This is a genomic window from Aeromonas sp. ANP5 (assembly GCF_963870295.1).
Taxonomy (GTDB): Bacteria; Pseudomonadota; Gammaproteobacteria; order Enterobacterales; family Aeromonadaceae; genus Aeromonas; species Aeromonas veronii.
In genome coordinates this window covers 1-88653 of record NZ_CAWMRY010000018.1, presented here as the reverse complement: position 1 = coordinate 88653, position 88653 = coordinate 1, and the positions used below count along the sequence as shown (strand labels likewise).

76 protein-coding genes are annotated in these 88653 nt (G+C 60.6%); 34 read left to right on the top strand and 42 right to left on the bottom strand.

All coding sequences use genetic code 11. From position 1 onward, the window contains the following. Nucleotides 1-33: 33 nt before the first annotated feature. From AACT07_RS12010 to AACT07_RS11995, 4 genes are all read right to left on the bottom strand, one after another. Complete coding sequence (locus AACT07_RS12010) at nucleotides 34-762, bottom strand: MgtC/SapB family protein (RefSeq protein WP_069527945.1); 729 nt, start codon at nucleotides 760-762, stop codon at nucleotides 34-36. Between the two features lie 218 nt (nucleotides 763-980). Beyond that, nucleotides 981-1385 (bottom strand): hypothetical protein, encoded by a 405-nt coding sequence (locus AACT07_RS12005; protein WP_069527944.1) that lies wholly within the window; start codon nucleotides 1383-1385, stop codon nucleotides 981-983. A gap of 380 nt (nucleotides 1386-1765) precedes the next feature. Beyond that, a complete protein-coding gene (locus AACT07_RS12000; RefSeq protein WP_069527942.1) occupies nucleotides 1766-3037 on the bottom strand; it encodes an NAD(P)/FAD-dependent oxidoreductase in 1272 nt (423 codons plus the stop codon). Nucleotides 3038-3092: 55 nt separating this feature from the next. Then, nucleotides 3093-3278, bottom strand: coding sequence for a YgaP family membrane protein (locus AACT07_RS11995; protein WP_005344304.1), 186 nt, complete (start codon nucleotides 3276-3278; stop codon nucleotides 3093-3095). An 88-nt stretch (nucleotides 3279-3366) separates the two neighbouring features. Between AACT07_RS11995 and AACT07_RS11990 the strand changes: the two genes are divergently transcribed. The 9 genes from AACT07_RS11990 to AACT07_RS11950 are packed head-to-tail and all read left to right on the top strand — an operon-like array spanning nucleotide 3367 to nucleotide 13095. Then, complete coding sequence (locus AACT07_RS11990) at nucleotides 3367-3681, top strand: ArsR/SmtB family transcription factor (RefSeq protein WP_005338008.1); 315 nt, start codon at nucleotides 3367-3369, stop codon at nucleotides 3679-3681. Next, complete coding sequence (locus AACT07_RS11985) at nucleotides 3681-4094, top strand: YeeE/YedE family protein (protein WP_064338373.1); 414 nt, start codon at nucleotides 3681-3683, stop codon at nucleotides 4092-4094. The genes AACT07_RS11990 and AACT07_RS11985 overlap by 1 nt, the downstream gene beginning before the upstream one ends. 13 nt (nucleotides 4095-4107) lie before the next feature. Next, nucleotides 4108-4578, top strand: coding sequence for a YeeE/YedE family protein (locus AACT07_RS11980; protein ID WP_069527940.1), 471 nt, complete (start codon nucleotides 4108-4110; stop codon nucleotides 4576-4578). Nucleotides 4579-4619: 41 nt separating this feature from the next. Beyond that, on the top strand, nucleotides 4620-5675 hold the full coding sequence (locus tag AACT07_RS11975) for an efflux RND transporter periplasmic adaptor subunit (protein ID WP_069527938.1): 1056 nt from the start codon (nucleotides 4620-4622) through the stop codon (nucleotides 5673-5675). Further along, complete coding sequence (locus AACT07_RS11970) at nucleotides 5668-8832, top strand: efflux RND transporter permease subunit (RefSeq protein ID WP_069527936.1); 3165 nt, start codon at nucleotides 5668-5670, stop codon at nucleotides 8830-8832. The genes AACT07_RS11975 and AACT07_RS11970 overlap by 8 nt, the downstream gene beginning before the upstream one ends. 27 nt (nucleotides 8833-8859) lie before the next feature. Beyond that, complete coding sequence (locus AACT07_RS11965) at nucleotides 8860-9999, top strand: efflux RND transporter periplasmic adaptor subunit (RefSeq protein WP_069527935.1); 1140 nt, start codon at nucleotides 8860-8862, stop codon at nucleotides 9997-9999. Then, entirely contained in the window at nucleotides 9992-10681 is a 690-nt protein-coding gene (locus tag AACT07_RS11960; protein WP_069527933.1) for an ABC transporter ATP-binding protein, read from the top strand. The genes AACT07_RS11965 and AACT07_RS11960 overlap by 8 nt, the downstream gene beginning before the upstream one ends. After that, complete coding sequence (locus tag AACT07_RS11955; RefSeq protein WP_069527918.1) at nucleotides 10682-11896, top strand: ABC transporter permease; 1215 nt, start codon at nucleotides 10682-10684, stop codon at nucleotides 11894-11896. It abuts the gene before it with no gap. After that, complete coding sequence (locus tag AACT07_RS11950; RefSeq protein ID WP_069527916.1) at nucleotides 11896-13095, top strand: ABC transporter permease; 1200 nt, start codon at nucleotides 11896-11898, stop codon at nucleotides 13093-13095. The genes AACT07_RS11955 and AACT07_RS11950 overlap by 1 nt, the downstream gene beginning before the upstream one ends. 50 nt (nucleotides 13096-13145) lie before the next feature. Here the strand turns inward: AACT07_RS11950 and AACT07_RS11945 are convergent, their stop codons facing one another. Beyond that, nucleotides 13146-15608, bottom strand: coding sequence for a diguanylate cyclase domain-containing protein (locus tag AACT07_RS11945; protein ID WP_069527915.1), 2463 nt, complete (start codon nucleotides 15606-15608; stop codon nucleotides 13146-13148). Between the two features lie 430 nt (nucleotides 15609-16038). On the opposite strand from AACT07_RS11945, the gene AACT07_RS11940 reads away from it, so the two are divergent. Both AACT07_RS11940 and AACT07_RS11935 read left to right on the top strand, forming a co-directional pair. Then, on the top strand, nucleotides 16039-17055 hold the full coding sequence (locus tag AACT07_RS11940; protein ID WP_069527913.1) for a lipoate--protein ligase A: 1017 nt from the start codon (nucleotides 16039-16041) through the stop codon (nucleotides 17053-17055). A gap of 222 nt (nucleotides 17056-17277) precedes the next feature. Beyond that, nucleotides 17278-18972: a pyridoxal phosphate-dependent decarboxylase family protein gene (locus AACT07_RS11935; protein ID WP_069527911.1), complete on the top strand. Its 1695-nt coding sequence runs from the start codon at nucleotides 17278-17280 to the stop codon at nucleotides 18970-18972. 158 nt (nucleotides 18973-19130) lie between these two features. On the opposite strand, the gene AACT07_RS11930 is transcribed toward AACT07_RS11935, so the two are convergent. The 3 genes from AACT07_RS11930 to yiaY all read right to left on the bottom strand — a co-directional run bounded on the left by AACT07_RS11930 (nucleotide 19131) and on the right by yiaY (nucleotide 21558). Beyond that, nucleotides 19131-19760, bottom strand: a complete 630-nt coding sequence (locus tag AACT07_RS11930; protein ID WP_069527910.1) for an NAD(P)H-binding protein — start codon at nucleotides 19758-19760, stop codon at nucleotides 19131-19133. A gap of 171 nt (nucleotides 19761-19931) precedes the next feature. Beyond that, on the bottom strand, nucleotides 19932-20270 hold the full coding sequence (gene bamE / locus AACT07_RS11925) for an outer membrane protein assembly factor BamE (protein ID WP_005337980.1): 339 nt from the start codon (nucleotides 20268-20270) through the stop codon (nucleotides 19932-19934). Between the two features lie 136 nt (nucleotides 20271-20406). Beyond that, a complete protein-coding gene (yiaY, locus tag AACT07_RS11920) occupies nucleotides 20407-21558 on the bottom strand; it encodes an L-threonine dehydrogenase (protein ID WP_069527908.1) in 1152 nt (383 codons plus the stop codon). A 382-nt stretch (nucleotides 21559-21940) separates the two neighbouring features. Between yiaY and udp the strand changes: the two genes are divergently transcribed. After that, the gene (gene udp / locus AACT07_RS11915; RefSeq protein ID WP_005337975.1) at nucleotides 21941-22696 is read left to right on the top strand and encodes a uridine phosphorylase; all 756 of its coding nucleotides are present in this window, start codon (nucleotides 21941-21943) and stop codon (nucleotides 22694-22696) included. Between the two features lie 153 nt (nucleotides 22697-22849). Here the strand turns inward: udp and AACT07_RS11910 are convergent, their stop codons facing one another. Further along, nucleotides 22850-23578, bottom strand: a complete 729-nt coding sequence (locus AACT07_RS11910; protein WP_069527907.1) for an RluA family pseudouridine synthase — start codon at nucleotides 23576-23578, stop codon at nucleotides 22850-22852. A gap of 222 nt (nucleotides 23579-23800) precedes the next feature. On the opposite strand from AACT07_RS11910, the gene rihA reads away from it, so the two are divergent. Both rihA and AACT07_RS11900 read left to right on the top strand, forming a co-directional pair. Beyond that, nucleotides 23801-24736 (top strand): pyrimidine-specific ribonucleoside hydrolase RihA, encoded by a 936-nt coding sequence (gene rihA, locus AACT07_RS11905; RefSeq protein WP_069527906.1) that lies wholly within the window; start codon nucleotides 23801-23803, stop codon nucleotides 24734-24736. Between the two features lie 33 nt (nucleotides 24737-24769). Continuing rightward, nucleotides 24770-25237 (top strand): hypothetical protein, encoded by a 468-nt coding sequence (locus tag AACT07_RS11900; protein ID WP_005337958.1) that lies wholly within the window; start codon nucleotides 24770-24772, stop codon nucleotides 25235-25237. 186 nt (nucleotides 25238-25423) lie between these two features. Here the strand turns inward: AACT07_RS11900 and AACT07_RS11895 are convergent, their stop codons facing one another. The 3 genes from AACT07_RS11895 to AACT07_RS11885 form a co-directional block, all read right to left on the bottom strand. Further along, nucleotides 25424-25720: a winged helix-turn-helix domain-containing protein gene (locus AACT07_RS11895; RefSeq protein ID WP_005344341.1), complete on the bottom strand. Its 297-nt coding sequence runs from the start codon at nucleotides 25718-25720 to the stop codon at nucleotides 25424-25426. Beyond that, on the bottom strand, nucleotides 25717-26247 hold the full coding sequence (locus tag AACT07_RS11890; protein ID WP_069527904.1) for a DUF1523 family protein: 531 nt from the start codon (nucleotides 26245-26247) through the stop codon (nucleotides 25717-25719). Before AACT07_RS11890 ends, AACT07_RS11895 begins: the two co-directional genes overlap by 4 nt. Nucleotides 26248-26422: 175 nt before the next feature. Continuing rightward, nucleotides 26423-28045: a methyl-accepting chemotaxis protein gene (locus tag AACT07_RS11885; RefSeq protein WP_069527902.1), complete on the bottom strand. Its 1623-nt coding sequence runs from the start codon at nucleotides 28043-28045 to the stop codon at nucleotides 26423-26425. A gap of 232 nt (nucleotides 28046-28277) precedes the next feature. On the opposite strand from AACT07_RS11885, the gene AACT07_RS11880 reads away from it, so the two are divergent. Then, a complete protein-coding gene (locus tag AACT07_RS11880; protein WP_069527901.1) occupies nucleotides 28278-28910 on the top strand; it encodes a LysE family translocator in 633 nt (210 codons plus the stop codon). A 73-nt stretch (nucleotides 28911-28983) separates the two neighbouring features. On the opposite strand, the gene AACT07_RS11875 is transcribed toward AACT07_RS11880, so the two are convergent. The 9 genes from AACT07_RS11875 to AACT07_RS11835 form a co-directional block, all read right to left on the bottom strand. Beyond that, nucleotides 28984-30192 (bottom strand): cation:proton antiporter, encoded by a 1209-nt coding sequence (locus tag AACT07_RS11875; RefSeq protein ID WP_069527899.1) that lies wholly within the window; start codon nucleotides 30190-30192, stop codon nucleotides 28984-28986. Between the two features lie 33 nt (nucleotides 30193-30225). Further along, nucleotides 30226-31329, bottom strand: coding sequence for a beta-N-acetylglucosaminidase domain-containing protein (locus AACT07_RS11870; RefSeq protein ID WP_069527898.1), 1104 nt, complete (start codon nucleotides 31327-31329; stop codon nucleotides 30226-30228). 43 nt (nucleotides 31330-31372) lie between these two features. After that, nucleotides 31373-33100 carry a potassium/proton antiporter gene (locus tag AACT07_RS11865; protein WP_069527896.1) on the bottom strand — a complete coding sequence of 576 codons (1728 nt, stop codon included), beginning with the start codon at nucleotides 33098-33100 and terminating at the stop codon, nucleotides 31373-31375. Nucleotides 33101-33378: 278 nt separating this feature from the next. After that, nucleotides 33379-33525 carry a hypothetical protein gene (locus tag AACT07_RS11860; protein ID WP_005337933.1) on the bottom strand — a complete coding sequence of 49 codons (147 nt, stop codon included), beginning with the start codon at nucleotides 33523-33525 and terminating at the stop codon, nucleotides 33379-33381. Further along, nucleotides 33522-34211, bottom strand: coding sequence for a M15 family metallopeptidase (locus tag AACT07_RS11855; RefSeq protein WP_069527894.1), 690 nt, complete (start codon nucleotides 34209-34211; stop codon nucleotides 33522-33524). The genes AACT07_RS11860 and AACT07_RS11855 overlap by 4 nt, the downstream gene beginning before the upstream one ends. Next, entirely contained in the window at nucleotides 34208-35335 is a 1128-nt protein-coding gene (dapE, locus tag AACT07_RS11850) for a succinyl-diaminopimelate desuccinylase (RefSeq protein ID WP_069527893.1), read from the bottom strand. Before dapE ends, AACT07_RS11855 begins: the two co-directional genes overlap by 4 nt. Before the next feature lie 19 nt (nucleotides 35336-35354). After that, complete coding sequence (locus tag AACT07_RS11845) at nucleotides 35355-35705, bottom strand: ArsC family reductase (RefSeq protein ID WP_069527891.1); 351 nt, start codon at nucleotides 35703-35705, stop codon at nucleotides 35355-35357. Between the two features lie 141 nt (nucleotides 35706-35846). Next, complete coding sequence (locus AACT07_RS11840; RefSeq protein WP_162519703.1) at nucleotides 35847-36011, bottom strand: hypothetical protein; 165 nt, start codon at nucleotides 36009-36011, stop codon at nucleotides 35847-35849. A gap of 12 nt (nucleotides 36012-36023) precedes the next feature. Beyond that, entirely contained in the window at nucleotides 36024-36338 is a 315-nt protein-coding gene (locus AACT07_RS11835; protein WP_005337929.1) for a hypothetical protein, read from the bottom strand. Between the two features lie 285 nt (nucleotides 36339-36623). On the opposite strand from AACT07_RS11835, the gene dcuC reads away from it, so the two are divergent. Beyond that, nucleotides 36624-38000: a C4-dicarboxylate transporter DcuC gene (dcuC, locus tag AACT07_RS11830; protein ID WP_005350454.1), complete on the top strand. Its 1377-nt coding sequence runs from the start codon at nucleotides 36624-36626 to the stop codon at nucleotides 37998-38000. A gap of 134 nt (nucleotides 38001-38134) precedes the next feature. Beyond that, nucleotides 38135-39274: a M20 family metallopeptidase gene (locus AACT07_RS11825; protein WP_069527889.1), complete on the top strand. Its 1140-nt coding sequence runs from the start codon at nucleotides 38135-38137 to the stop codon at nucleotides 39272-39274. A gap of 138 nt (nucleotides 39275-39412) precedes the next feature. Here the strand turns inward: AACT07_RS11825 and AACT07_RS11820 are convergent, their stop codons facing one another. From AACT07_RS11820 to asnS, 4 genes are all read right to left on the bottom strand, one after another. Further along, on the bottom strand, nucleotides 39413-40069 hold the full coding sequence (locus AACT07_RS11820) for a hypothetical protein (RefSeq protein WP_069527887.1): 657 nt from the start codon (nucleotides 40067-40069) through the stop codon (nucleotides 39413-39415). A gap of 173 nt (nucleotides 40070-40242) precedes the next feature. Continuing rightward, nucleotides 40243-41586 carry an anaerobic C4-dicarboxylate transporter gene (locus AACT07_RS11815; protein WP_005337916.1) on the bottom strand — a complete coding sequence of 448 codons (1344 nt, stop codon included), beginning with the start codon at nucleotides 41584-41586 and terminating at the stop codon, nucleotides 40243-40245. A gap of 374 nt (nucleotides 41587-41960) precedes the next feature. Continuing rightward, nucleotides 41961-42716 carry a substrate-binding periplasmic protein gene (locus AACT07_RS11810; protein ID WP_069527886.1) on the bottom strand — a complete coding sequence of 252 codons (756 nt, stop codon included), beginning with the start codon at nucleotides 42714-42716 and terminating at the stop codon, nucleotides 41961-41963. Nucleotides 42717-42826: 110 nt separating this feature from the next. Then, nucleotides 42827-44227 carry an asparagine--tRNA ligase gene (gene asnS / locus AACT07_RS11805; protein WP_005337914.1) on the bottom strand — a complete coding sequence of 467 codons (1401 nt, stop codon included), beginning with the start codon at nucleotides 44225-44227 and terminating at the stop codon, nucleotides 42827-42829. A 200-nt stretch (nucleotides 44228-44427) separates the two neighbouring features. Here asnS and AACT07_RS11800 point away from each other — a divergent pair, with 200 nt between their 5' ends. Beyond that, the gene (locus AACT07_RS11800; RefSeq protein ID WP_005359354.1) at nucleotides 44428-44772 is read left to right on the top strand and encodes a hypothetical protein; all 345 of its coding nucleotides are present in this window, start codon (nucleotides 44428-44430) and stop codon (nucleotides 44770-44772) included. Between the two features lie 9 nt (nucleotides 44773-44781). On the opposite strand, the gene AACT07_RS11795 is transcribed toward AACT07_RS11800, so the two are convergent. Further along, nucleotides 44782-45594 carry a HAMP domain-containing protein gene (locus tag AACT07_RS11795; protein ID WP_069527884.1) on the bottom strand — a complete coding sequence of 271 codons (813 nt, stop codon included), beginning with the start codon at nucleotides 45592-45594 and terminating at the stop codon, nucleotides 44782-44784. A gap of 176 nt (nucleotides 45595-45770) precedes the next feature. Next, the gene (gene bioA / locus AACT07_RS11790) at nucleotides 45771-47045 is read right to left on the bottom strand and encodes an adenosylmethionine--8-amino-7-oxononanoate transaminase (RefSeq protein WP_069527883.1); all 1275 of its coding nucleotides are present in this window, start codon (nucleotides 47043-47045) and stop codon (nucleotides 45771-45773) included. A 193-nt stretch (nucleotides 47046-47238) separates the two neighbouring features. Between bioA and bioB the strand changes: the two genes are divergently transcribed. The 5 genes from bioB to htpX all read left to right on the top strand — a co-directional run bounded on the left by bioB (nucleotide 47239) and on the right by htpX (nucleotide 52052). Next, the gene (gene bioB / locus AACT07_RS11785; protein ID WP_069527881.1) at nucleotides 47239-48327 is read left to right on the top strand and encodes a biotin synthase BioB; all 1089 of its coding nucleotides are present in this window, start codon (nucleotides 47239-47241) and stop codon (nucleotides 48325-48327) included. After that, entirely contained in the window at nucleotides 48324-49520 is a 1197-nt protein-coding gene (gene bioF / locus AACT07_RS11780) for an 8-amino-7-oxononanoate synthase (RefSeq protein ID WP_069527880.1), read from the top strand. Before bioB ends, bioF begins: the two co-directional genes overlap by 4 nt. After that, the gene (gene bioC, locus AACT07_RS11775) at nucleotides 49513-50328 is read left to right on the top strand and encodes a malonyl-ACP O-methyltransferase BioC (RefSeq protein WP_069527878.1); all 816 of its coding nucleotides are present in this window, start codon (nucleotides 49513-49515) and stop codon (nucleotides 50326-50328) included. Before bioF ends, bioC begins: the two co-directional genes overlap by 8 nt. Before the next feature lie 60 nt (nucleotides 50329-50388). Then, nucleotides 50389-51066 (top strand): dethiobiotin synthase, encoded by a 678-nt coding sequence (gene bioD / locus AACT07_RS11770; RefSeq protein WP_005337893.1) that lies wholly within the window; start codon nucleotides 50389-50391, stop codon nucleotides 51064-51066. Between the two features lie 113 nt (nucleotides 51067-51179). Further along, nucleotides 51180-52052, top strand: a complete 873-nt coding sequence (gene htpX / locus AACT07_RS11765) for a protease HtpX (protein ID WP_069527876.1) — start codon at nucleotides 51180-51182, stop codon at nucleotides 52050-52052. Nucleotides 52053-52129: 77 nt separating this feature from the next. On the opposite strand, the gene AACT07_RS11760 is transcribed toward htpX, so the two are convergent. Both AACT07_RS11760 and AACT07_RS11755 read right to left on the bottom strand, forming a co-directional pair. Beyond that, nucleotides 52130-53842, bottom strand: coding sequence for a methyl-accepting chemotaxis protein (locus AACT07_RS11760; RefSeq protein WP_069527875.1), 1713 nt, complete (start codon nucleotides 53840-53842; stop codon nucleotides 52130-52132). A 222-nt stretch (nucleotides 53843-54064) separates the two neighbouring features. Next, nucleotides 54065-55915 (bottom strand): MOSC N-terminal beta barrel domain-containing protein, encoded by a 1851-nt coding sequence (locus tag AACT07_RS11755; protein ID WP_171902770.1) that lies wholly within the window; start codon nucleotides 55913-55915, stop codon nucleotides 54065-54067. 77 nt (nucleotides 55916-55992) lie between these two features. On the opposite strand from AACT07_RS11755, the gene AACT07_RS11750 reads away from it, so the two are divergent. The 6 genes from AACT07_RS11750 to yciA all read left to right on the top strand — a co-directional run bounded on the left by AACT07_RS11750 (nucleotide 55993) and on the right by yciA (nucleotide 64676). After that, nucleotides 55993-56745: a substrate-binding periplasmic protein gene (locus AACT07_RS11750; protein WP_069527873.1), complete on the top strand. Its 753-nt coding sequence runs from the start codon at nucleotides 55993-55995 to the stop codon at nucleotides 56743-56745. Between the two features lie 176 nt (nucleotides 56746-56921). Continuing rightward, nucleotides 56922-58568, top strand: coding sequence for an NAD(P)-binding protein (locus tag AACT07_RS11745; protein ID WP_069527871.1), 1647 nt, complete (start codon nucleotides 56922-56924; stop codon nucleotides 58566-58568). Further along, nucleotides 58565-62140: a pyruvate:ferredoxin (flavodoxin) oxidoreductase gene (gene nifJ, locus AACT07_RS11740; RefSeq protein WP_069527869.1), complete on the top strand. Its 3576-nt coding sequence runs from the start codon at nucleotides 58565-58567 to the stop codon at nucleotides 62138-62140. Before AACT07_RS11745 ends, nifJ begins: the two co-directional genes overlap by 4 nt. 228 nt (nucleotides 62141-62368) lie before the next feature. Beyond that, on the top strand, nucleotides 62369-63229 hold the full coding sequence (locus AACT07_RS11735; RefSeq protein WP_139123820.1) for a DUF2971 domain-containing protein: 861 nt from the start codon (nucleotides 62369-62371) through the stop codon (nucleotides 63227-63229). A gap of 164 nt (nucleotides 63230-63393) precedes the next feature. Next, nucleotides 63394-64212, top strand: a complete 819-nt coding sequence (locus tag AACT07_RS11730; RefSeq protein ID WP_083249970.1) for an NAD-dependent epimerase/dehydratase family protein — start codon at nucleotides 63394-63396, stop codon at nucleotides 64210-64212. Between the two features lie 59 nt (nucleotides 64213-64271). Beyond that, complete coding sequence (gene yciA, locus AACT07_RS11725; protein ID WP_005337875.1) at nucleotides 64272-64676, top strand: acyl-CoA thioester hydrolase YciA; 405 nt, start codon at nucleotides 64272-64274, stop codon at nucleotides 64674-64676. Here the strand turns inward: yciA and AACT07_RS11720 are convergent, their stop codons facing one another. Then, a complete protein-coding gene (locus AACT07_RS11720) occupies nucleotides 64677-64901 on the bottom strand; it encodes a hypothetical protein (RefSeq protein WP_005337874.1) in 225 nt (74 codons plus the stop codon). It lies immediately after the preceding gene. 107 nt (nucleotides 64902-65008) lie between these two features. On the opposite strand from AACT07_RS11720, the gene AACT07_RS11715 reads away from it, so the two are divergent. After that, complete coding sequence (locus tag AACT07_RS11715) at nucleotides 65009-65854, top strand: endonuclease/exonuclease/phosphatase family protein (RefSeq protein WP_069527864.1); 846 nt, start codon at nucleotides 65009-65011, stop codon at nucleotides 65852-65854. Nucleotides 65855-65960: 106 nt separating this feature from the next. On the opposite strand, the gene AACT07_RS11710 is transcribed toward AACT07_RS11715, so the two are convergent. The 9 genes from AACT07_RS11710 to AACT07_RS11670 all read right to left on the bottom strand — a co-directional run bounded on the left by AACT07_RS11710 (nucleotide 65961) and on the right by AACT07_RS11670 (nucleotide 76905). Continuing rightward, complete coding sequence (locus AACT07_RS11710; RefSeq protein ID WP_005337870.1) at nucleotides 65961-66224, bottom strand: GrxA family glutaredoxin; 264 nt, start codon at nucleotides 66222-66224, stop codon at nucleotides 65961-65963. Nucleotides 66225-66352: 128 nt separating this feature from the next. Continuing rightward, nucleotides 66353-67792, bottom strand: coding sequence for a D-alanyl-D-alanine carboxypeptidase/D-alanyl-D-alanine endopeptidase (dacB, locus tag AACT07_RS11705; RefSeq protein ID WP_005350510.1), 1440 nt, complete (start codon nucleotides 67790-67792; stop codon nucleotides 66353-66355). Between the two features lie 113 nt (nucleotides 67793-67905). Further along, nucleotides 67906-69666, bottom strand: a complete 1761-nt coding sequence (locus AACT07_RS11700; protein WP_069527947.1) for a DEAD/DEAH box helicase — start codon at nucleotides 69664-69666, stop codon at nucleotides 67906-67908. A gap of 114 nt (nucleotides 69667-69780) precedes the next feature. Then, nucleotides 69781-70818 (bottom strand): HlyD family secretion protein, encoded by a 1038-nt coding sequence (locus AACT07_RS11695; RefSeq protein ID WP_069527862.1) that lies wholly within the window; start codon nucleotides 70816-70818, stop codon nucleotides 69781-69783. 3 nt (nucleotides 70819-70821) lie between these two features. Then, nucleotides 70822-71160 carry a DUF3302 domain-containing protein gene (locus AACT07_RS11690; RefSeq protein ID WP_005337862.1) on the bottom strand — a complete coding sequence of 113 codons (339 nt, stop codon included), beginning with the start codon at nucleotides 71158-71160 and terminating at the stop codon, nucleotides 70822-70824. 222 nt (nucleotides 71161-71382) lie between these two features. Continuing rightward, on the bottom strand, nucleotides 71383-72804 hold the full coding sequence (locus AACT07_RS11685) for a carbon starvation CstA family protein (RefSeq protein ID WP_005350521.1): 1422 nt from the start codon (nucleotides 72802-72804) through the stop codon (nucleotides 71383-71385). A 140-nt stretch (nucleotides 72805-72944) separates the two neighbouring features. After that, the gene (gene btsR / locus AACT07_RS11680) at nucleotides 72945-73649 is read right to left on the bottom strand and encodes a two-component system response regulator BtsR (protein ID WP_005350523.1); all 705 of its coding nucleotides are present in this window, start codon (nucleotides 73647-73649) and stop codon (nucleotides 72945-72947) included. After that, entirely contained in the window at nucleotides 73646-75316 is a 1671-nt protein-coding gene (locus AACT07_RS11675; protein ID WP_069527861.1) for a sensor histidine kinase, read from the bottom strand. Before AACT07_RS11675 ends, btsR begins: the two co-directional genes overlap by 4 nt. A gap of 353 nt (nucleotides 75317-75669) precedes the next feature. Next, nucleotides 75670-76905, bottom strand: coding sequence for an HD-GYP domain-containing protein (locus AACT07_RS11670; RefSeq protein WP_040066103.1), 1236 nt, complete (start codon nucleotides 76903-76905; stop codon nucleotides 75670-75672). A 230-nt stretch (nucleotides 76906-77135) separates the two neighbouring features. Here AACT07_RS11670 and AACT07_RS11665 point away from each other — a divergent pair, with 230 nt between their 5' ends. Continuing rightward, on the top strand, nucleotides 77136-78752 hold the full coding sequence (locus AACT07_RS11665; protein ID WP_069527860.1) for a phosphoethanolamine transferase: 1617 nt from the start codon (nucleotides 77136-77138) through the stop codon (nucleotides 78750-78752). Nucleotides 78753-78823: 71 nt separating this feature from the next. Here the strand turns inward: AACT07_RS11665 and nagC are convergent, their stop codons facing one another. Genes nagC through nagB form a run of 3 tightly spaced genes read right to left on the bottom strand, consistent with a single transcriptional unit; the run spans nucleotide 78824 to nucleotide 81998 of the window. Beyond that, nucleotides 78824-80038: a DNA-binding transcriptional regulator NagC gene (nagC, locus tag AACT07_RS11660; RefSeq protein ID WP_005334312.1), complete on the bottom strand. Its 1215-nt coding sequence runs from the start codon at nucleotides 80036-80038 to the stop codon at nucleotides 78824-78826. Between the two features lie 4 nt (nucleotides 80039-80042). Then, complete coding sequence (gene nagA / locus AACT07_RS11655; protein WP_069527858.1) at nucleotides 80043-81188, bottom strand: N-acetylglucosamine-6-phosphate deacetylase; 1146 nt, start codon at nucleotides 81186-81188, stop codon at nucleotides 80043-80045. 9 nt (nucleotides 81189-81197) lie between these two features. Beyond that, nucleotides 81198-81998, bottom strand: coding sequence for a glucosamine-6-phosphate deaminase (gene nagB, locus AACT07_RS11650; RefSeq protein ID WP_005334308.1), 801 nt, complete (start codon nucleotides 81996-81998; stop codon nucleotides 81198-81200). Nucleotides 81999-82271: 273 nt separating this feature from the next. Here nagB and nagE point away from each other — a divergent pair, with 273 nt between their 5' ends. The 3 genes from nagE (at nucleotide 82272) to glnS (ending at nucleotide 88552) form a co-directional block, all read left to right on the top strand. After that, a complete protein-coding gene (nagE, locus tag AACT07_RS11645; RefSeq protein ID WP_069527856.1) occupies nucleotides 82272-83750 on the top strand; it encodes an N-acetylglucosamine-specific PTS transporter subunit IIBC in 1479 nt (492 codons plus the stop codon). A 121-nt stretch (nucleotides 83751-83871) separates the two neighbouring features. Continuing rightward, nucleotides 83872-86535 carry a beta-N-acetylhexosaminidase gene (locus AACT07_RS11640; RefSeq protein ID WP_005334304.1) on the top strand — a complete coding sequence of 888 codons (2664 nt, stop codon included), beginning with the start codon at nucleotides 83872-83874 and terminating at the stop codon, nucleotides 86533-86535. A gap of 355 nt (nucleotides 86536-86890) precedes the next feature. Beyond that, complete coding sequence (gene glnS, locus AACT07_RS11635) at nucleotides 86891-88552, top strand: glutamine--tRNA ligase (RefSeq protein ID WP_005334302.1); 1662 nt, start codon at nucleotides 86891-86893, stop codon at nucleotides 88550-88552. Nucleotides 88553-88653: the final 101 nt, after the last annotated feature.

Sequence of the window (88653 nt, the reverse complement as noted above, 5' to 3'; positions counted from 1 at the left end):
ACAGGCGGATGGTTCGTTCCTCTGACCAACGGCTCAATCGGTGGTACTGGTGCGCCAGAACACCTGCTTGATATGGGGGTGGATGGCCAGCTTTTGCATCAGGGCATCCAGCTCGTCGCCATCGATGGAGGTGGCGAGCAGCACCGCCGAGATCTCCAGATCCCCCTCGCCAAACGGCTCGATATCGAGTTCGCTCAAGGGGTAGTTGGCCTGCTCCAGCATTTCTTCCAGCCAGTGAAGTACCTCTTTTTGATGCTCGCGCTGGGTCAGTGCCGTCACCTTGTAGGTCACTTCGGTGTCGGTATTGTCCACCGGACGGCGGTTGATCTGGTTGACCAGCGGTCTCAGCAGGGTGTTGGCGGCGAGCACGAACAGGGCGCCCAGAATTGCCTCCATGGCCAACCCTGCGCCACAGGCGGCGCCGACCGCAGCTACACCCCAGAGGGTGGCGGCGGTGTTGATGCCGCGGATATTGCCCGACTCGCGCATGATGACGCCGGCGCCGAGAAAGCCGATGCCGGAGACGATATAGGCCACCACATGGACCACGTTGTAGTTGCCGCCGTGCAGGTCATAGATACGCTGGGCCAGACTGACGAACAGGGCGGCTCCCACGGCGACCAGCACGTTGGTGCGAAGGCCTGCGGTACGTTGGCGGTACTGGCGCTCCAGCCCGACCAGACTGCCGAGCACAAAGGCGAGCAGCAGGCTGGCCAGGGTGTCGAGCAGGGAGAGCATGTCAATTTGTTGCCACATCTTCATGGCGTACTCCTTCCGATAAGTGCTGGCTTGGCGCAATCCATGATGAAACGCCGGGAGGCGGATGGATCAGGGGATGATTGCGCGGATGGCCAGCAGAAAAACAAAAACGCAGCGTCCCGGGGCGCGAGCATCATCAGATGCCCTGACGCTCGGAGAGGACGCAACAAGCAGGGCCAGCGTGGCTGGCCCCTTTCACTGTGGTTAACGCAGATGAGCGGTCAGTTGAGCTCGGGATCGCAGTCGATGCGCGGGCGCAGTTGCCAGCGCACCGGATGTGCCACCCCGACCTGATGAACAAACTGCACCAGATAGCGGCGCTGGGGCGGGGTGCACTGCAGGTTGAGCACCAGCTCTCGCCCGCCGCCGCGACCCGGCTTCATCGATTGCATCGGTTGCAGCCCGGCCGGTTGCAACGTGTGGTTCACCATATCCAGCACCTGCTCCATATCGGCGCGATCATCACAGCGGATCTGCAGCCTATAGTGGTGCTGACGCTGTTTGCCGCCCAGCCAGCGTGGCAGCATGCCACGGCCGAGCCGGCTCAACAGGGGGTGAGCCCGGGTAGCAACAGAACCTGTTGCGACCGCGCGATCCGCAGCCGGTTTGATTGAGATAAAACGCATAGCAGCCTCCTTGTGGGAAGCAGAAACTATGCAGGCATGGCGACCGTGGCGGTTGGCCACTGGTTGCCAGACGTCAAGTGTAAAAAGGGAGAAGAGGGGAGTGGATTTCCGCTTCTCGCAGGGTTGCGAGTTGCGGCAGAGAAAGACCTGCGGCTAGCTCGCGACCTTGGTACCGACGATGAGGGTCGGTCTACAACTGTCACTTGATGAGTTGCCCACTGATGGTCTCCGCTATTGATAAGAGGCTCGAATGATAGCCGAGGCGGCAGGCAGGGTAAACCCCGCGCTGCCCGCAGCAACATCTTGAAACATAATCGAAAGCCCCGTTTTGCCGAGCAGGGCCGCCAAAAGCAGACCCGGCGAGGGCCGGGTCTGCGGGGTCATTCGGTCTTGTCTATGCCAAGGTATTTGAGCATCAGTTTTTCGTAGATGGGCTCGGTATCCCCCACCTGCATCTTGTGCAGGAAGTACTTCTCGAAGGCGATCTTGGCCAGATGGACCCACTTTCCTTTCTTGAACCAGGCGACGTTGCGCGGCGGGATCTGCGGCATGGCGACGAAAGCGGCACCTGTGTCCCCCATGTCCGCCAGACAGATGGCATTCCATACTGCCTTGGTCACCGGCGGTTGGCCGCTGAGCTCCGCCTTGATGTTGTGGCTCAGGGTGCGCACCATCGCCTCAATCATATAGCCGGTCTTGGGCACCCCGGTTGGTACCGGCGTCTTGTGCGGCGGGGCAATGGCGATGCAGACCCCGGCGGCGTAAATCTGCGGGAAGGCGGGATTGCGCTGGTGTTCGTCGACGATGACAAAGCCGCGGGGATTGACCAGCCCCTCGATGCCCCGCAGCGGCGCAATGCCGACAAAGGCGGGCAGCATCATGGCGTGTTTGTAGGACAGGGTGTGGGTGCGCTTGATGTTGCCCTCATCGTCCAGCTCCTCCACCGTCATCTGGCCATCTTGCGCCGCCACGGTGCGGGCATTGCAGATCCACTGCACGTCGCGCATCCGCAATTCGCTCTCCAGCATCCCCTTGGAGTCACCCACGCCGTTGAGACCCAGATGGCCGATGTAGGGCTCGCTGGTGACAAAGGTCATGGGCACATTTTTTCTCACCTTCTTGTCGCGCAGGTGGCGATCGAGGATGAATGCGTACTCGTAGGCGGGACCGAAGCAGGAGGCGCCCGGCATGGCGCCGACAATCACAGGGCCGGGCTCATCGACCAGGGCACTGACACTGTGGCGGCACTCTTCGGCGTGGGAGAGGGTACAGACGCTGGTGGTGCCACCGGATTCGGGGCCAGCCCCTGCCACCTCGTCAAAGGCGAGGGCCGGACCGGTACAGATCGCCAGAAAGTCGTAACGCAGGGTCTGGCCATCGGAGAGGGTGAGCTGCTGCGCCGCCGGTTGCAGCTCGGTCAGGGCGGCATGGATAAAGCGGATCCCCTTTTTCTTCACATGGGGTTCGATGGGGATCGAGGTCTCCTTGCGCTCCCGCCACTGGACGGCAATCCAGGGGTTGGAGGGGGTAAATTCAAAGTCCGGCTTGTCATTGATGAGGATCACCTCATGCTGCTTGCCCAGTTCGGCCTTGAGTTCGTAGGCGGCAGACATGCCCCCCAGACCCGCGCCGATGACGATTACCGTTGCCATGTTCAGCCTCCTGCGTTTATTACACGCTCATATGAGCCTAGGTCATCCGACCCTGTTATTTAAATCCTATCCGTTTGAGGATCATCGCTGCCGGGCAGAAACCGGTGAATGCGCTCTGGATCAGGTTGACCCCGACAAAGGCACTCAACCAGACAAAGCCCGGATGAACCCAGGTGGTAAGGATAAGCGAGAGCAGCAACATGCAACCCGCGACGATTCTGACTCCGTTATCTACTGTCATGGTCTTTCTCCTTATTTACTTTAGATATTGCTAATTTAGTGTTGTTTTATACAATAGAACAAATATCAGCAATTGCTAATTTACTCTTATGAGCCAATTCGACGAGATGAACAGACATGCGACAGCCGCCGCCTCCCTGCTCAAGGCGTTGGCTCATCCCGAACGCCTGATGGTGCTCTGCCAGCTGGTGGAGGGGGAGAAGGGGGTCGGGGAGCTGCTGGCCCATAGCCAACTCGGGCAGTCGGCGTTTTCCCAGCAGTTGTCGGTGCTCAAGCGCTACGGCCTGATCCGTTCGCGCAAGGTCTCCCAGCAGATCTACTACTCGCTGGTGAGCGAGGCGGCGGCCGATGTACTGGGAGCGTTGCAAACCCATTTTTGTCACTCGGAAAATAAGGAATCTTGATGATGGAAAGCCAATGGCTGCTCTCTTTGGGCGGTGGCATGCTGGCGGGGCTGTCGGCCCTGATCCTGATGTTGTTCAACGGCCGGGTGGCCGGGATCAGCGGCATTTTGGCCGGTGCGCTGCAACACCGTGCACCGTGGCGGGTGCTGTTTCTGCTGGGGCTGGGGGCGGGCGCCTGGTTGGCGCTGACTCTGGGTTGGGCCACCATGCCCGCATTCACCACCTTGCCCGGCTGGCCTGTAGTGCTGCTGGCCGGTCTGCTGGTCGGCATCGGTACCCGTCTTGGCAATGGCTGCACCAGCGGCCACGGCATCTGTGGCATGGGGCGGCTCTCCCTGCGCTCCATCGTCGCCACCCTGACCTTTATGGCGGCTGGCTTTATCACCGTCTTCGTCACTCATCATCTGCTGTAAGGGGCTGATTGCCATGAAGTTGCTGACAAGTTTGTTTGCGGGTGTGTTGTTCGGGCTGGGGATGGCCATCTCCGGCATGATGGATCCCGCCCGGGTCACCGGTTTTCTCGATCTGGCCGGGGCCTGGGATCCCAGCCTCGCCTTCGTGATGGGAGGGGCCCTGCTGGTCTTTATGCCGGGTTATTTTCTGCTGGTGAAACCCCGTCGCGAGAGTGTGCTGGGGGAGCCCATCGTCGCCGTACCGGCTCCCAGACTGGAGCGCCGGCTGATCGGCGGGGCCGCACTGTTTGGCATCGGCTGGGGATTGGTCGGTATCTGCCCGGGGCCTGCTCTGAGTCTCATTTCCAGCGGGCAGCCCATGATAATGTTGTTTATAGCGGCCATGGTGGCCGGGATCTTGCTGTTTGACAGAGGGCTGGCCAGGGTGCTGACCAAGGCGCCAGTTCGGGGAGTGGATAAGGTGCGCCAGTCCCATACCGCCTGATCCCGTGAAGTGACAGATTACGCCAGGGAAGGAGAGTAATGATGGAAAAGATCCGGTTGCTGGGGATCACCTTGTTGGTGATGACATCGCAGGCCATGACATCCCCCCAGGCCCTTGCCGCAGACGGGGAGTCTATTGCCCCACTGACAGTGCCCCTGTTGACAGTGGCGCCACAGCCGGTGACCGACTGGCTGACGCTGGATGGCACCGTCAGTGCCATCAATCAGGGGACGGTGGCGGCCCAGACCAGCGGCCGGGTCTCCCGCATGCTGGTAGATGTGAACGATCAGGTGCAGGCGGGGCAGCCGCTGCTGGAGATCAGCGGTAAGGAGCAGTTTGCCGCCGTCACGGGGGCCGAGGCGCGGCTGGCGCGGGCGCAGGCTCAGCAAGTGGAAGCCGAGCGCCAGCTTGCCCGCTTTCAGGCGCTGATTGCCAAGGGGGTGATCACCCGCGCCCAGCTCGATAATGCCCAGGCGACGGATCGCGCCGCCCGCGCCGAGGTGAATGCTGCCGATGCGGCTCTCACTCAGGCCCGCGAGGCCTACGGTTATACCCGCATTCTGGCTCCCTACGCCGGGGTGGTGACCAAACGGCTGGTAGAGCTGGGGGAGACTGTCGCCCCCGGTACCCCACTGCTCTCCGGCTTCTCTCTCGACACACTGCGGGTGGAGGTGGAGTTGCCCCAATCCGCCCTGACGCTGGCTCGTGAGCCTGCGGATGTGCAGGTGCTGCTGCCGGATGGCAAGCCTGTTACCCCGGTCAAATTGACCCGCTTTAACTATGCCGACAGCCAGAGCCACGCCTTCAAGTTGCGCCTCGACTTGCCGCCGCAAACTGCCGGGGTATTGCCCGGCATGTGGCTCAAGGTGCAGCTCAAACAGGGTGAACGTCAGGTGTTGCAGGTGCCGGATCGCGCCCTGCTGCGGCAAGGGGAGTTCAACGGCGTCTATCTGCAGCAGCCCGCGGGCTGGGCCCTGACGCCGGTGCGGGTCGGCCATTGTGTCGAGGGACAGTGCGAGATCCTGGCCGGGCTGCAAGCCGGTGACAAGCTGGCTCCCGATGCCTGGGCGCAGCAGCAGGAGGTGGCCCATGAGTAGCGAGCTGAACGGCAACAAGGAGAGGCTGGGGCCTGCCGGTCGGCTGGCTGCGCTGTTTCAGGGCTCGGCTATCACCCCGCTGCTGGCGCTGGTGGGGCTGCTGCTTGGCCTGTTTGCAGTGCTGGTGACCCCCAAGGAGGAGGAGCCGCAGATCGATGTCACCTTCGCTGATGTCTATATTCCCTTCCCGGGAGCCACTCCGGCTGAAGTGGCCTCTCTCGTCACTACCCCTGCCGAGCAGGTGGTCTCCCAGATAAAGGGCATTGATACCCTCTACTCTTTTTCCCAACCCGATGGCGCCCTGCTGGTGGTGGTGTTCAAGGTGGGGGTGAGCCGCGAGCAGGCCATCGTCGATCTCAACAACCAGCTCGACTCCAACCGCGACTGGTTGCCACAGGGGATCGGAGTCGGTCAGCCGCTGGTGAAACCCCGGGGGATCGATGATGTCCCCATCGTCAGTTTGACCTTATGGAGTAAAGAGGGGAGCAAGCAACTGGGGGCATCCGAGCTGACCCGGGTCGCCCATGAGTTGGAGACCGAACTCAAGCGCATTCCCGGTACCCGCGATATTTACACGCTGGGCAGCCAGAGTGCCGTGTTGCGGGTGATGCCGGATCCGGCGGCCCTCAGCGCCCACGGCATCAGCTGGGGCGAACTGAGTCAGCGACTTGCGGCCGCCAATCAGGTAGGCACGACACAGGCTATCGAGCAGAACAACAGTGAGATCAAGGTGCAGGTGGGGCAGTTCCTGCAAAGTGAGCAGGAGGCTAGAGAGCTGGTGGTGGGGCTGCACGACGGCAAGCCGGTCTATCTGGGGGAGGTGGCCAGGGTCTCTCTGGGTCAGGAGACTCCGACCAAACGCAGCTGGATGGGATTGGGACATGCCAGTTATCCGGCGGTGACCCTGGCCATCGGCAAGCAGCCGGGCCAGAACGCGGTCGATGTGGCCAAGCGGGTGGAGGCGCGGGTCGAGAGTTTGCAGAACCGGCTTATCCCGGCAGGAGTCGAGGTGACGGTGACCCGGGACTACGGCGTCACCGCCGAGACCAAATCCAACACCCTCATCGGCAAGCTGATTTTTGCCACCACGGCGGTGGTTCTGCTGGTACTGGTGAGCATGGGTTGGCGCGAGGCGCTGGTCGTTGGCATTGCCATCGTCATCACCCTGGCACTGACTCTCTTCGCCAGCTGGGCCTGGGGCTTTACCCTCAACCGGGTGTCGCTGTTTGCGCTGATCTTCTCCATCGGCATTCTGGTGGATGACGCCATTGTGGTGGTGGAGAACATCCACCGCCATCGCGGTTTGGGCAAGGGGTCGCTCAAGGATCTGATTCCGGGTGCGGTGGACGAGGTGGGGGGGCCGACCATACTGGCGACCCTGACCGTGATTGCGGCCCTGCTGCCGATGGCCTTTGTCAGCGGCCTGATGGGCCCCTACATGAGCCCCATCCCCATCAATGCCAGCATGGGGATGCTTATCTCCCTGCTGGTGGCCTTTATCTTCTCCCCCTGGCTGGCGAGCCATTTGCTCAAGGGTGAGGTGCACGGTGCCCACGGTGAAGCCAAGGCGGGTCTTTTTCACCGGCTGATGACCCCTTTTCTGATTGGTGATGGCGCCAAGCGCGCCAGACGCAAGCTCTGGCTAGTTGTGTTGCTGCTGGTCGGGGCGGCTACCGCCATGCCGGTGGTGCAGTGGGTGGTGCTCAAGATGCTCCCGTTTGACAACAAGTCGGAATTTCAGCTGGTGCTCGATATGCCGGAGGGGGCGACCCTGGAGCAGACCGAGCGCACCCTGCTGGCGGTTGGGCGGGAGCTTGCCAAGGTGGAGGAGGTGAAGGATTACCAGATCTACGCCGGTACCGCCGCCCCCATCAATTTCAACGGGCTGGTGCGCCACTACTTTATCCGCAGCGGCGCCAACGTGGGGGATATTCAGGTCAATCTGGTGGACAAGCATGAACGGGATCGCAGTAGTCACCAGATTGCCCAGTCGGTTCGGGAGCCGCTGCAGGCCATCGCCAGTGCGGCAGGGGGCAACCTGAAAGTCGTTGAGGTGCCGCCCGGCCCGCCGGTCTGGTCCCCCATCGTTGCCGAGATCTATGGCCCGACTCAGGCCGCCCGCGAAGCGGCCGCTCGCGCCGTACAGGCCCGCTTTGTAGCCACGGCGGATCTGGTGGATGTGGATATCTATCTGACAGACCCGCAGCCCAAGTGGCGGCTGGTGGTGGATCGCAGCAAGGCGGCCCTGCTCGGGGTCGATCTCGGGGATCTGGTGAACACCCTCAATGGCGGGGTGGGTTATCAGGATGCCAGCTGGCTGCAGGGGCACGGCGCCAAGTATCCGGTGCCGATCCGCATCGAACTGGCTCCCGGTGACAAACGGGATCTGGCGGGCGTACTGGCCCTCAAGGTGCGCAGCCAGAGCGGCCAGTTGGTGCGGGTCTCCGAGCTGGTGAGTCGCCGTGATGAGGTGGCCCCCAGCTATATCATGCACAAGAACATGCAGCCCATGGTGATGGTGGTGGCCGACATGGGTGGCAATACCGACAGCCCGCTCTACGGCATGTTTGCCGCCGGCGCCGATATCGACCTGCCCCAATATTACGTGCAGCAGCCCGACAAACTGGGGGAGGTGGCGCTGTTGTGGGACGGAGAGTGGAAGATTACCTACGAGACCTTCCGCGACATGGGGCTAGCCTACGGAGTGGGGATGATCCTCATCTATCTGCTGGTGGTGGCACAGTTCCGCTCCTATCTGGTGCCGCTCATCATCATGGCTCCCATTCCGCTCACCATCATAGGGGTGATGCCGGGCCACGCCCTGTTGGGGGCCCAGTTTACCGCTACCTCGATGATCGGGATGATCGCCCTGGCCGGGATTATCGTACGCAACAGCATCCTGCTGGTGGACTTTATCGAGCAGCAGCGCAGCGCCGGAATGGCGTTCGAGCAGGCGGTGATCGAAGCGGCGCAGGTGCGGGCCAAACCCATCATGCTGACGGCGCTGGCGGCGATGATCGGGGCTCTGTTTATCCTCGATGATCCCATCTTCAACGGACTGGCCATCAGCCTGATTTTCGGGATCCTGGTCTCCACTTTGCTCACCCTGGTGGTGATACCCTTGCTCTATTATGCCCTGCTCTCCCGACGCACATGACGGGAGTCACTAGCGAAAGGATGCGCGATGAAGAGAGGTTGGCTGTGGTGGGGAAGTGGCGCTGTGGTAGCGGTGGCTGCCGCGGCATGGTGGTGGCGACCGCAGCCGACGCCGATCAGACTGGCAGAGGTCGGGCGGGGGGATGTGCTGGTCACCGTGGTCAATACCCGGGCTGGCACCATCAAGTCGTGTCAGCGGGCCGGACTCAGTCTGCCCGGTGGCGGCGTGGTGGAGCAGATCGCCGTCAAGGCCGGGGAGCGGGTAGCCCGGGGAGATCTGCTGCTGACCCTCTGGAGTGACGATATTCACGCCGATCTTGCCCGTGCCCGTGCCCAGCAGGCGCTCGGCAAGACCCAGCGCGAGGAGCGTTGTAGCGAGGCGGCCTACTACGAGCGGGAGGCCAACCGGCTGGCCACCTTGCTGGCCAAAAATCTCACCTCCCGCACCCTCGCCGAGCAGGCCCAGAATCTGGCCGATACCCGCCGCTATGTCTGTCAGGCATCCCGTCAGCAGGAGCGGGTCGACGAGGCGCAGGTCGCCCAGGTGGAGGCCCGCTTGAGCGAGCGTCGCCTGCTGGCGCCGTTTGCCGGGGTGGTGGCGGAGGTCAACAGCAAGCTGGGCGAATACATGACTCCCTCACCGCCCGGAGTGGCCATGCCTCCGGTGATCGATCTCATCGACGATCGCTGTCTCTATGTCTCAGCCCCCATCGATGAGGTGGATGCCGCCCGCCTCAAGGTGGGCCAGTCTGCCCGGGTACTGCTTGACGCCATGCCCGGGCGCGATTTTGCCGCCACTGTCACCCGTATCGCCCCCTATGTGAAGGAGCTGGAGAAACAGGCCCGCACCGTCGAGGTGGAGGCAGCGCTCACTGCCCTGCCCACCGATGTGCCCCTGCTTATTGGCTACAGTGCCGACCTTGAGGTCGAGGTGACCCGCGCCACCGATGTGCTGCGGGTAGCGGCCAGCAGCCGGGCTGACGATGGCAGCGTGCTGCGGCTGGAAGGGGATAAGCTGGTGCGGGTGGTACCCCGCTGGGGTGTGGAGAACTGGAACTGGATTGAGGTGGCCGAGGGGCTCGCCGCCGGTGATCGGCTGGCAGCCCAGCCCGGACAGATTGTCGGGGAGGGCCCTTTCAGCGCCGCCACGGAACAAACGGATGAGTGATCTCATTCGCTTTGATGCCGTCAGCCGTCGTTTCACTCTGGGGGGGAGCGAAGTGGCCGCCCTCGATCGCGTTTCCCTGCGGGTTGCCGAGGGGGAGTATCTGGCGGTGATGGGCCCCTCGGGCTCCGGCAAATCGACCCTGCTCAATGTGCTGGGGCTGCTGGATCGGCCAGACGAGGGGCGCTACTGGCTGGGAGGGGAGGACACCGCCACCCTGTCAGAACCCGCATTGGCCCAGCTGCGCGGCCATCGCATCGGTTTCGTGTTCCAGTCGTTTCACCTCATCTCCCGCCTCACCGCCCGTGAAAACGTCGAGCTGCCGCTGATGCTGTGCGGGATCGCCCCCGCCGAGCGCCATCGCCGCAGCCAGCAGTTGCTGGGGGAGCTGGGGCTGGAGAACCGGGCCGGACACCGCCCTGCCGAGCTTTCCGGTGGTCAGCGCCAGCGGGTGGCCATCGCCCGGGCCATGGCGATGGCGCCGCGGCTGATCCTGGCCGACGAGCCCACCGGCAATCTCGACTCCCGCTCCGGGGAGGAGGTGATTACCCTGCTGGAGGGGCTCAACCGGGAGCAGGGGATCACGCTGGTGGTGGTGACCCATGATCCGCGCCTCGGTGAGCGGGCGGGCAGGCGGATCCTGATGAACGATGGCCGCATCAACATTGATAGCGGCGGTGGCTGAATGCGGCGCCCCGATGTGATCCGCTTTGCCGCCGTGGCGTTATTGCGTCAGCGTTCACGGGCGCTGGTCTTGATCCTGGCGGTGAGTCTGAGCGTCACCTCGGTGCTGCTGCTCACCGCGCTGGGGGAGGGGGCGAGGCGCTATGTGGCCGACCAGTTCAGCTCCCTTGGCAAGGATCTGCTGGTGATGTTCCCGGGCCGCAAGGAGACCACCGGCGGGCTGCCGCCGGTCACTGGCAACAGTCTGCGGCAGATCACTCTCGATGATATGCACTACCTTGGCCAGCACCAGCCAAACGTGCGGCTGGTGCCGCTGGTGATGGGCTTTGCCGAGGCCAAACAAGGGGCGCGGCTGCGCCAGACCATGCTGCTTGGCAGCAGCAACGGGCTGCGCGATACCCACGGGCTGGAGCTGCTCTCCGGCCGCTGGCTGCCGGGGGATGCCGCAGAGGATCGACCGGCCGTTCTGCTCGGGGCCAAGGTGGCCCGTGAGTTGTTCGGTCAGGCCGATCCGGTCGGCCAGTGGCTGCGTTTTGACAATCGTCGCTTTCGGGTGGTGGGGGTCTTCACCAGCCAGAGCAGCAATCTGGGGATGGATATGGCCGAAGCCGCGCTGATCCCGGTCGGTAGCGCCATGCGGCTGTTCAATACCGAGGGGCTGTTTCGGCTGCTGATCCAGCCGCTGGCGGGGCAAGCCGTGCCGCCGCTGGTCAAGCGACTGGAGCAGCTGATGCAGGCGCGCCACGGGGTGCTCGATGTGACCGTGGTGCGCCGTGACGCCATGCTGGCCACCTTCTCCACCATTCTCTCGACCCTCACCCTGGCAGTTGCCGGCATCGGCGCCATCAGCCTGCTGGTTTCCGGCATCATGATGATGAATCTGGCGCTGATCAGCACCCGCCAGCGCACCGGCGAGATCGGCCTGCTCAAGGCGCTGGGGGCCGACAGTCGCCAGATCCGCCAGCTGTTTTTGTGGGAGGCGCTGTTGCTGAGCGGCAGTGGCGCGCTGTTTGGCACTGTGTTGGGCTATGCCCTGGTTGGCCTCGCCGGAGTGATTTGGCCCGGATTTCCGGCGGCAGTCCCTCTGCTCGCTACTTTCTGCACCATACCGGCGGCCCTGCTGACCGGGCTGTTTTTTAGCTGGCTGCCCGCCTCCCGGGCGGCACGGCAAGATCCGGTCAGCAGCCTGCGCAGCGGGCAGTGGAGCGGTGGCTGATGCGCGCCGCTGATCTGCTGTTCTGGCTCTGGCGTGCCTTGCTGGCGGGGCGCAGTCGCAGCCTGCTGTCGGCGCTGGGGATAGCCATCGGGATCGCCTCGGTGACCCTGCTCACCGGCATCGGCGAGGGGCTCAGGCTCTATCTGCTCGACAGCTTCTCCCAATTTGGCACCCGGCTGATCGCCGTGACCCCGGGCAAGACCGAAACCGCCGGCGGCCCGCCCGGCATCCTCTCCAGCAGCCGTCCCCTGCTACTGGAGGACGCCGATGCCCTCGCCAGATTGGCAGGGGTAGAGGCGGCGCTTCCTGTGGTACAGGGGCAGGGGGAGGTGCGCAGCCGCGGACTGACCCGCAGCACCGCCATTCTGGGCACCGGCCCGGCGGCGCTCTCCGGTTGGCGACTCACCCTGGTGCAGGGACGTTTTCTGCCCGCGGACGACAGTGCCATGCCCCGCGCCTATGCGGTGCTGGGGGCCAAGGTGGCGGCGGAGCTGTTTCCCGGGGGCGATGCGCCTGGGAGTCTATTGCGCGCTGGTGATCGCCGTTTTCGGGTGGCTGGCGTGCTGGCGCCCAAGGGGCAATTTCTCGGCTTTGATCTGGACGACATGATCTATCTGCCCGCCGCTCACGCCCAGGCGCTGTTCAACAAGGAGGGGCTGCAGGAGATCGATGTCATCTATCGCGCCGGTCAGGCGGAGGCCGAGATCACCGCCCAGATCCGGCGGGTGCTGATCGCCCGCCACGGCGCCGAGGATTTTACCCTCACCTCCCAGCAGGACATGCTGACCAGCCTCGACAAGATTCTCTCCATCATCAAGCTGGCGGTTGGCGGGCTCGGCATTATCTCGCTGCTGATCGGGGCGGTCGGCATCTTCAGCATCATGAGCATCGCCCAGCAGGAGCGGATCCCTGAAGTGGGCTTGCTGATGGCCTTGGGCTGCCCACGGCGCCGCATCCTGCTGTTGTTCCTGCTCGAAGCCGTGGTGTTGGCGCTGCTGGGCGGGGCCATGGGGTTGGCCCTGCTCGGGGGGCTCAAGCTACTGCTCACCCTGCTGGCGGCCGGCTTGCCGCTCACCCTTCATCCTCTCTATCTGCTGCTGGCGCTCGGTTGCAGCGCCCTGGTTGGCCTATTGGCCGGGGTCGCTCCTGCGCTGCGGGCAGTGCGTCTCGACCCAGTAGTTGCCCTGCGCGGTGACTAGGTTGCCCCTTTCGCAAGAGGCGCGTTACGCTCGGGGCTGAACAGGGGGGACTAGGTGACCACCTCCGCAACCGACAGGCTGCGCTCAGATCTGAACAGGGGGAAGTAGCGGCGATCCGCCTGACTCATGTGGCCGACCACCAGCTCTTGAATGATGAAGTTGAGCAGCTCGTCGTTGCCCAGTGTCCCCGCTTTGGCGGCGTGCAGCAGCTGGCCCGCCTTGTTTAGCAGGCGCTGGTGATCCTGACGGTGGCTGACGAGTTCCCGATAGTCGATCTCCGCCAGCATCTGCTCTTCAAAGGCGAAGTGGTGACGAGCCATGTCGAACAGGCTCTCCAGACTCTCCAGAAACGGGGCCGGATCCTCGTGCTGATCTTTCATCCGCTCCAGCAGCCGGTTGGTCAATACGAAGAGCTGGCGATGCTCGGCATCGATGCGCGGGTGACCGCACTCGTGGCCGGGTTGCCACAGCAGTGCCCCCTGCTCGGGATCAAGGCCCTCGGTAAAGAGGCAGACCCGGCCGCGGCCGCGATTCTTCGCCTGATACATGGCCTGATCGGCGTGGTGCATCAGGGTTTTGGCATCCTCCCCGTGCTCGGGATAGAGCGCCAGCCCGATACTGCTGGAGATAAGCAGCTCCTGCCCCTCCAGCTGGAACGGATGGCGCAGCTGCTGGTGCAGCTTGTCGGCCACCGCCAGCACTTCGTCACCACTCTCCGGCAGCAAGATAACGAACTCGTCGCCCCCCAGCCGTGCCACCAGATCCTGTTTGCGCACGCAGTGGCTCATCCGCTCGGCCACCATATTGAGCAGAATATCCCCGGTTTCATGGCCGAAGGTGTCGTTGATCGGCTTGAAGTGATCGAGATCGATAAACATCAATGCCAGCGGACGGGGCGTCTCCTGCTCCATCAGCTCCTTGAGCCGTTGCTGCAGCAAGCGGCGATTGGGCAGCCCGGTGAGGGGGTCGTAGAAGGCGAGGCGGCGCATCATCTCCTCTCGCGCTGCCCGCTCGGTGATATCCCGGGTGACCCCGAGGATCGCCTCCGGCTGGGCATTGTGGTTGCCATGGAGGGTAGTGATGGTCTCGGTCGCCACCAGATGGCCATCCTTGTGGCGCAGCTGGGTGCGAATGACCCGGCGAGTCTGGTCATGTTCTCCCCGCTGCCATGCCTCCAGGGTGGCGGAGATTTCCTCGCGCAGCAGTTGCCTTGAGGCATCCGGCAGCAGCTGTTTGAGGGGCAGGGCAAACAGCTCTGGGGCCTCGTAGCCGCTCAGGGGGGCGATGGCCGGGCTGACATAGCGAAAGCGCAAGCTGGCGGCATCCATGGTCCAGATCACATCGGCGCTGTTCTCCGCCACGAAGCGATAGTGCTGCTCGCTCTGGGCCAGTTCACGGGTCAGCCGCTGGCGATCCCGCGCCTCCTGACGCAGGCGCAGATAGAGGTGCAAGAAGATGCCGAGCAGGGTCATCAGGGTAAAGGTAATGAGCATGGCGACCGCCACGCTCTTGTCGAGCAGCAGCCGTTGCTGGCGCAGCCGCTCCTGCGCCGGGTCGTAGATAAAGCGGTCGAGGTTGGGCAATACCGTGAGCATGCCTGCCTCCAGATAGGTTTTGGCGATCTGCAGCCAGCGCTCCTGCTGCATATAACCCGGTTCGACAAGATCCGGCTGCATCAGCGCTCTGGTTTCGCGAGCCTCGAACTCCAGCTGTTCACGGCCAGCGCCGGTCGGGTACTGCTCCATGATGAGGTTGATCATCTCTTCGGGGTGGTCCATCGCATAGCGCCACCCCTTGAGGCTGGCCTGCTGGAAGGCGTAGACCCGATCCTGTCGGGTGATCAGCTCCCGCTCGGAGGTAAACAGGTTGTCGCCGTAGAAGTCGAAGTCGATGGTGCGCGGACTGAAGACCCGATAGGGAATCCCTTTTTGTTGCAGATAGAAGGGCTCGGTAGTGCTGTAGGCGCTGATGGCATCCACCTTGCCCGCCAGCAGTGCCTGAATCCCCTGTTTGTAGGGAAGGGTGACCCAGTCGCGGCTGCGGGTATGGTGGGAAAGGTAGGTCAGCAGCTCGTTGGAGCCCGGCTCCAGCATCAGTCGCTTGTTGGCCAGATCGGCCGGGTTGCGAATATCTGGCCTATCCAGCGTGAGCAGAACCAGCGGCGAGTGCTGCAGCAGGGCGGCGAGCACCACCACCGGACGACCGGCAGCCCGATCCAGCAGCAGATCACTGCCGCTGATGCCAAACTGGGCCTTTCCCGAGATCACCTCGCTGACCACATCGGTGCGAGAGTCCGCTTCGCGCAGGGTGACATGCAGACCGGCCTCCCGATAAAACCCTTTGGCGATGGCCGCGTAGTAACCGGCAAACTGGAACTGGTGTTGCCACGGCAACTGGACGATGACCTGCTCGCCGGCTCGCACCGGGGGAGAGGTCAGGGTCGCGATGACCATACTGACCAGCATTGGCATAAACCAGCTGAGGGGCTGGCGGGGGGCTGCGTTCTCCGTCATACAACGTTTCTCTCGGGAGCGGTGTCTAGGCTAGATTCAAGCAATTTTGTGTCACCTGCAAGGGGAGAAAAGGCGTTTGCAATGGGGTATAGGGGGGTTGGAAAGTCATTTTTGTGTCGTTCATCACACGGGATGGATACATGCCGTTTTTTTGCAAGTTATGTGACCAATAAGAGAGTCATATGGCCTATCGAAGTGGTCGCATTCTAGCCACTTTTTCCCGTTTTTATCGTTGTCATTGTGGCTTGACTGCATTTTTTTCGTGGTTGCACGTCAAGCTGTGTCGTTATATCAATAGATACTTTTATGGGGCAGTCAGGTGTGACACAAATGTATCGCGGCTGCTGCGCACCGGTTAATGTGCGACAGCTCAGTGATGGTACCCCGTCAGTGTTATCATGCTGCCCCCAGTTCCGGATAAGGTCTTTTTATGTCCCGCTTGCGTCTGCTTGTCTCCGACTCTCACGATCCCCTGTTCAATCTGGCCGTCGAGGAGTGCATCTTCCGCCAGATGGATCCCCGTCAACGGGTGCTGTTCCTTTGGCGCAACGCCAATACCGTGGTGATTGGCCGTGCCCAGAATCCGTGGAAGGAGTGCAATACCCGCCGCATGGAAGAGGACGGGGTGACCCTGGCGCGTCGCAGCAGCGGTGGCGGCGCCGTGTTCCACGACCTTGGCAACAGCTGCTTCACCTTCATGGCGGGCAAGCCGGAGTATGACAAGAGCGTCTCCACCGCCATCGTGCTGGACGGGCTCAAGCGATTGGGGATTGAAGCCTTTGCCTCCGGTCGCAACGATCTGCTGGTGGCCACCCCGGACGGGGAGCGCAAGGTATCGGGGTCGGCCTATCGGGAGACCCTGGATCGCGGGTTCCACCACGGCACCCTGCTGCTGGACGCCGATCTCGGCCGCCTTGCCAACTACCTCAACCCCGACCCCAAGAAGCTGGCGGCCAAGGGGATCACCTCGGTGCGCAGCCGGGTGGCCAATCTGTGCGAACTGCTGCCGGGGATCGACCATCGACAGATGAGCGAGGCGCTGCAGGAGGCCTTTTTCCACCATTACGGCGCGCGAGTTGAGCCCGAGCATATCTCCCCGGAGCAGATGCCGGATCTGCCGGGCTTTGCCGAGACCTTCGCTCGCCAGCGCAGCTGGGAGTGGAACTATGGCCATGCCCCGGCGTTCAGCCATCTGCTGGAGGAGCGGTTCAGCTGGGGCGGGGTGGAGTTGCACTTTGATGTGGAGAAGGGGGTCATCACCCGGGCACAGCTCTTTAGCGATACTCTGGAGCCGGCTCCGTTTGATCTGCTGGCGGCCGAGCTGGCGGGTTGCGGCTATCGACCGGAGGCGGTTTCCGCGCGCCTGCAGCCCTGGCTGGCGGCCTTTCCGCAGCAGCAGAGTGAGCTGACGGAGTTTGCCGAGTGGCTGTTGGCCTCCCTGCGTTGAGGAGGCGCTGCACTGATGGCGGTCCGGTAGTGAGGGCGCTGTCAGCCAGGATGGGAGCAAGATCACGAAATATAAAGAGGCGCCTCAAAGGCGCCTTTTTGCCAGCCCTTGTGATGGCTGATACATGACAAAAAGTAGGGTAGGCCATTAGATATTGTCACTGTTGGCCCCGCTGGTACAGGGGTATAACGGCCGCACATTTGCTGTACTAATGGTATAAAAATGAGTGACTTAGTTTATCTTCAAGACGAAAGCGTCAATGCCGTCCACCCCGATTTCTCCGCCCGTTTCGCCACAGTCAAAGCCAACTTTTTCTCGCGCAATCCCGATCTCTGGCCCATTTTTCGCGAACCCGGATTTGCCTCCCTCAATGAATTTCGGGCCCGTGGCCTGGCTCCCGATGCCCGTTTGAATGCCTGGCCTGATGGCCGCGCCCGCCTGGCCGATCTCTGCGAGACCATGCCGGTGCCCGCCACCATGCGCACCCTGGGCGAGCCCATGGCCGAGCTGCTGTTTGCCGCCGCCCTGTCGAAGGATTGGGAGAACCCCTCCAGCGTCGAGAACGTCATCACCATGTCGGCGGATCCCGCCATCTACGGCGCCCAGCTGGGCATTCTGGCCAACCCCAATCTGGTCTACTCCGAATACGCCGGAGTGGCCGAGGAGCTGGAGAAGAAGGTGGTGCGTCAGATTGCCCTGCTGGCGGGCTACGACCCGGCTCGCGCCACCGGCATCTTCACCCAGGGGGGGACCTTCTGTAACCTCTACGGCTACTTGCTCGGCATTCGCAAAAGCCTGCCCGAGGCCAAGCACAAGGGGCTCGGCCACTATCAGGATTACCGCATCATCAACTCCCAGGGCGGTCACTACTCCAATATCACCAACCTCTCCCTGCTCGGGGTCGATATCGAGAACAAGACTATCCGCATTCAGGTGGGGGAGAACAATGACATCGATCTCGACCACCTCGAGCGCACCCTGACCGCCTGTTTTGCCCTGAAACACGTGGTGCCCACCATCATGCTCACCATGGGCACCACCGACACCTTCGGGGTGGATCAGGTGAAACCCGTGTTCGAGCTGCGCAATCGCCTCTGCGAGCAGTTTGAGGTGGCGGTCAAGCCCCATATCCACGTCGATGCCGCCATCGGCTGGTCGATGATCTTCTTCCTGGGTTACGACTTTGCCGCCAACCCGCTCGCCATCAACAGCGCCACCCTGGCGGGGATCGAGCGCAACGTGGCGCGCTTTGCCGAGCTCAAATATGCCGACTCCTTCACCGTCGACTTCCAGAAGTGGGGCTATGTGCCCTACACCTCCAGTCTGGTGATGATCAAGGAGCAGGATGACCTCAAGGCGATGGAGAATGACCCGGAGAACTTCTCCTACTTCGAGCGGGACATTCAGGGCCAGACCCACCTGCAATCCACCATCGAGTGCTCCCGCGGCGCGAGTGGCCTGTTTGGTGCCTATGCGGCGCTCAACTATATGGGGGTGGAGGGGTATCGCACCGTGCTGGCCCACTGCCTGCAAAATGCCAATTACTTCCGCTTCCGGTTAAGCCAGCTGGGCAACGTCAAGCTGGTGGCGCAGGAGAATCAGGGGCCGAGTGTCGGCTTCAAGATCTACAATCCCGAGTGGGTGAGCGATCCGGAGGCCGAATTCGCCTTCGAGCTGGCCCGCTCCAGCGACCCGGCCTATAAGGCGCGACTGCAGCGCAACACTGACTACCACCGCAGCCTGTTCAAGGGGCGCGGCAAGGTGGGGCTCTACACCAACTGGGTGGAGGCGGTGGCCCACTCCGACTATGACGCCCGCGGCAAGTACTCCTACATCGCCGGGGAAAAAGCAGTCTTTATGAACCCCGCCTGCACCCGCGAGCAGATCGACGCCTTTATCGACCATATTCGCGGTTGATGGATGTTGCCCTGACAGTCGAGCACGGCCTGTGATGGCAAGAGGCGGTCAGGGTACCTCGCCAACAGATAAACAAAGGGCAAGCCAATTGGCTTGCCCTGCTGTTTTTGCGGCTCTGTTTTTGCAGCACTGTGCGTAAGTAGTGGGGAAGGCCTAGTTTAGAGGGCCAGCAGTTGCTCGTTCTCGACAATCTCGCACCCGGCGGGCAGTTTCGAGAGGGCGATCATGGCGCGAGCCACCTGACTGGCCTCGATGGCACGCCAGCGGGCGAGCTTGCCCACCAGCAGCGGCCGAAACAACGGGTAGATGGTCTGAAAGATCTGCTCGGAGAGGCGCGGTGGCTGGCGCTCCCCGAGCAGCATGGCGGGCCGCACGATGGCGAGCCGTGGCCAGGATTGGGCCAGCAGGGCCTGCTCCATCTCCCCCTTGGTACGCGGATAGAGAGCTGGGGACGATGCACTGGCTCCCATGCTCGAGACCACGATGAGCCGTTGACAGCCGTGGCGGCGGGCCAGTTCGGCAAAGGCGACCACATAGTCGAGATCGACCCGGCGAAACGCCTCGGCAGAGCCCGCCTCCTTGCGGGTGGTACCGAGGGCACAGAAGGCGATATCGACCGGGCGGGAGAGGGTGACGCTGGCCAGATCATCAAAATTGACCGGCAGCCAGTGGTGCGCCTCCTTGCCCGGCTTGCGACAGAGCAGGGTCAGTTCATGTTCGGCAGGCAGTTGCTGCACCAGTTCGCGACCGATCAGGCCGCTGGCTCCGGCAATCAGGATCCGGCTCATGGGGATTCTCCCTGTATCATTCGATGGTGTTGATGCCATGGTGGTTGCTCATCAGCATCAGGCAATTTGCGAGCAGCTGCAATGGGGAGAAATGACTCAGTGTTGTCGGGCAGGATGAATTACGCGGGGCTGGATAAAACAAAACCGGCGCGAGGCCGGTTTTGCGGGATATCAGAGCGGGGTATTGAAGGCTGCTGGCAGCGGGAAGTCACCCGTCACTGTGGTCAGCCTGTCGTTGGCGAAGGTGACAGTGAGCTCTTTGCGCTCCTTGTCGCCGTGGCCCGGCTGGAATTCATAGAGGTAGTACCAGGTGTTGGGGTCAAAGCCGTCACGCAGCATGGGGGTCCCCAGCACATAGCTGACCTGCTCGCGGGTCATCCCCTGGCGCAGTTTGTCGACCTGTTTTTGTTCCACATAGTTGCCCTGGGGAATATCGATACGATAGACCAGGCTGCAACCGGAGAGGGTGAGGGCGGTCAAAGCCGCGGCAATCAGGTGTTTCATCCGCATATCGAGTTCAGATCATCCATACAGTCTTTTTGGCTCGGCAAATCATACCGACTCCCTCCACGGAAGTAAAAAGCCATTGATCCATCAGCCAATAAAAAGGGCCGCACTGCGACCCTTTCTGGCAATCCGGTGGCCTTTACATCGCCGCGCGGAAGATGGCGACGATCTCTTCGTGGCTCGCCTGTTTCGGGTTGGTGAAGCCGCAGGCATCTTTCAGGGCGTTGCTGGCCAGGGTATCGAAGTCATCGGCCTTGACGCCGAGTTGCTCCAGACCCGCCGGGATCTTCACATCCAGCGCCAGCAGCTTGATGGCGGCAATGGCAGCGGCGGCGCCCTGTTCGTCGTTCATCGCACTCACGTCCACCCCCATGTAGCGGGCGACATCCTTCAGACGAGCGGCGCTCACCTGGGCGTTGAACGCCTGAACGTGGGGCAGCAGCACGGCGTTGCAGACACCGTGGGGCAGGTCATAGAAACCGCCCAGCTGGTGGGCCATGGCGTGCACATAGCCCAGGCTTGCGTTGTTGAAGGCCATGCCGGCCAGGAACTGGGCATAAGCCATCTGCTCGCGGGCATGCAGGTCATCGCCATGGTGAACGGCGGTGCGCAGGTGCTTGGCAATCAGCTCGATGGCCATCACGGCGCTGGCATCGGTTACCGGGGTGGCGATGGTGGAGACATAAGCTTCGATGGCGTGGGTCAGGGCATCCATACCGGTGGCGGCGGTGAGACCGGCTGGCTTGGCCAGCATCAGCTCGGGATCGTTGACCGACATCAGCGGGGTAACGTGCTTGTCGATGATGGCCATTTTCACGTGGCGCGCTTCGTCGGTGATGATGCAGAAGCGGGTCATCTCGGAGGCGGTACCGGCGGTGGTGTTGATGGCGATAAGCGGCAGTTGCGGTTTGGCGGAGCGATCCACCCCTTCGTAATCCTTGATGCTGCCACCGTTGGCGGCGACCAGCGCGATACCCTTTGCGCAGTCGTGGGGCGAGCCGCCACCCAGCGAGATGACGCAATCGCAGCCGTTGGCCTTGATCATCGCCAGACCCGCTTCGACGTTGCTGGTAGTGGGGTTGGGTTTGGTCTCATCGAAAACAGCGCTTTCAATGCCATGTTCAGCCAACAGGGTGGTGAGCTTGGCGACCACGCCGATCTGGTTGAGAATTTTGTCGGTGACGATCAACGCCTTGCGATAGCCGTAACCCTTGATATCGGCGGCGGCCTCTTGTAGACAGCCGGCACCCATCAGGTTGATAGCGGGAATATAGAACTTGAATGTAGCCATGATGGACTTCCTATAGTTAGCCATTAAGTGGTAGTTAAGAGCTAGGCTACCATCTAGAAAGGGATACAAAAGCATCTTGTTTACAACTTTACGGGGTCGATCACGAGTCGTTAATTAAGCGCTGAACCAGGCTTGACTTTCTCGCATCTGACTCGATTTGCAGAAAAACGTTTGTCAATTATTTCATTGAGTTAGCAAACGTTTTGCGCAATGTTTGTCACTGTCAATGCGTGGAAGTGTGAGGCGCTTCAAGGAATTGGAAAGCGCTTTCGACCATAGTTGGCGCCTCCCCGAAGAGGGGGGTAAAGGCTTGAAAGTATCATAAAGAATCATCTTAACTTGTGCCCTGACCATGCTGGCAGGGGGCAACCAGGAGTCCAATATGTCTGATGTATTTCACTTGGGTTTGAAGAAAGCGGATCTGCAAGGCGCCACCCTGGCGATCGTCCCCGGTGACCCCGAGCGCGTGAAGCGTATCGCAGAGCTGTTGGATAACCCGGTGCACCTGGCCAGCCATCGTGAATTCACTACCTGGCGCGGCGAGATGGACGGCAAGGCCGTGATCATCTGCTCTACCGGTATCGGTGGCCCGTCCACCTCCATCGCGGTAGAAGAGCTGGCCCAGCTGGGTATCCGTACCTTCCTGCGTATCGGCACCACCGGCGCTATCCAGCCGCACCTGAACGTGGGTGACGTGATCGTGACCACCGGCTCCGTGCGCCTCGACGGTGCCAGCCTGCACTTCGCTCCGATGGAGTTCCCGGCTGTTGCCGACTTCGACTGCACCACCGCGCTGGTCAACACCGCCAAAGAGATGGGCTCCAAGCTGCACATCGGTGTGACTGCCTCCTCCGACACCTTCTACCCGGGTCAGGAGCGTTACGACACCGTATCCGGCCGTGTAGTGAGCCGTTTCCAGGGGTCCATGAAAGAGTGGCAAGCCATGGGCGTGCTGAACTATGAGATGGAGTCCGCAACCCTGCTGACCATGTGCTCCAGCCAGGGCCTGCGTGCCGGTATGGTGGCTGGCGTTATCGTCAACCGTACCCAGCAAGAGATCCCGAACGCCGAGACCATGGCGAAGACCGAATCTGATGCCATCAAGATCGTACTGGGCGCTGCCCGCAAGCTGATCTGATAGCACCACAAAGAGTGGGGGGTGGGGGCCGTTGCGAAAGCGCGGCCCCTATCTTTATCCGCCGTTTACCGCTTTTCCTCTCCCGTCACCCCTTTCACTGATCCCGTCGCACTCGTGCTGGTTGTCTCTGCTGGCTGCCTCTACCTATTGCCCCTAAAAAGGCGCTGCACAGCGGATCTGCATCGGCTCGCCGCTCACCGTATGGACAAAATCCAGCTCGCTGGCATGCAGCATCAGCCGCGGCGCCTGTTCGCAGCCGGGTTGCAGCAGGCCGCCATAGAGATCGCAGCCGAGGATGGGGTGGCCCAGCAGCTGACTGTGGATGCGCAGCTGATGGGTGCGGCCGGTCTCCGGCACCAGTCGTACCCGGGTCAAAGGCACGGTTTGTCCCTGCATCTGTTGCTCCAGCCGTTCAACCACCTGATAGCGGGAGCGGGCGGGTTTACCGCTGGTGGCGCAGATCTTCATCAGCGGGAAAATGGCCGGATCCTTGGCGATGGGGGCGTCGATAAGCCCTTCGTCGTCAGCTAGATGACCGCACAGCAGGGCGCTGTAGGCCTTGCTCACCGCCCGCAGGCTGAACTGCTGGCAGAGCAGGGCATTGATGGCCTTGTTTCTGGCCACCACCATGATGCCTGAGGTACCAAAATCGAGGCGGTGCACCAGGGTGCAGCCGGGGAAATCCTGCACCAGTCGATAGTGCACCGAGTCGAGGTTCTGCGGATTTTTGCCCGAGAGGCTCAGCAGGCCGCTCGGCTTGTTGATGAGCAGCAGATGCTCATCCTCAAACAGGATCTCGATGGCTGCACTGCAGGGCGGAGCGATAAAGGTGTCGACGATAACGGACATAGGGCACACGGGCTGGAAACGGGGGACGATCATACCCGAACCGGCGCGGCCGGGCGAATGGGCGGTGCGCTGCCTCGGAAAATGAACGGGATGACGCCATGCAACCTATTGATAATGAGCTGTGTTGAGCGAGGTGGCGTGCCGTGCAAACCGCCCAGGTCAGCAACAAGGCCCCGTTTTGTGACCCCTTCCCGAGTTCATCCGAGGCTTGCTTGTTAAGGTATGGCTCCCTGTTATGTTGTAAGGACTCATCCCATGGCACTGCCCGTTATTCTCGATTGTGATCCCGGCCACGACGACGCCATCGCCCTCATTCTGGCGCTGGCCAGCCCTGAACTTAAGGTGCTGGCGGTCACCACCAGCGCGGGCAACCAGACGCCGGACAAGACCCTCAACAATGCCCTGCGCATCCTCACCTTGTTGGGGCGGGACGATATTCCGGTGGCGGCCGGGGCACCGAAACCGCTGGCCCGCGAGCTGATTATCGCCGACAACGTCCATGGCGAATCTGGGCTCGATGGCCCCAAACTGCCTGATCCTGCCTTTGCGCCGCAGGCCATGACTGGGCTTGAATTGATGGCCAAGTGCTTGCGCGAGAGCCCGCAGCCCGTGACTCTGGTGCCGACTGGGCCGCTGACCAATATCGCCCTGCTGCTGGCGGCTCATCCCGAGCTCAAACCCAGGATTGCCCGCATCGTATTGATGGGGGGCGCCGCTGGGGCTGGCAACTGGACGCCGGCGGCGGAATTCAATATTTATGTGGACCCGGAAGCGGCCGATATGGTCTTCAAGTCGGGTATCCCCATCACCATGTGCGGCCTCGATGTGACCCATGAGGCGCAGGTGATGGACGAGGATATCGAGCGGGTGCGCGCCATCACCAACCCGGTAGCCCAGTGTGTGGCCGGGCTGCTCGACTTTTTCATGATCTACCATCGGGATCCCAAGTGGGGATTTGCTGGTGCACCGCTCCACGACCCCTGTACCATTGCCTGGTTGCTGGCTCCCGAGCTGTTCCATGGAGTCGAGTGCCGGGTCGATATCGAGACCAGCGGGGAGCATACCGTGGGGATGACGGTGGTGGATCGTTATGGTCTGACCGGCAAGCCAGCCAATGCGCTGGTATTGTTGGGGCTGGATCGTCCGGGCTTTATCGATCTGCTGGTGACGCGGCTGCGGGCGTTTGACTGAGCGCCGGTTCATTTTTGCAAGAAGGGGCGGGGAATGTGGAAGAGAGGCTTGGTGCTGCTGGCCGGGTTGCAACTGACAGGCTGTGCGACGCCATTTGAGCGGATGTGGCAGGGGCTGGCGACCTGTGAATTTACCGATCTCTATGTGGATGAGACGGGCAGGCCCGCCAATCTACAACTGGCCAACTATACCCCCTACAAGGTGAGTGACGGCTTTGCCTGGTACAAGGTGCACGAGGAGCTGCACGGCTTGCCGGTGGTCGGCTTTATCGTGCCAGCCTCCAGCTTCGAAGTGCATGCTCTCTTTGTCGATACTCCCATCGCCAATGCCCGCCGGTTGACCCACAACGCCTACGGCAGCGAGTTTGGCGACGAGCAGAAGCATGACGAGGGGTTGGCGCCCCTGCTGCTGCGCGATCCCAACAACCCCAAGCGCTCCATCATCGACTGCACCCGCGGCGAGTCTGACGGGGAGCTTGAGGATTCGGCCATGCCCGAGTAGGGTGACCTGTTACGCCATCGGCCTGAAAAAAGAGGGGCCAGCCTTGTCGGCTGGCCCCTCTTTTTTATTGTTGCTTAGCGCCCTGATCAGGGATAGCTAAGCGTCTCCTTGATAAGCGGCAGTTGAGCCTTGATCCATGCCGGATTGCAATAGGTTCCCCAGTCGCAGGCCTGACTCGACATCATTTCAGGGATAGCTCAACGTCTCTTTGATAAGCGGCAGTTGAGCCTTGATCCACGCTGGGTTGATGGGGCCCCAGTCGCTGATACGGTAGTGTCCCTGCAGGTGGCGAGCCCCCTCGGTCTGCTCGAAGGCACAGCTGATGTCGAGCTCGGCCAGCGCGCTCAGGGTATCTTGCGCGGTGCGGCGCGGCATGCCGGTCGCCTCCATGATGGCAGGCACCGTATCCGTGCCCTGACTGATCAGCCAGGCCACGTAGAGCCGCCGGTAGAAGCTGGTGCGGGTCTTGCTCGGCTCACTCATAGCTCGCCCTCAAGACGATCAAAGTAGCGCCAGGTCGCAATGGCTGCTTTGCCCATCACCAGCGCCCAGAGGCCGAACCAGAACCAGCGGAAGAAGCTCCAGGTGGAGGCGTCAGGCTCGGTACTCTCAATCTTGGTGACGTTGGGGAACATGGAGAACATGTTCACGCGCCAGCCGTAGGAGGTAATGATGGCCAGGCGTTTCTCGAACTCCATGGACTTGGCCTTGGCTTGGACGTCGGCGGCGTTGAACTTGAAGTAGAAGGGCCAGCCCCACTCGGTATCTTCATTGCGAAACACCCGGATCTTCTCGCCGGGGCGCTCGGTGTAGATGTAATAGACGTCGGTGGTGGGGCCATCAGCCGGGTTTTTCTGGCTGATGGGGCCATCCTTGTCGGTGCGCTTCACCTCGACCCCGGTGATGGTGGCGATGGTGTGCTCCGGTAGGTAGTAGTCGAGCCAGGCGGCGGAAATGAGGGCGATGAGCCCCAGTGCGATAAAAGCGGGTTTCTTGAATCTCAGGCTCATGGTGTGCTCACGTGAGGGGGAGTAACGTGCCTCTACCATACCGATATTTGACAGGGCAGCCCAGCCCCTTATGGCACCAATGGCCAAAAAATGGCGTTTAAAACAGAGACAAAGCCATTGCTCCATCAACAAGAAAGGCCCTTGCGGGCCTTTTTGTCTGGTTCACTTTGTGCGCTTACAGCTGGAATTGGGCCAGTTGCTTGCGTTGCTGCTCGGCGAGCTGGGAGAGTTCGTTGCTGGCACTGGCGCTCTGGCTGATGCCGGCGGAACTCTGGCTCACGATCTCGTGAATATTGGTGATGTTGCGATTGATGTCGGCAGTGACGCAGGACTGCTCCTCGGCTGCGGTGGCGACCTGGGCGTTGGCGTCGTTGATCTGGCGTACGGCACCGGTAATGCCGCTCAGCAGATCCTGCACCTGAGCTGACAGGCGTTGGTTATGACCGAGGATCTCCAGGGTCTCCTGCACGCCGTTGTTGGCGTATTGGGACTGGCTCTGCAGCCGCTCGATGATGGCCTGGATCTCCTTGGTGGAGTCCTGGGTACGGGCCGCCAGCATTCTCACCTCGTCGGCCACCACCGCAAAACCACGGCCCGTTTCACCGGCACGGGCCGCTTCGATGGCGGCATTGAGCGCCAGCAGGTTGGTCTGCTCGGAGATCCCCTGGATCACTTCAATTACCTTGCCGATCTGCTCGGACTGGGATTTGAGCTGGGCCACGATGGCGGCGGCATCTTCCAGACTGCCCGCCATCCGGCTGTTGGCGGCGATGCTTTCGGTAAAGAGGGCGAGCCCCTGTTCGACCCGGCCATTGGCATCCCGCGCCAGCTCATCGGCGATGGCGGCGTTGTGGTTGACGTTGTCAGCGGTGCTGGAGAGTTCGGTCACGGCGGAGGCGACCTGTTCGATCTCGCTGTGCTGCTGCTTTGCATTGACCTCGGACTGGGTCATCACGGCGGCCAGTTCGGTGGCTGCGGAGGCGACGCTGTTGCTGATCCCGGTCAGGTTCTCGATGGTGTTGCCGAGCTGGGTAAGGGTGAGGTTGATATCTTTGGCCAGACGGGTCAGCTCGTTGTTGCCCTCCGCTTTGGCGCGCACGTTGAAGCGCCCTTGCGCCACGGCGTGCATCACCTCTTGCAACTGACCGATGGGGCTGACGATGCGCCCGGAGAGGACCCAGCCACAGATCAGCGCCGCCAGCAGGGTACCGGCGGTGAGCAACAGGGTACGCAGCAGGGTGGCGTCGTAGTGGGCCTGCTCTTCGGCCAGCTCTTGCTGGATCAGCTGGTTGATGTGGGCGGACATGCTGTCGATCTGCTTGATCAGCTGTTCACCCAGCTCGCGGAAATGGAGGCGAGCCGCCTCGTAGGCGACCGGATCGCCGCCACCCTGATGTTTTTGCGCCAGCAGCGGCAGCATGTTGCTGCGGGTATGGTTGAGGTAGGCCTGCAGGGCGGCAGCGACCTGACGGTTATCCTGCTCGGCACCGGGGAGCACCAGACGGCTGAGGATGGCGTTGATCTCCTGCTCGGCGCTGTTGAGGTTTGCGGGCAGTGCGGCAAACAGCTTGGCATCGTAGAGGCCATAGATGGCGCTGGTACGCAGCCGGTAGGTGGCGTGGATCAGTTTGGCAATATCGTCCTTGTTTTGGACCACGCTCTGGGTCGTCTCATCTATGTCATTGATGGCTTCATCCAGACCCTGTTTGCTGATGGCGATCATCACCATCATCAGCAGGCTGGCCAGCAGCAAAGGTATCAAGACCTGGACACGTATTGATAGATTATTCAATGACATAAATGGCTCTAATCCGGAATTGGAGGAGCCGACATCTTACACATGCACGTCAGGAGCTGTCACAGGCTTTTATTGCTGAAATGTGCTGAAGAAAAGGTTTTTTCTTGTGAGAAAGGAGCCATTTAGGCATGATTGAGCCCTTTATCCCCTGAATATGTGGTACAACTGGCTGGGTTGTGTCAATCCTGTCCTGTTTTCGTGATTTCCCGCTCTCGTCATATGGAGGTGTGTTGTGTCCAGCTGGATCGATCCGGCCATTCTGGCTCTGTTTATCCCGACCTTTTTCTTTGTCTCGGTGACCCCTGGCATGTGCATGACCCTGTCGATGACCCTGGGGATGAGCCTGGGGGTGCGCCGTACCCTGCACATGATGTGGGGGGAGCTGATCGGGGTCGGGCTGGTATCGGTACTGTCGGTGATCGGGGTGGCAGCCATCATGCTCAACTATCCGGGGATCTTCGCCGCCTTCAAATATGTGGGGGGCGCCTATCTGGTTTGGCTTGGCATCCAGATGTGGCAGGCCAAGGGGAAGATGGCCATTCCGGCGGATCTCTCGGCCGGTCAACAGACCAGCTCCATGGGGCTGGCGCTGCAGGGCTTTGTCACCGCCATCGCCAACCCCAAGGGGTGGGCCTTCATGATCTCCCTGCTGCCCCCCTTTATCTCTGCCGACAAGCCGATGGCGCCGCAGATCGGCGCGCTGGTGGCGCTGATCCTGGTCATCGAGTTCTCCTGTCTGCTGCTCTACGCAAGCGGTGGCCGTACTCTGCGCCACTTCCTTGCCAAGAGCGGCAATGTCACCTGGATGAACCGCATCGCTGGTACTCTGATGCTGGGGGTGGGAGTCTGGCTGGCGCTCGGGTAAGAGCTGTCAGTGACTCTCGCCACAAAAGAAAAATGCCACCGATCGGTGGCATTTTTTATGGGCGCCGGGTGGCTCAGCGAGGCTTGAAACGCTCGACCCAGGGGTTGGCGGTGAGGCCGTGCAGGATGACGCTCAATATGATGGTGCAGAGCACGGTGGCGATGATGGGGCGCTGGCCAATCAGGGCCGGCTCGTTTTGCAGCACCATCACCGCAAAGACGATGCTGGCAAGGCCCCGCGGCCCGAACCAGCCGATAAAGAGCTTGAGCTCGGGCTTGAGGCCGGTACCGATGAGGCTGAGCCAAACCGGCACCATCCGCAGCAGGGTGAGGCTGGCAATGGCATAGAGCCAGTATTGCCAGTGCAGCAGCTCGGGCAGAATGGGCATCAGGGTCGCGCCAAACACCATCCAGATCACCACGGAGAGCAGGTCGCCGTAGCCTTCGCAGCTGTCCATATAGGCGTGCTTGTGCTCGCCGAGGCGGTGGCCGATAAAGAGACCGCCGACAAAGGCGGCGATAAAGCCGCTGCCACCGAGAGTCTGGGCCAGTGCAAAGCAGAGCAGGGCCAGGCCCGGCATGGTGAGCTGGCGCCAGAGCGGCAGTTGCCAGCCGTTGAGATAGGAGATTTTCAGCAGCCGTATGGTGAGGCCGGTCAGCACAAAGGCGACCAGCAGGCCAATGCCGATCTCCTCCAGCATCAGGGTGATAGCCAACGTGGCGGTGCCTGCGTGCTGCTCGGTGGGGGCGATAAGGGCCAGCAGCAGAAGCAGCACAGGTACGCAGATGCCGTCGTTGAGGCCGCTCTCCTGATTGAGCCCTTCACGCACCGGTGCCGGCACCGCGGGGTTGCTCACCACCGCCTTGCCGAGCGCTGCATCGGTGGGGGCAAGAATGGTGGAGAGGATGGCCATCTCCAGCAGTGGCAAGTCGGGGAAGATCCAGTGGCCAAACAGGGCGCCACAGAGCAGGGTGAGGGGCAGGCCGATCAGCAGCAGCCGTATGGGGAGCTGGCGGTTGGCCAGCAATACCTGCCAGTTGGTGTTGGCGGCATCGTTGAACAGCACGATGACCAGCGTCAGCTCGGCCAGCAGCTTGATGCCGGCGCTGTCGATAGAGAGGGAGAGCAGCTCCAGCCCTCCCGGCCCCAGCAACCAGCCGGTCAGCAGAAAGAGCAGGGGGCCATTGACCAGTTTTGATTCAAAGCGCCCCGCGATCAGGCTGTAGCTCAGCAAGAAGGCGGCGATCACCGCCAGATTCTGGTAAAGCAGGTGTGCATCCATACAACCTCCCTTCTGCCCCCCCGCGGGGGTGGTTTAATCGGTCAGGCAGTCGGGGTCGAACACATACTCCCCGTCCAGCCAGCGCACGATTTCGTCGACGCAGGATTGGTCACGAAACGGCAGATAGCGCGCCTTGAGAGCGGCAATTTGCTCGGAGGTGAGCTGTGCCAGCCCCAGATCCTGAAACAGCGGCAGGTCGGCCTCGATCATCGCCGAGATCTGCGGGCCACAGGTGGCGTTGAGGGCGGCATGCAGCGCCTTGTCGGGGTCGTATTGTTTGCCGAGCCGGTAGCTCATTGGCAGGGTAGCGAGGGGCAGGGCGGAGAGCGCCGCCTGCTTCATCGGGTTGACCGCATGGCCGGCGAGCAGATCCGCCAGCTCGACGGGGCGGTTCTCGAAGGCTCGCAGGTGCAGGTAGCTGCTCGCCTTGCTGCCATCGTTGACCGGGTAGTTGTCCCACAGGAAGGGCTTGCGGCCGAGCAGTTCGGTCACCTGTTTGAGGTGGCTGGCCGGATATTCGCTGGAGCAGACCTTGGGGCCGGTCCAGAAGATCTCGAAACGGCGGTCGAGCTGCTCGCCAAGCTCCTCCAGATAGCGCGGTGGCATGGCGCCGAACACCTTCTCCAGCACCGGATCGGTCGAGTAGTAGCTGGGGCAGAAGATGAGGCGGCTTGCCTTGCTGTGGGCCGCGATGTCGTGGGCGATGGTGAGCTGGTGACGGGCCAAGTCCGGGGTATCCCCCTTCATGTCGTCAAACAGCACTGCCAGAATGTCAGGCTGGAGCATCTCGTCGATGAGGCGCACTTTCTCAAGCAGCGCCGAGCGTTTGCGATCGTAGTCGTGATGAGCCCCCATGGGGCTCAAGCCCACCCCGAAGGCGAGTCCGTTGGCGCGGCACTGGCGCGCCAGCTCGGCGAGATCGGCCAGCTGCTGCTCGGGCCAGGGGAGGGCCCAGTGCTTGCGCAGATAGCCATCCTCTTTCGGGGCGTAGATATAGAAGCCGTAACCGTGGCGTGGCAGCCACTGGGCGTAGCGGGCGCGGGCCTGCCAGCTCCATCCCTTGCCAAAAAAGCCTTCAATTACCCCCAGATTGGCTGCGGGGGGCAGGGGGCCGGACAGCAAACTTTGATATGGCATAACACTCTCCCTTCTTGCTGGGGACTTGATACGGGACGGTCGGTCAGACCGGGTCCTCTTCCTGAAAGCGCACCCCGATCTTGCCCGGTACGCTCTCGTCCATTTCGGCCACGGTCCAGATCAGGCCCTGCCATTCGATGTTGTCACCGACCACCAGATTATCGCCCAACTGGCTGGCAATAAAATCGCCCAGTGTCTGATCCGCCACCTCGCTCACATCCAGCCCGTAGAGAGGGGCGAGATCCACCAGCCGCGCGGCTGCTTCCAGCAGGAAGTCACCGAAGAAGCGCGGGCCGAGATCCTGCTCCGGCGCCTGACTGAACAGTTGGCCGAGGGCGGGGAGGTCGCGTTCGTGACCGATCACACAGAGGATGTCATCGGCCTGCAGGCAGGTACTGCCCGAGGGGTGGAGCAGCTCGCGGCCGCGAAACAGGGCGCAGATCCGGGTGCCGGCAGGCATCTGCAGATCCCGCAGTGGCGAGCCGATGCACCACTTCTCCTCCCCCAGCTGGTAGACGAAGGTCTCCCACTGGCTGTCGAGATCGATCTCGAGTCCGGAGCGGTTGATGGGGGACGGTGGTGCAGGTACCTCCACCCGCGCCAGTTTTGAGGCCAGCGGTAGCGAGCTGCCCTGCAAAATCAGCGAGACCAGCACCACGAAGAAGGCGACGTTGAAGTAGAGCTGAGCGTTGGGTAGCCCCGCCATCATGGGGAACACCGCCAGAATGATGGGCACGGCGCCGCGCAAGCCGACCCAGGAGATAAACCAGCGCTCGCGGGGGGCGAAGTTCTTGAACGGCAGCAGCCCGATCCAGACCGACACCGGGCGGGCAAACAGGATCATCCACATCGCCAGCGCCAGCGCGGGCAGGGCGATGGGCAGCAGCTTGTGGGGCGAGGCGAGCAGCCCCAGCACCAGAAACATGCCGATTTGGCTGAGCCAGGTCAGACCGTCCAGCACCGACAATGTGGTGCTGCGGCTGCGCAGGGCGAGGTTGCCGAGCAACAGACCGGTGAGATAGATGGCGAGAATGCCGCTGCCACCGACCGCCGTGGTGAGGGCGAAGATCAGCAGGCCGCCGCTGACGGTGAGCAGCGGATAGAGCCCCGGCGCCAGGCGGGCGGTGTTGATAAGGCGCCACAACAGCCAGCCGCCGCCAAGGCCAATCCCGGCGCCAAGACCAAACTGCTTGACCAGTTGCAGCAGCAGGAAGCCTCCATCCAGCCCTTGCTGGGCGGTGGCGAGCACCTCGATCAGGGTGACGGTGAGAAACACCGCCATGGGGTCGTTGCTGCCTGACTCTATCTCCAGCGTCGCGCTTACCCGCTCGTTGAGACTGCGTCCGCCAAGCAGGGAGAAGACCGCCGCCGCATCGGTGGAGCCGACGATGGCGCCGATCAGCATCCCCTGCATCAGGTTGAGGTCAAACAGCCAGGCAGCGGCCAGACCCGTCAGGCCGGTGGTGATGGCCACACCGATCGTCGCCAGCGACAGGGCTGGCCAGAGCGCCACCCGGAACGAGGAGACCCTGGTACGCATGCCGCCGTCGAGCAGGATGATGGCAAGCGCCAGGTTGCCCACCAGATAGGCGATGGAGTAGTCAGCGAAGTGGATACCACCTGGGCCATCCTCACCGGCCAGCATGCCGACGGCGAGGAAGATAACCAGAATGGGAATACCTAGGCGGGAAGAGAGGGCGCTCAACAGTACGCTGGCTCCCACCAACAGGGCAGCGACAAAAAAGAAACTGTTGATGGTAGCGGCATCCAAGGGCGAACTCCTTCCTGGTAATGTGCAAAGTAGGCACATTATATGCAGTTAGGCCCCCCTTGTGTGGCTTATTTGTGCATCAATTTGCACTTTCTTACATTTTTCATCCCTTTTTCAGCATGGCCGCGCCATATTCTGACTGTGACGGGGTTAACGAAAGCGGAATCAAAGGAGCGTCGATTTCAGGATGCGCAGGGAGGATAGGGCGGGGAAAAGCGAAACGGCACAGCAGAGGGAGAGGGGAGCACAAGGGCGCTCCCCACGGGATGGGGCGGGATTCAGTCGTCCTCGTCATCCTTCACTTCGCGGATCTTGTCCTTGTAGTTGGGCAACTGCTTCTCCAGCCGTTTCATGTCTTTGATGGCATTGAGAAACAGCCCGAGCAGGAACAGCAGCGGCAACCCTATCCACAGCCAGAGATTCATGGGATTTTCCTTTCGTCAGGACAGGTGGTGACATAACGGGCCAAAATTTCATCAAGGTTGGCCAATATGGTCGACTTGCCTTCAATATCCGCCTGTTGCAGACAAAGCGCCAGTGCCGCGGGATCGAGCCGCTGCTCATCGGACTCCAGCGAGAAGCTGATATGCCAGGGCTCGTAGGCGACCCCGCTCTCTGCCCCGACCGGCTTGGCATAAGGGAGGAAGAAGCCGAAGTCGCTCATATGATCGCTGAGCCACTCGCTGAGATCTGCAAACCAGCCCCCGGCTTCATACTCCCAGGGCTCCAGTGCCAGTTTGGTGTCGGCAGGCAAACAGTCCGGGTCGTAGATATCGAGATCGGTCCCCCAGTGGTGACGGCTGGTGCCGGGCAGAGCGCTCCAGCGTAAAATGGCGTGCAGCCGCTCTGTCTCGCAGAGTTGCAGGGCATCGATGGGCTGGCTGTTGGCATCGAGCAGCGGTCGTTCGCCGCGCCACTTGCCATTCCAGATGGCGAGCTGGCGCTCGAAGCTGCGCCAGCTGGAGGCTGCCTGCAGGTTGAACCCCTCATAGGCGGCAGTCACCTGCATGTCGTTGAAGGCCGCGGCGGTGGCGGCAGTCAGACGATGGGGGCCGCGCCCCACCAGAATAAGGTGGCTCTCGTCGAGCCCCAGCAGTTGTTCCTGCGTCATGCCAGCAATCTCTCGAGCACCCCTTGGTACATGTCCGCCAGCAGATCCAGATCGTCCGCCTTCACGCACTCGTTCACCTTGTGAATGGTGGCGTTGACGGGACCGAGCTCAATCACCTCGGCGCCGGTGGGGGCGATAAAGCGCCCATCGGAGGTGCCGCCGGTGGTGAGCAGGGCCGGTCGCTGACCGTTCACCGCCTCGATGGCCGCCACAGCCGCATCGAGCAGCGCGCCTGTGTCGGTGAGGAACGGCTGGCCGGAGAGGGTCCAGCTCAGCTGATAATCGAGGCCGTGTTTATCCAGCAGCGCTTCGACCCGCTCACGGATATCCATGTCGGTCAGTTCGGTGCTGAAGCGGAAGTTGAACTGCACCTGCAGCTCGCCCGGAATGACGTTGGAGGCGCCGGTGCCGGCCGAGATATTGGCGATCTGGAAGCTGGTGGGGGGGAAGTAGGCGTTGCCCTCATCCCACACGGTGGCGGCGAGTTCCGCCAGCGCTGGCGCGGCTTTGTGAATGGGGTTGTCCGCCAGATGGGGATAGGCGACATGGCCCTGCACCCCGCGCACCAGCAGATCGCCGGTGATGGAGCCGCGGCGGCCGTTCTTCACCACATCTCCGACCACGGCGGTGGAGGAGGGCTCGCCGACGATGCACCAGCGGATCTTCTCGTTACGGGCCTCCAGGGTGTCGATCACCCGGGTGGTGCCATTGATAAAGGGCCCCTCCTCATCGGAGGTGATGAGAAAAGCGATGGACCCGGTGTGATCCGGATGCTCGGCCACGAAGCGCTCGACCGCCACCACCATGGAAGCCAGCGAGCCCTTCATGTCGGCGGCGCCGCGCCCGTAGAGCACACCATCCTTGATGGTCGGCTCGAACGGCGGGGTGTGCCATTTGTCCAGCGGCCCGGCGGGCACCACGTCGGTGTGGCCGGCGAAGCAGAACAGCGGCCCCTCGCTGCCACGGCGGGCCCAGAGGTTGGTGGTGTCCTCAAACACCATGGGCTCGATAACGAACCCGATCCTGGCGAGGCGCTCCGCCATCAGGGTCTGACACCCTTCATCGAGGGGGGTAACGGAGGGGCGGCGGATCAGATCCTTGGCCAGTGCGATGACATCCGACATCAGTTGTCCTTAGTTGTCCTTAACGGGAGAAGAGGGATTGGTAGTGATCGGCCTTGAAACCCAGAGTCAGTTCGCCGTCACGGTCGAGCAGCGGGCGCTTGATCATGGCCGGATGTTCCAGCAGCAGGGCGCGCGCCTTGGTGGTATCGAGCCCCTGTTTGGCCTCATCCGGCAGGGCGCGGAAGGTGGTGCCACGGCTGTTGAGCAGGGCTTCCCAGCCGAGTTTTGCCAGCCAGCTGTCCAGATCGTCCGGGTTCAGGCCGTCGGCGCGGTGGTCGTGAAAGCGGTAGTCGATACCGGCCTCATCCAGCCACTTGCGGGTTTTCTTGATGGTGTCGCAGTTCTTGATGCCATAGAGGGTGATGGCCATGGGGAGTCCTTCTCTTGTGGGCGCTGGCCGTGGGCCGTGTCCCGAAAATCCGAATCAACAGAGTGCAAGGGCCCGATTCTGGCATTGTGGCAATCCCATGGCAACGCCGATGGTCCGGCTCGCGGGTTTTACCGGAACTGGTCACACCTGAACGGCGATTTTGAGATCAAGATCAGAAGCGGTGCGGCTGGCGTGCCCGATGGGGCGGTTATTGCGGGAGAAGAGCCGCGTTTGCAGGAGAAAAAGAGAAAGGGCAAACGCCAGATAGCTAAAACGCGCCAGCGGGCGCGTTTTGGTCGGCATCATCAAGCACCTCAATCAGTGCAGGGTGGTCCACTCATGGTCAAAGACCCGGGCCCGTTCCCAGGGTGCATCAGGCAGGCTGGAAGAGAGGCCAGTGTATTTGCCCACGTCGTCCACCACGATGGCGGAGAGGATCGGCAGGTTGTTTTCGGTGCAGTACATGCGGATGCGTTGCAGCAGGGTGCGCAGTTCATCCTGGCACTGCTCCAGCCCGGCCTGTTTGGCCAGTTTGGAGTAACGAATGGTAGTGCGTTCCTTTGCAGACTCGACGAGGATGTCCCACAGCTTGTAGTCGCAGGTCGAAGCACCTGCGGTGGCTTGGCTTGTCATAACTCTCTCCGGCGCGAAATGGTCGCTATATGTCGAAGCGCATCTTCGCCAGTTCGGCGCCGTCATATGTTGATCCAACGCAAAAAAGAGGGGAGTCGCGTCACACAATTCCCGGATATGGGGTGATAAAGGTTTTCCGGCAGTTGAAATAACGAAAAATTGTTACATGGCCGACATATTATGCTAATGAATCACGGTGACGGCACCTTTATTGATAGGGATCAAAGGCAAACAGTGGTCAGATCACTAGATTTCGCTCTTCGATAAATTTATCAGGAGTGAATATTGGAACTTTTATTCGTCTTGCTCGTTCTGGTGGCCGTGGTCTACGGCATCATCAAGGATTACAACCCGCAGGCGGTACTGGCGCTGGCGGGCATGGCCATTTTTGCGGTGGCCTACTGGCTGGGGCTGCATCCCATTCTCCCCGCTGACAAGAGCACCGGCTTCGCCCTGTTCGACCTGTTCGAAGTGTTCAAGGGGATCTTCTCCTACCGCGCGGCGGGCCTCGGCCTCACCATCATGGCGGTGGCGGGTTTTGCCACTTACATGTCCCATATCGGGGCCTCCCAGGCGCTGGTGCGAGTGGCGGTCAAACCGGTGGCAGGCATCCAGTCCAGCTACCTGATGCTCTCCATCTGCTATCTGGTGGCGGTATTCGTCTCCCTGTTCGTCACCTCCGCCACCGGCCTTGGCCTGCTGTTGATGGTCACCATGTATCCGGTGATGCGCAACCTCGGCATCAGCCCGGCCTCCGCCTGTGGTGTCATCGCCACCTCCCAGGCGTTTGAAATTGGCCCGACCCAGACCAACGCCATCTTCTCCGCCGGTCAATCCGGCATGGATCCGACCAGCTATTTCGTCGACTACCAGATCTGGCTGGTGGCCCCCATGCTGCTGGTGACCATGGTGCTGCACTTCTTCTGGCAGCGTCACTGCGATCGCAAGGATGGCTGGGATCCTGCGCTCCATCGCGGCGATCACGCCGAGCTGGACGAGCAGGGCACCGAGAGCGTGCAGGCGCCTACCTGGTATGCCCTGCTGCCGATCATCCCCTTCGTGCTGATGATGACCTTCTCCAAGCTGCTGGTGAGCGACATCAAGATGAGCGTGGAGGTAGCCATGCTGCTGTCGGTCTTTATCGGCATGCTGTGCGAGCTGCTGCGTAGCCGCTCGGTGCGTACCGCGTTTGCCGGGCTGTCGAGCTTCCTCGACGGCATGGGCAAGGTGTTTGGCCCCGTGGTGGCGCTCATCGTCTGTGCCGAGCTGTTTGCCGAATCCCTCAAGGCCATCGGCGCCATCGATACCCTGCTGCACTCTGCCAGCAATGCCGGTATCGGCAGCGGTCTGATGACCCTGGTGATGGTGGCGCTGATCATGGTGGCGGCGGTCATCATGGGCTCCGGAAATGCGGCGTTCCTCAGCTTCTCGACCCTGGCACCGGCGGTGGCGGCCAAGTTTGGCGTACCTGCGGTGACCATGCTGCTGCCGATGCAACTCGCCTCCAGTATCGGCCGCACCGTCTCTCCCATCGCGGCTGTGCTGATCGCCTGTGCGGGGATTGCCAAGGTATCGCCCTTTACCGTGGTCAAACGCACCAGCGTGCCGATGGCGGGGGCGCTGGTGACGGCGCTGACCCTCAACTATCTGCTGTTTATGTAGTGATGTGGGTTATGTAGTGGTGTTTGGAACTTACCGGTCGGGCGGGTGGCATGGCTGCCCGCCTTTTTCTCACTGTGTCGCATTGTTGCAATAGACGATCGGCCATCAACGCTGATTGTTGCATGGAGAAGATAATGACAGTTGTAAAGAGCCCGTTTTCCCTCGATAGCTATCTGGCCGATCTGGCTCCGCTCATCAACCTCGATTGCGGTACTCGCACCCCGGCCGGGGTGACGAAAGTGGCCGACATCATGACCGAGAAATATGAGGCCATCGGCTGGCAGGTGACCCGCCACCAGTTTGCTGCCGAGTGCGGCCCCTGCCTCGAGATCACCAATGCGCCGGGTGCCGATCACTACGACGTGATGCTGTGCGGCCACATGGATACCGTCTTCCCCGAGGGGACGGCGGCCAAGCGCCCGCTGAAAATCGAAGGCAATCAAGCCTTTGGCCCCGGTGTGTCGGACATGAAGAGCGGCCTGCTCTCTATCTGGTATGCCCTGAAAGAGATGGATCCGGCATTGCTTGCCAAGCTCAAGGTGCTGGTCTGCTACAACTGCGACGAAGAGATTGGCTCCCCCTGGTCGAAAGATTGGCTGGTGGAGAAGGCCAAACAGAGCGGCTGCGTGCTGGTGGCCGAGGCGGCGCGTCCCAATGGGGAGCTCATCAGCGCCCGCAAGGGCAATGCCAAGTACCGCATCACCTTCCACGGCAAGGCGTCCCACGCCGGTTCGGCCCTCACCGAAGGGATCTCCGCCATCACCGAGCTGGCGCATTGGGTACTGGCCATCAACGAGCAGGTCAACATGACCACGGGCACCACCATGAACGTCGGCGTGGTACAGGGTGGCACCGGCGTTAACGTGGTGCCGGACTTTGCCGAGGCGATCGTGGATTTGCGCTTCTGGAGCAACGAAGAGGCCGCTGCGGTGCACGACCGGCTCACCTTTATGGCCAACAACCCCTTCCTCGCCGGTTGTCGGGTCGAGGTGGATCGCCAGACCTTCAAGCCGGCGATGCGACCGAGCGGTGACACCGAGGCGCTGATGGCGCTGGTGGAGGCGGCAGCCAAAGAGGAAGGTATCCCCTTCAACTGGCTGGAGGCCGGTGGCGGCTCGGATGCCAACTTCACCGCCGCCGCGGGGGTGCCGTCCCTCGATGGTTTCGGCCCCATGGGGGGCGGTTTCCACTCGGAGGCGGAATTCCTGCTGCTGGAGAGCATCGAGCCGCGCATCCGCCTGCTGCAGCGGGTGCTGGGCAAGCTGGTGAAATAAGCCGGTTTATCCCTTGTTCGGGTCGTCATGGCCCGCTCAAAACTGGTCCGCTCAAATCCAAACGGGAGGCTGTTGCCTCCCGTTTTTTTATCTCGATTTTTCGCGCGCAGAGTGAGCGGGCCAGATGGCCTGAGGCCGTTACCCCTGTGGCTCGGTCAGATAGGCCAGATGATCCTGCCGCGCCACCTGCCAGCCATCGAGGTGCAGCGGGGCGGCAAAGCCCGGGCCGTCGGTCACCATGGTGTGGTACTCCCCCTGCTCGCCACAGGCATCGAAGCCTTCGCGCTCGGCCAGTTGTTGTAACTCGGCGAGGGTGGCGGCATCGAGGGTGCGCCCGGCCCATTCCGGCGCCAGCACCCGGGTATCGATGCAGGAGAGGTGGGCGACGATGCCGCGGGCCAGCATATCCGCCAGCAAGGCTTGACGAGATTGCTGCCAGAGCGGGGTATGGACGGTGAGACCCGGCGGGCGGCAGCGTTCGCGGATCCAGTTAGGCGCACCGCCCACGCTGTCGATATCGCCGGTGACTACGCCATCGAGTTGCCACTCCTCCTTGAGCTTGGCCAGTGCCCGCTCATAACCGAGATCGAACGGCGCTTCTATGGTGACCAGCAGATGGGGCAGCTCAAGGGCTTCCGCCTGACGGCGCACCAGCGGCAAGGGGTGAGCGAGAAATCGGGGCTCTGGCGGCGCAAAGGTGGCCAGTGCCACCACCTGATGGCCCGCTTGACGAGCATGACAGAGGGCCAGCATGGCATCTTTGCCACCGCTCCAGAGCAGGATGACGCGAGACATGGATGAGATTCCGGTGGTGAACGAGGGGGCATGCTACCCAGCGGCGGGGGCAGAGGTAAAGGCATAGTGTCCGGAAATGGCGGCGGGGAAATGGTTGGGGTCACAGAGCGGGAAAAAAGCAGGCCCCCGAAGCGGGGGCCTGTATTGCAATAGCGTGGTAAACGCGACTGCGATTAGAGCAGGATGCTGGTGAGGATAAAGCCCAGCGAGCAGGAGGTCACCACCCCGATCAGCCCCGGAATGATGAAGCTGTGGTTGATGATGAACTTGCCGATGCGGGTGGTGCCGGAGCGGTCGAAACCGATACAGGCCAGATCGCTCGGGTAGGTCGGCAGCACGAAGTAGCCGTAGCTCGCCGGCAGGAAGGCGATCAGCAGCTTGGGTTCGACACCCAGCGCCAGACCCATGGGGGCGATGGCGGTGAGGGCGGCGGCCTGGCTGTTTACCAGCTTGGAGATAAGGAACAGCACCAGGGCGTAGGTCCAGGGCTGGGCCTGTACCACATGGGCCAGAGTCTCTTTGAGTAGCGGCATGTGAGCCTGGAAGAAGGTTTCACTCATCCATGCCACCCCGAATACGGAGAAGATGGCGACCATGCCTGCCTTGAAGACGGCACCGTTGGCGATCTCGCCCGGCTTGACCTTGCAACGCATCAGGATGATGGCACCGGCGATCAGCATCATCATCTGGATCACCAGGTTCATGGAGAGCGGGCCGGTCTTGTCCTTGATGGTGAACACCGGACGCAGACCTTCGTTGGCACCGAGCAATACCACGGCAGCGATGGCGGCGAAGAAGATCCAGGTAGACCAGTAGGCCTCTTTCGGGAACTTGGTGTTGAGCAGGGTTTCACCACCACCGTAGATGAAGGCACGCTGCTCCGGGTCTTTGATCTTGGCCTGGAACTCTTCGTCCTTGTCCAGATCCTTGCCGCGACGCAGGCTCCACAGGGCTGCCACGATGACACCGGTCAGGGAGGAGGGGATGGCGATCATCAGGATGTCGAGCAGGCCGTAAGCCTGACCGATACCGTGACCGGCCGCCAGAATGGAAACCATGGAGACCACGGCAACGGAGACCGGGGAGGCGCAGATGGCCATCTGGGAGGCAACGGAGGCCACCGCCATCGGGCGCTCGGGGCGGATGTTCTTTTGCAGCGCGATGTCAGCGATGATGGGGAACATGGTGTAGACCACGTGGCCGGTACCGCACAGGAAGGTGAGGGTCCAGGTCGTGAGCGGCGCCAGGATAGTGATGTATTGCGGGTGACGGCGCAGCAGACGCTCGGCCACTTGCATCATCAGGTTGAGGCCACCGGCAGTCTGCAGGGTGGCGGCACAGCCGATCACAGCCAGAATGGTCAGCATTACCTGAACAGGAGGTTCGCCCGGCACCAGGCCGAAGACGAAGGTCAGCAGGAAGAGACCGATACCACTGATGAGACCGAGTCCCATGCCCCCAAAGCGGGTACCCAGCAGCAAGCAGCCGAGTACCACTAAAAATTCCATCAAGATCATTCCGTTACCTCGTGTGATTCAACCCATATTGCCGCGGGTAGCCTGAACCATGAATTGTCATTGTCTGTTTTATTTAGCCCAAAAGGGTTAGTTGCTATTCTGCTCCCCTGAAAAAGTGAAAAAATTGAGTTACTTCAATAACTCGATGAATTTTTGATTAAACCACTTAAAAACCACGTACTAACAAAAACATCATTTTTGTCACCAAGTGGTATCACTCGGGGCCAAGCCATCGGGTGGTCATGGTGGCAGCACGGAGCTGCAACGGGGCTGCAGGGGAGGGGCATAAAAAGGGCTCGATTGCGGCAGAAGAGGGTGAAAAAACCAGCGCTCAGGCTATTTTTGCCAGCAAGGGCTGACTTCGGCGGGTTGGCTCACTTGGCCGCAGGTGCTTGCTGCAGATAGCGGCGCTGATAATCCTCGCTCAGCTTGGCAATATCCAATCTGGCAATGGCCTTCGCCACCCGTTGCTGCAACGCCTGCTGATCGGGGCGAAACATGATGTGCAGGCTCTTGTGTTCGAGGATCTTCGGGTGAAATTGCAATCCGGCGCTGCTCAGCTTGCGATCATGGTTGATGAGCCAGTGAAAGACATCCCGGTCGATCACCGCCAGATCGAGCCGGTCGCGCTGCAATTTGCGCAGGTTGAGCAGGTCCGCATCGACGGCGGCAGTGTTGAGGCGCTTGCTGGCCATCAGGGCATCGAATTCACGGGTGTTGACGTACCCCTCCACCACGCCGATCCGGTAGGGGGCGAGATCCGTGAGCTGCTGCCAGGGGATGGGGGGGCCTGAGCGCTGCGCCATGCCCAGTACGCTGTCGCCCACGCTGGGGGAGCTGCGCCACAGGGTGGGCAGGGTGTCGGAGAGGTACTCGGGAAAATAGCCGCTATAAGGCTGGGTCGGGTCGGCTGCCAGCCGCACCGCCCGCTGCCACGGATAGAAGTCGAACGTCACCTCCAGTCCCGCCTCGGCAAAGGCACGTTTGACGATATGACCGGTAAGGCCGCCATCGGGCAGGCTCTGGCTGGTGTAGGGGGGCCACTCCAGGGTGGTCAGACGAACGGGCTCGGCCCACAGTTGAACAGGCATGCAGGACAGCAGTAGCGAGAGCAGCAGGCGATATCCCATAGGCGACGAGTTCCTTGTGCCGGTTGATCCTGAGTATCACCCATAACGGTGACAATAAAAAAGCCGACCCGCAGGTCGGCTTTTGCAATGCAGTGACAAGATGCCGCTGGTCAGAACTCGGCGGTACGTGGAGTTCGCGGGAACGGGATCACGTCGCGGACGTTGCCCATGCCGGTCACGTAGACCACCAGACGCTCGAAGCCCAGACCGAAGCCGGAGTGCGGCACGGTACCGAAGCGACGCAGGTCGCGGTACCACCAGTAATCTTCCTTGTTCAGGCCCATCTCGGCCAGACGGGCATCCAGCACGTCCAGACGCTCTTCACGCTGGGAACCACCGATGATCTCGCCGATGCCCGGTGCCAGTACGTCCATCGCGGCAACGGTCTTGCCGTCGTCGTTGAGGCGCATGTAGAAGGCCTTGATATCTTTCGGGTAGTTCTTCACCACCACCGGAGACTTGAAGTGCTCCTCGGCCAGATAGCGCTCGTGCTCGGAGGAGAGATCGATACCCCAGGAGACCGGGAACTCGAACTTCTTGCCGCAGTTTTGCAGCACTTCGATGGCGTCGGTGTAGTCGATCTGGGCGAAGTCGGAGGAGACGAAACGCTCCAGACGGCCGATGGCATCCTTGTCCACGTGCTGGGCGAAGAACTCCAGATCGTCACGACGCTCGGTCAGTACGGCGTTGAAGACATACTTCAGCATGGCTTCGGCCAGTGCGGCGTTATCTTCCAGATCGTTGAAGGCCACTTCCGGCTCAACCATCCAGAACTCGGCCAGGTGGCGGCTGGTGTTGGAGTTTTCAGCGCGGAAGGTCGGGCCGAAGGTGTAGACCTTGGAGAGGGCGCAGGCATAGGTTTCGGCGTTCAGCTGGCCGGATACGGTCAGGAAAGCCTCTTTGCCGAAGAAATCTTCGTTGTAGTCCACCTTGCCGGCGTCGGTGCGCGGCAGGTTTTCCATGTCCAGAGTGGAGACGCGGAACATCTCGCCGGCACCTTCGGTGTCAGAAGCGGTGATGAGCGGGGTCGCAACCCAGAGGAAACCCTCTTCGTGGAAGAAGCGGTGGATGGCTTGCGCCAGGCAGTGACGAACGCGGGTCACGGCGCCAACGATGTTGGTGCGCGGGCGCAGGTGGGCCTGTTCACGCAGGTATTCGATGCTGTGGCGCTTGGCGGCCATCGGGTAGGTGTCCGGATCTTCGACCCAGCCGACTACCTTCACCTCGGTCGCCTGCAGTTCGAAAGCCTGGCCGCTGCCCTGAGAGGCGGCAACCACGCCGGTCACTTCCACGGAGCAGGCAGTGGTCAGACGCAGCACTTCATTCTCGTAATTGGCCAGGGTATTGGGGACAACTGCCTGTACCGGATGGAAACAGGAGCCATCAGAAATGGCCAAAAATGAGATCCCCGCCTTGGAATCACGGCGAGTCCGGATCCACCCTTTGACAGTTTGGGTGGTGCCGACCGGATACTTACCGGCCAGCACATCTACTACGGATGCGTGCGTCATCGAAATATTGTCTCCAGCTTGTTCTTGCAGCGCTATTTGCAACACTAGGGAGTCTGGCCCGGGCACAGATGGCCCACCATGGCAGACTAAGCCGTCAATCTTACCCGCGCGGGTTTGATAAACAAGCAAAAATGTCGGACTCTGGTGGGGTTTTCGGCATGGTTCACTCAACAAGAGTGTCACGGGCGCAGGAGAGGTGGGTGAAAGATCGGCGGCATGGGCCAGATTGGCTGACACGGGTGTTGCAGGGGCTGGTGATGCTCTGCTGGGGCGGCTTTATCGTGCTGCTCTCCCTTTACCACTATGCCCGGCCCGAAATTGCCTACGGTTTTCTGGTCTATGGCGGGATCGAGGTGCGCGATTATTGGGACCCGGCCCTTACCCCCTGGTTGGTCTACGGGCTCTGGAGCTGTTGCGCCCTGACGCTGGCGGTGTTGCTGCTGGAGCGCAAGCGCAGCCGCCGTCAGGATGACTCCCGGCATGTCAATCTGGCCATCCTGCTATTGGTGCTGATCGCCAGCTTGCTCTTCTACTACGTCGGTTAAGCGTTCGTCTTAGCGGGGCTGATCCGGCTCCTGCTTGCTGGCCTTGGTGCGCTTGCCGAGCTGTCGCTCCACGCTGTCGAGCATCTGGTTGTAGGCCACCGCCACCCGGCCAATCTCGTCGCCGTCATCCCCCTCCAGCCGGTGGCCGAAGTCGTGCAGGTCGGTGACCTCTTCCATGGAGCGGGTCAACTGGTTGAGAGGGCGCACGATCCAGGTGCGGATGACCCAGAGGGTCAGCAGCAGTCCCATCCCGAAGATGCCGGTGAGGATCAGCGCCGAGGTGAGAATATTCTGCTCGACCCGGGTAAACAGCGAATCGAGGGAGTAGTCAAAGCGCACGGCCCCTAACACAGTGTTCTCCGGCACCAGATGACAGCTGGTGCAGTCGGTGCCGCGAAAATCCTTCTTGGCCAGTAGCGGTCGGGTCACCACCAGACGGCTGTGCATGCCGTTGTGCACCACTTCCAGACTCCCTTTGCCCGCCAGAGCCAGCTCATCAAACTCATCTTTTACCTGTTCTGTCTCCCGTCCCGGCCCGAACTGTTTGCTCACCGCGTCGCCACGGACGATGCGGGCATCCTCCACATGGGCATGGTCGAGAAATTTGCCGCGCAGGGTATCGCGGGCATCCATCTTGCCGGTCAGCATCAGCATGTTGAGGCCGTCGAAATAGGCTTCGGTCTGCTCGCGGCTCTGCTCCTTGATGAGGGTCAGGATGAGATCGCGCTCGCGCACCGCCTGATAGGCTGCGGAGAAGACCAGTACCATGGAGAAGATGAAGAGCAGGAAAAAGTTGATTTTGGCAGCAATGGAGAGGCGCATGAGCAGTCTTTCTTGATGGTAAAACCGCAGCAGTTTACCCCTCTTGAGGCCTCAGGTCTGGTGTTTTGCTCACATTACGGCAAGTGAAACTGCACTGAAGTGGATAAAGTTGCCCTCTTTATATATCAAATGCCGGTAGTCAAACGGGCGGCTGCGATGGCCGCCCGCTGCATGCATTAAAACTCGCCTTCGGTGATGGCCTGACGGATGGCGCCGGTCAATACCCGCAACTCTTCAGGGGTAATGACGAAGGGGGGCATCAGATAGACCAGCTTGCCAAAGGGGCGGATCCAGGCGCCCAGTTCGACAAACTTGCGCTGGATGCGCGCTACATCCACCCGCTCTTTCATCTCCACCACCCCGATGGCACCGAGCACCCGCACATCCGTGACCGCCGGGTGCAGGGTCAGCTCTACCAGCTCGGTACGCAGCTGATGCTCGATGGCGCGCACCCGCTCCTGCCACGGTGAGGCCAGCAGCAGATCGATGGAGGCGTTGGCCACTGCGCAGGCGAGCGGGTTGCCCATAAAGGTGGGGCCGTGCATAAAGACGCCCGCCTTGCCGTCACAGATGGTGCGGGCGACATGCTCGGTGGTCAGGGTCGCCGAGAGGGTGAGGTAGCCGCCGGTAAGCGCCTTGCCCAGACACATGATGTCGGGGCTGATCCCCGCCCAGTCGCAAGCAAACAGCTGGCCGGTGCGGCCAAAGCCGGTGGCAATCTCGTCGGCAATCAGCAGCACGCCGAATTCGTCGCACAGGGCGCGCACCCACTGCAGGTAACGGGGGTGATAGAAGCGCATGCCGCCAGCGCCCTGCACTATGGGCTCAAGCACGATGGCGGCGATCTCCTCGTGATGATCGGCCATGAGTGTCGCCAGCTCCACCACGCACTGCTCGTCCCACTCGGCGTGGAAGCGGCAGCTGGGCGCGTCGACAAAATGGTGCTCCGGCAGGAATCCCTTGTAGAGCTCATGCATGCCGCCATCGGGATCGCAGACGCTCATGGCGCCAAAGGTGTCGCCGTGATAGCCGCTGCGCAGGGCGACAAATTTGGCTCTGGGCGTCCCCTTGGCATGCCAGTACTGCTGGGCCATCTTGAGCGCCACTTCCACTGCCACCGAGCCGGAATCGGCCAGAAATACCCGATCAAGCCCCTTCGGAGTGATCTCCACCAGCTTGCGGCAGAGCTCGACCGCCGGGGCGTGGGTGAGGCCGCCAAACATCACGTGGGACATCTTGCCGAGCTGGGCGGTGGCGGCGGCGTCCAACTCCGGCACCTGATAGCCGTGCACGCAAGCCCACCAGGAGCTCATGCCATCCACCAGTTTGCGGCCATCGCTGAGGGTGAGGGTGACCCCTTTGGCACTGGCCACTTCATAGCAGGGCAGGGGGTGAGTGAGTGAGGTATAGGGGTGCCAGATGTGGTGCAGGTCGAATTCTTGGTTGGTCATTTGTTGTTCTATTGTCAATTGGTTTGATCTGGTCGGTGTTGACAGTCTACGCGTGCTCTCTACACTAGCCAACAATTTCAGCCACTTGGCACTGCGCATCACCCTGAGCGCGCAGGCCCGGCGGCGGGTTCTGTGGCCGTCCATCCCAAGATGGCGGGCGCAGGATCCCACTAATAACAACCGGAAGCCATGTATGAATGCTCTCACCGCGGGCGGTCACGCCCTTCGTCATGACTGGACCCTAGCCGAGGTTCAGGCCCTGTTTGCCCTGCCATTCAACGATCTGCTGTTTCAAGCCCAGACCGTCCACCGCGCCCACTTTGACCCGAATGAAGTGCAGGTGAGCACCTTGCTCTCCATCAAGACCGGCGCCTGCCCGGAAGATTGCAAATACTGCCCCCAGAGCGCCCGTTACCACACCGGTCTAGAGGCCGAGCGGCTGATGGAGGTGGAGAAGGTGCTGGAGCGGGCCCGCGAAGCCAAGGCCAATGGCTCGTCCCGTTTCTGCATGGGGGCCGCCTGGCGCAACCCCAAAGAAAAAGACATGCCCTACATCATCCGGATGATTGAGGAGGTGCGCGGGCTGGGGATGGAGACCTGCATGACGCTAGGGATGCTCACCGCCGATCAGGCGGCCCGTCTTGGCGCTGCGGGGCTCGATTACTACAACCACAACCTCGACACCTCGCCGGAGTTTTACGGCGAGATCATCTCCACCCGCACCTATCAGGATCGGCTCGATACCCTGGAGCATGTACGCAGCGCCGGCATGAAGGTGTGCTCCGGTGGTATCGTCGGCATGGGCGAGCAGGCGAAAGATCGGGCGGGCCTCTTGATGGCGCTCGCCAACCTGCCGCGGCACCCGGAGAGTGTGCCCATCAACATGCTGGTCAAGGTGAAGGGAACGCCGCTGGAGGATCAGGAGAACCTCGATCCGTTCGAATTTATCCGCACCATCGCCGTGGCACGGATCATGATGCCCGCCTCCCATGTGCGCCTCTCAGCCGGGCGGGAGAAGATGAATGAGCAGATGCAGGCCATGTGTTTTATGGCCGGGGCCAACTCCATTTTCTATGGCTGCAAGTTGCTGACCACCCCCAACCCGGACGAAAACAGCGATATGCAGCTGTTCAAGCGACTCGGCATTCGTCCCGCCCAGCGGGCCCAGAAGCCGGATCAGGTTCAAGAAGAGGAGCTGCTGGCCGAGGTGAGCCGCCAGAGCGAGCCCACCGAGATGTTTTATGACGCCACCCGCCCCCGTGCCGGGGCTGCGCGGTCATGACTGGCCCTGCAGTAACGGGCCCCTTTGGGTTGGGCACGGCGCTGGCCGAGCGCGAGCAGGCGGGTCTGCTGCGCAACCGCATCGCGACCGACGGGGCGAGTGGCGGGCGGCTCAGGGTTGCAGGGCGCGAATACCTCAATTTTTCCGCCAACGACTATCTGGGGCTGGCAGATCACGGTGCCATCAAGGCCGCCTTCAACGCGGGGATTGAACGCTATGGCGCGGGCTCCGGCGCCTCGCCGCTGGTGACTGGTTACAGCCGTGCCCACCAACAGCTTGAGGAGACCCTGGCCGAGTGGCTCGGGGTGGAGGCGGTGCTGCTGTTCAACTGCGGCTTTTCTGCCAATCAGGCGGTGCTCAAAGCGCTGCTCGGCAAGGAACATCTGCTGTGGCAGGACAAACTCAACCACGCCTCTTTGCAGGAGATGGGCAGCCAGCTCCCTTGCAAGATGAAGCGTTTTGCCCACAACGATATGGCGGCTCTTGAACGGCAGCTTGAGCCAAATCGCGGGCTCATCGTCTCGGAGGGGGTGTTCAGCATGGATGGGGATCAGGCCCCCTGGGGTGAACTCGCGGCATTGGCAGCCCGGAGCGGCAACTGGCTGATGATCGACGATGCCCACGGCCTCGGCGTGCAGGGGCCCGAGGGGCGCGGCACTCTGGCGGCGCAAGGGGTTCCTCCTGCCAGCGTACACATCCAGATGGGCACTTTTGGCAAGGCGCTCGGGGTTGCCGGTGCCTTTGTCGGCGGCAGCCGCGAGCTGGTGGAGTATCTGGTCAACTTCGCCCGCCACTATGTCTACAGCACCCATATGCCCGCAGCCCAGGCTTGCGCGGTCAGCAAGAGTATCGAGCTGGTGCGTGCCGCCGATGATGCTCGTGCTCATCTTGGTCAGCTGGTCGCCCGCTTTCGGCAGGGGGCCGATGCGCTCGGCTGGACGCTGGGTGCAAGCGAGACCCCGATCCAGCCGCTGCTGGTGGGGGAAAGCAGTGTTGCCCTGCAACTGTCCGAACGGCTGCGGGAGCGCGGCGTCTGGGTGAGCGCCATCCGCCCGCCCACTGTGCCAGTCGGTACGGCCCGGCTGCGCATTACCCTGAGCGCGGCTCACCGCGAGCAGGATGTGGATCGCTTGCTCGATGCCTTGGGGGTCTGCCCTGCAGTTACAACGCTTGGGGAGGCTCACCATGACTGAGCGTTTTCAAACGGTCGACAAGGCGCAGCTTGCTCGCCGTTTCGGCGCCGCCGCTCGTCATTACGATGCCCATGCCCGCTTTCAACAGGAGGTGGGTCAGGCGCTGCTGGAATGGATGCCAGACAGGCTGGTTGGCACTGATCTGACGGTGAGCGGGCTGGATCTGGGCTGCGGTACCGGCTTTTTCTTGCCCCAACTGGCGAACTGTTGTCACCAGCTGGTGGGGTTGGATCTCGCCCCCGGCATGCTGGCGCAGGCCGCCTTGCGTGACAGCGGTGCTCGCCTGCTCTGCGGCGATGCGGAGCAGCTTCCTTTCGCCGATAACGCGTTCGACTGGATTTTCTCCAGTCTGGCGCTGCAGTGGTGCGAGCGTCCGGCCCAGGCTTTCGGCGAGCTGCTGCGGGTGGTCAAACCGGGCGGCCAGATCTTTTTCTCGACCCTGCTCGATGAGTCGCTCTGGCAGTTGCGAGCCGCCTGGCAGCAGCTTGATGGTCGCGCCCATGTCAATCGCTTCCTCAGCCTGCCACAATTGGAGCAGGCGCTGGCTAGCGCTGGGGTATCTGCTCCCGAGCTGCGTTGTATCACCTGGGATCTCGCCTATCTTGAATTGCCGCAGTTGTTGCGCGATCTCAAGGGGATTGGGGCCAATCAGATCAATGACAATCAGGGGAGTGCCGCCCCGGCCGGTCTGAGCGGTCGCGCCAGATTGCAGCAGCTGGCTCAGGCGTATGAGGCGTTTCGCCAGCCCGATGGCAGGCTGGTCGCCAGTTATCGGGTGTGCCTCGGCCGTCTCAGCAAGCCTCGCTGAGCGCCGGGAATCGCAGTGTGTGCAGGGCAGTGTGCCACTCCCTGCCAAGGAGAGAACCGTATGAAATCATTCTTTATCACCGGCACCGATACCGATGTGGGCAAGACGCTGGTGGCGCGCACCCTGCTGCGCGAATTCAGCGCACAGGGAATCAAGTGCGCGGGTTACAAGCCGGTCTCGGCCGGATGTGCCCGCACCCCGGACGGGCTGCGCAACCTGGATGCCGTTCTGTTGCAGGAGGCGGCGAGTCTGCCGCTGCCCTATGAGGTGGTCAATCCGTTCGCCTATGAGCCGCCGATTGCGCCCCACATAGCCGCCAGCGAGGCGCGCCAGCCTATCACCATGCAGGGGTTGAGCGAGGGGCTGCGCAAGATTGAGCAGGCAGGGGCCGAACTGGCGGTAGTGGAAGGGGCAGGGGGCTGGTATCTGCCGCTCGATCGCAAGCATCTGCTGTCGGACTGGGTCAAGCAGGAGAACATGGCGGTGATCATGGTAGTGGGGGCCAAGCTGGGTTGCCTCAATCATGCGCTGCTCACCTTTGCCGCCATTCGCAATGATCAGCTGCCGGTGGCGGGGTGGGTAATTAATCGGCTCCATGGTTCCATGAGCCATTATCAGGAAAATTTGGACACCCTGAGGGGCTTGCTACCAGCTCCCTTCCTCGGCGAAATTCCGTTTATAAACAATCCGCTTGAAGCCGATTTGCAGGGGCGCCTCGATATCTCGCCGCTACTTTGACGGCATATTCAGCGAACATTCATCGAATCTCCCTAGAATGTCGACATTAACATGATCAGGTGGGGATCCCGAGTGATCCCCGGTCATGTCCCTTATCTTCACAAGGAGCCTATATGAAGCGAATTATGCTATTCCTGGTGACCAACCTGGCCGTCATGCTGGTGCTGGGGGTGGTACTCAATATCCTGTTCTCGGTTCTGGGGATCAACAAGTCCAGCATTTCCGGGCTGTTGATGTTCTGTGCCGTGTTCGGTTTTGGGGGTTCCTTTATCTCCTTGCTGATGTCCAAGTGGATGGCCAAGCGCAGCTATGGCGTCCAGGTCATCGAGCAACCCCGTAACGAGACCGAGCACTGGCTGGTGAGCACTGTGGCCCGTCAGGCCCGCGAAGCGGGTATCAAGATGCCGGAAGTGGGGATCTACGACTCCCCCGAGATGAACGCCTTTGCGACCGGTGCCCGCCGCGATGATTCGCTGGTGGCGGTCTCCTCCGGCCTGCTCTACAGCATGAGCCGTGACGAGGCGGAAGCGGTACTGGCCCACGAGGTGAGCCACGTGGCCAACGGCGACATGGTGACCCTGACCCTGATCCAGGGTGTAGTGAACACCTTCGTGATGTTCTTCGCCCGTATCGTGGCTGGCGTGATCAGCAACTTCTTCAGCTCCAACAACGAGGAAGAGAGCAGCAGTACCGGCGGTTTTGCCTACATGATCACCGTGTTCGTGCTGGAGATGCTGTTCGGCATTCTGGCCTCCATCATCGTCATGTGGTTCAGCCGTCAGCGTGAGTTCCGTGCCGATGCCGGTGCCGCCAAGCTGGCTGGTCGCGACAAGATGATTGCCGCCCTTGAGCGCCTCTCCCGCGGTGCCGAGCCGCAGCTGGAAGGCTCCATGATGGCCTTTGGCATCAACGGCAAGCGCTCCATGAGCGAGCTGTTCATGAGCCACCCGCCCATCGAGCAGCGCATCGCCGCCCTGCGTGGTTGATAGATGCTGGATGACAGGGGATAACCCCGAATAATAAAACGGCTGCCTTCGGGCAGCCGTTTTGCTTTGCAGCATTTTTAAAGTTTGAAGTGCCCCATCTCCTGGCGCAGCACCCGTGACAGCTGCTTGAGCTTGGCCGCTTCTTGGGACACATGGCGGGCGGCATCCCCCGATTGCTCGGAGAGGGAGGTGATGTTGCCGACGGTAGAGACCACCTCGTTGGCGGCGGTGGACTGCTCGCGCAGGGTGTGGCTGATTTCCCCCATCAGGCCGGTGAGGTTGGAGGCGTGGCTCTGGATGCTGGCGATCGCCTCGCCGGTCTGGTTGGCCAACGTGACCCCGCGAGAGACGTTGTTGACCGTGTTTTCCATGCTGCGGATGGAGGCATCGGCCCCGCTCTGGATCTTGCTGATCATCCCGGTGATCTGCTGGGTTGAGGCCGCCGAGCGGCTGGCCAGATTGCGCACCTCGTCGGCCACCACCGCAAAGCCGCGACCCTGTTCACCGGCCCGCGCCGCCTCGATGGCCGCGTTGAGGGCCAGCAGGTTGGTCTGATCGGCGATGCCGCGGATAACCCCGATGATCTCCGAAATCTGCTGGGTATGGCCGTTGAGCTCGGAGATGGTGCTGGCCGCATCCCCCACAGTGGTGGAGATATTCTCGATGCTGCCAAGCGTCTCTTTAATGACCCCCGAACCCTCCTCCAGGGTATTGGCGGAGACCTTGCTCAGCTCATCGGCATGGGTGGCGTTGTCGGAGAGGTGGCTGATGCTCACTACCAGCTCCTCGATGGCGGCGGCCATGGTTTGGGTGCTGGTTTGCTGATCGGTGGCAAACTGGGCGGTCTGCTCGGCGATCTGGGCGATGCTGTCGGCAGAGTGGGACAACTCCTCGGTGGAGTGGGAGACCTTGGCGATGATCCCCTTGAGGGTGGTCTGCATACCGCCGAGCAGGCCGATCAGGCTCTCTTTCGATCCTGGCGGCACCTTGATGGGGCGCGAGAAGTCCCCTTCCGCCATCATATGGAGATCGGTCTTGAGCTGCTCGACCGAGGTGCCCACCAGATCGAGCAGGGAGCGATAGGTGCGCCAGAGGAAGAACATCAACACCAGACCGAGGGCGATAAAGAGATAGCGCAGCATATCGGTATTGGCGATGGCGCTCTCGACTGCCTCATGGTTGCGCTGCTCCATCATCACGTAGAAGTCATCGATGGGGGACATGATGCGCCCCTTGTTCTGGTGATAGGCCTTGTCATGCATCATGGCGATGGCTTTTTGCTGGTTGGCAACCGGATCGCCATCGGTCTGCTGCACCAGCTTGAAGGCGGCGACCTCGGTGTTGACCAGCGCATCCGAGTTGTTTTTGGCCTCGTTCAGTTTGGCGAGCTCACCGTCGGTGAAACCGGCATCCTTCATCAGGTCGATCAGGCCACGGCGAACATTGCTGTCGGGGCGGGGATTCTGGCCGTTGGCGGCGACAAAGTCCCAGTAGATACGGTTGTAGCCATCCGGTCTCGGCTGTTCGCCGTTGCGAATGGCCAGGATCCGCATGTACTGCTGCTCGTAGGCTGGATCCTTGGTGATGACATAGGTGCGCCCGAGTCGGGTCAGATCATCGGAGGATTGGCGCAGTTCGTCGGCCAGCAGGTAGGAGACATATTGTTGTCGATAACTCTCTTCCAGTTGTTTACCCGCCCAGCTGTAGGCGAAAAACACCAGTGACAGCAGGATCAGGGTGATGACGGATAGCAGCAGGTTGAGCTGAAAGGCGGGCTTGTTCTGTTCCATGGTATGGGCGTCCTTTCCCTATGGCTGAGTGTCGTATGGAGCATCGCCAAGTCAATGGCTGGCAAGGCTTTTTGCTCTGAGAGTATAGGAAGGGAAACTCACTGATGAAGGCCGTGGGGACAAATTAAGGGCGGATCAGGTGAACAAGTGTGGATAAAGATGACCGGGGTCAATTCCCCGGTCATCTGGGGTGGCGTGAGTTAATGCGGCCCGATCACCCGATCATAGGATTTCAAGGTCGGTGAGCGGCACGGCGCAGCAGGCAAGGATCTTGCCCTCTGCCCGCTCGGCGGCGGTGATGGCGGGGGCGTCGGGGTGATCCACCTCGCCCGAGACCAGCGTCTGTTTGCAACTGCCGCAGATGCCGGCGCGGCAGCTCCAGGGCAGCTCTACACCTTGCTTGTTGGCCTGATCCAGCACAGTGCCCTGATTGTTGCCGGTAAAGGCTTGGGCGCCGATACGCAGTTGCACCGCCTGATGGGGGCGAGCCACCGAGAGAATCGCGCCGCCAAAACTCTCCTGTTTGATCCGTGCGGCCGGTACGCCGAGGGCCGCAACTTTGGCGGCAGCATCGGCCATAAAGCCGTGGGGGCCGCAGATAAAGACCTCTTTTTCGGCCAGCCCTTTGATCAGTTGCAGATGCTCATCATTGAGTCGCCCTTGCAGCCCCTGCCAGTGATTGTCCGGCTGGCTCAGGATCAGGGTGAGGGTCATCCCCTGCTGCGCCATGGCGTGCAGTTCGCTGGCGGCGGGAATGTCCGCTTCGCTGCGGCACAGGTGCATAAAGTGAACCTCTTCCAGCTCCCCGCGCAGGGTCAGGGTGCGGGCTATCGCCAGCATGGGGGTGACGCCGGAGCCTGCGGAGAGCAACAGGAGGTTGCGCTCGGACCCTAAGTGAAACTCGCCAGCGGGGTTGGCGGCCAGCAGCCGATCACCCACCTGCAACTGCTGGTGCAGCCAGTGGGAGATGCGGCCACCCTCCACCTTTTTGACGCTGATGCTGTAACGCTCCGGGTGATCCGGCGTAGAGCTCAGGGTATAGCGCCGCTGGATCCGCTCGTTTTTGATATCGAGGCTGATGGGCAGATGCTGGCCCGGCAGGTAGTCGGGCAGGGGCTCGCCATCGGCGGCTTCGAACCAGAAGGTCTCCAGATCCCGCGCCAGCGGTTCGCGGGCCACGCAGACCAGCTCCCGCTTCTTCGGTGCGGCGTTGGGGTAGACAGGTGGTCGCGTCGTCTCCAGCACCTCGATCTCGCTGCCCGCCTCAATCCACCCTTCGTTCAGCGCCACCAGATTCTGGCCGCAGTAGACCTCGCCATCCTCGCCACTGCGGTAGCGGGTGAGGGTCGCCAGCGGTTCTTTCAGGGCGTTGAAACGATCGGTGCCCGCTTCCACCGTGGTCATGATGCAGCGGCTGCAGGGTTTGACCACTTTAAATTCCACTTCGCCGATGCGGATGCGCACCCAGCTGTCCTCCTCGAAGGGCTGGGTGTTGCTTGCCACCAGATTGGTGCGGAACTGGCTCATCTGGTGCAGGGCATCGGAGCGTAGATTGAGATCCTCAAGGGAGGCTTGGCTTATCAGCAGCAGCGGATAACCGTCTGCAAAGCTGACCCGGGTGCCGGTCTTTTCACGAAAGCGATCCGAGGTTTCACCCAACCAGAGCAGCTGCACCGTTTCCCCTGCCACCCGGCTCAGCCACCCATCGGCTTTGGGGTCGGTGTGCAGGGCGGTGAAACGGTCGCTCCAGACTCCGGTAGCTTGCGGGGTGCGGCTGAAGTCGGTCTCTTGCAGGGTGAGGGGTTCAAAGCCCGGATAGCGCAGTTGCAAGCCCCCTTCGATGGGGGTGGCCACGACCTGTTGCAGCTGGGGATGGGTACGGGCGGTGATAAAAGTGCCGTCCGGTTTGACCACCATGTAGCGGCGATCCCCTGCCAGTCCCTCTTCGGTCACCCGGGCGCGAGCCAGCGGCATACCTGCAGTCGATTTGATGGGGTAGAGGTGAATGCTGTCTAGCCTGGGCATCTTCATATCCTTGTGACGCGGCGCGATCGCCTGGAAAAAGGGGAACATAACGGTTCCCCGACGATCCGGCAATCCTTTCAAGGGGGCGGTCTATAGTTGGGAAAACAGAACAAGAGGGCATCGGGATGAAAATAAGCTGGTTGCTGGCGGGGAGCCTTTTTTGCCACGGGCTCTGGGCGCAGGAGCTGACCCTGACCACGGGAGAGTATCCCCCTTACTGCTCCGAGACGCTGAAATATCAGGGGCTTATCCCTCATGTGGTGAGCGAGGCGTTCAAGAGTGAAGGGGTGAGCGTCAAGTTCCAGTTTCTTCCCTGGAAGCGGGCCTTTCGCTTGTCGGAGGAGGGAGTGGTGGATGGCACAGTCCACTGGTATGAGTCGAGCGAGCGGCGCAAAACCCATCTCTACAGCGATCCCATCCTGAGCGAGACCTACGTCTGGTTCTATCTCAAGTCCGATCCGCTGGAATGGCGCGGCTATCAGGATCTGGCGGATCGCAAGTTGGCTGCGGTCAGTGGCTATACCTACAATGCAGATTTTTTTGCAGCCATCGCGCAGGTGCCGCTGCAGGTGCAGTTCGTCACCCGGCTGCGCCAGAGCTTTGATCTGCTGCTCTCCGGCCGCGCCGACCTGACCCTGGAGAACATAGATGTTGGCTACTACTCCCTGCGTCAGTTCTACCCGGCCAGCACGGTCGATCTCTTTGCAACCCATTCAAAACCCGTGATGAAAGTTGAAGGTCACCTGTTGATCAGCCGCAAGCGTGCCAACGCTGACGAGCTGATCAAAACCTTCAATCGGGGGCTTGCCAAACTGAAAGCCAGCGGTCAGCTGGAGAAGATGTTACTTGAGTCACGTTCTGGTCTCTATGGACCATAAAGTGCAACATTTTTTGATCCTGATTCGCTAATCAGTACAAAAAAGCGGCCATTATCGACTCAGTTCCCAGTTTCTAACGCTTTCGCTTCTTCCCCATCCGGCCACCGTCCGCTTCGGCTACACGGTATCAAGCGCCATCGGGTGGGGCCTGTCACACAAAAAGAAGAAAGCAATGTATGAGCAAACAACTGGACATGACCCCATTGCCGGATCTCTCCCTGAAAACGGGAACAGGCCCGGTGCGTACCCGGCTACCCGTCTGGCGGCCGGCCCTGCCACCCTGCAATCACGCCTGCCCGGCCGGAGAAAATATCCAGGCCTGGCTCTCTTTGGCGCAGGCCGGTCGTTTTGAGGCTGCCTGGCAGACCCTGATCGAAGAGAACCCCTTGCCCGCCATTCATGGCCGGGTCTGCTATCACCCCTGCGAGAGCGCCTGCAACCGCGGTCAGGTGGATGAATCCGTCTCCATCCATGCCATCGAGCGCTTCCTCGGCGACGAGGCGCTGGCCCGTGGTTGGCAGTCTGCGCCACCAGCCCCTGCCAGCGGCAAGAAGGTGCTGGTCATAGGCGCTGGTCCCTCCGGCCTCTCCTGTGCCTGGCACCTCAACCGGCTTGGCCATCAGGTGGAGATCCGCGAAGCGGGGCCGCTTGCTGGCGGCATGCTGCGCTTCGGTATTCCCGCTTACCGTCTGCCCCGCGACGTGCTGGATCGGGAGGTGGCCCGCATCGTGGCGGCCGGGGTGACCCTGACCCTCAACCACAAGGTGGAGGATGTGCTGCGCGAGCGCGACGAGGGGGGCTTTGATGCCGTCTTTATGGCCATCGGCGCCCATCTGGCCAAGCGGGTCGATATTCCGGCCCGGGAAGCGGGCAAGATCCTCGATGCGGTGAGTTTCCTTGAACAGGCCAGTCTGGCCGAAGAGCAGGGCTTACCGCCACCCAAACTGGGACGGCGGGTGGCGATTTATGGGGGTGGCAACACCGCCATGGATGCGGCCCGTACCGCCCGTCGCCTCGGTGTAGAAGAGGCGATGATCATCTACCGCCGCGATCGGGACCATATGCCTGCTCACGCCTTTGAAGCCGACGAGGCCGAGGAGGAGGGGATCAAGATCAACTGGCTGCGCAGCATCCGCCAGCTCGACAACACCAATATCGAGGTGGAGGTGATGGCGCTGGATGCCGAGGGTAAACCGGTGCCCACCGGCAAGTTTGAAACCCTTGAAGCGGACTCCCTGATCCTGGCGCTCGGTCAGGAAGTTGATTTGAGCGTGCTGGAGAGCATCCCCGGCGTGCGGGTCAACAAGGAGGGAGTTGTGCTGGTAGCGGGTAACCTGATGACGGATGTGCCGGGTCTGTTTGCGGGCGGCGACATGGTGCCCTCCGAGCGCACCGTCACCATTGCCACCGGCCATGGCAAGAAGGCGGCGCGCCATATGGATGCCTGGCTGCGCGGTCGCCACTACCAAAAGATGGTCTCCTACCCGCTGGTGGGGCCAGAGCAGTTGCAACTCTGGTTCCAGACTCATGCCCCGGCCAGCAGCCAGCCGGTCAAACCGGCGTGGGCGCGTGATGACTTTGGCGAGATCATCGGCGGGCTGGATGAGGTGGCCGCTCGCTACGAGGCGGCGCGCTGCTACTCCTGCGGCAACTGCTTCGAGTGCGACGGCTGCTACGGTAGTTGCCCCGAGCAGGCCATCGCCAAGCTGGGGCCGGGCAAGGGCTATCAGGTGGATGCCGAGCGCTGCACCGGCTGCGGTGCCTGCCACGACCAGTGCCCTTGTCACGCCATCGAGCTGCGCCAACCGGAGGAGTCCCAATGAAACATGAATTGATCATGGTCGACGGCAACGAAGCCGCGGCCCGGGTGGCGTACCAGCTGAGTGAAGTGTGTGCCATCTACCCCATTACCCCGAGCTCGACCATGGCCGAACTGGCCGATGCCTGGGCGGCGGAGGGACAGACCAACCTGTGGGGCAACATCCCCACAGTGGTAGAGATGCAGAGTGAAGGAGGGGCGGCCGGTACGGTACACGGCGCCCTGCAGGCGGGGGCGCTCGCCACCACCTTCACCGCCAGTCAGGGGCTGATGCTGATGCTGCCCAACATGTACAAGATTGCCGGTGAGCTGACCTCGGCGGTGTTCCATGTGGCGGCCCGTTCGCTGGCGGCGCAGGGGCTGTCGATCTTTGGCGACCATCAGGACGTGATGGCGGCGCGCAGCACCGGCTTTGCCATGCTCGCCTCCGGCTCGGTGCAGGAGGCGCAGGACCTGGCCTTGGTCGCCCATAGCGTCACCCTGCAGTGCCGGGTGCCCTTTATCCACTTCTTCGACGGGTTCCGTACCTCCCACGAGGTGAACAAGATCACCGCCCTGCATCGGGATGAAATTCGCGCCCTTATCGACAACGACTGGGTGCGGGCTCACCGTGCCCGGGCGCTCAACCCGGATCATCCGGTGATGCGCGGCACCGCCCAGAACCCGGATACCTATTTCCAGTCCCGCGAGAGCGTCAACCCCTTCTACGAAGCGGTACCGGCGCGGGTGCAGCAATGCATGGACAATCTCGGCGAGCTGACCGGCCGCCACTATCGGCTGGTGGAGTATCACGGCGCGCCCGATGCCACCGACGTCATCGTGCTGATGGGCTCGGGGGCGGCCACCGCCCGCACCACAGTGGATTGGCTCAACCGGCAGGATCGCAAGACCGGAGTGCTGGTCATTCGCCTCTATCGCCCCTTCCCGGTACAGGCGCTGCTCGATGCGCTGCCGCAGAGCGTGCGGCGCATGGCGGTGCTGGATCGCACCAAGGAGCCGGGCGCCGGTGGCGAGCCGCTGCTGCTGGATGTGCAGAGCGCCCTGATCGACGGCTTGCAGCGCGGTCTTATCAAGCGGCTGCCCTGGCTCAGTGGCGGTCGCTACGGCCTCTCTTCCAAAGAGTTCACCCCTGCCATGTGCGCGGCTGTGTTCGAGGAGCTGGCATCCGATGCGCCACGCCCCCGCTTTACCGTGGGGATCGTCGATGATGTGTCGGGCCTCAGTCTGGCCTGGCATCCCATCGGCGATCTGGAGCCAGCCAGCCGGGTGCGGGCGCTCTTCTTTGGCCTCGGTGCCGACGGCACAGTCGGTGCCAACAAGAACAGCATCAAGATCATCGGCGAGCTGGAGGGGTTCCACGCCCAGGGCTACTTCGTCTACGACTCCAAGAAGTCGGGCTCGCGCACTGTCTCCCACCTGCGCTTTGGCCCCGAGCCCATCGACGCCCCCTGGCTTATCGAGCAGGCGAGCTTTATCGGCTGCCACCAGTGGGGCTTTGTCGAGTCGGTAGACCTGCTGGAGCACGCTGCGGAAGGGGCAACCCTGTTGCTCAATGCCCCCTATGAGGCTGACAAGGTGTGGGGCCAGCTACCCGAGCGGCTGCGCGCCCGTATCCGAGCCCTCAATATCCAGCTCTACTGCATCGATGGGGATCGGGTGGCCGAGCAAAACGGCATGGGCAATCGCATCAACACCATTATGCAGACCTGCTTCTTCGCCCTGGCCGGGGTGTTGCCGCGGGATGAGGCGATTGCGCTGATCAAGGAGAGCATCGAGAAGAGCTATGCCCGCAAGGGGCCCGAAGTGGTCGAGCGCAACTTCGCGGCGGTGGATGACACCCTGGCTCATCTGCATCAGGTGGCCATCCCGGCCGGTGAGGAGCAGGTCAGCGACTATCCGCTGCCGCTGGCACCGGGTGGCAGCGAGTTTGTCCAGCGGGTCACTGGCGAGATGCTGGCGGGGCGTGGCGATCTGATCCCTGTCTCCATGCTGCCGGTGGATGGCACTTACCCCACTGCCACCAGCCGCTTCGAGAAGCGGGATATCGCCCGCGAGATCCCAATCTGGCATTCGGATATCTGCATCCAGTGCGGCAACTGCGTCTTTGTTTGCCCCCACGCGGCGCTGCGGGCCAAGTTCTACCATCAGGACTGGCTGGCGACCGCCCCCGAGGCGGCGCAGTCGGTACCCGTCACCGCCAAGGGCTTCCCCGACAGCCGCTACACCTTGCAGCTCTATCCGGAGGATTGCACCGGCTGCGGCCAATGCGTGCAGGCCTGTCCGGTGCGGGCAGGAGCAGATGAGGAACACGAGGGCGATCGCGCTATCGCCATGATGGACAAGGCCCCCCATCTGGCTGGCCAGAAACAGGCACTGCGCTGGTTCGAGAGCCTGCCGTGGCCTGCCCGCGAGCGGGTGGATTTCTCCACGGTGCGCGGCGCCCAGTTCCTCGAACCCCTGTTCGAGTTCTCCGGTGCCTGCGCCGGCTGCGGCGAGACCCCGTACCTCAAGCTGCTGACCCAGCTGTTTGGCGATCGCATGCTGGTGGCCAACGCCACCGGTTGCTCCTCCATCTACGGCGGCAACCTGCCGACCACGCCGTGGGCCAAGAACGGGGAAGGGAAGGGGCCGGCCTGGTCCAACTCCCTGTTCGAGGACAACGCCGAGTTTGGCTTTGGTTTTCGTCTCACCGCCGATCAGCATCACGGTCAGGCGGTGGCGGCCCTTGAAGCGATGAAGGGGGAGCTGGGGGAGGCGCTGGTCGAGTCGCTTATCAACGCCCCGCAGCGGCTGGAGTCGGAGATCCGCGCCCAGCGCACCCGGGTCGCGCAAGTGCGGGAGCGGCTGGAAGAGGTGAAATCCGGCAAGGCCCGCGAGCTGCTGTCACTCATCGATCAGCTGGTGCGCCGTTCGGTCTGGATCATCGGCGGCGATGGCTGGGCCTATGACATCGGTTCGGCGGGGCTCGATCATGTGCTCGCCTCCGGCCGCGATGTGAACGTGCTGGTGATGGATACCGAGGTCTACTCCAACACCGGCGGCCAGATGTCGAAATCGACCCCGCTCGGCGCCGTCGCCAAGTTCGCGGCGGGAGGCAAGACGCTGGCCAAGAAGGATGTGGCGTTGCAGGCCATCTCCTACGGCAACGTCTATGTTGCCCGCATCGCCTTTGGTGCCAACCCGCAGCAGGCGCTGCAGGCCTTGCGTGAGGCGGAGGCTTATCCGGGCCCGTCGCTGATCATCGCCTACAGCCACTGTATCGCCCACGGCATCGATATGGAGTTTGGCCTGACCCAGCAAAAACGGGCCGTGGCCTCCGGTCACTGGCCGCTGATACGTTACAACCCGGTATTGCGCAGTTTGGGGCAGAACCCCTTCAGTCTCGACAGCCTGCGCCCCTCCATCCCCCTTGCTGAATATCGGCAGGAGGAGACCCGTTATCGGGTGCTGGCCCAGAGCCATCCGGAGGAGGCTGAGCGGCTGATGCAGGTAGCGCAAAAAGTGGCGTGGCAGAAGTGGGCCACCTACGAGGAGATGGCCACCCGCGAGGCCAGCCATTTCCATCCGCCGGTGTGAGGATGGAGTGAGTAAAATATAACCAAGCGGGCCATTGGCCCGCTTTTTATTAACTTATTACAGGCATCTATTCTCGATATCTAAAAAATACAGCTGCTGTTGAGGTGGTGTTCATAATCGTCAGTTGATATATTTGTAATGACTATGAAAAATAGAACCTATAGGATGTTTTACGTAGGTATCTTATGGAGAGTTAAAAATTTTAATTTGATTGCCTGTGGAGACATAATGGGATCGGTTAGCGTTATTCAACGATATATGAATTTATCTAAGTTTCTATATCTTTTACAAAATAGCACCTTGTTTTTGCCAAAAATGTCGATTTTTGATGATCATCTTGAAGGTGGGTTGACAGCAAGTGATTATCTAAAAAATTCTAATGACGCACCTGCTTTTGATATAGCCGTTAATAGATTTATGCCTCCATGCGGGGAGACTCCTGCACAGTGGGAAGACAGACTCAGAGCCAATGACTTGGCAATGCAGGAATTAAATAATAAAAAATTCATAACTCCATTTGGTGAGTACTTTAAAAATGACATCCAAACTATTTTTCCAAAGTGTCGTGAGTATATATATGTAAGCTGTTGGCATCATTCTCATTTTGAATGTAGCGCCATGTGGCAATTGTATGGTGCTGAGAAAAATTCAGTCTGCATTTTTACATCGATTGAGAAACTAGAGCAGCAAATGATTTCTAATGAGTCATTTTCTGACTTAAAGCTTAAAAATGTCAATTATATTGATCACACGAAGGCTCAGTTCGGTCAAGATTGTCTTGACCCTTTCCTATCAAAAGCCTTGCCATTTAGCTTTGAGAAAGAGTTGCGTATTGTAGCATTCAATTCCGAAATTAACTTGAATGACGTTGGGGTAAATAAAACTTCTGGAATAAACATAAAACTTCACTCCCTCCAGGAATTAATAGATAAAATTGTAGTTTCTCCTAACTCTGATTCATGGTTTAAAAAGTGTGTAGAGATACTATGTAACACATATGGTTTGAATGTTGAGGTTGAAGAGTCATCACTTAAGTGTAAACCTATTAATAATTTATTCGATGCATTAAATTATGAGATGCAACGGTAGGCGAGTTTAAGGTAATGGCTTTAATTTAGTTATCGGCACTACAGTTTATCGCTTTATAAATGCTGCCGCCTTGGCGGCATTTATATATCTGCAGGCCAAGGCTTACTTTTCCTACCAAGGCAGGTAAGCTGCGGGGCAAATAGCGTCAAGCAGGAGAAGGGATGATGACAGAACAATATATAGCCGGGACGATTGGCATTCTGGGGGCGGGGTGGCTGGGGCTGCCGCTGGCGCGGGCTCTGCTGGCGGCAGGCAAGCAGGTTGCTGTCACGGTCAGCAGCGCCGAGAAGGCGGCCCGTCTGCAAGGGGAGGGGATCGCTGCCCATCCGCTGACGATTTCTGCCCATATGTCGGATGCGTGGCCCATCCCCTGCGAATCGCTGGTGATCTGCGTACCGCCCAGCAAGACCGATGACTATCCGCAGGCGGTGGCAAAGGCCTGCGCGTTGGCCAAAGCGAGCGGCACCCGGCGAGTGCTGTTTGTCAGCGCCACCTCGGTATGGGGCGCAGGGCAGCAGGAGGGGGAAGAACCCCAACCCCGCCATGCCCGTGGCGAGCGGATGCTGGCGGCGGAACAGGCGGTGCTGGCAGCCGGTTTCGAGACGGTGATGATAGTGCGCCCCTCCGGCCTTTATGGCCCGGATCGCCATCCCGGCCGTTTCCTCGCGGGCAAGACGCTGGATGGCGGCGCCCAGTCGGTCAATCTGGTCCATCTGGACGATGTGGTGGCGGCCTGCATCTTGCTGCTGGAGCGGGGCAAGGACGGGGATGTTTTCAACCTGAGCGCGCCGGTGCATCCGCGCCGCGAGCAGTTCTACCCCTTTGCGGCGCGCCAGCAGGGGCTGCCTGTGCCGGTCTTTATCGAGCCTGCCGGTGAATTCCAGCCCATCGACGGTCAGCTGATTTGTCAGCAGATGGGATTCAACTATCGCTGGCCCGATCCGGCCCACTGGTTTGCCGAGCTCGCCGCCTCGGGCAATTGAGGTTTGCCAAGGGGGTGATCGCCCCCTATCATGCCGCCATCCATGAGAGAGAGGCGGTAATGATGGTAGATACAAAACGTCACCCCGATGGGGAGTTGTTGCTGAGAACCCTGGCAATGCCAGCCGATACCAACCCCAATGGCGACATCTTTGGTGGCTGGATCATGTCCCAGATGGATATAGGTGGGGGCATTATGGCCAAGGAGCTGGCAAAAGGACGTATTTGTACCGTATCCGTCGAAGGTATGACCTTTCACAGTCCGGTCAAGGTGGGTGATGTGGTCTGCTGCTACGGCCGCTGCATGAAGATCGGCCGCAGCTCCATGAAGCTCAAGCTGGAGGTGTGGGTCAAGCCGGTACTGCGGGAAAACGATGCCCAGCGTTACTGCGTGACCGAGGGGATCTTCACCTATGTCGCCATCGACGAACAGGGCAAATCCCGTCCGGTTCCGGTGAGTGCCTGATTAAATCAGCCGGGCATTGATGATGGATATTTCCTGCTCAAGCCCGGTTTTTTGCCGTATCATGCGTTCCAGCATCTCTTCCGAGCCCACATATTGCAGGGTGTCGAACAGGCAGAGATCGCATTGAGGGTCCCGTCTTATCTGATAGACGGTGGCCAGCTCCACTTGATGACAATTTCCTTGTTGATCATAAAACGTCACGTTGTACCGAAGTTCTTTCGCCATGAGACAAGGTCCTTCTGGTTGGGTGGAACAGGGACTATCAGCTTAGTCGGCGTGGATGACGTTTGTGATGGTCGCAACAAAAAGCAAAGGCGGGCGGTTGTTAGCCAATGAAAAATAGTTATCGCATTCTTGGCACCTCCCTGCTGACCCTGGGGTTGGTAGGCTGTTTTGAGGTGCCGGATCAGAACCATCTGGTCACAGCTCAAGGGATTGTGCCGGGACTCGACTGCCAGCGTCCGCCGCTGGTAGCGTTGGCGACCACGGCGCTGCCCCGTGAATTCGGGGTGACGGTGTGGAATCTCTACAAGGGCCAGCGCAAAAACTGGCGTGAAGGGATGGACAGTTATGCCAAGGGGCAGGATCTGGTGCTGCTGCAAGAGTCGGCCACCCGTCCCGATATGCTCGACTGGCTGCGCGCCGGTGATTTCCAGTGGCAACAGCTGCAAGCCTTCACCCAGGGCGGCGTCTCGTTCGGGGTGATGACAGTGGCCAAGACCCCGCAGGCGTTCGTCTGTGGCGTGCGCTCCCCCGAGCCCTTGCTGCGCATCCCCAAATCCGGGCTGGTGAGCCTCTATCCGCTGCAGGGCGATCCTGATGGCGTGATGGTCATTAATATCCATGCGGTCAATTTCGAGCTGGGGATGGCCACCTTCCGCGAGCAGCTCAACGATCTGACTGCGCTGGTGCGCCGTCATCAGGGGCCGGTTATTCTGGCCGGTGATTTCAACACCTGGAGTGACAAGCGCCAGTTCTGGCTGAATAAACTGGTGGACGAGCTGGGCCTGCAAGAGGCCTTGCCGGTGCCTGACCTGCGCCGCACCGCCTTCGGTCGCCCGCTGGATCACCTCTACTACCGCAATCTGGACCTGGTTGAGGTGAGTTCACCGGCGACCGACAGTTCGGATCACAACCCCATCATTGCGCGCTTTGCCGCCCAGTCTGTGACTCCCTGATCGGGGATGATGTGTGCGTGTTGCCCATAAAAAAATCCGGCGCCTGATGGCGCCGGATTTTTTTATACGCTCTGGCGGTCAACCCACTCGGGATGACCCGCAGGCATTACTGGTAGAGACCCAGATTCGCTTTGGCGTAGGCTTCGAAATCGGTGCAGCCACCGATGTGCTGCTCGTCCAGGAAGATCTGCGGCACGGTATTGACCGGCTTGCCGGCGCTCTTGGCCAGATCTTCTTTGGTGATCCCTTCGGCATGGATATCCACGTAGCGGAATTTGAAGTCATCGCGCTGTTCGGTCAGCTGCTCGGCGATCTGTACGGCACGGACACAGTAGGGGCAACCCGGGCGACCAAAAATCACTGCAAACATATTTTCTCTCCGTTTTTTTAAGCCGTTTTTGTATGGCCGTTGATATGAGGCAGGCAACAGCATAGCCCTGCCTCGTGGCGACTTGAAGCCGAAATTATCGATACCGTGATTCGAGTGGGCCTATTGGCTCAGCTCTCATCGGCGATCTGGATCGGCTGCTGCTGATAGATGCTCTCCAGCACCCCCTTCTCGAATACGGTCCAGGGCCACGGCGCCTTGCTGGCACGGTAGCGCTCATGGGTGGCCGGATCTTGGGACAGGCCACGCTGGAACATCACGAACGCCTTGCGCTGGCCGCCCGCCGTATCGATAAAGCCCACCAGATTGGAGGTGCCGGTGATGGTACCTGTCTTGGCATGGACCTTGTTCTTCATCATGGGGGCGGTGACACTGCGGCGCCACGCCAGGGTGCCATCCACCTGGGAGCTTGGCAGCAGCTTGATCAGGCCAAGTTCGGCATCATTTTTCTGGATGAAGTTCAGCACCGACATCATCTGACGGGCGCTGATGAGATTGTGAGCGGAGAGACCGGAGCCGTCAGCCAGAGTGGCGTTGCCCAGATCGATGCCGTTCTTGGTCAGGATGGCGCGCACCGCCATGGTGCCGCTGCGATAGCTGCCCGGCTTGTTGTAGTAGTGACGGCCCACGGTTTTGAGGAAGGTATCGGCATAGAGGTTGTCCGATTTCTTCAGCATCTTGGCGAGCATTACCGGCAGGGAGACCGAGTAGTGGGTGCCGAGGGTCTCAGCCCCTTCAGGGGCCTTGTGGGTGACCCGCAGCAGGCCATCATGCTTGATACCAGCCCGGTTCATCGCCCAGCGGATGTTGTCCCAACCCCAGGCTTCCACATCGTGAATGGCGAAACGCAGTCCCTGCGGCTCCTTGTTCGGAGTAATGCAGCCCTTGAGTTCGTAGAAGTTGCCCTTGGCCATGTCCACTTCCAGTGCGCAGAACTGGCGCGCCATGTCGCCATAGCTCATCACCTCCACGTTGTCGGCACCGATGCCGATGGGGACGCCGGTAGCTACATTGCCCACCGCCGGTTTGCCAATCTGGGTGGCAGTGATGGTGCCGTAGGCGCAGTTCTTGTCGATGATGACCGAGGAGACGGGCGCGGCGAAGCAGAGGGTCTGATCCCCCCACGACCAGCCGTTGCCGCGTTCGTAGCCGTTGTAGGCGCCGGTGTTGACGTAGACATTGCCCTTGATGCTGGTGACGCCGAGCTGTTTGAACAGGGCCAGCAGATCCATGCGGGAGAGGGTGGGGTCGCCGACGAAGTTGATCCAGATATCGCCGTTGATGGTGTCACCCTGTTTGGCACCGGGCTGGGCCTGAATATCGGTGGCGAAGCGGAAGTCGGCACCCAGCTCGAGGCGGGCCGCCAGCGCGGTGAGCACCTTCATGGTGGAGGCGGGGGCGATCATCTGATCGGCGTGGCGGGCGAACTCGACGCCGTTATTGCCCTGCACCATGATGGCGTACTGGCCACCCTGAGGGGGTGTCAGCGGGGCGGCATGAGCCGCCAGAGAAGAAAAGAGAGCACAAAAACCAATCAACAGCCGCTGCATAACATCCTCTAACGTGACGAAGGGCCCGGCAGTGGTGCCGACCCTGATAATTCAACCCGCCGATGCGGGATCAACGGGGGTAATGCAATTCATGCCATGTATGCCGGTCGCCATCATGTCATCGAGTTGGCGGTACGATAGCGACCCTCATAATCAAAAATTTTCTCTTTTATCTGCCAGAAGCGACCCGATTTACGGGCGATGACAAAATCCGGATGACGGAACTGGCTTTGCACGGCCAGCACGCTCGCCAGGGTGGCAAATTCGGGCTCCAGCCCCGGGGCGGGCCAATGATGACGCACAAAGTGCTGTTGAAACAAGCGCCGTGCGCCCGGGGAGTGAAATCCGAAGTATTCACTGAGGATCAGTCCATCCTCATCGTGGTAGGTCACCTCCAGCCGCTCCCCCTGTTTGCCGCGCCCTTCTGTGAGGGTTAGCCCGGCACAGCGGATCACCATGCAATCTTTGAGATTGAGCGCCTCTTTGAGCTTGTCGTCAGGGTCCACCAGCAGCTGATCGCAGCTCTGGCAGCGGCGGGCGGCGATGTCGTTCTCCGCGCCGCAGCCGGGGCAGATCTTGGCGCGAAAGCGGTAGTCACACTCTTCACGGTTGCCCTCATCATCTTCGAACAGCCCCTGACAGCGGCGGCCGTAGTGCTCGATCACCTTGCCATCCTCGTCGGTCTTGCCCCAGAAGGTGTTGGCAAAACCGCAGGCGGGGCAGGGCACCTGCACCGGCTCGGTACCTGCGTGGGGGCGGGGTTCCCCCACTTCGGGGGCGAACAGGTTGAAGTTGTTGCCGGCGTAGTCGAGCACCAGACAATCGCTCTTGCCGGGTGATAGGCGCAGGCCCCGCCCGACGATCTGCTGATAGAGCGACACCGACTCGGTGGGTCTGAGCATCACGATAAGATCGACATGGGGGGCATCGAAGCCGGTGGTGAGCACCGCCACGTTGACCAGAAACTTGAGCTCGCGCGCCTTGAAGGCGCTGATGAGGGCATCGCGCTCCGGCCCCGGCGTCTCGCCGGTGATAAGGGCCGCCTGCTCCCCTCTGGCGCCAAGCAGAGCGTGAATTTCGCGGGCATGTTCGACGGTGGCGGCGAAGATCATCACCCCCTGCCGGTCGGCGGCATACTCCAGCACCTGACTCAGGATATGGGGGGTGACCCGCTGCTGGCGCTTGAGCTCGCCGTTGAGGTCCGCCTCGCTGAAGAGGCCATTCTCCCGCGGCACCAGCTTGCTGAAGTCGTAGTGAACGATGGGGGCATCCACCATGCGCGGTGGGGTCAGGTAGCCGTTTTTGACCATAAAGCGCAGGGGCAGCTCGAACACGCAGTCGCCGAACAGCCGTTCGCCGTGGCTCTTGACCATGCCGTGGTAGTGGCGCCGGTAGATCCAGCCCAGCCCCAGCCGATAGGGGGTGGCGGTGAGGCCGAGGATCTTGAGGGCCGGATTGGCGGCCTTAAGGTGGCCTAACACCTGATGGTACTGGCTGTCATCATCGAGCGAGACCCGATGGCACTCATCGATGATCAGCAGCGAGAAGGCGCTGTCGAAGGCATCCAGATTGCGCGCTACCGACTGCACCGAGCCGAACACCACCTGGGCGCTTGCCTCCTTGCGATCCAGACCGGCAGCGAAGATATCGGCCTTGAGCCCCCACGCCTCGTACTTGCCGTGGTTCTGCTCCACCAGCTCCTTGACGTGGGCCAGCACCAGCACCCGACCGCGCGCCTTGCGGGCCAGCTCGGCGATCACCAGACTCTTGCCGGCACCGGTTGGCAGCACTACCACGGCGGGATCCGGGTGTTTGCGAAAGTGGCTGATCACGGCGTTGACGGCGTCGGTCTGATAGGGTCTGAGAACGAACATGGGGGCGTGGTGTTTTGGCATGGTACGGCGCAGGGTGGCGCCATTATAGGGTGCTTGCTGCCACAAAAACAGCGGGCCGGCATGATGCCGGCCCGCAGGGTGCTTGGTTGCTGATCAATGGAACGGGAAGATGTAGTTCATCCAGCTTGCCATGCGCAGCAGCACTTTGCGCATCACAGATACATGGTGGAAGTACTGGGTGTAGACCGCGGCCTGCCCGCTGGCACCGGCAATCATCTGATACTTGGACCACTCGGGGTCGGTAATGGAGATGACTACCGGCAGGCGACCCGGACGCACCGCCGTGGTCTGATCCAGCAGACCGGCGTTGGCCTGCACGTTACCGGCGGCAATGGCCGGAACCACGGCGGTCACCTTGCCTTTGAAGATTTTGCCGGGTACGCCATCGATCACCACTTCGGCCTCATCGCCCACCGCCAGTCGCTGCATGCTGTTCTGCCAGAACCAGCCGACGTAGGCGGTGTCATCCTTGTGGATGAAGGTCATCACCGGACGATACATGAAGGGGGTGGCGATCATGCCGGGGCGCAAGGCCAACTGCACCACATGACCATCGCTCGGGGCATAGACCACGGTTTGTGACTGCTGGTACTTGGCTTCCATCAGCTGGGCTTGCAGATCATTCAGGGTGGCTTTCTGCTGGTCAATCTGGGCCACGATGTCATCCACGTTGGCCTGGGTGACATCGAGGTCGCGCTGCTTGCCCACGCCACGGCGCATCAGGTCGCTGGCGCGATCTCGATCCAGTCTGGCTGAGCGCAGTCTTGCCTCGATGGACTTGAGGTGCTCGCGGTTGGATTCGACCCGTGCGGTGAGGCTATCCACTTTCAGACGGAACGGCTCATCATCGAGGCGAAACAGCACGTCGCCTTTTTTCACCGGCTGGTTGGCTTGTACCGGCACCTCGACCACCCGGCCCTTGACCAGCGGCACTATGGGGGTAGAGACGTAGTAGTTGCGCGCCATCTCGGAGTAGGGGTGGTTGTAGTTCATCAGCATGATCAGGGTGCCGATGAGCAGCACGCCGCCCAGTGCTGCGGTGGGGACGGTCCACTTGTTGAGCGGGATGCGGAAGATTTTGAATATGGCGACACACAGCGCCGTGTAGGTCAGGATCAGTAGCAGGTCCATGGTTTATCCCTGTTGCTCACTCTGTTCGATAGTGTTGATACGGCTCTTCAGATCCGCCAACTCCTGCTTGAGGGCCGCCAGCTCCTCTTCATCTTTTTGCAGCCGCTGGCTAAAGCCCCAGCCCCGATCGGGGCGATAGATGGTTGCCCAGATCCAGAGGAAGGGCCACAGCACATGCAGGGTAAACAGGCTGACCCAGCCTGCCACGTGAATGGCATCCTGATGAGGGTGATTCCGGTGTTTGGCAATCTCGTAAGGAATATCGTGGATAACGATGACTCCATAAAAAATGACCAGCCCGACAAAGACGAGCAGACCAAGGGCAAAATAATCAAGGGCCATTTATAACCTCCACTGGCATGACGCACAGCTTAATCATTGGTTCCAACAAGCACTAAAGCAATTAAGAATCACACATTTATCGTCAGTTCGCCCGGAATCTTAAAGCTATTCGCTGTATTGAAGCTGAAGCCGTCCAACAGTTGTCTTATTAGTCTTTTTGTCATTAAAAAAGGCGCCATCAGGCGCCTTTTTGTGCTGCTTTCGCTGCATTTTTTGCTGTTTTTACCCTTCGCTGGTACTGCTGACCAGCGGCTGGCGGAATTTCATCAGGAAGGCCACGGTAATGGCCGCCGTTGCAGTCAGGCCGATGATGGTGGAGGTCCCCATCTCCAGCCCGAACCCGATGGGTGCGTTTGCCAGATAGGTGATCACCACAGCAGTCATGAACATGGCGGGAATGGTGCAGATCCAGTGCAGCTTGCCCTCTTTGATTAGGTAGGCAGCCGCAGCCCACAGCATGATGACGGCGGTGGTCTGGTTGGCCCAGCCGAAGTAGCGCCAGATCACCCCGAATTCAGCCTTGGAGATGATAAAACCAAGGATAAACATGGGGATGGCGATCAGCAGACGCTTGGCCAGCGGCTTCTGGGTCATCTTCAGGAAGTCCGCCACGATCAGGCGAGCACTGCGAAACGCGGTGTCACCGGAGGTGATGGGCAGGATCACCACGCCGAGGATGGCCAGAATGCCGCCGACTGTGCCGAGCAGGCTGGTGGAGACTTCGTGTACCACGGCTGCCGGGCCGCCGTTGGCCATGGTAGCGTTGAGCGCTTCGGTGCTGTCGTAGAAGGAGAGACCCAGGGTGCACCAGATAAGGGCGATGATCCCTTCACCGATCATTGCGCCGTAGAAGATGAAGCGGCCGGATTTTTCGTTCTGCATGCAGCGCGCCATCAGTGGTGACTGGGTGGCGTGGAAGCCTGATACCGCGCCACAGGCGATGGTGATGAAGAGCAGCGGCCAGAGCGGCAGTTCGGTCGGGTGCAGGTTGGAGAAGTCCATCCCGGTGTTGTAGAAGCCTTTGCCGGAGGCGATCAGGCCAACGATGAGGCCGACCGACATGAAGACCAGCAGGGCGCCGAAGATGGGGTAGAAGCGACCGATGATCTTGTCGATGGGGACTATGGTCGCGAGGATGTAGTAGGCAAAGATTGCCACGATCCAGTAGACCAGATCGGTGGAGGTGAGGTTGGCGAGCAGCCCTGCCGGGCTCAGCACGAATACCACGCCCACCAGCATCAGCAGCACCACGGCAAACAGGTTCATGAAGTGCTTGGCGGCGGTGCCCAGATGCTCACCGACCACGGTTGGCACCGAGGCCCCCTTGGCGCGCACCGACAGCATGCCGGAGAAGTAGTCATGTACCGCACCGGCGAAGATGCAGCCAAAGACGATCCAGAGCATGGCGACCGGGCCGTAGAGGGCACCCAGGATGGGGCCGAAGATAGGGCCAACGCCTGCGATGTTGAGCAGTTGAACCAGATAGACTTTCTTGTCCGACATCGGGACATAGTCCACCCCGTCAGCCATGGTGATGGCGGGGGTTTTCAGCTCGGGTTTCGGGCTGAATATCCGTTCGATGAATTTGCCGTATATGAAGTAGCCGGCCACAAGTAAGCCGACACAGAGGAAGAACCAGATCATTGCTACGCTCCTGCATTGTTATTTTTTAGTGTGCAGAGCGAGTCTAAAACGGTTGCGCCTGACTGGCAGGTGAAACTCCCCGAGCGGCGCTTTGGCGCGCCGAGCGGTCGGCAGCTGTGATCAGGCGCACACTCTGCGGCTCAGTCCAGCCCCAGCTGATCTTTGAGCTCCTTGAGATAGCGACGACTGACCGGCACCCGGGCGCCGCTCGGGGTGACAATCTCTGCCAGCTGGTTATCCAGCAACCGGATCTCGAAGATGGCGTTGGGGGAGACCAGATATTGGCGGTGGCAGCGCAGCAGTGGGCTCTTTTCTTCCAGCGATTTGAGGGTGAGCTGGGTGTGGAACAGCTCGCCCTGACAGGCCACATGGACCCCGCCCAGATCGGAGAAGGCATACTCCACCTGCGCGATGGGGAGCAGCCTGACCCGATTGTGCAGATAGCCCGGAATGTGTTCGATGGTGGGGGCCAGCCGCTCGATGGGCTGCGGGGAGATATCCTGCTTGAGGCGAGCGAGGGTCTTGGCGAGCCGGGCGGGCTCCACCGGCTTGAGCAGGTAGTCGAAGGCGTTCTCTTCAAAGGCCTGAATGGCATATTCGTCAAAAGCGGTGACAAAGACGATCCGGGGCAGGGGGTCGAGCATGGCGACCAGCTCCATGCCGCTCAGCTTGGGCATCTGGATATCGAGGAACACCACATCGGGCTTGAGGCGCTGAATAAGCGGTAACGCCTCGATGGCGTTGGCCGCTTCCCCCACGATCTCGATGGCAGGATCGCAGGCCAGCTGCTGCCTCAGCTCTTCGCGGGCATAGTGTTCGTCATCGACTATCAGGGTGCGGATCATGGTTGCTCCTTGGGGATGGTGAACGAGACCCGGGTCCACTGTTCCGGCTCGCAGGCAATAGTCACGCCATAGCGCTCGCCAAAGGCGCTTTTCAGTCGCCGATCGACAATGGTCATGCCCAGACCGTCGCCCGCGGGGTGCGCTTGCCAGGTGCCTGCATTATCTTCCACATGGATGGTGACGCTGGCGGGATGCTCTTCGGTCCAGAGGCGAATGCGCCCCTGCTCCAGCAGGGTCGAGATGCCGTGCTTGATGGCATTCTCGATCAACGGTTGCAGGGTGAAGCTGGGCAGTCGCAGTGTGGCCAGATGGGGCGGGATTTCGTTTATCACCGTCAGCCGATCGCCAAAACGGGCCAGCTCGATCTCCAGATAGGATTGGCAGTGCTCCTGCTCCTCCTGCAGGGTCGCAAGGCCACTCTGGCGCTTGAGGTTCTTGCGAAAGAACAGCGAAAGATGCAGCAGAAGGTCTCGCGCCTTGTCCGGATCACGCCGGGTGATGGCACTGATGGTGTTGAGGGTGTTGAACAGAAAGTGGGGGTTGATCTGGGCCTGGATAAGTTTCAACTCGGACTGCACCAGCAGCCGCTGATGCTGCTCCAGCCGACCGGCCAGCAACTGCTGTGACAGCAGGTTGGCAATCCCTTCCCCCAGGGTGTGGTTGATCTTGAGAAACAGCCGCTTCTTCGGCTCGTAGAGCTTGATGGTGCCGATCACTCCTTTGTCCCCCTGCAGCGGGATCACCAGCACCGAACCCAGCTGGCATGCGGAGGAGAGGCTGCAGCGATAGGGCTGGCTGTTGCCATCGGCAAACAGCACCTTGTTCTGGGCAATGGCCTGCATGGTGATGGCTGACGCAATGGGGGTACCCGGCAGATGGTGATCTTCGCCGGTGCCGATAAAGGCGAGGATCTGCTCGGTGTCCGTGATGGCGACCGCCCCCACGCCGGTCTCCTCCTGAATGATGCGGGCAATCTTGTTGCTCGCCTCCGGGGTAAAGCCCTGACTCATGATCCCCACTGTGCGGTTGGCGATATTGAGCGCCTTGGCGGAGAAGACCCGGGAGAACTTCTCATACATCCGCTGCTGGTCGCGGATCATGCTGATAAAGAGCGCCGCGCCGCAGGAGTTGGCCAGAATCATCGGGGTGGCGATGGTGCGCACCAGCAGCAGGGATTTGTCGAACGGGGTCGCCACCAGCAGGATGATGACCATCTGCATGATCTCGGCGTAGAGGGTGGTAAAGAAGGCGATACGCGGTTCAAACAGGGCATCCGTTCGTCCCGAGCGCATCAGGCGCCAGTGCACTATGCCTCCGAGCAACCCCTCGCAGGTGGTGGAGATGGCGCAGGCGAGATCGGTAAATCCCCCCAGCGTATAGCGGTGCAGGCCGCCGGTCAGCCCCACCAGAAAGCCCACCAGCGGCCCCCCCAATAATCCCCCCAAGACGGCGCCGACCGCCCGGGTGTTGGCGATGGCATCGTCGATATCGAGGCCCACATAGGTGCCGAGGATACAAAAGCTGGAAAAGATGATGTATATCAGTATCTTGTGAGGTAGCCTCACTGAATAGTTGGCGAGCGGGCGCAGCAGCGGGCTTTTCGAGAAGAGATAGGCGATCACCAGGCTGACGCTCATCTGTTGCAGCAAGGAGAGGACCAACTGCATAAAAAACGCTCCTCATAAGCCAGCTGAAAAAATGTTCAGCCCGTGAATAAGTGTGATCAGGATCTTGTTCTGTTGGCCCAACTGGGCGCAACGGGCCGCCAGTTTGCCAGAACAAGTTGATAAAACCATATTAAATCAGCATGTTAAATTGATATTTGTGTAAGCGGCAGCGGGTTGATATTGATGGATGGAGCATGAATGTATCCGCTGGATACGCCACACGGAGGTGGCATGCTCCGCCCGGCCCCTTGGCTGGGCGTTTTTTATACATGGTCAGTTGGCAACCTTCTGATGGGGGTTTGAGCAATTATTCCGGTTTGTCCAATGAGTTATCCCCAGCTTCTGGGGATAACTCAGAATGCAAAGTAGTAGCAGAAGCGGCGGGTCAGGTTGAAGAACTGCCGTTGTCCCTCATCCAGCTCTTCCTGTTTGATAAAAGCAGTGATGGTGCGTTCATCTTCCCGCAGATCGATCATGGCGACCGCTTCAGGCCGCTGGGCCTTGATATAGGGCAGGATCTTCGGTTTGAGGGGCATGGTGGGCTCGGTGGAGAGCACCAGCGCAATGCTCTCGTCCGAGAGTTTCACCAGTGAACCCGGCGGATAGACCCCCAGCACCTTGACCAGCAACTTGACCAGATTCTGGTCGAACTTCTTCTGGGATAACTTGTAGAGCTGGCTGATGGCCTGACTCGGCGCGGCCGGGTTGCCGCTGTTGCGGGGATGGAGCAGCTCGTCGTAGAAGTCGACCAGCCCGATCAACCGCGCCAGCGGCGGGATCTCCCCGCCCTTGATCCCGAGCGGATAACCGCTGCCGTCGAGCCGCTCGTGGTGCAGATGGGCGACCTGACGGATTTTCGGTTCAAAGGCGTTGAGCTGGGTCAGCATCTCCAGCCCGTACTGGGGATGCATATTGAGGAAGTTCTGCTCGGCCTTGTTGAGATCCCCCCGTTTTTGGGTGATCTGGCTCGGGATTTTCAGTTCGCCGATGTCGTGGATAAGTCCCGCAAGTCCCGTCTCCTCAATCTCGATGGGGTTCATGCCGAGTTCGCGGGCCATCAGCATGGCAATAAAAGCCACATTGAGGCTGTGTTGCAGCAGGATATCGGTGTGGGGGCTGCGAATAAGGTGGAGCCCGAGAGGCCCTTCATGCTGACTGAGGGTGAAGGCGGCATTGCGGACGATCTGGGCTGTGTTGGCCAGTCCCTCATCCGGTTTGAGGTTCAGCGCCCCGAGTGCATCGCGCAGCTCGCTCATGGATTGGCCAAAGGCTTTGTCAGCGGCGCGCATGGAGCGGCGAAAGGCTTTTTCGTCAAAGGGGGGCGGGCCCGAGGCAATCAGCTCTTCCAGCTCGTCAAGGTCAGGCCCTGCATCCGGGATATCGCCGCGCAGCAGCGGCTCGATGGGCAGATCGCTCTTGTCGGGGTCGACCATCAGCAGGGTGAGGTCAAGATGACGAAGAATGTCGAGTTGCTGCTGATCCTTGATCTTGAAGGTATTGAACATAAACGGGTGGTTGGTCCATCCCGTGGGGAGATGGATATAGTGGCCTACCCGCAACTGTTCTATGGAGGCTTGGATCAGTGCCATCGGTTAACCTGCATTTCGTGAATGCCTACTCAACAAGCTAGCAAAATCCGATGGATAGACAACTAAAAATCCATTTCAGTGCCGCGGAGCACCCCGTGCTGTGATGGGGCGCACGAGCGCCGTGCTTCTCCTCTTAATTCGCGCTTAAGTTTTACTTCCTACGCTGGCCCCGTCGTTTTTGTTGGCTTGGCCGGCCCGCTGCGCTGCAGGCCGGTATGTAGGAGTTGTTTATGCGTGTAACCCTCGGTGTACTGCAGACCAATCTGTTGCTGGTGCTCTTTTTCGCCCTGGTACTGAACTGGCCAATCTTTTTGCATTTCTATACGGTGCTCAGCGCCCTGACCCATGTCAAAGCCGGATTTGCCATCTCGATCCCGCTGGTGCTGATCGCGGCGCTCAATGCCGTGTTTATTCCCTTCACGTTCCGGTTTGTGCTCAAGCCCTTTTTTACCGTGCTTATTCTGACTGGCTCCATCGTCAGCTACGCCATGCTCAAATACGGCGTCATCTTTGATGCAGGCATGATCCAGAACATAGTGGAGACCAACAGTGGTGAGGCGGGGGCCTATTTGAATGGCTCGGTTGCGCTCTGGTTTCTGCTGACCGGGCTGCTGCCTGTTCTGGTGCTCTGGTCACTGCGGATCCGCTATCCGGCTCGCTGGTATCAGGGGTTGGCGTTGCGGGCTGGTGCACTGGCTATCTCTCTGCTGTTTATCGGGGGCGTAGCGTCACTTTACTATCAGGATTACGCCTCGGTCGGGCGCAACAACAAGTCGCTGGCCAAAGAGATTGTGCCCGCCAACTATGTGCACGGCCTCTACAAATATGGGCGGGATGTGCTGTTTGCCACGCCGATCCCCTACCAGCATTTGGGGACCGATGCCAAGGTGGTGGCACGGGGAAGCAAGCCGACTTTGATGTTCCTGGTGGTGGGGGAGACGGCGCGCAGCCAGAACTACTCCCTTAACGGGTATGGCAAGGCGACCAACAGCTTTACGGCCAAAGAGCAGGGAGTGGTGTCGTTCAAAGATGTGCGCTCCTGCGGTACGGCCACCGCTGTCTCGGTGCCCTGCATGTTCTCCAACCTCACGCGCCGTGGCTACGATGACCAGCTTGCCAGCTCCCGTGACGGCCTGCTCGATGTGCTGCAACATGCCGGAGTCTCGGTATTGTGGAAAGAGAACGATGGCGGCTGCAAAGGGGTATGCCGCAATGTGCCGACCATCGAGATCCTCCCCAAATCCTATCCTGCGCTCTGTCAGGGGGAGTCTTGCTATGACGAGGTGCTGCTGGAGGGGCTGGATCAGCAGATTGCCGGCATGAAGGGCAACAAGCTGGTGGCTTTTCACCTGATGGGCAGCCATGGCCCGACCTATTTTCGTCGTTACCCTGCCAGTGAGCGCGTCTTTATGCCGGACTGCCCGCGTAGCGACATTGAAAACTGCAGCAACGAAGAGCTGGTCAACACCTATGACAACACCATCCGCTACACCGACAAGGTGGTGGGACTGCTGATAGACAAGCTCAAGTCGCTGGAGAGCCAGTATGATGTGGGACTGGTCTATCTCTCCGATCACGGTGAATCCCTCGGGGCCATGGGGCTCTATCTGCATGGCACGCCATACAAGTTTGCGCCGGATGATCAGACCCGGGTGCCGCTGCTGACCTGGTTCTCGCCCCAGTTACAGGCCGATCGCCAGCTGGATATGGGTTGCCTGGCGGCGGAGGCGAGCAGTCAGCGCTTCTCCCATGACAACCTCTTTCACTCCATGCTGGGGATCATGGATGTGCAGACGAGTGTTTACGACAACAAGCTGGATCTGTTCAAGCCATGTCGGGCGGGCTAAACCGCCAGCAAGCACACAATAGAAAACGGCAGCCACTGGCTGCCGTTTTGTTATCTCGCAAGATCAGTGTCTTACTTCTGCTCCATGATGATCTGCAGCAGATCTCCCTCCAGCAGGGCGCGCTTGACCAGTGCAAAGCCGCCATAGGTCGGCTGGTTCTGGAAGCGGGCTTTCACGATGGGCAGGCCACGGTGGAAGCTCGGCAGGGATTGATGCTCGACACAGCGGCGGATGGCCGGGAAGAGGATCTCTTCGGCGGCGGTGATTTCGCCGGCGATCAGCACCTTTTGCGGGTTGAACAGATTGACCGTAATAGCCACCGCCCGTCCCAGATGCTCACCCACGTTCTCGATCACGCTGCGGGCCAGTTCATCACCTGCCAGCGCAGCCTTGCACACCTCCTGAATGGTGATGTGCTTCTCCTGCAGCGCGCTCTGGTGGCCGCGGCTGATGAGCTCCTTCACCTTGTCGATGATCGCTTCGTTGGAGGCGATGGTTTCGAGGCAGCCGAAGTTGCCACAGTGGCAGCGCTTGCCGAGCGGCTCGACCTGAATATGGCCGATCTCGCCGACGTTGCGGTTCTGACCGAGGAACACCTGACCCTTGGTGATGATCCCCGAGCCCGTCCCCTGGTGGACACTCACCAGAATGGAGTCCATGCAGTCGCGGGACTCGCCGAAGAAGTGTTCGGCCAGCGCCAGCGAGCGGGTGTCGTTGCCCACGTAGCAGGGGAGGTTGAAGTGGTTCTCAAGCAGCTTCGCCAGTCCCAGATTGCGGATCTGGTACTTGGGGGTGTAGATGACCATGCCGGATTCCGGGTTGACCAGACCCGGCATGGTCAGCGCGATGCTGATGAGGTTGCGACAACGTTCGCGGTTGGCATCGATAAAGGCGCCAATCTCTCGCAGCAGCATGTCGACCACGGGTTGCTGGTCGATCTCGGTCACCTGAATGACGTGCTGGTCGAGCTCCTTGCCATCGAGGTCATAGAGACTCAGTTGCAGGTAGCCGCGGCCCAGCTTGGCAGAGACAAACTGAAAGCGATGTTTGATGGTGGTCAGGGAGATGGCACGCCGCCCGCCGGTTGAGGCTTGCGGAGAGGTCTCCTTGATCAGGCCATGCTCGATCAGTTGCCGGGTTATTTTGGTCACGCTGGCCGGGGCCAGCTGACTCAACTCGGCAATCTTGACCCGGGAGATGGGGCCTTGCAGGTCGATGAGCCGATACACGGCTGCACTGTTGACCTGCTTGATAAGATCTACGTTTGCTATTTGTCCGCCAGTCATGATGTCACTGTTGTGTGTAGTGTCCGTTAACCACGGTCCCACGGACCGTGAAGTCCTGATCGAAGACAGTGAGGTTGGCTACTTTACCGACCTGGATACTACCGAGACGTGAGTCCCATCCAATGGCGCGAGCGGGGTAGAGGCTGGCCATTCTCAGTGCTTCATCGAGCGGTAATCCGACCTGCTTGACCAGATTTTCCACCCCCTCAATCATGGTGAGGGAGGAACCGCCGAGTGTACCATTCTCGTCGACACACTGACCATCGCGTAAAAAGACGGTGGTGCCACAAAAATCAAATTTCTCAAAGCCTTCCGGTGCACCGGCTGCCGCGGTGGCATCGGTGACCAGCACCAGTCGCTCCCCCAGCGCCTTGTGAGCCAGACGCACGTTGGCCCAGTGCACATGGTGGCCATCGACGATGATGCCCGCATAGACATCTTTGCGATCGTAGATGGCGCCCACGACGCCCGGCTCGCGACCGTTGAGGGTCGGAGTCATGGCGTTGTAGAGGTGGGTCGCAAAGCGAATACCGTTATCGAACCCGGCCATCGCCTGATCGTAACTGGCGGCAGTGTGACCGGCCGAGACCAGAATGCCCGCTTCCACCAGACGGCGGATATGGGCCGGCTCGTTGCGCTCTGGAGCCAGGGTGATTTTGGTGATGGCATCCGCGTTGGCACAGAAGAAGTCGATCATTTCGTCCGCTGGCTGGCGAATTTGCGCGGCAGGGTGGATCCCCTTGCGCTTGAGGTTGGTGTAAGGCCCTTCCAGATGGACGCCCAGCACCTCGTTGGGGTTGGCAGCCATGTAGTCACGGGTCACCGCAACGGCCTGCTTCATATCCGCATCCGGACTGGTGATCAGGGTCGGCAGGAAGCTGGTGGTACCGGATTTGAGGTTGGCCGCCTGCATGGTTGCCAGGGTCTCGACCGTGATGTCTGTGTTGAACATCACCCCGCCACAGCCGTTGAGCTGCACATCGATAAAACCGGCGGTCAGGTTGGCGCCTTTGAGGTCAATCTGCTCGATGCCCGCAGGCAGTTCGGCCAGGTGAGAGATGGCGACAATCTTGTCGCCCTCGATAAGCACCCCGTAGCCGGTCAGCACGCAGTTGCCGGTGTAGAGGGTGCAGTTGGTCAATGCGTACATGGCGACTCCTTACAGACGGCCGATGTTGGCGGCTTCCAGTTGCTGGAAGTAGCGAACGGTCTTGACCTTGAGCTCCATGGTAGAGGGCTCGTCACACACCATCATTCCCTTCGGATGCAGTTGCAGGGTGGAGATGGTCCACATGTGGTTGACGCTGCCTTCCACGGCGGCCTGCAGGGCCAGTGCCTTGCCGTGACCGGTGACCAGGATCATGATCTCTTCCGCATCCATCAGGGTGCCGACACCCACGGTCAGGGCCAGTTTGGGCACCTGCTCCATGTCGCCACCGAAGAAGCGGGAGTTGGCGATACGGGTATCTTCGGTCAGGGTCTTGACCCGGGTGCGGGAGGAGAGGGAAGAGGCCGGCTCGTTGAATGCGATGTGGCCGTCGTTACCCACGCCACCCATGAACAGGTGGATCTTGCCGTAGGACTTGATCTTGTCTTCGTAGCGCTTGCACTCGGCCACCAAATCCTCGGCATTGCCGTTGAGGATGTTGATGTTCTCGGGACGAATGTCGATGTGGCTGAAGAAGTTGTTGTGCATGAAGCTGTGGTAGCTCTCCGGGTGATCTTCCGGCAGGCCGACGTACTCGTCCATGTTGAAGGTGACCACGTTCTGGAAGCTCACTTCACCGGCTTTGTGCAACTCGATCAGGCGCTTGTAGGTGTTGAGCGGGGTGCCACCGGTGGGCAGGCCCAGTACGAAAGGGCGATCGCTGGTCGGCTTGAACGCGTTGATGCGGTCAACGATGTAACGAGCAGACCACAGGCCTACTTGGCTGGCAGATTTCAACGGGATCAGGCGCATATGGGATACCTCTGTGTCGGGTTGCGACCGGTTTGGCGGTGGCAATTGGCTAAGACGGATTCAAGTTGTTTTATAGCGTAAATAAAGATTGCGAACTAAGCCACATCTATCCACCACCTTTATCTTGTTTGGGTGATAACGATCACGATTATCGGTTTATTAATTTGCGCAGCGAAATAAAAGCCCTAGACTGCCAATCAAGCCTTGATGGCTTATGCGTCAAACGTGATAAGCACTTAATTTCTAGAAAAACATTAACTAAGGAGAGGAACCGTGAACATTCTCGGTTATTTGCAAAAGATCGGCCGTGCCCTGATGGTGCCGGTAGCGGTATTGCCTGCCGCAGCGATCCTGATGGGGGTTGGCTACTGGATTGACCCGAATGGTTGGGGTGGTGACAGTGCGCTGGCTGCCTTCCTGATCAAAGCGGGCGCAGCCATTATCGATAACATGTCCGTGCTGTTCGCAGTCGGTGTCGCTTACGGTATGTCCAAGGATAAAGACGGTTCTGCTGCGCTGGCAGGTCTGGTCGGCTTCCTGGTCGTTACCACCCTGCTGAGCCCGGGCGCTGTGGCCCAGATCAAGAGCATCCCGGTGGAGCAGGTTCCTGCCGCGTTTGCCAAGATCAGCAACCAGTTCGTGGGTATCCTGTGTGGTGTTATCGCCGCTGAGCTGTATAACCGCTTCAGCAGCGTCGAGCTGCACAAGGCACTCTCCTTCTTCTCCGGTCGTCGTCTGGTACCGATCGTAACCTCCGTGGTGATGATCGTCGTATCCTTCATCCTGATGGCCGTATGGCCGGCAATCTACGGTGGTCTGGTCTCCTTCGGTGAGTCCATCGTGAGCCTGGGCTCTACCGGTGCCGGTATCTACGCCTTCTTCAACCGTCTGCTGATCCCGATCGGTCTGCACCACGCCCTGAACTCCGTGTTCTGGTTCAACGTGGCCGGTATCAACGACATCCCGAACTTCCTGGGTGGTCAGGCTACCATCGATGCCGCTCTGGCCGCTGGCAAGAGCCTGGATCAGGTGAAAGGCGTGGTCGGTATGTACCAGGCTGGCTTCTTCCCCATCATGATGTTCGGTCTGCCGGGTGCCGCTCTGGCCATCTACCACTCCGCCAAGAAAGAGAACAAAGAGAAAGTTGCGTCCATCATGATCGCAGCTGCCTTTGCCTCCTTCTTCACTGGTGTAACCGAGCCGCTCGAGTTCTCCTTCATGTTCGTGGCGCCGGTACTGTATGTCATCCACGCCGTACTGACCGGTATCTCCGTGTTCATCGCTGCCTCCATGCAGTGGATGGCCGGTTTCGGTTTCAGTGCCGGTCTGGTGGATATGGTGCTCTCCAGCCGTAACCCGCTGGCGACCAACTGGTACATGCTGATCCCTCAGGGTCTGGTCTTCTTCGGCCTCTACTACACCGTGTTCCGCGTAGTGATTGCCAAGCTGAACCTGAAAACCCCGGGTCGTGAAGATGACGAAGAGACTGCTCCGGCTGCCGCTCAATCTACCAACCGTACCGAGCTGGCCAAGCAATACCTGGAAGTGCTGGGTGGTCAAGAGAACCTGGTCACCATCGATGCCTGCATCACCCGTCTGCGTCTGACTCTGAAAGACCGCAGCATCGTCGATGAGCGCAAGCTGAAAGCCCTGGGTGCGGCCGGTGTGGTCAAACTCGGTGAGCAGAACCTGCAGGTGATTCTGGGCCCATTGGCCGAAATCATCGCCGGTGAGATGAAAGCCCTGCGTTAATCGAGCGACTCGCTCACCTCAAGTCTAAGTCCATTGTTGACATAACTAAGGGCCCCGATCAGGGGCCCCATATAAAAAAGCCAAGAAAATCCAACCTTTACTTCAAATGAGAGCAGCAGTTATGAACTTGAAACATTCTCTGTTAGCCATTGCCATGTCTACCGTTTTTGTCAGCCAGGTCCAGGCAGCCGATGCCGCCAAGCAGGCCGTGGTCGACTCCCTCGCCAACAACCTGGTGGTCAAGTATGAAGTGGTCACTAACGACGGTGCCGGTGCCGGCCTCGATTGCCAGGCACTCGGTTCCGAGTGGGCGAGCTGTGGCGTTGCCAAGCTGCACCTGACCAATACCGGTGCTGACGTCACCTCCAAAGACTGGAGCATCTACGTCTCCTCCATCCGTCGTATCCAGCGTGTGGATAACGACCAGTTCACCATCACTCACCTGACCGGCGATCTCTATCGTTTGACGCCAACCGAGAAGTTCCAGGGCTTTGCCAAGGATGCCACGGTCGAAGTGCCGCTGGTGGTGGAATACTGGGTACTGTTCGAATCTGACATCATGCCGAACTGGTATGTCGCCAGCGAAGGTGCCGAGCCGAAAGTACTGGCCAGCATGAGCAACATCAATGATGCCAGCACCTACGAGAAGCCGATGCCAGCTGATGGCTGGAAGCGTACCAAGGATGACAAGAACATCCTGATGAACAGCGAGACCCGTTTCGCGGCCAACCAGACCAGCACCCTGCTGCCAGCTGGCAAGATTGACAACCAGATCCTGCCGACCCCGATGAAGCAGGTAGTCAAAGCTGGCCCGCAGGTTGACTTCTCTACCATCAAACTCAATGCCCTGGATCTGCCGAGCGATCGCGCCGAGGCCCTGAAGGCTCAACTGACCAAGCTGGGTGTTACCCTCTCCGACACCGGCTACCCGGTGACCATCAAGCTCGGCAGCAAGCTCAAGCAGGCTGAAGGCTATGACATGACCATCGGTCAGAAGGGCACCGTGATCCAGGGTCGCGACATCGACGGGGCATTCTGGGGTGCACAATCCCTGATCTCCCTGCTGGGTGTTGATGACAAGCTGGTGAGCCCGATGACCGTCGAGGATGCGCCGCGCTTTGAATACCGTGGCATGCAGACCGACGTGGCCCGCCACTTCCGCAGTCTGGATACCATGAAGAAGCTGGTTGACCAGATGTCTGCCATGAAGCTCAACGTGCTGCACCTTGGCCTGACCAACGATGAAGGCTGGCGTCTGGAGATCCCGGGTCTGCCGGAGCTGACCCAGGTCGGTAGCCAGCGTTGCCACGACGAGTCCGAAACCAAGTGCCTGATGCCGCAACTGGGTTCCGGCCCGACCAGCGACAACCAGGGTTCCGGTTTCTACAGCAAGTCTGACTACGTGGATCTGGTGCGTTATGCCAAGGCCCGCGGTGTGACCGTGATCCCCGAGATCAACATGCCGGCCCACGCTCGTGCTGCCGTGGTCTCCATGGAAGCGCGCTACAAGCGTCTGATGGCGGAAGGCAAAGAAGCGGAAGCCAACCAGTTCCGTCTGACTGATCCGGCTGACACCTCCAACGTCACCTCCGTCCAGTTCTACGACAAGATGTCCTTCATCAACCCTTGCCAGCCGGGTGCTGCCACCTTCGTAGCCAAGGTAATGGATGAAGTTGCCCAGATGCACCAGGCCGCCGGTCAGCCGCTGACCGCATGGCACTACGGTGGTGATGAGGCGAAGAACATCATGCAGGGCGGTGGCTATCAGGATCCGGCCGTCACCAAGAAAGAAGAGCTGGTCGCCTGGAAAGGCAACGTCGACTCCAGCAAGCAGGACAAGCCGTTTGGCAAGTCCCCGATGTGCCAGAAGATGATCGACGAAGGCAAGATCAAGGAAGTGGGCGAGCTGCCGGTTTACTTCGCCAAGGAAGTGGGCCAGATGGTCAAAGATCGCGGCTTCTCTACCCTGCAGGCGTGGGAAGATGGTCTGAAGTACGCCAGCGGTGCCAAGGACTTCGCCACCGACAACACCCGTGTCAACTTCTGGGAAACCCTCTACTGGGGTGGCTTCAACGAAGCGATGAAGTGGGCCCACAAGGGTTACCAAGTGGTGCTGTCCAACCCGGATTACCTCTACTTCGACTTCCCGAACGAAGTACACCCGGCCGAGCGTGGCTACTACTGGGCAACCCGTTTCAACGACACGCGCAAGGTGTTCGCCTTCGCCCCGGAAAACCTGCCGCAGAACGCCGAGACCTCGGTTGACCGCGATGGCAACGCCTTCGTGGCCAAGGGTGACCAGGATCCGGTCAAGTTCAAGGGGATCTCCGGTCAGCAGTGGAGTGAAACCGTGCGTACCGATGCTCAGTACGAGTACATGGTCTACCCGCGTATCTTCTCCGTGGCCGAGCGTGCCTGGCACAAAGGTGGCTTCGAGCTGAACTATGTGAAGGGTCGCGAGTTCTCCGGCGAGACCAAGTTCGTCAACAAGGCCACCCTCAACAAAGAGTGGAACCAGTTTGCCAACGTACTGGGTCAGCGCGTGCTGCCGAAACTGGATCAGGCCGGTGTTGAATACCGCCTCTCCGTACCGGGTGCCAAGGTAGTGAACGGTGTGCTGGAAGCGAACGTGGATCTGCCGGGTCTGCCCATCCAGTACAGCCTGGACGGTACCAACTGGAGTGCCTATGACGCCGCGGCCAAGCCGAGCGTGAATGGCAAGGTCTACCTGCGTACCACCAGCTTCGATGGCAAGCGCACCAGCCGTGTCACCGAACTGAACTGATAGCAGTCAACCGTTAACATGAGGTGGGTCGCGAGACCCGCCTTTCCCAAGGGCGATGGCGCATCGGGTTTGGGAAAGGTTGACTGTGCGTGTGAGCCTTTGTTGTGTGTAATTGTCTGTTTTGTGTTTTTCATCACTTTCAGCCCCGCCTCGTGCGGGGCTTTTTTATGCATTTGGTGTGCAATGTGCCAAGCCACGCCGTTTTTAGCGGCGCAATGGCCGGGAAATGGCTCGGAAGTGCCAAATTCAGGTTGAGACAGCGCCCGTAATAAGGGATCATACCCGGCTTGACGGCGGGGGGATGAGGGTGCCAGCCGGCACAACTTCCGCCAGTGACGCTTTTTTGAGGTGAGCCATGAGTCAGGCGAACAGCCCAACTAACTTTATTCGTCAGATCATTGATGAAGATCTGGCCAGCGGTAAGCACAGCAGCGTGCATACCCGTTTTCCGCCCGAGCCGAACGGTTATCTCCATATCGGCCACGCCAAGTCCATCTGCCTGAACTTCGGCATCGCCCGCGACTATCAGGGCCAGTGCAACCTGCGTTTCGATGACACCAACCCGGTGAAGGAAGATATCGAGTACGTAGAGTCCATCAAGCAGGACGTACAGTGGCTCGGCTTCCAGTGGAACGGCGAGATCTGCTACTCCTCCGACTATTTCGACAAGCTGCACGGCTACGCCATCGAGCTGATTGAAAAGGGTCTGGCCTATGTGGACGAGCTGACGCCCGAGCAGATGCGCGAGTACCGTGGCACCCTGACTGAAGCTGGCAAGAACAGCCCGTTCCGCGATCGCAGCGTGGAAGAGAACCTGGCGCTGTTTGCCAAGATGAAGAACGGCGAGTTCGCCGAAGGCACCGCCTGCCTGCGCGCCAAGATCGACATGGCATCCCCCTTCATGGTGATGCGTGATCCGGTTATTTACCGTATCAAGTTTGCCCACCACCACCAGACCGGTGACAAGTGGTGCATCTACCCGATGTATGATTTCACCCACTGCATCTCGGACGCGCTGGAAGGGATCACCCACTCCATCTGTACTCTGGAGTTCCAGGACAACCGTCGTCTGTACGACTGGGTGCTGGATAACATCACCATCGACTGCCACCCCCGTCAGTACGAGTTCTCTCGTCTGAACCTCGAATACACCGTCATGTCCAAGCGCAAGCTGAACCTGCTGGTGACCGAGAAGCACGTCGATGGTTGGGATGACCCACGCATGCTGACCGTCTCCGGTCTGCGTCGTCGTGGTTACACCCCGGCCTCCATCCGCGAGTTCTGCAAGCGCATCGGCGTCACCAAGCAGGACAACATCGTCGAGATGAGCATGCTGGAAGCCTGCATCCGTGAAGACCTCAACGAGCATGCACCGCGCGCCATGGCCGTGCTGCATCCGGTGAAGGTGGTCATCGAGAACCTGGCTGCCGACGAAGTGTTGACTGCCCCGGCCCACCCGAGCAATGCCGAGATGGGTACCCGCGAGCTGAATTTCACCCGCGAGATCTTCATCGATGAAGCGGACTTCAAAGAAGAGGCGAACAAGCAGTTCAAGCGTCTGGTGCTGGGCAAGGAAGTACGTCTGCGCAATGCCTATGTGATCAAGGCCGAGCGTATCGAGAAAGATGCCGATGGCAAAGTCACCTGCATCTACTGCTCCTACGACCCCGAGACCCTGGGCAAGGATCCGGCCGATGGTCGCAAGGTGAAAGGGGTGATCCACTGGGTCAGCGCCACTCACTCCCTGCCAGCCGAAGTGCGTCTCTACGATCGTCTGTTCAAGGTGCCGAACCCGGGCGCCGAGGATGACTTCGAAGCCGCCCTGAACCCGGAATCCCTGGTGATCATCGAGGGTGCCCGTGTCGAGGCGTCGCTCAAAAACGCCAAGCCGGAGCAGGCTTACCAGTTCGAGCGTGAAGGTTATTTCTGCGCCGACAACAAGCTCTCCAGCCCGGAGCATCTGGTGTTCAACCGCACCGTTGCCCTGCGCGACTCCTGGGGCAAGGTAGAAGGCTAAGCCGATGGGGCAGGGGAGACCCTGCCCTGTGTGCTGCCAACGGCCTGCGCCGGACAATAAAAAAGCCAGCATCAGCTGGCTTTTTTATTGTCCGTGTCCCG

Bases quoted from the DNA above. Each gene is read 5' to 3' on its own strand.
- AACT07_RS12010 (WP_069527945.1), bottom strand. From the start codon at position 762: ATGAAGATGTGGCAACAAATTGACATGCTCTCCCTGCTCGACACCCTG.
- AACT07_RS12005 (WP_069527944.1), bottom strand. From the start codon at position 1,385: ATGCGTTTTATCTCAATCAAACCGGCTGCGGATCGCGCGGTCGCAACA.
- AACT07_RS12000 (WP_069527942.1), bottom strand. From the start codon at position 3,037: ATGGCAACGGTAATCGTCATCGGCGCGGGTCTGGGGGGCATGTCTGCC.
- AACT07_RS11995 (WP_005344304.1), bottom strand. From the start codon at position 3,278: ATGACAGTAGATAACGGAGTCAGAATCGTCGCGGGTTGCATGTTGCTG.
- AACT07_RS11990 (WP_005338008.1), top strand. From the start codon at position 3,367: ATGAGCCAATTCGACGAGATGAACAGACATGCGACAGCCGCCGCCTCC.
- AACT07_RS11985 (WP_064338373.1), top strand. From the start codon at position 3,681: ATGATGGAAAGCCAATGGCTGCTCTCTTTGGGCGGTGGCATGCTGGCG.
- AACT07_RS11980 (WP_069527940.1), top strand. From the start codon at position 4,108: ATGAAGTTGCTGACAAGTTTGTTTGCGGGTGTGTTGTTCGGGCTGGGG.
- AACT07_RS11975 (WP_069527938.1), top strand. From the start codon at position 4,620: ATGGAAAAGATCCGGTTGCTGGGGATCACCTTGTTGGTGATGACATCG.
- AACT07_RS11970 (WP_069527936.1), top strand. From the start codon at position 5,668: ATGAGTAGCGAGCTGAACGGCAACAAGGAGAGGCTGGGGCCTGCCGGT.
- AACT07_RS11965 (WP_069527935.1), top strand. From the start codon at position 8,860: ATGAAGAGAGGTTGGCTGTGGTGGGGAAGTGGCGCTGTGGTAGCGGTG.
- AACT07_RS11960 (WP_069527933.1), top strand. From the start codon at position 9,992: ATGAGTGATCTCATTCGCTTTGATGCCGTCAGCCGTCGTTTCACTCTG.
- AACT07_RS11955 (WP_069527918.1), top strand. From the start codon at position 10,682: ATGCGGCGCCCCGATGTGATCCGCTTTGCCGCCGTGGCGTTATTGCGT.
- AACT07_RS11950 (WP_069527916.1), top strand. From the start codon at position 11,896: ATGCGCGCCGCTGATCTGCTGTTCTGGCTCTGGCGTGCCTTGCTGGCG.
- AACT07_RS11945 (WP_069527915.1), bottom strand. From the start codon at position 15,608: ATGACGGAGAACGCAGCCCCCCGCCAGCCCCTCAGCTGGTTTATGCCA.
- AACT07_RS11940 (WP_069527913.1), top strand. From the start codon at position 16,039: ATGTCCCGCTTGCGTCTGCTTGTCTCCGACTCTCACGATCCCCTGTTC.
- AACT07_RS11935 (WP_069527911.1), top strand. From the start codon at position 17,278: ATGAGTGACTTAGTTTATCTTCAAGACGAAAGCGTCAATGCCGTCCAC.
- AACT07_RS11930 (WP_069527910.1), bottom strand. From the start codon at position 19,760: ATGAGCCGGATCCTGATTGCCGGAGCCAGCGGCCTGATCGGTCGCGAA.
- bamE (WP_005337980.1), bottom strand. From the start codon at position 20,270: ATGCGGATGAAACACCTGATTGCCGCGGCTTTGACCGCCCTCACCCTC.
- yiaY (WP_069527908.1), bottom strand. From the start codon at position 21,558: ATGGCTACATTCAAGTTCTATATTCCCGCTATCAACCTGATGGGTGCC.
- udp (WP_005337975.1), top strand. From the start codon at position 21,941: ATGTCTGATGTATTTCACTTGGGTTTGAAGAAAGCGGATCTGCAAGGC.
- AACT07_RS11910 (WP_069527907.1), bottom strand. From the start codon at position 23,578: ATGATCGTCCCCCGTTTCCAGCCCGTGTGCCCTATGTCCGTTATCGTC.
- rihA (WP_069527906.1), top strand. From the start codon at position 23,801: ATGGCACTGCCCGTTATTCTCGATTGTGATCCCGGCCACGACGACGCC.
- AACT07_RS11900 (WP_005337958.1), top strand. From the start codon at position 24,770: ATGTGGAAGAGAGGCTTGGTGCTGCTGGCCGGGTTGCAACTGACAGGC.
- AACT07_RS11895 (WP_005344341.1), bottom strand. From the start codon at position 25,720: ATGAGTGAGCCGAGCAAGACCCGCACCAGCTTCTACCGGCGGCTCTAC.
- AACT07_RS11890 (WP_069527904.1), bottom strand. From the start codon at position 26,247: ATGAGCCTGAGATTCAAGAAACCCGCTTTTATCGCACTGGGGCTCATC.
- AACT07_RS11885 (WP_069527902.1), bottom strand. From the start codon at position 28,045: ATGTCATTGAATAATCTATCAATACGTGTCCAGGTCTTGATACCTTTG.
- AACT07_RS11875 (WP_069527899.1), bottom strand. From the start codon at position 30,192: ATGGATGCACACCTGCTTTACCAGAATCTGGCGGTGATCGCCGCCTTC.
- AACT07_RS11870 (WP_069527898.1), bottom strand. From the start codon at position 31,329: ATGCCATATCAAAGTTTGCTGTCCGGCCCCCTGCCCCCCGCAGCCAAT.
- AACT07_RS11860 (WP_005337933.1), bottom strand. From the start codon at position 33,525: ATGAATCTCTGGCTGTGGATAGGGTTGCCGCTGCTGTTCCTGCTCGGG.
- AACT07_RS11855 (WP_069527894.1), bottom strand. From the start codon at position 34,211: ATGACGCAGGAACAACTGCTGGGGCTCGACGAGAGCCACCTTATTCTG.
- dapE (WP_069527893.1), bottom strand. From the start codon at position 35,335: ATGTCGGATGTCATCGCACTGGCCAAGGATCTGATCCGCCGCCCCTCC.
- AACT07_RS11845 (WP_069527891.1), bottom strand. From the start codon at position 35,705: ATGGCCATCACCCTCTATGGCATCAAGAACTGCGACACCATCAAGAAA.
- AACT07_RS11840 (WP_162519703.1), bottom strand. From the start codon at position 36,011: ATGATGCCGACCAAAACGCGCCCGCTGGCGCGTTTTAGCTATCTGGCG.
- AACT07_RS11835 (WP_005337929.1), bottom strand. From the start codon at position 36,338: ATGACAAGCCAAGCCACCGCAGGTGCTTCGACCTGCGACTACAAGCTG.
- AACT07_RS11825 (WP_069527889.1), top strand. From the start codon at position 38,135: ATGACAGTTGTAAAGAGCCCGTTTTCCCTCGATAGCTATCTGGCCGAT.
- AACT07_RS11820 (WP_069527887.1), bottom strand. From the start codon at position 40,069: ATGTCTCGCGTCATCCTGCTCTGGAGCGGTGGCAAAGATGCCATGCTG.
- AACT07_RS11815 (WP_005337916.1), bottom strand. From the start codon at position 41,586: ATGATCTTGATGGAATTTTTAGTGGTACTCGGCTGCTTGCTGCTGGGT.
- AACT07_RS11810 (WP_069527886.1), bottom strand. From the start codon at position 42,716: ATGGGATATCGCCTGCTGCTCTCGCTACTGCTGTCCTGCATGCCTGTT.
- asnS (WP_005337914.1), bottom strand. From the start codon at position 44,227: ATGACGCACGCATCCGTAGTAGATGTGCTGGCCGGTAAGTATCCGGTC.
- AACT07_RS11795 (WP_069527884.1), bottom strand. From the start codon at position 45,594: ATGCGCCTCTCCATTGCTGCCAAAATCAACTTTTTCCTGCTCTTCATC.
- bioA (WP_069527883.1), bottom strand. From the start codon at position 47,045: ATGACCAACCAAGAATTCGACCTGCACCACATCTGGCACCCCTATACC.
- bioB (WP_069527881.1), top strand. From the start codon at position 47,239: ATGAATGCTCTCACCGCGGGCGGTCACGCCCTTCGTCATGACTGGACC.
- bioF (WP_069527880.1), top strand. From the start codon at position 48,324: ATGACTGGCCCTGCAGTAACGGGCCCCTTTGGGTTGGGCACGGCGCTG.
- bioC (WP_069527878.1), top strand. From the start codon at position 49,513: ATGACTGAGCGTTTTCAAACGGTCGACAAGGCGCAGCTTGCTCGCCGT.
- bioD (WP_005337893.1), top strand. From the start codon at position 50,389: ATGAAATCATTCTTTATCACCGGCACCGATACCGATGTGGGCAAGACG.
- htpX (WP_069527876.1), top strand. From the start codon at position 51,180: ATGAAGCGAATTATGCTATTCCTGGTGACCAACCTGGCCGTCATGCTG.
- AACT07_RS11760 (WP_069527875.1), bottom strand. From the start codon at position 53,842: ATGGAACAGAACAAGCCCGCCTTTCAGCTCAACCTGCTGCTATCCGTC.
- AACT07_RS11755 (WP_171902770.1), bottom strand. From the start codon at position 55,915: ATGTTCCCCTTTTTCCAGGCGATCGCGCCGCGTCACAAGGATATGAAG.
- AACT07_RS11750 (WP_069527873.1), top strand. From the start codon at position 55,993: ATGAAAATAAGCTGGTTGCTGGCGGGGAGCCTTTTTTGCCACGGGCTC.
- AACT07_RS11745 (WP_069527871.1), top strand. From the start codon at position 56,922: ATGAGCAAACAACTGGACATGACCCCATTGCCGGATCTCTCCCTGAAA.
- nifJ (WP_069527869.1), top strand. From the start codon at position 58,565: ATGAAACATGAATTGATCATGGTCGACGGCAACGAAGCCGCGGCCCGG.
- AACT07_RS11735 (WP_139123820.1), top strand. From the start codon at position 62,369: ATGGGATCGGTTAGCGTTATTCAACGATATATGAATTTATCTAAGTTT.
- AACT07_RS11730 (WP_083249970.1), top strand. From the start codon at position 63,394: ATGACAGAACAATATATAGCCGGGACGATTGGCATTCTGGGGGCGGGG.
- yciA (WP_005337875.1), top strand. From the start codon at position 64,272: ATGATGGTAGATACAAAACGTCACCCCGATGGGGAGTTGTTGCTGAGA.
- AACT07_RS11720 (WP_005337874.1), bottom strand. From the start codon at position 64,901: ATGGCGAAAGAACTTCGGTACAACGTGACGTTTTATGATCAACAAGGA.
- AACT07_RS11715 (WP_069527864.1), top strand. From the start codon at position 65,009: ATGAAAAATAGTTATCGCATTCTTGGCACCTCCCTGCTGACCCTGGGG.
- AACT07_RS11710 (WP_005337870.1), bottom strand. From the start codon at position 66,224: ATGTTTGCAGTGATTTTTGGTCGCCCGGGTTGCCCCTACTGTGTCCGT.
- dacB (WP_005350510.1), bottom strand. From the start codon at position 67,792: ATGCAGCGGCTGTTGATTGGTTTTTGTGCTCTCTTTTCTTCTCTGGCG.
- AACT07_RS11700 (WP_069527947.1), bottom strand. From the start codon at position 69,666: ATGTTCGTTCTCAGACCCTATCAGACCGACGCCGTCAACGCCGTGATC.
- AACT07_RS11695 (WP_069527862.1), bottom strand. From the start codon at position 70,818: ATGGACCTGCTACTGATCCTGACCTACACGGCGCTGTGTGTCGCCATA.
- AACT07_RS11690 (WP_005337862.1), bottom strand. From the start codon at position 71,160: ATGGCCCTTGATTATTTTGCCCTTGGTCTGCTCGTCTTTGTCGGGCTG.
- AACT07_RS11685 (WP_005350521.1), bottom strand. From the start codon at position 72,804: ATGATCTGGTTCTTCCTCTGTGTCGGCTTACTTGTGGCCGGCTACTTC.
- btsR (WP_005350523.1), bottom strand. From the start codon at position 73,649: ATGATCCGCACCCTGATAGTCGATGACGAACACTATGCCCGCGAAGAG.
- AACT07_RS11675 (WP_069527861.1), bottom strand. From the start codon at position 75,316: ATGCAGTTGGTCCTCTCCTTGCTGCAACAGATGAGCGTCAGCCTGGTG.
- AACT07_RS11670 (WP_040066103.1), bottom strand. From the start codon at position 76,905: ATGGCACTGATCCAAGCCTCCATAGAACAGTTGCGGGTAGGCCACTAT.
- AACT07_RS11665 (WP_069527860.1), top strand. From the start codon at position 77,136: ATGCGTGTAACCCTCGGTGTACTGCAGACCAATCTGTTGCTGGTGCTC.
- nagC (WP_005334312.1), bottom strand. From the start codon at position 80,038: ATGACTGGCGGACAAATAGCAAACGTAGATCTTATCAAGCAGGTCAAC.
- nagA (WP_069527858.1), bottom strand. From the start codon at position 81,188: ATGTACGCATTGACCAACTGCACCCTCTACACCGGCAACTGCGTGCTG.
- nagB (WP_005334308.1), bottom strand. From the start codon at position 81,998: ATGCGCCTGATCCCGTTGAAATCTGCCAGCCAAGTAGGCCTGTGGTCT.
- AACT07_RS11640 (WP_005334304.1), top strand. From the start codon at position 83,872: ATGAACTTGAAACATTCTCTGTTAGCCATTGCCATGTCTACCGTTTTT.
- glnS (WP_005334302.1), top strand. From the start codon at position 86,891: ATGAGTCAGGCGAACAGCCCAACTAACTTTATTCGTCAGATCATTGAT.